Origin of the sequence: Streptomyces rapamycinicus NRRL 5491 (genome assembly GCF_024298965.1) — a bacterium.
Lineage (GTDB): Bacteria > Actinomycetota > Actinomycetes > Streptomycetales > Streptomycetaceae > Streptomyces > Streptomyces rapamycinicus.
Map to the genome: position 1 here is coordinate 2916793 of NZ_CP085193.1, position 112139 is coordinate 3028931.

101 protein-coding genes and 5 pseudogenes (2 of these 106 only partly in view) are annotated in these 112139 nt (G+C 71.0%); 42 read left to right on the top strand and 64 right to left on the bottom strand.

Annotated features, from left to right (window positions below; genetic code table 11):
• On the bottom strand, nucleotides 1-2441 hold the 5' portion of the coding sequence (locus tag LIV37_RS11585) for a hypothetical protein (protein ID WP_243146359.1). Its footprint begins 1378 nt before the window's first position; only the first 2441 of its 3819 coding nucleotides appear in the window; its start codon is at nucleotides 2439-2441; the stop codon falls past the left edge of the window.
• A 595-nt stretch (nucleotides 2442-3036) separates the two neighbouring features.
• On the opposite strand from LIV37_RS11585, the gene LIV37_RS11590 reads away from it, so the two are divergent.
• Genes LIV37_RS11590 through LIV37_RS11600 form a run of 3 tightly spaced genes read left to right on the top strand, consistent with a single transcriptional unit; the run spans nucleotide 3037 to nucleotide 7619 of the window.
• A complete protein-coding gene (locus LIV37_RS11590) occupies nucleotides 3037-4506 on the top strand; it encodes an aldehyde dehydrogenase family protein (RefSeq protein WP_020867301.1) in 1470 nt (489 codons plus the stop codon).
• Nucleotides 4503-6050: an APC family permease gene (locus LIV37_RS11595; RefSeq protein ID WP_020867302.1), complete on the top strand. Its 1548-nt coding sequence runs from the start codon at nucleotides 4503-4505 to the stop codon at nucleotides 6048-6050. Before LIV37_RS11590 ends, LIV37_RS11595 begins: the two co-directional genes overlap by 4 nt.
• A gap of 18 nt (nucleotides 6051-6068) precedes the next feature.
• On the top strand, nucleotides 6069-7619 hold the full coding sequence (locus tag LIV37_RS11600; RefSeq protein ID WP_020867303.1) for a GMC family oxidoreductase: 1551 nt from the start codon (nucleotides 6069-6071) through the stop codon (nucleotides 7617-7619).
• A 27-nt stretch (nucleotides 7620-7646) separates the two neighbouring features.
• Here the strand turns inward: LIV37_RS11600 and LIV37_RS11605 are convergent, their stop codons facing one another.
• Entirely contained in the window at nucleotides 7647-8441 is a 795-nt protein-coding gene (locus LIV37_RS11605; protein WP_121826098.1) for an IclR family transcriptional regulator, read from the bottom strand.
• A gap of 173 nt (nucleotides 8442-8614) precedes the next feature.
• Here LIV37_RS11605 and LIV37_RS11610 point away from each other — a divergent pair, with 173 nt between their 5' ends.
• From LIV37_RS11610 to LIV37_RS11620, 3 genes are all read left to right on the top strand, one after another.
• A complete protein-coding gene (locus LIV37_RS11610) occupies nucleotides 8615-10570 on the top strand; it encodes a GDSL-type esterase/lipase family protein (RefSeq protein ID WP_020867305.1) in 1956 nt (651 codons plus the stop codon).
• Nucleotides 10567-11001 (top strand): cytidine deaminase family protein, encoded by a 435-nt coding sequence (locus tag LIV37_RS11615; protein WP_020867306.1) that lies wholly within the window; start codon nucleotides 10567-10569, stop codon nucleotides 10999-11001. Before LIV37_RS11610 ends, LIV37_RS11615 begins: the two co-directional genes overlap by 4 nt.
• Before the next feature lie 95 nt (nucleotides 11002-11096).
• On the top strand, nucleotides 11097-12062 hold the full coding sequence (locus LIV37_RS11620; protein ID WP_121825587.1) for an LLM class F420-dependent oxidoreductase: 966 nt from the start codon (nucleotides 11097-11099) through the stop codon (nucleotides 12060-12062).
• Here LIV37_RS11620 and LIV37_RS11625 read toward each other — a convergent pair.
• Nucleotides 12049-12978, bottom strand: coding sequence for a LysR family transcriptional regulator (locus tag LIV37_RS11625; protein ID WP_020867308.1), 930 nt, complete (start codon nucleotides 12976-12978; stop codon nucleotides 12049-12051). The two genes, LIV37_RS11620 and LIV37_RS11625, sit on opposite strands and share 14 nt — an antisense overlap.
• 545 nt (nucleotides 12979-13523) lie before the next feature.
• On the opposite strand from LIV37_RS11625, the gene ssuE reads away from it, so the two are divergent.
• The 3 genes from ssuE to LIV37_RS11640 are packed head-to-tail and all read left to right on the top strand — an operon-like array spanning nucleotide 13524 to nucleotide 16424.
• Nucleotides 13524-14078 carry an NADPH-dependent FMN reductase gene (gene ssuE / locus LIV37_RS11630; protein WP_020867309.1) on the top strand — a complete coding sequence of 185 codons (555 nt, stop codon included), beginning with the start codon at nucleotides 13524-13526 and terminating at the stop codon, nucleotides 14076-14078.
• Between the two features lie 2 nt (nucleotides 14079-14080).
• Nucleotides 14081-15280, top strand: a complete 1200-nt coding sequence (locus tag LIV37_RS11635; protein ID WP_020867310.1) for an SfnB family sulfur acquisition oxidoreductase — start codon at nucleotides 14081-14083, stop codon at nucleotides 15278-15280.
• A gap of 34 nt (nucleotides 15281-15314) precedes the next feature.
• A complete protein-coding gene (locus LIV37_RS11640) occupies nucleotides 15315-16424 on the top strand; it encodes an LLM class flavin-dependent oxidoreductase (RefSeq protein WP_020867311.1) in 1110 nt (369 codons plus the stop codon).
• A gap of 21 nt (nucleotides 16425-16445) precedes the next feature.
• Here the strand turns inward: LIV37_RS11640 and LIV37_RS11645 are convergent, their stop codons facing one another.
• Nucleotides 16446-16631: a DUF397 domain-containing protein gene (locus tag LIV37_RS11645; protein ID WP_020867312.1), complete on the bottom strand. Its 186-nt coding sequence runs from the start codon at nucleotides 16629-16631 to the stop codon at nucleotides 16446-16448.
• Nucleotides 16628-17485, bottom strand: coding sequence for a helix-turn-helix domain-containing protein (locus tag LIV37_RS11650; RefSeq protein WP_020867313.1), 858 nt, complete (start codon nucleotides 17483-17485; stop codon nucleotides 16628-16630). The genes LIV37_RS11645 and LIV37_RS11650 overlap by 4 nt, the downstream gene beginning before the upstream one ends.
• Before the next feature lie 162 nt (nucleotides 17486-17647).
• Between LIV37_RS11650 and LIV37_RS11655 the strand changes: the two genes are divergently transcribed.
• Nucleotides 17648-18085 (top strand): ATP-binding protein, encoded by a 438-nt coding sequence (locus LIV37_RS11655; RefSeq protein ID WP_020867314.1) that lies wholly within the window; start codon nucleotides 17648-17650, stop codon nucleotides 18083-18085.
• 77 nt (nucleotides 18086-18162) lie between these two features.
• On the opposite strand, the gene LIV37_RS11660 is transcribed toward LIV37_RS11655, so the two are convergent.
• The 7 genes from LIV37_RS11660 to LIV37_RS11690 all read right to left on the bottom strand — a co-directional run bounded on the left by LIV37_RS11660 (nucleotide 18163) and on the right by LIV37_RS11690 (nucleotide 27239).
• Nucleotides 18163-20448 carry a glycosyl hydrolase family 95 catalytic domain-containing protein gene (locus tag LIV37_RS11660; protein ID WP_020867315.1) on the bottom strand — a complete coding sequence of 762 codons (2286 nt, stop codon included), beginning with the start codon at nucleotides 20446-20448 and terminating at the stop codon, nucleotides 18163-18165.
• A gap of 227 nt (nucleotides 20449-20675) precedes the next feature.
• Nucleotides 20676-21533 (bottom strand): ABC transporter ATP-binding protein, encoded by an 858-nt coding sequence (locus LIV37_RS11665; RefSeq protein ID WP_020867316.1) that lies wholly within the window; start codon nucleotides 21531-21533, stop codon nucleotides 20676-20678.
• Nucleotides 21530-22543 carry an ABC transporter ATP-binding protein gene (locus LIV37_RS11670; RefSeq protein ID WP_020867317.1) on the bottom strand — a complete coding sequence of 338 codons (1014 nt, stop codon included), beginning with the start codon at nucleotides 22541-22543 and terminating at the stop codon, nucleotides 21530-21532. Before LIV37_RS11670 ends, LIV37_RS11665 begins: the two co-directional genes overlap by 4 nt.
• A gap of 6 nt (nucleotides 22544-22549) precedes the next feature.
• The gene (locus tag LIV37_RS11675) at nucleotides 22550-23401 is read right to left on the bottom strand and encodes an ABC transporter permease (RefSeq protein WP_020867318.1); all 852 of its coding nucleotides are present in this window, start codon (nucleotides 23399-23401) and stop codon (nucleotides 22550-22552) included.
• Nucleotides 23398-24372, bottom strand: a complete 975-nt coding sequence (locus tag LIV37_RS11680) for an ABC transporter permease (protein ID WP_020867319.1) — start codon at nucleotides 24370-24372, stop codon at nucleotides 23398-23400. The genes LIV37_RS11675 and LIV37_RS11680 overlap by 4 nt, the downstream gene beginning before the upstream one ends.
• Before the next feature lie 4 nt (nucleotides 24373-24376).
• Nucleotides 24377-26026, bottom strand: coding sequence for an ABC transporter substrate-binding protein (locus LIV37_RS11685; protein ID WP_020867320.1), 1650 nt, complete (start codon nucleotides 26024-26026; stop codon nucleotides 24377-24379).
• 40 nt (nucleotides 26027-26066) lie between these two features.
• Nucleotides 26067-27239 (bottom strand): C45 family autoproteolytic acyltransferase/hydrolase, encoded by a 1173-nt coding sequence (locus LIV37_RS11690; RefSeq protein WP_020867321.1) that lies wholly within the window; start codon nucleotides 27237-27239, stop codon nucleotides 26067-26069.
• Between the two features lie 121 nt (nucleotides 27240-27360).
• Here LIV37_RS11690 and LIV37_RS11695 point away from each other — a divergent pair, with 121 nt between their 5' ends.
• Nucleotides 27361-28263: a MurR/RpiR family transcriptional regulator gene (locus LIV37_RS11695; protein WP_020867323.1), complete on the top strand. Its 903-nt coding sequence runs from the start codon at nucleotides 27361-27363 to the stop codon at nucleotides 28261-28263.
• An 18-nt stretch (nucleotides 28264-28281) separates the two neighbouring features.
• Here the strand turns inward: LIV37_RS11695 and LIV37_RS11700 are convergent, their stop codons facing one another.
• The 8 genes from LIV37_RS11700 to LIV37_RS11735 all read right to left on the bottom strand — a co-directional run bounded on the left by LIV37_RS11700 (nucleotide 28282) and on the right by LIV37_RS11735 (nucleotide 32100).
• Nucleotides 28282-28695: a gas vesicle protein K gene (locus LIV37_RS11700; protein WP_243146458.1), complete on the bottom strand. Its 414-nt coding sequence runs from the start codon at nucleotides 28693-28695 to the stop codon at nucleotides 28282-28284.
• Nucleotides 28637-28846, bottom strand: coding sequence for a gas vesicle protein (locus LIV37_RS11705; RefSeq protein WP_020867325.1), 210 nt, complete (start codon nucleotides 28844-28846; stop codon nucleotides 28637-28639). Before LIV37_RS11705 ends, LIV37_RS11700 begins: the two co-directional genes overlap by 59 nt.
• A gap of 22 nt (nucleotides 28847-28868) precedes the next feature.
• Nucleotides 28869-29762 (bottom strand): GvpL/GvpF family gas vesicle protein, encoded by an 894-nt coding sequence (locus tag LIV37_RS11710; protein ID WP_020867326.1) that lies wholly within the window; start codon nucleotides 29760-29762, stop codon nucleotides 28869-28871.
• Entirely contained in the window at nucleotides 29759-30151 is a 393-nt protein-coding gene (locus LIV37_RS11715; protein WP_020867327.1) for a gas vesicle protein, read from the bottom strand. Before LIV37_RS11715 ends, LIV37_RS11710 begins: the two co-directional genes overlap by 4 nt.
• Entirely contained in the window at nucleotides 30148-30411 is a 264-nt protein-coding gene (locus tag LIV37_RS11720; protein WP_020867328.1) for a gas vesicle protein GvpG, read from the bottom strand. Before LIV37_RS11720 ends, LIV37_RS11715 begins: the two co-directional genes overlap by 4 nt.
• Before the next feature lie 13 nt (nucleotides 30412-30424).
• A complete protein-coding gene (locus tag LIV37_RS11725) occupies nucleotides 30425-31192 on the bottom strand; it encodes a GvpL/GvpF family gas vesicle protein (protein ID WP_121825584.1) in 768 nt (255 codons plus the stop codon).
• A gap of 2 nt (nucleotides 31193-31194) precedes the next feature.
• Complete coding sequence (gene gvpJ / locus LIV37_RS11730) at nucleotides 31195-31566, bottom strand: gas vesicle protein GvpJ (protein ID WP_214663399.1); 372 nt, start codon at nucleotides 31564-31566, stop codon at nucleotides 31195-31197.
• Nucleotides 31567-31773: 207 nt separating this feature from the next.
• The gene (locus LIV37_RS11735; RefSeq protein ID WP_020867331.1) at nucleotides 31774-32100 is read right to left on the bottom strand and encodes a gas vesicle protein GvpO; all 327 of its coding nucleotides are present in this window, start codon (nucleotides 32098-32100) and stop codon (nucleotides 31774-31776) included.
• A 384-nt stretch (nucleotides 32101-32484) separates the two neighbouring features.
• Between LIV37_RS11735 and LIV37_RS11740 the strand changes: the two genes are divergently transcribed.
• Nucleotides 32485-32931 carry an SAV_915 family protein gene (locus tag LIV37_RS11740; protein WP_020867332.1) on the top strand — a complete coding sequence of 149 codons (447 nt, stop codon included), beginning with the start codon at nucleotides 32485-32487 and terminating at the stop codon, nucleotides 32929-32931.
• An 11-nt stretch (nucleotides 32932-32942) separates the two neighbouring features.
• Complete coding sequence (lysA, locus tag LIV37_RS11745; protein WP_020867333.1) at nucleotides 32943-34298, top strand: diaminopimelate decarboxylase; 1356 nt, start codon at nucleotides 32943-32945, stop codon at nucleotides 34296-34298.
• 93 nt (nucleotides 34299-34391) lie between these two features.
• Here the strand turns inward: lysA and LIV37_RS51730 are convergent.
• Together LIV37_RS51730 and LIV37_RS11750 are read right to left on the bottom strand one after the other, a co-directional pair.
• Nucleotides 34392-34505, bottom strand: a pseudogene (locus LIV37_RS51730) (DUF2975 domain-containing protein); the annotation flags it as partial.
• Between the two features lie 31 nt (nucleotides 34506-34536).
• On the bottom strand, nucleotides 34537-34944 hold the full coding sequence (locus LIV37_RS11750) for a tautomerase family protein (protein ID WP_020867334.1): 408 nt from the start codon (nucleotides 34942-34944) through the stop codon (nucleotides 34537-34539).
• 114 nt (nucleotides 34945-35058) lie between these two features.
• On the opposite strand from LIV37_RS11750, the gene LIV37_RS11755 reads away from it, so the two are divergent.
• Both LIV37_RS11755 and LIV37_RS11760 read left to right on the top strand, forming a co-directional pair.
• Nucleotides 35059-35976 (top strand): LysR family transcriptional regulator, encoded by a 918-nt coding sequence (locus tag LIV37_RS11755; RefSeq protein ID WP_121826097.1) that lies wholly within the window; start codon nucleotides 35059-35061, stop codon nucleotides 35974-35976.
• A 232-nt stretch (nucleotides 35977-36208) separates the two neighbouring features.
• The gene (locus LIV37_RS11760) at nucleotides 36209-36580 is read left to right on the top strand and encodes a hypothetical protein (protein ID WP_148717857.1); all 372 of its coding nucleotides are present in this window, start codon (nucleotides 36209-36211) and stop codon (nucleotides 36578-36580) included.
• Nucleotides 36581-36660: 80 nt separating this feature from the next.
• Here LIV37_RS11760 and LIV37_RS11765 read toward each other — a convergent pair whose 3' ends face one another.
• Genes LIV37_RS11765 through LIV37_RS11780 form a run of 4 tightly spaced genes read right to left on the bottom strand, consistent with a single transcriptional unit; the run spans nucleotide 36661 to nucleotide 40609 of the window.
• Nucleotides 36661-37623 carry a hypothetical protein gene (locus tag LIV37_RS11765; RefSeq protein WP_020867336.1) on the bottom strand — a complete coding sequence of 321 codons (963 nt, stop codon included), beginning with the start codon at nucleotides 37621-37623 and terminating at the stop codon, nucleotides 36661-36663.
• A 20-nt stretch (nucleotides 37624-37643) separates the two neighbouring features.
• Nucleotides 37644-38216: a carboxymuconolactone decarboxylase family protein gene (locus tag LIV37_RS11770; RefSeq protein WP_020867337.1), complete on the bottom strand. Its 573-nt coding sequence runs from the start codon at nucleotides 38214-38216 to the stop codon at nucleotides 37644-37646.
• Between the two features lie 22 nt (nucleotides 38217-38238).
• Nucleotides 38239-38817, bottom strand: a complete 579-nt coding sequence (locus LIV37_RS11775) for a carboxymuconolactone decarboxylase family protein (protein ID WP_020867338.1) — start codon at nucleotides 38815-38817, stop codon at nucleotides 38239-38241.
• 55 nt (nucleotides 38818-38872) lie between these two features.
• Nucleotides 38873-40609: a thiamine pyrophosphate-binding protein gene (locus LIV37_RS11780; RefSeq protein WP_158634922.1), complete on the bottom strand. Its 1737-nt coding sequence runs from the start codon at nucleotides 40607-40609 to the stop codon at nucleotides 38873-38875.
• A gap of 121 nt (nucleotides 40610-40730) precedes the next feature.
• Here LIV37_RS11780 and LIV37_RS11785 point away from each other — a divergent pair, with 121 nt between their 5' ends.
• From LIV37_RS11785 to LIV37_RS11795, 3 genes are all read left to right on the top strand, one after another.
• Nucleotides 40731-41333, top strand: coding sequence for a TetR/AcrR family transcriptional regulator (locus LIV37_RS11785; protein ID WP_020867340.1), 603 nt, complete (start codon nucleotides 40731-40733; stop codon nucleotides 41331-41333).
• A gap of 33 nt (nucleotides 41334-41366) precedes the next feature.
• Nucleotides 41367-41969 (top strand): TetR/AcrR family transcriptional regulator, encoded by a 603-nt coding sequence (locus tag LIV37_RS11790; protein ID WP_020867341.1) that lies wholly within the window; start codon nucleotides 41367-41369, stop codon nucleotides 41967-41969.
• 147 nt (nucleotides 41970-42116) lie between these two features.
• Nucleotides 42117-42881 carry an SDR family NAD(P)-dependent oxidoreductase gene (locus tag LIV37_RS11795; RefSeq protein WP_020867342.1) on the top strand — a complete coding sequence of 255 codons (765 nt, stop codon included), beginning with the start codon at nucleotides 42117-42119 and terminating at the stop codon, nucleotides 42879-42881.
• A gap of 66 nt (nucleotides 42882-42947) precedes the next feature.
• Here LIV37_RS11795 and LIV37_RS11800 read toward each other — a convergent pair whose 3' ends face one another.
• Nucleotides 42948-43928: a zinc-binding alcohol dehydrogenase family protein gene (locus LIV37_RS11800; RefSeq protein WP_020867343.1), complete on the bottom strand. Its 981-nt coding sequence runs from the start codon at nucleotides 43926-43928 to the stop codon at nucleotides 42948-42950.
• A 160-nt stretch (nucleotides 43929-44088) separates the two neighbouring features.
• Here LIV37_RS11800 and LIV37_RS11805 point away from each other — a divergent pair, with 160 nt between their 5' ends.
• Nucleotides 44089-45105 carry a leucine-rich repeat domain-containing protein gene (locus tag LIV37_RS11805; RefSeq protein ID WP_020867344.1) on the top strand — a complete coding sequence of 339 codons (1017 nt, stop codon included), beginning with the start codon at nucleotides 44089-44091 and terminating at the stop codon, nucleotides 45103-45105.
• A gap of 3 nt (nucleotides 45106-45108) precedes the next feature.
• On the opposite strand, the gene zwf is transcribed toward LIV37_RS11805, so the two are convergent.
• Genes zwf through LIV37_RS11825 form a run of 4 tightly spaced genes read right to left on the bottom strand, consistent with a single transcriptional unit; the run spans nucleotide 45109 to nucleotide 51132 of the window.
• Entirely contained in the window at nucleotides 45109-46581 is a 1473-nt protein-coding gene (gene zwf, locus LIV37_RS11810) for a glucose-6-phosphate dehydrogenase (protein ID WP_020867345.1), read from the bottom strand.
• Entirely contained in the window at nucleotides 46581-47612 is a 1032-nt protein-coding gene (gene gnd / locus LIV37_RS11815) for a phosphogluconate dehydrogenase (NAD(+)-dependent, decarboxylating) (protein ID WP_020867346.1), read from the bottom strand. The genes zwf and gnd overlap by 1 nt, the downstream gene beginning before the upstream one ends.
• A 27-nt stretch (nucleotides 47613-47639) precedes the next feature.
• Nucleotides 47640-49688, bottom strand: a complete 2049-nt coding sequence (tkt, locus tag LIV37_RS11820) for a transketolase (protein WP_020867347.1) — start codon at nucleotides 49686-49688, stop codon at nucleotides 47640-47642.
• Between the two features lie 46 nt (nucleotides 49689-49734).
• Complete coding sequence (locus tag LIV37_RS11825) at nucleotides 49735-51132, bottom strand: FAD-dependent oxidoreductase (protein ID WP_020867348.1); 1398 nt, start codon at nucleotides 51130-51132, stop codon at nucleotides 49735-49737.
• A gap of 137 nt (nucleotides 51133-51269) precedes the next feature.
• Between LIV37_RS11825 and LIV37_RS11830 the strand changes: the two genes are divergently transcribed.
• Complete coding sequence (locus tag LIV37_RS11830; RefSeq protein WP_020867349.1) at nucleotides 51270-51944, top strand: HAD family hydrolase; 675 nt, start codon at nucleotides 51270-51272, stop codon at nucleotides 51942-51944.
• A 43-nt stretch (nucleotides 51945-51987) separates the two neighbouring features.
• Here the strand turns inward: LIV37_RS11830 and LIV37_RS11835 are convergent, their stop codons facing one another.
• Complete coding sequence (locus LIV37_RS11835; RefSeq protein WP_121826096.1) at nucleotides 51988-52383, bottom strand: winged helix-turn-helix transcriptional regulator; 396 nt, start codon at nucleotides 52381-52383, stop codon at nucleotides 51988-51990.
• A gap of 196 nt (nucleotides 52384-52579) precedes the next feature.
• On the opposite strand from LIV37_RS11835, the gene LIV37_RS11840 reads away from it, so the two are divergent.
• Together LIV37_RS11840 and LIV37_RS11845 are read left to right on the top strand one after the other, a co-directional pair.
• Entirely contained in the window at nucleotides 52580-53440 is an 861-nt protein-coding gene (locus tag LIV37_RS11840; protein WP_020867352.1) for an SDR family oxidoreductase, read from the top strand.
• A 175-nt stretch (nucleotides 53441-53615) separates the two neighbouring features.
• The gene (locus LIV37_RS11845) at nucleotides 53616-55163 is read left to right on the top strand and encodes a sensor histidine kinase (protein ID WP_020867353.1); all 1548 of its coding nucleotides are present in this window, start codon (nucleotides 53616-53618) and stop codon (nucleotides 55161-55163) included.
• Here the strand turns inward: LIV37_RS11845 and LIV37_RS11850 are convergent.
• Nucleotides 55123-55683: an NADPH-dependent FMN reductase gene (locus tag LIV37_RS11850; protein WP_020867354.1), complete on the bottom strand. Its 561-nt coding sequence runs from the start codon at nucleotides 55681-55683 to the stop codon at nucleotides 55123-55125. The two genes, LIV37_RS11845 and LIV37_RS11850, sit on opposite strands and share 41 nt — an antisense overlap.
• Before the next feature lie 148 nt (nucleotides 55684-55831).
• On the opposite strand from LIV37_RS11850, the gene LIV37_RS11855 reads away from it, so the two are divergent.
• Nucleotides 55832-56818 (top strand): LacI family DNA-binding transcriptional regulator, encoded by a 987-nt coding sequence (locus tag LIV37_RS11855; RefSeq protein ID WP_020867355.1) that lies wholly within the window; start codon nucleotides 55832-55834, stop codon nucleotides 56816-56818.
• 37 nt (nucleotides 56819-56855) lie between these two features.
• Here LIV37_RS11855 and LIV37_RS11860 read toward each other — a convergent pair whose 3' ends face one another.
• Nucleotides 56856-57737 carry a LysR family transcriptional regulator gene (locus tag LIV37_RS11860; protein WP_121826094.1) on the bottom strand — a complete coding sequence of 294 codons (882 nt, stop codon included), beginning with the start codon at nucleotides 57735-57737 and terminating at the stop codon, nucleotides 56856-56858.
• Between the two features lie 80 nt (nucleotides 57738-57817).
• Here LIV37_RS11860 and LIV37_RS11865 point away from each other — a divergent pair, with 80 nt between their 5' ends.
• A complete protein-coding gene (locus tag LIV37_RS11865) occupies nucleotides 57818-58876 on the top strand; it encodes an EamA family transporter (RefSeq protein ID WP_020867357.1) in 1059 nt (352 codons plus the stop codon).
• Nucleotides 58873-59505 carry an NAD(P)-dependent oxidoreductase gene (locus LIV37_RS11870; protein ID WP_020867358.1) on the top strand — a complete coding sequence of 211 codons (633 nt, stop codon included), beginning with the start codon at nucleotides 58873-58875 and terminating at the stop codon, nucleotides 59503-59505. The genes LIV37_RS11865 and LIV37_RS11870 overlap by 4 nt, the downstream gene beginning before the upstream one ends.
• Nucleotides 59506-59811: 306 nt before the next feature.
• On the opposite strand, the gene LIV37_RS11875 is transcribed toward LIV37_RS11870, so the two are convergent.
• Together LIV37_RS11875 and LIV37_RS11880 are read right to left on the bottom strand one after the other, a co-directional pair.
• The gene (locus LIV37_RS11875; protein WP_020867359.1) at nucleotides 59812-61689 is read right to left on the bottom strand and encodes an amidohydrolase; all 1878 of its coding nucleotides are present in this window, start codon (nucleotides 61687-61689) and stop codon (nucleotides 59812-59814) included.
• 140 nt (nucleotides 61690-61829) lie between these two features.
• On the bottom strand, nucleotides 61830-63068 hold the full coding sequence (locus LIV37_RS11880) for an Acg family FMN-binding oxidoreductase (RefSeq protein WP_338119170.1): 1239 nt from the start codon (nucleotides 63066-63068) through the stop codon (nucleotides 61830-61832).
• Nucleotides 63069-63193: 125 nt separating this feature from the next.
• On the opposite strand from LIV37_RS11880, the gene LIV37_RS52505 reads away from it, so the two are divergent.
• Nucleotides 63194-63487: a universal stress protein gene (locus LIV37_RS52505; protein ID WP_420834369.1), complete on the top strand. Its 294-nt coding sequence runs from the start codon at nucleotides 63194-63196 to the stop codon at nucleotides 63485-63487.
• A gap of 26 nt (nucleotides 63488-63513) precedes the next feature.
• Here LIV37_RS52505 and LIV37_RS11895 read toward each other — a convergent pair whose 3' ends face one another.
• From LIV37_RS11895 to LIV37_RS11925, 7 genes are all read right to left on the bottom strand, one after another.
• Complete coding sequence (locus LIV37_RS11895) at nucleotides 63514-64647, bottom strand: enolase C-terminal domain-like protein (protein ID WP_243146357.1); 1134 nt, start codon at nucleotides 64645-64647, stop codon at nucleotides 63514-63516.
• Nucleotides 64648-64657: 10 nt separating this feature from the next.
• On the bottom strand, nucleotides 64658-67825 hold the full coding sequence (locus tag LIV37_RS11900) for an FAD-binding and (Fe-S)-binding domain-containing protein (RefSeq protein WP_121825578.1): 3168 nt from the start codon (nucleotides 67823-67825) through the stop codon (nucleotides 64658-64660).
• 20 nt (nucleotides 67826-67845) lie between these two features.
• Nucleotides 67846-69648, bottom strand: a complete 1803-nt coding sequence (locus LIV37_RS11905) for a thiamine pyrophosphate-requiring protein (protein WP_020867364.1) — start codon at nucleotides 69646-69648, stop codon at nucleotides 67846-67848.
• Nucleotides 69649-69757: 109 nt separating this feature from the next.
• Nucleotides 69758-70519: a class I SAM-dependent methyltransferase gene (locus tag LIV37_RS11910; RefSeq protein ID WP_020867365.1), complete on the bottom strand. Its 762-nt coding sequence runs from the start codon at nucleotides 70517-70519 to the stop codon at nucleotides 69758-69760.
• Nucleotides 70520-70529: 10 nt separating this feature from the next.
• Nucleotides 70530-71345 carry a MerR family transcriptional regulator gene (locus LIV37_RS11915; protein WP_020867366.1) on the bottom strand — a complete coding sequence of 272 codons (816 nt, stop codon included), beginning with the start codon at nucleotides 71343-71345 and terminating at the stop codon, nucleotides 70530-70532.
• A 23-nt stretch (nucleotides 71346-71368) separates the two neighbouring features.
• Entirely contained in the window at nucleotides 71369-72178 is an 810-nt protein-coding gene (locus tag LIV37_RS11920) for an alpha/beta fold hydrolase (RefSeq protein ID WP_243146356.1), read from the bottom strand.
• A gap of 227 nt (nucleotides 72179-72405) precedes the next feature.
• Nucleotides 72406-74694 carry a serine/threonine-protein kinase gene (locus LIV37_RS11925; RefSeq protein ID WP_121825577.1) on the bottom strand — a complete coding sequence of 763 codons (2289 nt, stop codon included), beginning with the start codon at nucleotides 74692-74694 and terminating at the stop codon, nucleotides 72406-72408.
• Nucleotides 74695-74838: 144 nt separating this feature from the next.
• Between LIV37_RS11925 and LIV37_RS11930 the strand changes: the two are divergent.
• From LIV37_RS11930 to LIV37_RS11965, 8 genes and pseudogenes are all read left to right on the top strand, one after another.
• A pseudogene (locus LIV37_RS11930) lies at nucleotides 74839-75779 on the top strand (ATP-grasp domain-containing protein); the annotation flags it as partial.
• A 62-nt stretch (nucleotides 75780-75841) separates the two neighbouring features.
• A complete protein-coding gene (locus LIV37_RS11935; RefSeq protein ID WP_020867372.1) occupies nucleotides 75842-77881 on the top strand; it encodes a CocE/NonD family hydrolase in 2040 nt (679 codons plus the stop codon).
• Between the two features lie 55 nt (nucleotides 77882-77936).
• The gene (locus LIV37_RS11940) at nucleotides 77937-78590 is read left to right on the top strand and encodes a HemK2/MTQ2 family protein methyltransferase (protein WP_121825576.1); all 654 of its coding nucleotides are present in this window, start codon (nucleotides 77937-77939) and stop codon (nucleotides 78588-78590) included.
• Nucleotides 78591-78609: 19 nt separating this feature from the next.
• On the top strand, nucleotides 78610-78801 hold the full coding sequence (locus LIV37_RS11945) for a CDGSH iron-sulfur domain-containing protein (protein WP_121826092.1): 192 nt from the start codon (nucleotides 78610-78612) through the stop codon (nucleotides 78799-78801).
• A gap of 122 nt (nucleotides 78802-78923) precedes the next feature.
• The gene (locus tag LIV37_RS11950) at nucleotides 78924-79928 is read left to right on the top strand and encodes a Ppx/GppA phosphatase family protein (protein WP_121825575.1); all 1005 of its coding nucleotides are present in this window, start codon (nucleotides 78924-78926) and stop codon (nucleotides 79926-79928) included.
• 62 nt (nucleotides 79929-79990) lie between these two features.
• Entirely contained in the window at nucleotides 79991-80908 is a 918-nt protein-coding gene (locus tag LIV37_RS11955) for a DMT family transporter (RefSeq protein WP_020867376.1), read from the top strand.
• 96 nt (nucleotides 80909-81004) lie between these two features.
• Nucleotides 81005-83350 (top strand): glycoside hydrolase family 65 protein, encoded by a 2346-nt coding sequence (locus LIV37_RS11960; RefSeq protein WP_020867377.1) that lies wholly within the window; start codon nucleotides 81005-81007, stop codon nucleotides 83348-83350.
• Nucleotides 83351-83454: 104 nt separating this feature from the next.
• Nucleotides 83455-84921: an MFS transporter gene (locus tag LIV37_RS11965; RefSeq protein ID WP_243146355.1), complete on the top strand. Its 1467-nt coding sequence runs from the start codon at nucleotides 83455-83457 to the stop codon at nucleotides 84919-84921.
• A gap of 143 nt (nucleotides 84922-85064) precedes the next feature.
• Here the strand turns inward: LIV37_RS11965 and LIV37_RS11970 are convergent.
• The 6 genes and pseudogenes from LIV37_RS11970 to LIV37_RS11995 form a co-directional block, all read right to left on the bottom strand.
• A pseudogene (locus tag LIV37_RS11970) lies at nucleotides 85065-85253 on the bottom strand (NAD-dependent formate dehydrogenase); the annotation flags it as partial.
• A 53-nt stretch (nucleotides 85254-85306) separates the two neighbouring features.
• A complete protein-coding gene (locus tag LIV37_RS52510) occupies nucleotides 85307-85723 on the bottom strand; it encodes a type 2 periplasmic-binding domain-containing protein (protein WP_407077177.1) in 417 nt (138 codons plus the stop codon).
• A 349-nt stretch (nucleotides 85724-86072) separates the two neighbouring features.
• On the bottom strand, nucleotides 86073-86762 hold the full coding sequence (locus LIV37_RS11980) for a M24 family metallopeptidase (protein ID WP_020867380.1): 690 nt from the start codon (nucleotides 86760-86762) through the stop codon (nucleotides 86073-86075).
• Nucleotides 86763-86820: 58 nt separating this feature from the next.
• A complete protein-coding gene (locus LIV37_RS11985; RefSeq protein WP_121825574.1) occupies nucleotides 86821-87285 on the bottom strand; it encodes a hypothetical protein in 465 nt (154 codons plus the stop codon).
• Between the two features lie 127 nt (nucleotides 87286-87412).
• Nucleotides 87413-88180 (bottom strand): alpha/beta fold hydrolase, encoded by a 768-nt coding sequence (locus LIV37_RS11990; protein ID WP_121825573.1) that lies wholly within the window; start codon nucleotides 88178-88180, stop codon nucleotides 87413-87415.
• Nucleotides 88180-88548, bottom strand: coding sequence for a DUF1330 domain-containing protein (locus tag LIV37_RS11995; protein ID WP_214663403.1), 369 nt, complete (start codon nucleotides 88546-88548; stop codon nucleotides 88180-88182). The genes LIV37_RS11990 and LIV37_RS11995 overlap by 1 nt, the downstream gene beginning before the upstream one ends.
• Before the next feature lie 252 nt (nucleotides 88549-88800).
• Here LIV37_RS11995 and LIV37_RS12000 point away from each other — a divergent pair, with 252 nt between their 5' ends.
• Both LIV37_RS12000 and LIV37_RS12005 read left to right on the top strand, forming a co-directional pair.
• The gene (locus LIV37_RS12000; RefSeq protein ID WP_020867383.1) at nucleotides 88801-90156 is read left to right on the top strand and encodes an alkaline phosphatase; all 1356 of its coding nucleotides are present in this window, start codon (nucleotides 88801-88803) and stop codon (nucleotides 90154-90156) included.
• Between the two features lie 475 nt (nucleotides 90157-90631).
• Nucleotides 90632-90715: pseudogene (locus LIV37_RS12005) on the top strand (site-specific integrase); the annotation flags it as partial.
• A gap of 44 nt (nucleotides 90716-90759) precedes the next feature.
• Here the strand turns inward: LIV37_RS12005 and LIV37_RS12010 are convergent.
• Together LIV37_RS12010 and LIV37_RS12015 are read right to left on the bottom strand one after the other, a co-directional pair.
• Nucleotides 90760-91809, bottom strand: coding sequence for a methyltransferase (locus tag LIV37_RS12010; protein WP_020867384.1), 1050 nt, complete (start codon nucleotides 91807-91809; stop codon nucleotides 90760-90762).
• A 242-nt stretch (nucleotides 91810-92051) separates the two neighbouring features.
• A complete protein-coding gene (locus LIV37_RS12015; protein ID WP_020867385.1) occupies nucleotides 92052-93089 on the bottom strand; it encodes a LuxR C-terminal-related transcriptional regulator in 1038 nt (345 codons plus the stop codon).
• Between the two features lie 262 nt (nucleotides 93090-93351).
• Here LIV37_RS12015 and LIV37_RS12020 point away from each other — a divergent pair, with 262 nt between their 5' ends.
• The 3 genes from LIV37_RS12020 to LIV37_RS12030 all read left to right on the top strand — a co-directional run bounded on the left by LIV37_RS12020 (nucleotide 93352) and on the right by LIV37_RS12030 (nucleotide 97949).
• Nucleotides 93352-93864, top strand: a complete 513-nt coding sequence (locus LIV37_RS12020) for a cupin domain-containing protein (protein WP_121825570.1) — start codon at nucleotides 93352-93354, stop codon at nucleotides 93862-93864.
• Complete coding sequence (locus tag LIV37_RS12025; protein ID WP_148717855.1) at nucleotides 93851-94819, top strand: SMP-30/gluconolactonase/LRE family protein; 969 nt, start codon at nucleotides 93851-93853, stop codon at nucleotides 94817-94819. Before LIV37_RS12020 ends, LIV37_RS12025 begins: the two co-directional genes overlap by 14 nt.
• Nucleotides 94820-95759: 940 nt before the next feature.
• Nucleotides 95760-97949: a polysaccharide lyase family 8 super-sandwich domain-containing protein gene (locus LIV37_RS12030; RefSeq protein WP_020867388.1), complete on the top strand. Its 2190-nt coding sequence runs from the start codon at nucleotides 95760-95762 to the stop codon at nucleotides 97947-97949.
• Nucleotides 97950-98145: 196 nt separating this feature from the next.
• On the opposite strand, the gene LIV37_RS12035 is transcribed toward LIV37_RS12030, so the two are convergent.
• From LIV37_RS12035 to LIV37_RS12050, 4 genes are read right to left on the bottom strand one after another with little or no spacing between them, the layout of a single operon-like run.
• Nucleotides 98146-99225, bottom strand: coding sequence for a glycoside hydrolase family 130 protein (locus LIV37_RS12035; protein WP_020867389.1), 1080 nt, complete (start codon nucleotides 99223-99225; stop codon nucleotides 98146-98148).
• A 2-nt stretch (nucleotides 99226-99227) separates the two neighbouring features.
• Nucleotides 99228-100061, bottom strand: a complete 834-nt coding sequence (locus tag LIV37_RS12040; protein WP_020867390.1) for a carbohydrate ABC transporter permease — start codon at nucleotides 100059-100061, stop codon at nucleotides 99228-99230.
• Nucleotide 100062: 1 nt separating this feature from the next.
• Nucleotides 100063-101082 carry a carbohydrate ABC transporter permease gene (locus LIV37_RS12045; protein ID WP_020867391.1) on the bottom strand — a complete coding sequence of 340 codons (1020 nt, stop codon included), beginning with the start codon at nucleotides 101080-101082 and terminating at the stop codon, nucleotides 100063-100065.
• An 11-nt stretch (nucleotides 101083-101093) separates the two neighbouring features.
• Nucleotides 101094-102392 carry an ABC transporter substrate-binding protein gene (locus LIV37_RS12050; protein WP_020867392.1) on the bottom strand — a complete coding sequence of 433 codons (1299 nt, stop codon included), beginning with the start codon at nucleotides 102390-102392 and terminating at the stop codon, nucleotides 101094-101096.
• A 278-nt stretch (nucleotides 102393-102670) separates the two neighbouring features.
• Here LIV37_RS12050 and LIV37_RS12055 point away from each other — a divergent pair, with 278 nt between their 5' ends.
• Nucleotides 102671-103714, top strand: coding sequence for a LacI family DNA-binding transcriptional regulator (locus LIV37_RS12055; RefSeq protein WP_121826089.1), 1044 nt, complete (start codon nucleotides 102671-102673; stop codon nucleotides 103712-103714).
• 701 nt (nucleotides 103715-104415) lie between these two features.
• Here LIV37_RS12055 and LIV37_RS12060 read toward each other — a convergent pair.
• From LIV37_RS12060 to LIV37_RS12070, 3 genes are all read right to left on the bottom strand, one after another.
• Nucleotides 104416-104802: a VOC family protein gene (locus tag LIV37_RS12060; RefSeq protein ID WP_020867395.1), complete on the bottom strand. Its 387-nt coding sequence runs from the start codon at nucleotides 104800-104802 to the stop codon at nucleotides 104416-104418.
• A gap of 10 nt (nucleotides 104803-104812) precedes the next feature.
• Nucleotides 104813-105721, bottom strand: coding sequence for an LLM class flavin-dependent oxidoreductase (locus LIV37_RS12065; RefSeq protein WP_020867396.1), 909 nt, complete (start codon nucleotides 105719-105721; stop codon nucleotides 104813-104815).
• 140 nt (nucleotides 105722-105861) lie between these two features.
• Nucleotides 105862-106599, bottom strand: coding sequence for an SDR family oxidoreductase (locus LIV37_RS12070; protein ID WP_020867397.1), 738 nt, complete (start codon nucleotides 106597-106599; stop codon nucleotides 105862-105864).
• A gap of 127 nt (nucleotides 106600-106726) precedes the next feature.
• On the opposite strand from LIV37_RS12070, the gene LIV37_RS12075 reads away from it, so the two are divergent.
• Entirely contained in the window at nucleotides 106727-107191 is a 465-nt protein-coding gene (locus LIV37_RS12075; protein ID WP_020867398.1) for a MarR family winged helix-turn-helix transcriptional regulator, read from the top strand.
• A 244-nt stretch (nucleotides 107192-107435) separates the two neighbouring features.
• Here the strand turns inward: LIV37_RS12075 and LIV37_RS12080 are convergent, their stop codons facing one another.
• From LIV37_RS12080 to LIV37_RS12095, 6 genes and pseudogenes are all read right to left on the bottom strand, one after another.
• Nucleotides 107436-107999 (bottom strand): carboxymuconolactone decarboxylase family protein, encoded by a 564-nt coding sequence (locus tag LIV37_RS12080; RefSeq protein WP_148717854.1) that lies wholly within the window; start codon nucleotides 107997-107999, stop codon nucleotides 107436-107438.
• A gap of 12 nt (nucleotides 108000-108011) precedes the next feature.
• Complete coding sequence (locus LIV37_RS12085) at nucleotides 108012-109223, bottom strand: metal-dependent hydrolase family protein (protein ID WP_020867400.1); 1212 nt, start codon at nucleotides 109221-109223, stop codon at nucleotides 108012-108014.
• A gap of 6 nt (nucleotides 109224-109229) precedes the next feature.
• Nucleotides 109230-109526, bottom strand: a complete 297-nt coding sequence (locus LIV37_RS52515; protein WP_420834385.1) for an L-serine ammonia-lyase, iron-sulfur-dependent, subunit alpha — start codon at nucleotides 109524-109526, stop codon at nucleotides 109230-109232.
• A gap of 22 nt (nucleotides 109527-109548) precedes the next feature.
• Nucleotides 109549-110001 (bottom strand): annotated as a pseudogene (locus LIV37_RS52520) (L-serine ammonia-lyase, iron-sulfur-dependent, subunit alpha); the annotation flags it as partial.
• A complete protein-coding gene (locus tag LIV37_RS52525; protein WP_373920610.1) occupies nucleotides 109974-110396 on the bottom strand; it encodes a serine dehydratase beta chain in 423 nt (140 codons plus the stop codon). The gene LIV37_RS52525 and the pseudogene LIV37_RS52520, both read right to left, overlap by 28 nt.
• Nucleotides 110397-110447: 51 nt before the next feature.
• Nucleotides 110448-111503, bottom strand: a complete 1056-nt coding sequence (locus LIV37_RS12095) for an Lrp/AsnC family transcriptional regulator (protein WP_158634921.1) — start codon at nucleotides 111501-111503, stop codon at nucleotides 110448-110450.
• A 334-nt stretch (nucleotides 111504-111837) separates the two neighbouring features.
• On the opposite strand from LIV37_RS12095, the gene LIV37_RS12100 reads away from it, so the two are divergent.
• On the top strand, nucleotides 111838-112139 hold the beginning of the coding sequence (locus LIV37_RS12100) for an enoyl-CoA hydratase/isomerase family protein (RefSeq protein ID WP_020867402.1). The gene runs 544 nt beyond the window's last position; the window shows 302 of its 846 coding nt (coding positions 1-302); it begins with the start codon at nucleotides 111838-111840; its stop codon lies beyond the right edge, outside the window.

Genomic DNA, 112139 nt, shown 5'->3' on the forward strand with positions numbered 1-112139 from the left:
CGCAGGGAGGTGTCGGCGGCGGCCCGGCCCAGGACGCGGGCGGCGGCGGCCTGCTGACGGGGCAGCCAGCGGCCGGTGTCCCGTCCGGTGGGCGGGGTCCAGTGGGTGCCGGGGGTCAGAAAGCGTCCGTACGGCGGGGTGTCGCCGAGGACGAGGTCGAGCAGATCGGTGCGACGGCGGGTCAGCACGGCCAGGACGGGCGGCAGCACGGCCGCCGAGGGCTCGTGCGCGAGCAGCTCGGCCACGCGGGCGTCCCGCTCGGCCGGTGGTTCCAGCCACAGCCCGATGGCGGTGCGGGCCGTCGCGTCGCTGCCGAACGAGATCGCCTGCCACAGGAGTTCCTGCAGCTCGGGGAGGGTGTGGGCGCGCCGTCCGAGGGAGCGGGCGAGGGCGAAGGTCAGCTCGTGGTCGACCCGTTCGGCGCCCGCCTCCAGCCAGGGCCGCAGCGCCTCGAACACCGCCTGCTCCTGACCGCGCCGCAGCTGGTGGTCGAGGCGGCCCAGGTCGGCTGCGCCGACGCTGCCCGCGAGCCGGGTGAGGGTGCGCAGCGCCCAGCCCAGCAGCTGCCGCCGCCCGGTGACGGCGTGTTCGCGCAGCAGCGCCACGGCCAGGCGGCGCAGCGCCTGGCGGGTGGCGGAGGACGAGTCACGGGCGGCGATCGCGTCGGCGGCGATCCGGTCCAGATGCTCGGCGGCGTCGTCGGTGAACAACGCGGGGTGGGTGTGGGCGAGCGCGCCGAGCGCCGCGGAGCGCACCGGGTCCTGCTCGTTGCGCAACCGCTCCAGCAGGCGCAGCAGTTCGGTGAGGGCGTCCGGGTCGGCGGAGCGGGCGACGCACCGGATCAGCAGCGGATGGGCCAGGGCACGGTCCTCGGCCGAGGAGCGGCGCACGGCGGCCGTCAGTTCCTCGCGCGCCTCCTCGACCGGCAGATGGGCCACCGACTCCAGCACGGCGGTCCAGGGCGCGCCGCGCTCGCGCGCCTGAGCGGCCATCCGGCGGGCCTCGGCCTGACGGCGGGGACGCGGCAGGACTTCGAGCACGGCGGGTTCGATGACGGAGTGGTCGACCACGGCGTGGCCGGAGTCGCGTCCATGGGTTGCCTGGCCGGCGGCGGCCTGGCTATGGGCAGTGGCCCGGCCATCGGTGGGCTGGCCATCGGTGGGCTGGCCATCGGTGGGCTGGCCATCGGTGGCCCGGCCGTCGGTGGGCTGGCCGTCTGTGGGCTGGCCGTCTGTGGCTCGGTCGTCAGTGGCTCGGTCGTAGGCAGCCCGGTCGTCGGTGGGCTGGCCGCAGGTGCCCCCGTCGTCGGTGGCCCGGTCCGTGGCCCGGCCATCGGTGGCCCGGTCGTAGGTGGCCCGGTCGTAAATGGCTCGGTCGGTGGCCCGGTCGTAGAACGCGGAGCGGCGGGCGGGCGGCAGCGCGGCCAGCAGCCGGGCGAGGGCGTCGGGGTCCGCGTCGTTGTCCAGGGCCCGGCCCAGCTCGACGAGCTCGGGCGGGTCGGCGCGGACGAACCGGCGCAGCACGGCCCGGTCCAGCCGCCGCCGGGTACCGCTGTGCTCGGGGGCGAGCAGCAGCCGCAGCGTACGGCTCGGATCGGCGGCCACCAGAGTGGACAGCCGGGCCCGTACGGGGGTCGGCAGCGGGCCCTGGCCGTAGTCCTCCAGCAGTTCGAGCACCCGCTCGGGCTCGACGGGCGCGGCGAGCGCGAGACAGGGCGCGTAGCGGGTCCACCAGTCGGCGCGCAGCGGGGCGGACAGGGCGGCGAGCTGACGCGCCGCCTCGTCCAGGACGGCCACCGGATGCCGGGAGACGAGGGGCCGCCAGCCACGGACGGCGTGGAAGAGTCCGGGCAGCAGCCGCGTCACGGTGTCGGCACCGCATCCGGGGAGCAGCCGGGCGGCCTCGCCGTCGCCCCAGCGCTCCCGGAACGGCTCGATCAGCCGGTCCGCGAGCGCGGTGCGCCGCCCGGCCACGACGGTGCGCGCCAGTTCGCGCCGTACGGTGGCGGGCGCGTCCGCGAAGGCCGCCTCCAGCGCGTCGTCCGGGACCGCGCCGGGGCCGCCGCGGCGTGCGGTGTCGAGGGCGCGGTGCCGCACCACGGGGTCCGGGTCGGCGAGCCGCGCCGCGAGATGGCCGGTGCGCCCTCCGGCGGCCGCGGCCACGGCCGCCAGCCGCCGTTCGTACGTCCCGCGCCGCTCCAACTCCTCGATCAGCGCGCCCAGCCGCCCCTCGGCACTCGCCGCCCGCGCCCGCCCGGCCAGCTCCCGCATCCGGCGCGGAAAGGGCAGCGGATCGAGGGCGGCGAGCAGTTCGTCGGCGAGGGCGCGCCGGGGATCGGGGGCGCCGAGGGCTTCGGAGCCGCCGTCGGCTTCGGGGGCGCCGTGGGCTTGGGGAGCACGGGAAGGCTCGGGGCCGCGATGGGCTTCGGACGCGTTGACCATGCCAGGGATTGTGCCGCTCACACGTCCGATCACACGTCCCGCCCGAAGAAGCTTTCCCGGAACACCCGTCGCCGCGACGCCTCGCGCCCGGCCGCGCTCGCTCGCGCCCCGCCCGCGCGTGCGACATCCGGGCCGCGAGCCGCACGACCCCGACGACCCCCGAGCGGCCGAGCCACACCCCGGCCACAACCCCGACGACCCCCGAGCGGCCGAGCCACACCCCGGCCACAACCCCGACGACCCCCGAGCGGCCGAGCCACACCCCGGCCACAACCCCGACGACCCCCGAGCGGCCGAGCCACACCCCGGCCACAACCCCAGCCAAGCCACTGCCAGCCGAGCCACACTCCGGCGACGACCCCAGCGAAGCCACTGCCAGCCGAGCCACACCCCGGCGACGACCCCAGCCGAGCCACTGCCGGGCCTGCCGATCTCGCCGTAGCCCCGAGGCGCCCGCTCACATCCCCGCCGCCCCCGCGCCCTCCCCACGCCGTGCGAGGGTGACCCGCGCCACTTACGCTCGGTGTGTGGGCCGGACGGGTGCGTCGATGGATCCACTCGGGACCGGCCCTGTCGTCCGAGCCCGGAGGAACCCATGCCGGAGCTGTTCATCGGCGGCCACTGGACGACCGCCCTCGACGGACACAGCCGCGAGATCCGCTGTCCGGCGGACGGTTCGCTGGTCGCCGTGGTCGACGAGGCGGGGCCGAAGGACGCCGCCGCGGCGGTGGCGGCCGCGCGGGACGCCTTCGACCGCGGGTCGTGGCCCGGCACCCCGGCCGGGGACCGGGGCGGGGTGCTGCTGCGGGTGGCCGAGCTGCTGGAGCGCGAGAAGCCGACGCTCGCCCGGGCGGAGTCCCTGGATACCGGGAAGCGGCTGGTCGAGAGCGAGTACGACCTCGACGACATCGCGAACTGCTTCCGCTACTTCGGCACCCTCGCCTCCTCCGGGAGCGGCGGCCGCGTGGTGGAGGTGGGCAGTCCGGAGATCGACAGCAGGGTGGTGCACGAACCGGTCGGGGTGTGTGTGCTGATCACGCCGTGGAACTACCCACTGCTCCAGACGGCCTGGAAGGTGGCGCCCGCGCTGGCCGCCGGGAACACCTTCGTCCTCAAGCCCAGCGAGCTGACCCCGCACACCGCGATCCATCTGATGCGGCTGCTGACCGAGGCCGGGCTGCCGGGCGGGGCGGCCAATCTGATCCTGGGCCCGGGGGCCACCGCGGGCGCGCCGCTGGTCACGGACGAACGCGTGGACCTGGTGTCCTTCACCGGCGGGGTGGTCACCGGACGCTGGATCATGTCGGCCGTCGCGCCCACGGTGAAGAAGCTGGCCCTGGAGCTGGGCGGCAAGAACCCCAACATCGTCTTCACCGACTGCGATTTCGACACCGCCGTGGACTACGCGCTCACGGCGGTGTTCCTGCACTCCGGGCAGGTGTGCTCGGCCGGTGCCCGGCTGCTGGTCCAGGAGCAGCTGCATGACGCGTTCGTCGACGAGATCGTCCATCGGGCCCGGAACATCCGGCTGGGCGGGCCGTTCGAGGAGAACGCCCGCGCCGGGCCGCTGATCTCCGCCGGGCACCGCCAGAAGATCACGGACTATGTGGCGGCGGGGATCGACGAGGGCGCGGTGCTGCGCTGCGGCGGGACCCCGCCCGACGACCCGGACCTGGCGAAGGGCTTCTACTACCTGCCGACCGTGCTGGACGACTGCACCCCGGACATGTCGGTGGTGCAGGACGAGTCGTTCGGGCCGGTGCTCACCGTGGAGCGGTTCCGGGACGAGGACGAGGCGGTGGCGCTCGCCAACGACACGGTGTACGGCCTGGCGGGCGGGGTGTGGACGCAGGACACCGAGAAGGCGCACCGGGTGGCGGCCCGGCTGCGGGCCGGGACCGTGTGGATCAACGACTTCCATCCGTATGTCCCGCAGGCCGAGTGGGGCGGGATGAAGCAGTCGGGTGTCGGCCGGGAGCTGGGGCCGTCGGGGCTGCACGAGTACCAGGAGCTCAAGCACATCTGGCGGAACACCGCACCCCGTCCCCAGCGGTGGTTCGAATGACGGCGACCGAGCCGGCCGGACCACCGCCGGAGCCACGGCCGGACGGTTCGCACGACGACGACTCGCTCGCCGAGCTCGGCTACCGTCCGGAACTCAAGCGCACCCTGGGCAACTTCCACACCTTCGCCGCCGGGATCAGCTACATCTCCATCCTGACCGGCACCTTCCAGCTCTTCTACTTCGGTGTGGCGCACGGCGGCCCGGCGTACTGGTGGTCCTGGCCGATGGTGTTCACCGGGCAGCTGATGGTGGCGCTGTGCTTCGCCGAGCTGGCGGGCCGCTATCCGGTGGCCGGTTCGGTCTACAACTGGTCCAAGCTGCTGGGCGGTCCGCATGTGGGCTGGCTGGGCGGCTGGATGATGATGACGGCGACGATGGTGTCGCTGGCGGCCGTGGCGCTCGCCTACCAGGTGACGCTGCCGCAGATCTCGGCGTGGTTCCAGCTGATCGGCGACGGCTCCACCGGGACCGAGCGCGCGGCCAACGCGGTGCTGCTCGGCAGTGTGCTGGTCCTGTTCACCACGCTGGTCAACGGCTTCGGGGTGAAGCTGATGGCCCGTATCAACTCGGCGGGCGTGGCCATCGAGCTGGTCGCCACCGTCGTACTGATCCTGCTGCTGGCCGCGCACATCACCCGCGGCCCGTCGGTGGCGCTGGACACCTTCGGCCGTGGCCAGGGGGAGTCGCTGGGCTATCTCGGCGCGTTCCTCACCGCCTCGCTCGCCTCGGCGTATGTGATGTACGGCTTCGACACGGCGTCCTCGCTGGGCGAGGAGTCCCTGAACCCGGGCCGCAACGCGCCGCGCGCCATCCTGCGGGCGCTGGTGGCGTCGTTCGCCCTCGGCGGGTTCATCCTGCTCTTCGCGCTGATGGCGGTGCCCAACCTCCATGACAGCCGGCTGGCGGCGGACGGTCTGCAGTTCGTGGTGCTCTCCTCGCTCGGGCACGGTGTGGGCCTGATGGTGCTGTGGTGCGTGGTCATCGCGATCACCGTGTGCGCGCTGGCCGTGCACACCGCGGGCATCCGGCTGATGTTCGCCATGGCCAGGGACAACAACCTGCCCGGCGGCTCCCGGCTGGCCCGGGTCCATCCGCGGTTCCGGACACCGCTGCTGCCGGCGATCCTGATCGGGGTGGTGGCGGTCGCGATCCTGGTCCTCAACATCAACCAGCCGCAGATCTTCTCCGTGGTCACCAGCATCGCGATCATCATGATCTACTTCGCGTATCTGATGGTCACCCTGCCCATGCTGGTACGGCGGCTGAGGGGCCATTGGAGCCCGGCCGAGGGCCGCTTCTCGCTGGGGCGGCTGGGGCTGCCGGTCAACGCGCTGGCCGTGCTGTGGGGCACCGCGATGACCGTCAACCTCGCCTGGCCCCGCGCCCAGGTCTACAACGCCACCGGCCCGCAGCACTGGTATCTGCGCTGGGGCGCGGTCCTGTTCGTCGGCGCCGTCGCGCTGGGCGGCTTCACCTACTACTGGTTCGTCCAGCGGGCCCGTACGGGTGTGCTCGCCGAACACGCGGCCGCCACCACCCCGTGAGGACGTGAGGAGAGGCCCGTGGACCAGTTCGACTACGTGGTGGTCGGCGGCGGTACGGCCGGATCGGTGGTCGCCGCCCGGCTGTCCGAGGACCCCTCGGTGAGCGTCTGCCTGCTGGAGGCGGGCCCGTCGGACGTCGGGGACGACAACGTGCTGCGGCTGAACCGCTGGATGGGGCTGCTGGGCTCCGGCTACGACTGGGACTATCCGGTCGAACCGCAGGAGAAGGGCAACAGCTTTCTGCGCCACGCCCGCGCGAAGGTGCTCGGCGGCTGCTCCTCGCACAACTCCTGCATCGCCTTCTGGGCCCCCGCCGAAGACCTCGACGAATGGGCCGCCATGGGCCTGGACGGCTGGTCGGCCGCCGACTGCTTCCCGCTCTTCCGGCGCCTGGAGGACAACGACGCGCCCGGCGACCACCACGGCCGCGGCGGCCCGGTCCGGATCCGCACCGTGCCGCCCGAGGACCCGTGCGGCAGGGCGGTGCTGGCGGCCTGCGAGGAGGTGGGCATCCCCATCACCTCGTTCAACACCGGGACGACGGTGGTGCGCGGAGCCCACTGGTTCCAGATCAACGCCCGTGAGGACGGCACCCGCTGCTCCGCCTCGGTGGCCTATCTCCACCCCGTCATGGACGCCCGGCCCAATCTGGAGGTGCGCACCGGACTCCAGGCCAGACGGCTGGTCCTGGACGAGGACCGGCGCTGTACCGGGGTCGACTACCTCTCCCCCGACCTGATCCACACCCTGAGGGTGCACGCCCGGCGCGAGGTCATCGTCTCCTGTGGCGCCATCGACACCCCGAAGCTGCTGATGCTCTCCGGGATCGGCCCGGCCGGACATCTGCGGGAGACGGGGGTGGAGGTGGCCGTGGACTCCCCCGGGGTCGGTGGCAACCTCCAGGACCACCCCGAGGGCGTCATCATGTGGAACGCCGAGCAGCCCATGATCAAGAGCTCCACCCAGTGGTGGGAGATCGGCGTCTTCACCGACACCGAACCCGATCTGGACCGCCCGGACCTGATGTTCCACTACGGGGCGACGCCCTTCGACATGAACACCTACCGCCGTGGCTACCCGACGTCGGAGAACGCCTTCTGCCTCACCCCGAACGTCACCCGGGCCCGCTCCCGGGGCACCGTGCGGCTGGCCACCCGCGACTTCCGCGACAAGGCGCGCGTCGATCCCCGCTACTTCACCGACTCCTACGACATGGAGATCATGACCCGCGGTCTGCTGCTGGCGCGCAAGATCGCCGCCCGGCCCGCGCTGGCCATGTGGGCGGGCGCCGAACTCGCCCCCGGGCCCGATGTGAACAGCGGCGACGAGCTGGCCGGGTACATCCGCGCGACCCACAACACCGTCTACCACCCGGCGTGCACGGTGCGGATGGGCGCGCCCGACGACGCGGACGCCCCGCTCGATCCGGAGCTGAGGGTCAAGGGGGTGACGGGACTGCGGGTGGCCGACGGCTCGGCGATGCCGTATCTCATCGCCGTCAATCCGTGCGTCACGACGATGATGATCGGCGAGAAGTGCGCGGACATGATCAAGCGCCGCCATCCCTGAGGGGGCCGGGGTCGCGGAGTCACCCGGCTACGGGCGCCACTGCGGGCCCGTGCCGGTCCCCCTCGGCACAACCGCCTCGATCTTCGCCCGGATCTCCCGCATCACCGCGACGATCCGTTCCTCCCGCCCCTCCGTCAGCCGGGCCGTGGGCACCGAGCAGCTGATCGCGTCCACCGCCGGGGCGTCGTACCGCAGGGCGAAACCGAAGCCCACGATGCCCAGGACCCCCTCCTCCCGGTCGATGGCGTGGCCCCGCTCCCGCACCCGCCGCAGATCGGCCAGGAGCGCGGCCCGGGTGCGGTGGGTGTTGGGCGTCGCCTGCTCCAACTCCTCGCGCGCCAGCGGAAGTTCACCGTCGATCCGCTCGGCGAGCAGCGCCTTCCCCAGGGCTCCCACATGGGCCGGGAGCCGCCGCCCGACGCGGCTGAAGGGGCGCAGGTACTCATGCGACTCCCGCGTGGCGAGGTAGACGACGTCGCCGCCGTCCAGCCGGGCGAAGTGAATGGTCTCGCCCAGCGCGTCGGACGCCTCGTCCAGATACGGCCGCGCCGCCCGCACCCGTGGATCGCTGTCCAGATAGCTGGTGCCGGTGAGCAGCGCGCGGATGCCGATGCCGTACAGCGAGCCGGTGACGTCGGTGCGCACCCAGCCGCGGTCGATCAGGGTCTTGAGGAGGGCGTACATACTGCTGCGCGGGACGCCGAGCTCCTCGGCGAGCTCGCGCAGCCGGGCCGGCTGGTCGCCGCGCGCGGCGAGCAGCTCCAGCAGCTCCACGGTGCGGCCCGCGGACTTCACTTCGCGCACCCCACCGGTTTCCGCCATGACCCACATCGTAACTGTCGCCGCACACCTTGACGTTGAACCGATTCATGGCTTCCATCGTGGGGCCACGACGCCTGGGAGCGCTCCCAGACTCCTCGGCATCCATTCCCTCCCCCGAGAGGACCCCCATGCGATCGATCCCGCACTCCTTGCGCAGAGTCTTCGTTCTTGTCATGACCGCGTCGCTCTGTGCGGTGGGGCTGAGCCTCGGCATCACCTCCACCGCACGGGCGGCGGCCCTGGGGAACGGCTCGGTGACCGACCCCAACATCGTCTACACCGGCCGCTGGGACCTCGGCTCCGCCACCGCCGCCGTCCCCAACTGGACCGGCGGCTACCTCCAGACGGCGTTCACCGGCACGACCGTGAAGGTCAAGGCCCGGGAGGCGGTGAACTTCTACGCGAGCGTCGACGGCGGCCCCGACGTCTTCTACGCGGGCGTCAAGGGCACCGTCGCCCTCACCCCCCAGCCGCTCCCCCAGGGCACCCACACCCTCCGCGTCTCCTACCGCTCCGGCGACACCGTCTTCCAGGGCCTGGTCCTGGACGCGGGCGCGGGCACCGTCGCCCCGCGCGTCCCGTCCGGGCTCATCGAGTTCGTGGGCGACTCCATCACCGCGGGCGCCCTCACCGACCGGCTCGCGCTGGACTCGTACGGCTGGAAGACCGGCGAGCGGCTGGGCATGCGGCACACCCAGATCGCCCGCTCGGGCTACTGCCTGGTCGGCAAGGGCGGCTGCGCGGGACTGGCCACGCAGTTCTTCAAGACGGCCTCGACCGGCGACCAGAACTGGGACTTCTCCCGCTACCAGGCCAGTGCGGTGGTCATCAACCTGGGCACCAATGACATCGGGCACGGCGTCACGGGGCCTGAGTTCCAGTCCGCGTACACCGGCCTCCTCCGCGACATCCGCGCGAAGTACCCGAACGCGGCGCTCTTCGCCGTCCAGACCCTCAAGAAGCGCTATGTGCCGGAGACCAAGGCGGCCGTGAGCGCGCGCAACGCGGCCGGTGACGCCAAGGTGAGCTATGTCGACACCACCGGCTGGCTCACGGACGGCACGGACTACGAGGACGGGAACGGCCATCCCAACGAGGCGGGGCACACCAAGTTCGCCGACCGCCTGGCCCCGGTCATCGCCGCGAAACTCGGCACCGTACGCGGCACCGCACGCGGCGCGGCGTCCCCCGAGGCCGCCGCTCCCGGCCAGCCGGGGGACCCGAACATCCGGTTCACCGGCCGCTGGGACACCAAGAGCTCGGCCACCGCCTACACCCCCTACTGGGCGGGCGCGTACTTCCGCACCGGCTTCACCGGCCGCACCGTCAAGCTCGAGCAGCGCAACGCGATCGACCTGTGGGCCAGCATCGACGGCGGCCCCGCCACCTTCTACGACGAGGCCAAGGGCACGGTCAACCTCACCCCGGCCCCGCTCGCCGCCGGAAACCACACCCTCCAGGTCAACTACCAGGTGGTCGCGGGCTCCTACCACGGTGACGCGGTCTTCCAGGGCCTGACCCTGGACAGCGGCGCCACCACCTTCACCCCGCCCGCCCCCGAGAACCTGATCGAATTCGTCGGCGACTCGATCACCGTCTCCACCACCACCTCGCAGAACGCCCGCACCGCCTACGGATGGCTCATCGGCGAACGGCTCGGCGCCGACCACACCCAGATCGCCCAGGGCGGCGCGGCCCTGGTCGACACGGCCGACGACCGGATGAGCCTGGAGCAGCAGTTCACCAAGCTCAACCCGAACGCCGCCACGCCCGACTGGGACTTCTCCCGCTACCAGGCGAGCGCGGTGGTCATCAACCTCGGCACCAACGATGTGGGCCGCGGGGTGACCCCGGCACAGTTCCAGGCGTCCTACGCCGCCCTGCTGCGCAAGGTCCGCACCGCCTACCCGAACGCCTGGATCTTCGGCTTGCGCACCTTCAGCGGCCGGTTCGGCACCGAGACCAAGGCCGCCGTGACCGCCTCCGGCGACGCCAGGGCCTCCTACGTCGACACCACCGGCTGGCTCGCCGCCGACGACCTCTCGGACTCGGTCCACCCCAACGACAAGGGCCACCGCACCATCACCGACCGCCTGGCCCCGGTGATCTCTGCCAAGCTCCGGACATGACCACGTCTCATTCCGCCGACCGTGACCTCGACCATGACCTCGTCCGGGCCGCGACCCAGGTGGCGGCCGCCCGCAGCCGGGGTGACAACCACACCGTGGCGGCGGCGGCCCGCGACCGGGACGGGCGGATCGTCACCGCGATGAACGCCTACCACTTCACCGGCGGCCCCTGCGCCGAACTCGTCGTCATCGGCGCGGCGGCCGCCCAGGGCGCGTACGACCTGGTGACCATGGTCGCCGTGGGCGACCGCGGCCGCGGGGTGATCCCTCCCTGCGGCCGGTGCCGTCAGATGATGCTCGACTACTTCCCGGACATCCGCGTCGTCGTCGGCGCGGGCGAGCGGCTGCGCGCCGTGCCCGTCGCCGATCTGCTCCCCGAGAGCTACCGCTGGGCCGACCACCAGGAGGAGGGCGGCGGCCCTACGCCCTGACCGTCTCCCGGGTCTACCGCGGGTGAGCCGCCACGACCCACGGTGACCAGCCGTTTGTCCCGTTTGGACGACACGGGGAACGGTACTCGGGAGCCATGGTTCGATGGGGATACACGATGATGACCGAGCAGGCCGGACCACGTCAGCTCGTCGACGACGTGGTCCGGGCCGAGCAGGTCGGGTTCGACTTCTCGGTGACCTCCGACCACTACTTCCCGTGGCTGGACTCCCAGGGGCACGCCCCGTATGCCTGGAGCGTGCTGGGCGCCGCCGCGCAGGCCACCTCCTCGATCCCGCTGACCACGTATGTCACCTGCCCCACCGTGCGCTATCACCCGGCGGTGGTGGCACAGAAGGCGGCGACGCTCCAGCTGCTGTCCGAGGGACGGTTCCGGCTGGGGCTCGGGTCCGGCGAGAACCTGAACGAGCATGTGGTCGGGCAGGGCTGGCCGGCGGCGGATGTGCGGCACGAGATGCTGGAAGAGGCGATCGAGATCATCCGGGCGCTGTTCGGCGGTGGCCATGTCACCCACCACGGCACCCACTACGACGTCGACTCGGCGAAGCTGTGGGATCTGCCGGACCAGCCGCCGCCCATCGGCGTGGCCGTCTCCGGGCCGCGGTCGTGCCGGCTGGCCGGGCGGCTGGCCGACATCCTGATCGCGACGGAGCCCAAGTCCGGGCTGCTGGCGGACTTCGAGGCGAACGGCGGCGGCGGGAAGCCACGGATCGGCCAGATCCCGGTCTGCTACGACCCCGACCGGGACGCGGCGATCGCCCGCGCCCATGACCAGTTCCGCTGGTTCGGGAGCGGCTGGAAGGTCAACTCGGAGCTGCCGGGGCCCGCCTCCTTCGCGGGCGCCACCCAGTTCGTCCGGCCCGAGGACGTGGCCGCGTCCATTCCGTGCGGCGACGACATCGAGGAGTTCACGGAGCTGATCCGGCCCTTCGTGGACGCGGGCTTCACGGATGTCGCCCTCGTCCAGATCGGCGGCGACCATCAGCGGCCGTTCCTGGACTGGGCCGAGAAGCGGCTGCTGCCCGCGCTCAGGGAGCTGTAGCCCGGGGAGTTCCGGGAGTGTCCGCGCGCCGTACGAAGAGCTCGTGCAGATCGCGTACGGCGCGTGGCACCGAGCCCGAGCGGCGGCGCTGGATCATCAGCAGCACCTCGGTGGCCTCGCCGTCCGCGAGCGGCCGGTGGGTGATCGCGCCCCCGCGCTCCAGGGGGTCGCCGATGACGCTGAAGTCGGGGAGCACGGTGACGCCGAGCCCCTCGGCCACCATCAGCTTGCCCATCTCGGCCCCGTCGGTGGAGTAGGAGAAGGACGGGGTGCGCCCGGCCAGCAGCCGGTGGATGAAGCGGTGCATCAGATAGCCGGAGCGCATCACGATCAGCGGCTCCCGCCCGTCCAGCAGATCCGCCGTGCTCACCGTCGGCCGGGCGGCCAGCGGGCTGTCCGGGCGCAGACAGACCACCGGGCGGCCGCGCAGCAGTTCGGTGGTCTCCAGGGTGGGCGGGACGTCGTCCCCCCGGAGGCAGTTGACCAGGCCCAGGTCGAAACTCCCCTCCAGCAGCGCCCGGTGGATCTCGGCCTGCTGCGCGCCCACCACCTCGACCTGGGTCACCGGGTGGGTGGCACGGAACTCCCGGACGGCCGGGATCAGCAGTGGGACGGTCGCGGTGTTGACCGTGCCCAGCCGGATCATCCGGCTGACGCGGTGCTGGTCACCGGCGGCGCCGCGCAACCTGTCGACGGCCTCGATGACGCTGGCGATATGCGGCAGCAACTCCCGTCCCTCCGCGCTGATCGTCGCGCCGGAGCGCTTGCGCTCCAGCAGATCGACGCCGAGTTCGCGTTCGAGATTGCGCACCGTCTCGCTGAGCGCCGGCTGGGACAGATGCAGTTCCTCGGCGGCGCGGCGGAGCGATCCGAGGCGGGTGACGGCGGCGATGTATTCCAGCTGTTCAATTCGCACACTCCGCACCCTGCCCGCGCGGGCCCGCCCGCTTCAAGGGGATCCCTATCACGGTCTCATGAATACCGACTCACTCCCCGGCCCGCGTCCCGGGTAATCTCGAAGCGGGCGCCGCGGAATTCCGCGGCCCGGCCCGCGCGTCCGGGATATGGAATGCCACCCGGCCTTCTTGACCGGCAGGACTTCCCCCTGGTTGGATCGGTGACATGAAGCGACAGGACCTCACGCGGCGACGCCATGTCGACCTCGCGCGTGTTTCCAGCGCGTCCTGTTGCTGTCCGGGCTGACCCGCCGTACGGGTCCGAGCGAGCCCTGAGGGATCACCTCCGCTTCGCTCTCCGTCGCCTCCCATGATCGGGAAAGGCTTTTAGCCGCCGCCACCGAGGAATCGCGGCCGCACTGCCCCGCCTTCGGCGCCCTTTCGCGCTCCCGGTCTTTCCGCGCCCCGGCCATGGTGAATTCCGTTCGCCGCCGGGCGCCGATTCCCCATGCCCGTAATTGCTCCACCGGGCCCGCCGCCTGGACCGCACCACGAAGGGTTGCTCATGGCCACTGTCCTGTCCCTCTCCGGCTCCCCCTCCGCCACCTCCCGCACCGCCCGGCTGCTGCGCCATCTGGACGCCCGGCTGACCGCCCAGGGCCATCATGTGGTCCCGCTCGACGTCCGTACCCTGCCCGCCGCCGCGCTGCTCGGCGCGGACTTCTCGCACCCGGCCATCGTCCGGGCCAAGGCGCTGGTCGAGCAGGCGGACGGGCTCGTGGTGGGGACGCCGGTCTACAAGGCCGCCTACTCCGGGCTGCTGAAGTCCCTGCTGGACCTGTTGCCGCAGTACGCGCTCGCGGGCAAGACCGTGCTGCCGCTGGCCACCGGTGGCACCAGCGCCCACGTCCTGGCCATCGACTACGCGCTGCGGCCGGTGCTGTCGTCCATGGGCGCGGCCCATATCGTCCAGGGCTGGTTCACCCTGGACAAGGACATCACGGTGGAGCCGGACGGCGGGGTGAGCGTGGCCGCCGGGGCCGCCGAGGCGCTGGAGCAGGTGGTCGACCAGTTCTCGGCGGCGCTCGGCCACCCCACCGTGCTGGCCGCGGCGAGCTGACCGTGTCCTCCCTTCCCGAGCCCGCCCATGTCATCGCCGATGACACCGAGGCGCTGAAGGTGGCCGCGGCGCTGGCCGAGGAGTTCCGTACGGGCGCCGCCGAGCGCGACGCACAACGCAGGCTGCCGCGGGCCGAGCTGGACCGGCTGTCCGCGTCCGGGCTCCTGGCCATCACCGTCCCGGCCGGGCACGGCGGCGCGGATGTGTCCGCCGTGACCCTCGCCGAGGTGTTCCGGCTGCTCGCGGCCGCCGACGCCAGCCTCGCCCAGATCCCGCAGAGCCACTTCTCATACGTCAACGTGCTGCGCCGGCAGGGCACCGAGGGCCAGCGGGCGTTCTTCTTCGGCGAGGTGCTGGCCGGGAAGCGGTTCGGCAACGCCCAGTCGGAGGCGGGCACCAAGCACCTCCAGGACATCCGCACCCGCCTCGCCCCGGCCGCCGACGGCTCGTACACCCTGACCGGTGTCAAGCACTACTCGACCGGTGCGCTGTTCGCCGACTGGATCCCGGTGCTGGCCCGTGTGGAGAACGACGATCTCCATGTGGCCTATGTGCCACGGGACGCGCCCGGTCTGACCGTCGTGGACGACTGGGAGGGCATGGGCCAGCGGACGACCGCGAGCGGCACCGTCCGGCTGGCGGCCGTGCCGGTGCCGGCCGACCGGGTCGTACCGCACCACCTCACCTTCCGTGGGCCCCAACTGCACGGTGCCGCCGCGCAGTCGCTGCACGCGGCCATCGACGCGGGGATCGCCTCGGGGGCGTTGGCGGAGGCGGTGGCGTTCGTCCGCACCAAGAGCCGCCCCTGGTTCGAGAGCGGCTTCGAGACCGCCGCCGAGGATCCGCTGCTCATCCAGCGCTTCGGTGAGCTGGCCCTCCAGGTCCGGGGCGCCGAGGCCCTGCTGTCGGCCGCCGCCCGGGCCGTGGACACCGCCCGTGGCCACCTCGACGACGACACCACCGCCGAGGCGTCGATCGCGGTGGCCGCAGCGAAGGTGGCGGCGGCCGACGCGGCCGTGGAGACGGGCAGTTCGCTGTTCGAGGTGGCCGGCACCCGCTCGGCCCTGGATGCCCTGTGCCTGCACCGCCACTGGCGGGACGCCCGTACGCACACCCTGCACGACCCGGCCCGCTGGAAGGTCCAGCACATCGGCCGCTATGTGCTGAACGGTACGAAACCACCCCGCCACGGCCTTCTGTAGCCACCGCCACCGCACCCCCGAACGGAGTCGCACCATGTCCCTCACCTTCCACTGGTTCCTGCCCACCAACGGCGACAGCCGCCATGTCGTCGGCGGTGGCCATGGCACCCCCGTCACCTCGGCCGGAGGGGACCGCCCGCCGTCGGTCGGCTATCTCTCCCAGATCGCCCGCGCCGCCGAACACCTCGGCTTCGAGGGCGCGCTCACTCCGACCGGCGCCTGGTGCGAGGACGCCTGGCTGACCACCGCGATGGTCAGCCAGCACACCGAGCGGCTGAAGTTCCTGGTGGCCTTCCGGCCCGGCTTCCTCTCGCCCACCTTCGCCGCCCAGATGGCCTCCACCTACCAGCGGCAGACCGGCGGACGGCTGATGCTCAACGTGGTCACCGGCGGCGAGAGCCAGGAGCAGCGCGGCTACGGCGACTTCCTCGACAAGGAGGCCCGCTACGCCCGCACCGGCGAGTTCCTGGGCATCGTCCGCGACCTGTGGGACGGCAAGACAGTCGATCTCGCCGGGGAACACCTCCATGTCGAGGGCGCCAAGCTGGCCCGGCTCCCCGACCCGATCCCCCAGGTCTACTTCGGCGGCTCCTCCCCCGCCGCCGGTCAGGTCGCCGCCCGCCACTCCGATGTCTACCTCACCTGGGGCGAACCGCCCGCCCAGGTGGCCCAGAAGATCGCCTGGATCCGTTCCCTCGCCGCCGGGCAGGGCCGTACGATCCGCTTCGGCATCCGGCTGCACGTCATCACCCGCGACACCGCCGAGCAGGCGTGGGCCGAGGCGCGCCGGCTGCTCGACGGCTTCGACCCGGAGACCGTGCGCTCCATCCAGTCCGGCCTCGGCCGCAGCGAGTCCGAGGGCCAGCAGCGCATGCTCGCCCTGCACGGCGGCAGCCTGGACAACCTCGAGATCTACCCCAACCTCTGGGCCGGCGTCGGCCTGGTGCGCGGCGGCGCGGGCACGGCGCTGGTGGGCAGCCATGCCGAGGTGGCCGAGCGGATCGCCGAGTACCACCGCCTCGGCGTCGACGAGTTCATCCTGTCCGGCTATCCGCATCTGGAGGAGGCGTATTGGTTCGGCGAGGGCGTCCTGCCCGTGCTGCGCAAGCAGGGGCTATGGGCCCACCCGACGCGCCCGCGATGAGTCCGCGGGCGCGCCTCCGGCTCAGCCGTGTGCGGCGAACCGGACGAACCGCGCCCAGCCGTCACGGCTGACGGCGAGACCGGGGTGGGTCGTGTCCTTGGAGTCCCGTACGTGGACGGCCTCTTCGGTGACGGCGACCTCCACGCAATCGTCTCCCTGACTGCCGCTGTAGCTGGACTTGAACCAGGTGAGTTCCGCCCTACTCATAGGTCTCCTCGCAGTCGCTCCAGCAGGCCACGGGAGTCTTGTGGTGTCAGGGCCTGCGAGCGCAGTGTGTCATAGCGCTGGTGGAGGAGGCGTACCTCTTTCGAGTCGGCAATCAGCCGTCCGTTCTGCTGACCCTCTGAGTAGGCGTAGCGCCGCCCTTCCGGTGTTTCCAGCAGCCGAACAGGTCCGTCCAGGCACGCGTGCAACTCAGCTTCGAGAGGGACGACTTGCAGCTTCACGTTACGCAGCGCGCTTCGCTCCAGCACGTGGTCGAACAAGCGCCGCCGCTGCTCTCGATCACCGAACCTCCTCCGGAAGACGGCCTCATCCACGATGAAGCTGAACGGGACGTGCGGCCGCTCGTGCAGCACCTTCTGCCGCTCGGTCCGCGCCATAAGCTGGGCCTCCAACTGCTCATCCGTCAGCAGAGGGATGGTGCCCTCGAACACCGCCCGCGCGTAGTCCTCCGACTGCAACAACCCAGGCACCAGCCGACACTCATACGTGTACAGGCTCACCGCCACCCGCTCCAGCCGCGCCCACCGCCGGAACCACGCCGCAAGACCCGGCTCACCCCGCGCGAGGAATCGGGCCGCCCTGCGCAGTGCGCCCGTGTTGCCCAGAACCTCCTCCGCCCGCTCCACGAACGACTCGTCCGGCATGCGCCGCCCCAGCTCCACCGATGCCACGGTGTGCTTCGAGAACCGGACCAGCTCCCCGAACTGCGCCCGGGTGAGGCCCGCGTGTTCGCGGAGGGCCTGGACCACGGCCCCGAAGGTCCGCAGACTGTCGGAGGGGTCGGGCTCCCGTTCCCCGTCACCGTCCCCGGCCACACAGGCGTTGTCGGTCGTCATACGCGGACACCTCCAGGTGCGTACGTGCGAGGGCCCCCGCGCTCGACTCACCCAGGGTGACGGATCAACGGGTGTACCGTCCACCGAACGCGCATGTACGCTGACACTGCGTACGCGGCGCGGCGCTGGTGAAGGCCGACGCTCACCCACCACCGTGGCCCCATGAACGCAAGCACGCCCCAACTCCCCGCCACGAACTGGACCTTTACCCAACGCCTGTCCTCCACGCGGCGCGGGGCCCGGCTGGCCCGGCTGCTCGCCGCGGAGCAGCTCCGCGCCTGGCCCGTGTCACCCGCCGTCGCCGACCGCGCCGTGGCGATCATCGCCGAGCTGAGCGCCAACGCGGCGCTGCACGGGCGCGTGCCGGGCCGCGACTTCCGGCTCGGCCTCGTCCTCGACGGCGCCACGGAAACCCTCCGCGTCGAGGTCACCGACACACGGGGCGAGCGGCGACCCGCCCTCCAGCCGGCCCCTCCCCCGGACCGTGAAACCGGGCGCGGCCTGCTGCTGGTGGACGCGCTCGCCGACCGCTGGGGCACCGAGCCGCACCCTCCGGTGGGCAAGACGGTATGGGCGGAGCTGGATTCCCGCACCGGCTGACCGGCGGTCGCGTGGCACGGCGCACCCCTGCCCGGCAGGGGTGCGCTCACTCCTTTCGTTCGGGCGGCCGCCGCGGTTCAGTCCGGCAGACCCCACGGCTTGGACTCGCCGACGGCCGGGACATCGCGCGGGGCCGGGTCCGGGCGGTGGCCCCGGGGGGTGATGAGGGCCGTCTCGTCGCGGGCGAGGGGAATCTCGATGCGGCCGGGGCCGGTGGTGCGGTAGTGGAGGGGGCGGCCCCGGTGGTCGCGGACGTCGATGGGGCCGGGGATGCCGTGGTGCAGGACGAGGGGGGCACCGGCCTCGCTGTGGACGCGGATCCAGCGGGTGCGCCCGGCCGAGTGGTCGGCGTCCACCAGGAAGGCGCCCTGGGTGCGCAGGGACTGGACCGAGAGGTCGGGCCAGCGGCGCGAGACGGAGGGGAAGACCCGCAGGACGCCGTTGTGGCTCTGGACGGCCATCTCGAGGATCGACTGGGCCGCCGTCAGGGGGCTTTCGGTGGCGAGGTTGCCGCCCTCGACGTACATGGTGTTCGGGGTGATCCAGGCGTTCTTGATCAGGTTGCCGTCCGTGAGGAAGGTGAGGAAGTCCAGGGCCTCCTCGGGCCGTTCCATGCGCGAGGCCATGGAGGAGGCGACGGCGTAGCTGTAACCGGCCCACAGGCTACGGTCCTTGACCCAGTGGTCGAAGGTGGTGCGCATGATGTCCCGGTCGGCCGGGCGGTCCCAGTCCAGCTCGTGCAGCGGGTAGAGCCAGAGCATATGGGAGAAGTGGCGGTGGGACTCGGTGAGCGGCTTGTCCGCGCCGATCATGATGCCGGTGGCATCGCGGGGGTAGGCCACCAGGCGGTCCAGGATCTCGCGCCAGCGCCGGGCGCGCGGGTGGTCGGTGCGCAGGATGCGCAGACAGTCCAGGAGGGTGGCGCAGCCCCAGCGGAGCAGGGAGAGGTCGTAGGTGCAGTCCTCGGCGTCCGCCCACTCCGGTGAGCGGGTCAGCGGCAGATGCAGCTTCCCGTCGCCGCCCTCGTGGAGGAAGTGGTCGTAGAAGTTCACCGCCTTGGCGAGGATCGGGTAGAGGACGTCGCGCACGATCGCTACGTCCATGGTGTGGCGGTAGCTGAGCCAGACGTTGTGCATGGCCCAGATGAGGTTGCCGTTGTTGTCGGTCTTGGTGGAGGTGCCGGGGATGCCGACGGTCTTGGCGCCGGGACGCAGCAGCCAGTCGGAGGGATGGGCGAGGGCGTAGGTGTCCCCGTCCTGGTACTCCGGTGGCACGGACAGCGGCAGGTTCTCCTCGAAGTCCCGGAAGGTGGAGGTGACGGAGTCGAGTTCAAGGTGGTTGGAGCCCTGGACCAGCCAGGTGGCGATCTGGACGTTGAGGTTCCACCAGACCGCGGTCCAGCTCCCTCCGGTCTCCGGGTACCACGGCCCCCATTCGGACATCGAGGGCCCGTCGGCGCGGGTGGCGCAGGCGACCTTGTAGAGCTGGATCCAGTAGAAGCTCTGCAGGCGCTTGTCGGGTACGGAGACCAGGCTGTGCTGGTAGAAGCGGTGCCACCAGGCGCGGTGCGAGCGCACCAGGTCGTCGGGGTCGGTGGCCAGGGTCCGGGCCACTTCAGCGACGGCCAGTCGGGTGGTGTGCGACAGGTCCCCGGGGTGGCGGTAGACGATATGGGCGGCCAGCAGCCTGCCGGTGCCCACCCGCCGTTCCCGCCAGGCGGTGGTCCAGCCGCCGCCCGCGATCAGCGGCTGCTCCACATACTGGGTGTCGCCCGCGGAGCCGGTGCGGGGGTCGGGGTTGCCGGTGTAGTCGGCGGGCTTGTCCTTGGTCCGGGGCGAGGCCGCGGGCATCCATGTGAACGACCAGGCCGCGCTCTCCTCTCCCGCGCTGGGCCGGGTGGAGATCAGCAGCGCGGTACGGGCGTTGTGCACCAGCATCGAGAAGCGGACGCTGCCCCGGGTGGTGGTGACGGTGCCGCGCAGCTCGGCGTCCCACAGGTCGAGGGTCCAGTCGACCCCGGTCACCTCTCCGGCGAGGGTGAGGCCGAAGTGGCCGATGGGCAGGCGGGAGTAGCCGTACGGGGCGCGCCACTGGGGGCGCTGGTCCTGCACCTGACTGTGGCTGAGCATGACTTTCACGGAGTTGGGCGTGGCGCCCCGGTACACCACCGCGCCGAGCAGGCCGTTGGCCAGGAAGGGGCCGTCCTTCCAGTCGCCGGGCATCCGCCGCCACCGCGGGGCGGCGGCCCTGGCCATCCGCTCGGGCAGGGCCGCCGCTCCGCCGGACGCCTGGGGCGCGGCCCAGGCGGTGCCGGATCCGGCCAGCCAGCCTCCGGCGCCGACCGCGGCCGCGGTGCCGATCACACCTCTTCGAGAGATCCCGTTCCCTGTTGGCGCGGTCACGTATGTGCCTCCCATATCCGGTGGTGAACTACCGGCATGGTGCAGGGCACATGGCCACCTGGGAATACCTCCGACGTATGGAAATTCATACCGTCACATATCCGCAGGTGAGTGGGCTCAGCTCCCCACACTGAGCCGTCGAGCGCCAGAGTGAGCCGATGTCTCACCTTCGGCGGCCACGGTCGCGGTCATAGCTCGGCGAGTTCCGCGCGCAGCCGTACCGTCTCCGCCGGGTCCCAGCCGTCGTGCGGCACCGACGACAGCAGCAGCCGGGTGTACGGGTCCTCCGGGGTGTCCAGCACCCGGGCCGTCGGACCCGTCTCGACCGCGCGGCCGCGCCGCATCACCAGCGTGTCGTCCGTGATGTGCCGTACGACGGCCAGGTCATGGCTGACGAAGACCAGGGCCACACCGGTCTCCCGGCGGATGTCGGCGAGCAGCCGGAGGATCTGCGCCTGGATGGACACGTCCAGCGCCGCCACCGCCTCGTCCAGCACCAGCACCTCCGGTTCCACGGCGAGCGCACGGGCGATGGCCAGCCGCTGGCGCTGCCCGCCCGACAGACCGCGCGGACGGGCGTCGCCCTCCCGCTTGCCGAGGCCCACCTGGTCCAGCAGCTCCTCGATCCGGCCGGCGGCGGCCTGCCCCTCGTACCGGCCGTGCAGCCGCAGGGCGGTGTGCAGGCACTGACGCGCGGTCAGCCGCGGGTCGAGCGATACGTACGGGTCCTGGAAGACGATCTGGATCTCGCGGGCGCGGCCCAGCCGCGCGGCCCGGCGCGCGCCAGGGCCGAGCAGCCGTCCGCCGCCCCGCCGTCCCGGTGTGCGTGCCCGCCCGTTCACCGTGATGGTCCCCGCGTCCGGGCGTACCAGGTCCACCAGGATCCGGGCCACCGTGGTCTTGCCGGAGCCGGACTCCCCGACGATGCCGAGCGAGCCACCGGCCGGGACGGAGAACGAGACGTCGTCCACGGCCGTGGTCCGGCCGCCGCCCGGGAGCGCGTAGGTCTTGCGCAGCCCCTCCACGACGAGTGCGGGCTCGGTCATGCGCTGCTCCTCGATACGAGTTCCAGTCGGCGGCAGGCCGCGGAGCCGTACCTCTCCGATCCGTCGCCGCCGCCGTCGCCGCCGAACGGGACGGCCACCGGCGCCCAGGTCTCGCACTCCGCCTCGGCCCGTGCGCAGCGCGGGAGGAAGGGGCAGCCGGTGAGGGCGTCGGACAGGGACGGCGGACGGCCGGGGATGGGCCGCGGTTCGCGGTCGTCCCCCAGGCTGGGCGAGCATTCCAGCAGACCGCGGGTGTAGGGGTGTTTCGGGTCGGCGAACAGCCCGTGGGCGGGCTGCTGCTCCACCACGCGGCCCGCGTACATCACATACACGCGGTCGCAGTAGGCGGCCGCGAGCGGCAGGTCGTGGGTGATGAAGAGCGTCCCGAGGCCGCTTCCGGCCCGCCGCCGCTCCTCCTGGACGGACCGCAGCAGGGCCAGCACCTCCGCCTGGGTGGTCGCGTCCAGCGCGCTCGTCGCCTCGTCGGCGAGGAGCAGGTCGGGGTCGGTGGCCAGGGCGGCGGCGATCACGACCCGCTGCAGCATTCCGCCGGACAGCTCGTGCGGGCGCTGCCGCATCCGGCGCTCGGGTTCGGACAGCCCCACCGAGGCCAGCAGCTCCGTCGCCTTCACCACCGCGTCGCGCCGGGACAGGCCCAGGACCCGGGTGAGCGGATCGGTGAGGAAGTCGCCGATCCGGCGGACCGGGTTCATCGCCGAGCGCGGGTCCTGGAAGATCATGGAGACGGTACGGGACCGGTGCCGGCGCAGCCGGGCCGGGTCCATGGCGAGCACGTCCTCGCCGTCCACCCGTACCGAGCCGGAGGCCCGCGCCCCCTCGGGGAGCATCCGCAGCACCGCCCGGGCCGTCGTGGACTTGCCCGAGCCGGACTCGCCCACCAGGCCGACCACTTCACCCCGGCCGACCCTCAGCGACACCTCGGCGAGCATCGGCCGGGCGGCGGCGCCGGCCGGCAGTTCGATGGTGAGATCCTCGATGTCCAGCAGCATCGCCGGCTACCTCCCCTTGCCCAGCCGGTCCGAGACCCGGACCCCGACGATGTTGAAGGCCACCACGACGGCGGCGATGGCCGTGCCCGGTACGAGGGCCGGCAGCAACGCCCCCTGCACCACGGCGTCCTGCCCCTCCTGCACCATCAGCCCCCAGTCGATCGAGGGCGATCCGGCGCCGAAGCCCAGATAGCTGAGGGTGGCCAGGCTCATCAGCCCCTCGCCGAAGAGCACCACGAGATAGCCGACGATCGCCCCGGCCAGATTGGGCACCAGATGGCGCACGCAGATCCGGGTCCCGCTCATGCCCTGCACCCGGTAGGCGTCGACATACGGCTTGGACCGCTCGGCGAGGGCGAGGCTGCGGGTGTACCGCGCGATGGTGGGCGCGTACGCGAGCCCCAGCGCGATGATCGACGTGGTGAGGCCGTCGCCGAAGACCGCGATCACCAGGACCACGAACAGCAGGCCGGGGAAGGCGTACATCACATCGGTCACCCGCGAGAGCAGGGTGTCCACCCAGCCGCCGCGCCACGCCGCGACCGTGCCCATCGTGACGCCGAGCAGCGCGGCCAGCGCGAGCAGCACCAGGGGTGCCAGCAGGCTCGACCGGGCGCCGTACAGCAGCCGGGAGAGCAGATCCTGCCCCGAGGCGTCGGTGCCCAGCGGATGCTGGGAGGTGGTCCCCGCGAGCGAGGCGGACAGGTCGACCGCGTCGGGCGCGTGCGGGGCGATCAGAGGTGCGCACACCGCCGCCACCACGACCAGGACGAGGAAGCCGCCCGCGATCATCACCGGTACCGGGCGCCGGGCCCGGACCCGCACCGGGATCAGTGCCCCGGCCGTCACCGTCGTCATGCGGTCTTTCCTTCCGGCTTGCTTCGCGGCTTCCCGCCCGGCGCGACCCGGGGGTCGATCAGCGGATGGACCAGGTCGACCAGCGTCGTCACCACGACATAGCCGATGACCATCAGCAGCAGCACCGCCTGGGTGACCGGGAAGTCGTGCGTGGTGATCGCGCTCACCAGCAGGGAGCCGATCCCGCTGAGCCCGAAGGCGGTCTCGACCACCACCGTCCCGGCGAGCATGCCCGCCATGACGAGCCCGCACATGGTGACGATCGGGCCGAGCGCGTTGCGCAGCACATGCTGGACGACGATCTGGCGCTCCGACTGCCCGGAGGCGCGGGCCGCCTCCACATGGTCGGAGGCGTACGCCTCGGCCATGGCCTGCCGGGTGACCCGGCTGATCACGGCGAGGGCGCTGAGGGCGAGGGCGAACGCGGGGAGCGTCAGGTGGTGCAGCCGCCCGGTGAGCCCCTCGCCCTGGCCCGTCACCGGGAACCAGCCGAGACGCACCCCGAACAGCGAGACCAGCGCGATGGCCGCCACGAAGGCGGGCACCGAGGCGGCGAGCGTGGTCCCGCCGACCACCGCCGAGTCCACCCAGCCGCGGCGCAGCGCCGCCAGCACTCCGGAGCCGACGCCCAGCACCACGAAGAACACCGTGGCGTAGGCGACGAGCTCCAGGGTGGTCGGCAGCCGCGTCCCGATCAGGTCGGCCACATGGTCGCGGTACTGGAACGACCGGCCCAGGTCTCCCTGGAGGCCGTCCCACAGCCACCGGCCGTACTGGACGACGAGCGGCTCGTCCAGGTGGTGCTCCGCGCGGACCGCCGCGAGCTTCTCCGGGGTGAGCTCCTGTCGGCTGCCGGAGAGGAGGACGGCGGGGTCCCCGGGGGCCGCGTAGACGGCGGCGAAGATGACGAACGAGGCGGCGAGCAGCGTGGTGAACAGGCCGGCGATCCGCCGCGGCAGTCCGCGGATCATGGCGTCAGCCCTTCTTCGTGCCGAGGTCGGCGGCCCACGGGTAGTACATCGACACCATGGACGCCGGCGGGCCGGTGTACTTGTCGCCGAGCACCATCACCGACGGCACCTGCACCAGCGGGATCCACACCGCGTCATCGGCGAACTTGGTCTGCGCGTCGATGACCAGCTTCGCGCGCTCGCGGTCGTCGATGGTCTGCTGGGCCTTGCCGACGAGGGCGTCATAGCCCTTGTCCGAGTAGCCGAGCCAGTTGTTGGCGTTGCCGGATATGCCGTTGTCGTAGAAGCCCGCCGGATCGGCCTTGGAGATGTACCAGTCGACCGGGATCAGGTCGAAGCCGTTCCGGGACCCCGGGTCGGAGAAGAACTCGTCGTAACGGCTCGACGCGATCGTCTTGACGGTGACCTTCAGCCCGATCTTCTGGGCCGCGCCGCGCACCGCGTTGGTGATGACCGTCTGGCTCTCGCTGCCGTCGCTGGAGACGACGATCGGCTTCGAGGGCGCCCCGGCCCGCTCGACCAGCTTCTTCGCCCGGTCGATGTCGTCCGCCGAGGGCGAGACGGTGTAGGCGGTGGAGCGCTCGAGGTCCTTCTGCGCCTTCTGGAACGCGGCCTTCTCGTAGCCCCACGCCCCGGGGCCCACCGGGGTCGCCCAGGGTTCGGCGAGGCCGTTGAAGCCGGACTTGGCGATGCCCTCGCGGTCCATGGCCAGCGACAGCGCCCTGCGCAGCCGCGCGTCCCCCAGCGCGCCGCCCTTGGTGGGGCTGAGCGACCAGGCGGTGGTGGACTGCCCGTAGTAGGCGCGCACGCCCTTCTTCTTGGACAGTACGGCGGCGGGGCCGGTGGCGGTCAGATAGGCGCCGTCCGCGGCGCCCGTGGAGATGGAGTTGACCAGGGCGCTGCCGGAAGCCCAGCGGAAGACGACCTCCTTCGTCAGCGGGCGGACGCTCTTGTCCCAGTAGTCCGCGGAGCGCTCGATGGTGAGGGAGGAGCCGGAGTTCCAGCTCTTCAGCCGGTACGGTCCGGTGCAGGCGTCGGGGTGGCCGGGGGTGCCGAAGTCGTCGCCCTGCTTCTCCACCGCCTTGCGCTCCATGATGATCCCGGCGTCACCGGCGAGGGCCTTGGTGAACAGGGCGCTCGGCTTCTTGAAGGTGACGGTGACCTGGTTCGCGCCCGTCTTGGCGATCGTGTCGACGTCCTCGTACTCGTCCGACTCGTTCATCTCCGGCCGGGCGTGCCGCTTGAGGCTCCACACCACGTCGTCGGCGGTCATCCGGGCGCCGTCGTGGAAGGTGACGTCGTCGCGGAGGGTGAGGACGAGCTTCTTGTCGCCGGTGTACTCGGCCTTCTCCGCCAGCCGCGGCGCGGTGGTCATATCGGGCTTGAGCAGGAGCAGCCGCTCGCAGATGTTGGCCAGCACGGTACGGGTGCTGCTGCCGCCCTGGGCGTCCATGTCCAGGGTGGCGGGCTCCTGCTCCACGAGCCAGTTCACCGTGGTGGCCGCGCCGGATGCCTTGGGGGTGGTGTCGGTGAGCTTGAGCTTCGCGGGGTCGACGGACGCGCCGCCGGACCCGGAGGTCGCCCCGGAGCACCCTGCGGTGAACAGCAGGGCACTCACGAGGCCGACTGCGGTGGTACAGAGCTTGGTTCTCATGGCAGGCTCTCTGGTCGTTCGTGCGGACGTGAGGGAGGCGTCAGTTGGGGGCGTGCGGACCGTCGTAGAGGTTCCAGGGCAGCTGCTGGTACTCGTGGTCGCAGGGGGTTCCGGGGGTCACGTGGTAGTCACCGGTGGTCAGGTCCACGCAGGAGGACAGCAGCGTCGTCCACCACTTGACCTCGGGCTGCCGGAGGTCGGGGTGGGTGCACAGGCCCTCGGGGTGGCCGAGGTGGTCCGACATGGCCTGGTGGATCAGCTTGCGGGACTCGTCCGGCGCCCCGGCCTCGCGCAGCAGGCGCAGCCCGGCCTCGGCCCGGGGCACCCGGATCAGGGAGTCGGAGGACTCGGGGCGGTAGCGGGCCGCGAGCTGGACGGGGACGGTGGTCTGGTAGTGGTTGCCGTGGACGAGCAGCCCCCGCGTCGGATACATCCAGCCGTGTGCGCCCGGAGTGGTCTCCAGGTCGAGGGCGAAGCCCTCACGGCAGGTCAGCAGGGCGTTGCTGGCGATGTGGCCGCGGGTGCGGCACAGTACGTCGACCGCGTCGCTGATCGACACGCTGTCCAGGACCCGGCGGCGGATCACGGTCTGGGGCAGCCCCACGGCGTCGTCGAACCGGCCGCCGAGGCCGTTGGCGTTGAGGGCGATGCCCGCGGAGTTGGCGCCCTGGCGGCCGATCTGCCCGGCCTCCACCTGCATGATCACGGTGGGGTGCGGGGGCTGGACGATCCGGAGCATCAGGACGGTGTCCGCGACGCCCGCCCGCCAGTCCCAGTTCTGGCCGCAGTAGACGTGGCCGTCGCCGCTCGCCTCGCCCAGTACGGCGAAGGACGTACAGCCGTCGGTCACCTCACGGTCGTCCGTGACGTCCGCGACGGCGTCCGCGCGGGCCCGCATCCGGGCGAAGGTCTGGTCGTAGATGATCTCGCCGCGGGCGTTCAGCGCGAGCACGTCCAGGAGCCCGACGCCCGCCCCCTCGGCGATCCCGCCCATCTCCTCGACGAGTTCGGGGGCGTAGGCGCGGACCGGCTCCAGCCAGCGCTCGGCGCGCGCGGTGACCTGGTCCCAGGTGAGCCCCGAGGACTCGCCGAACGCCTCCTCGTAGTAGGCGAGCGCCCTGCCGATGCTGTCGCGCGCCGCCTCGCCGTACTGGCGGCCGCGCTCGGCCGGCGGGCCGGAGATCTCGACGGTGGGGATGGTGGCGGCTGTCATGGCACTCCTGTGTTCTGAGGCCCGGGCCCACGAGGGGCTGTAATGTGTGTTTCAGAAATTGACGTGCTTGGAACGATGAGCCCAGATAGTAATGTCCACCACAGGGAAGTCAATAGCTGTAATGAGCGAACCGAAAAGCGTTACCGGGACGACACGGCTGGCCGCCGCGGTCCGGGACATGTGGGGCGAGCTGTCCGCTTCCGAGCGGGTGGTGGCCCAGTACCTGGTCGGCGCCCCGCCGGAGAATCTGCTGTTCGCGAGCGCACAGGAGCTGGGCGCGGCCAGTGGCACGAGCAACGCCACCGTCGTCCGCGCCCTGCAGCGCCTCGGCTACGCCGGGCTGCCCGCGCTCAAGAGGGAGCTGGCCGCCGGTTTCACCTCCGCGACCGCCCCCGAGGAGCGGCTCAAGCAGCGCATCGCCCGCGTCGGCCACGACCTGGACGAGATCAAGGACCGGGTCTTCGACGAGGCCGCGGAGCGTCTCGAGCAGTGCCGCCGCCTACTGGAGACGGATGTGCTGAAGCAAGCGGTGCAAACGCTGGCGGACGCGCGTGAGGTGGTCGCCTACGGCGTGGGCGCCTCCGAGCTGGCCGCCCGGCATGTGGTGCTGAAACTGCGCCGGGCCGGCCGCCGGGCGCGCTTCGTCGGCGCCACCGGCTTCACCATGGCCGACGAACTGCTGAGCCTCGGCCGCGGGGACGCGGTGGTGATCCTCCACCCCGGCCGCCGGCTGCGGGAGTTCACCGTGCTCACGGATCGGGCGCGGGCGGTCGGCGCGAGCGTGGTGCTGGTCACGGACGTCCCCACGGGACCGCTGGCCACCCACGCCGATGTGGTGATCAGCGCCCCGCACACGCCCACCGGCATCACCGCGGAATCCCTGGCGGGGATCGTCGTCATGGACGCGCTCGTACTGGCCCTCGCCTCCCTGGACGAGCCACGGGCGGTCGAAGCGTCCCACCAACTGACGGTGTTGAGGGGGCAGTTGATCGACCGGTCGGAGCCGCGGCAGCGCAAGAGCTGAGCGGGCGCGCGGGGCATCTCACTGAGCGGGCGGGCCCGCCGGGGAGAGCAGGGTGCCGAGCGGGCCGAGGTCGAGGTTGAGGTCCTCCAGCCGCAGGTCGTGACTGGCGCACATCTCCTCCATGCGCTGCTGGAGGATCATCAGCGTCATACCGACGCGCTCCTCCTGCTCCTCCGTCAGGTCGCCCTTGTCGACGCGGTGAAGCGCCTGGCGCTCCATCAGCTGCCGCAGCAGCTCGACCACGGTCAGCACCAGCTTGGCCAGATCGCGCTCGACCGTGTCCGCGTCGGTGCGCAGCCGCTGGGCGGCGGCGCCGGAGGGGGCTGACATACGGGGGTCTCCTTTCGTCGGGACCTTTCGCCAGAGCCTTGCGTCAGAGCAGCAGCGGGGCGGGGTGTTCGGCGTCGACCGGAGCGATGACCGCGCGCAGATCGATCCGTACGAGATCGACGTCCGCGATGGACAGGACGAGGTCCCCGGCGAGCACGACCCCGCCCTGGAGCAGCCGGTCCAGCAGGTCGATCAGGGCGACCTCGCGGCCCGCGAGCGCCCGTGCGTCCTCCTCGTCCAGCGCGCCGCTCATACGGCCTCGTCCAGCGCGCCGCTCATACGGGCTCCGGCCGGGCGGTCGGCTCGGGCGGAAGCGCGAAGGAGTACGGCGCCCAGGGGCCGGTCACCTCGACGCGTACCCCGGGCTGCCCCTCGGCGGCGGCCAGGACGCGGGCGCGGAACTCCTCGGCGCGGTCGGCGGGCACCAGATACGCGTCGTTGGCGATGTTCTCGCCACCAGGCTTCCCGCCACCGGCCGTCTCGCCACCGGACTTCCCGCCCCTCGCCGTCTCGCCACCTGCCATCTGGGCGAGTTCGCCGCGCTGTGGCCGATGGGCGACCCTGCCCACCGCCAGGCCCCCGGCCTCCTCGGCGATGCGCACGGCCGTCCGCGCCGCCGTCTGCCAGGCCTCCTCGGCGCCGCGCCGACGCCGGCGGCGGGCGGCGAGATAGGCACGGCCCGGGCTGAGGGCCTCCTCCCCGCCCGTGGCCCCGGCGGCCACCGCCGCGTCACTCGCCAGGGAGTCGGTGGGATCGGTGTAGACCTTGACGCCCCATTCGACATGTCCGGCGAGCCGTTCCAGCAGCGGCAGGAACTGGTCACGGCGCTCCTGGAGGATCTGCCGCACCCGGTCCTCGTCCCGGTAGACGGTGGCCAGCCGCAGCGGCAGTACGGCGCCGAGCGGGGCCAGCCCCGCCACCACCCCGTGGTGGCCGCGGGCCAGCGCCTCCAGCCGGGGCAGCTCCTCCAGGCCCGCCTTCAGCGCGCCCTCCTCGAACTCCTCGGCCGGGACCGGGCCCACGGCCGCGGCCAGGTCCCCGGTCTCCACGAGCCCCACCTGCTCGTCCGCCACCCCGCGCAGTACGGCCACCGCCCGGGCGGCCTCCGGGGTGGGGCGCAGCACCGCGTAGGCGTACACCTTGTGCTGTCGCCGTGCGCTCTCGGTCAACCGTCCACGCTCCTGTCCTCGGCCCGTACCCGCAGCGCCGCGATCTCGGCGCGCAGCCGGGCGTTCTCCTCGGTGAGGGACCGCTCCGCGTCGTCGTCCGGTACGGCCCGGGTGCGGGCGCGCGAGGACAGCGACGGATCGTGCTCCCACCAGTCGATGCCCATCTCCTTCGCCTTGTCGACGGAGGCCACGAGCAGCCGGAGCTTGATGGTGAGCAGCTCGATGTCCAGCAGGTTGATGCGGATGTCCCCCGCGATCACCACGCCCTTGTCCAGCACCCGCTCCAGGATGTCGGCGAGCGACGGGGCGGCCTCGGCGCCCTGGCCGTACGGGGTGGCGGGCAGGCGTGGCGGGCCCAGCCCGCCCGCCACCGGTTCTGTCGTCGTCACGGGGCTCGTCTCCGCTCGTCCGGCCGTTCCCGGCGTTCCAGCTCCGCCAGCCGGTCGAGCAACTCGTCCTCGCGGCGGTCGTACGCGTCCTCGTCGATCCGCCCGGCCAGCAGGTCCTGCTCCAGTTCGGCGAGGGCGCGCCGGACCGGCGCCGGGTCGTAGTACTCGCGCTCGGCGGCCGCGGCCATTTGCTCGGCGGCCCAGACGGTGGCGCGCACCGGGGCCAGCGGAAACGTGAGCAGCCCGGTCAGCAGTCCCATCGCGCCCCCGCCCTCAGGCCACGAAGCTGTACGGCGGCAAGGGGCCGCGCAGCCGGAAGTCGTAGCCCTCTCCATAGCCCTGCGCGAGCTGCCGCGCGGCCCGGGAGAACTCCTCGGCGCGCCCCCGCTCCACCAGGAACGAGGCGTTGAGGAAGTCCTCCCCGGCCGGGGACGCCACCACCTTGCCGCGGGCCATCTCCGCCAGCCGCCCGACGACCTGGTCGGCCAACAGCCCCCGTCGCACGTCCAGTTGGCGTGCGACCAGTTCGCCGAGGGCCACCCGGTCCGCGTAGGTGCCACCGCCGTCGCGGGTGCGCTCATTGAGCCGCCGGGCGTCGTCGGACTCGGTGAGCACCTCCCGCAGCAGATCGTCCTGCGAACGGGCCGCCTTCAGGTTGAACTCCGCGGTGGCGTGCAACTCCTCGAGCCTGCCGACGTATTCGGTACGCCTGCCGTCCAGCGCCGCCACCACCGCGGCGTCGTCGGGCGCCAGCATGCCGAACCGCATCGGCAGCACCGCGCCATCCGCCATCAGCCGCTCCTGGACCTCCTGGTGGGCGGCGAGATCACGGCGCTTCGGGCGCAACTCGGGTGGCGCCGGGCTCACCACACAGGCCAGCGGCCCGCCGGTGACCGCGCGCAGGGCGCCGGACACGCCGCCCACGGCCCGCAGTCCCTCCAGCCGCAGCGGATGATCGGACCCGGTGATCGCGTAGATGTAGAGGGACGGAGCCGGAGCCGGGGACGGACCGGGAGCCGGAGCCGGGGACGTGTTCGACATGGTCACTTGTCCTCGTCGTCGTCGCGGTCGAAGACATCGCTGATGGCCCCGAGGGCCCCGCTGATCGCCCCCTCGGTCTTGCCCCGGGCACCGCCCTCGACGATGTTGCCGACGATGTCGCTCAGCTTGTCCGGGGCCTTGCGGCCCGATTCCAGGTCGAGGCGGTTGCACGCCTCGGCGAAGCGCAGATACGTGTCCACGCTGGCGATCACGATCCGGATGTCAATCTTCAAGATCTCGATGCCGACGAGGGAGACCCGGATGAACACGTCGATGACGAGGCCACGGTCCAGGATGAGTTCGAGGATGTCGAAGAGGCTTCCGGTCCCTGAACCGGTCGATGCGGTGGCAGGCAGCCCGCCGGTCTGCGTCATCACGGTCACGTGTGCTTCCTCTCGGTCGCGCTCGGTCGCCTGTCCGCGTCTGATACGGGCGCGGTGGCGGTGGCGTTCACCGATGTCGACGCGGGTGACACATGGGCGCACAGGCATGGAACGGCCCCGCGCCACGGATATCACCGGCGCGGGGCCGTGGGAGGAAACCCGGCAAAAGAACGGCCGTGCCTGGTCCGGCCCCGACGTCTAACGTCCGCGGTCGAGCTGACCGCGGGCGTAGCGGCGTTGCCGCTCATAGCCGAGGAGCCGACCCTGTGAGTCGAGGGTCACACGGTAGGTGGCCATGATGGTCATGGTGTCCGGCACCCGCACCAACTCCACCACCTCCACATCGGCCACCCAACCGTCCGGCGTCGGCTGCATCGCGGAAACCGCCTCCGGCGCGGTGCCCAACAACTCCCCCAACTGCCGGGCGGCGCCCCGCATGGCCTGCGCCACGGGTACGCGGCGGGGCCGCTCGTCGGAGGTCTCGGGGGTGTCCGTGGGCGGTGTGTCCGGATCAATGCTCGTCATGGTCCTACCGTGCCAAGTCCCGTGGGCGCGTGGTGCGCGGATCCCCAAAGCGGCGCCGGGGAGGCGCAGAGTTTCCCCTACCCGCCCCTCCCCGGACCAAGGGACTCCGCCCCCTGCCCCCCGAACGCCCTCCGGGCGTGTCCTCAATCGCCGGACGGGCTGAAATCAGAACCCGGGTCCGGGCCCCGAGTGGTGACTGTTCAGCCCGTCCGGCGATTGAGGACCGGGGGTGGGGGTGCCAGCGGCGCGTCAAGACTTGGCGTTCTCGCGTCAGCGTCGCGTCAGGGACATGGACCCATCCCAGGGTGCGGGAATTAGCGTCCTGTCCCGGCCCCGGTCCCGCTGTCCGGTCCGGGCCCTTCCCCTCGCCCCTGGAGGCACGTCATGAACGACCGTCTGTACGGAGACGACCCCGAGCCCGACGAACCCGTCCCGGCCGGACGCGTCCTGTACGTCCCAGTCCGGCCGGGACCCGTCGGCTGCGCCGTGCGCCTCTTCCGTACGCCCCGTGGCGGCCGTACCGCCGTCGGTTTCTCCACCCGGGGGCGGCTGGCCGCGGTCCTCGGTGCCCGGCAGCCGTGGATCCGGCTCGGTGAACCGGCGCTGCGCGCCCTCGCCGAGCCGCTCGGCGCCACCTCGGTCACCGTGGACCCGCGCCTCGCGGTCCGCGACATCGCACCGTCCGCGCCGGAGCGCCGCCATGCCGCGCTCGCGGTCGCGCCACCGGCGCCACCGCGCCACCGCGGCACCACACTCGCAGGGGCCGTCGGCGCCGTGCGGGTCGCGGGGGCCGCCGCCCTCGTCGGGGTCCGCGGCGCATGGCTCGGCTGAGGGAGGACGCCATGGTCACGCCACTGATCCCAGGCACCGGGCCGCGCACACCCCGCACCCCGCGCCGCGACGGCGCGCTGTCCGTCTGGCCCGCGTCCACCGTCCCGCTCGACGACGGCGACCTGGCCGTCGGCGGAGTGTCGCTCACCGAGCTGGCGGACCGTTTCGGCACCCCGGTGTACCTCCTCGACGAGGCCGAGGTGCGGGCCCGCTGCCGCGCCTACCACGACGCCTTCCCGGGGGCCGCCGTGCTCTACGCCGCCAAGGCGTTCCTGTGCCGCGCGATGGCGCACTGGGCGGAGGAGGAGGGCCTGGGCCTGGACGTGTGCTCGGCCGGCGAGCTGGAGCTCGCGGTCACCACCGGTTTCCCGCCCGAGCACATCGTGCTGCACGGCAACGCCAAGAGCCCGTACGACCTCCAGGCCGCCCTGCGCCTCGGGGTCGGTCGCATCGTCATCGACAGCCCCTCGGAGATCGCCCGGCTGGCCGTCGCCGTGCCCGAGGGCAGCCGTCAGAAGGTCATGGTCCGGGTGGCGCCGGGCATCGCCGCGGGCGGCCATGCCAAGGTCCGTACCGGCACCGACGACCAGAAGTTCGGCCTGTCGCTCACCGACGGCTCGGCCCATCACGCCATCGCCCGGATCCTCGACCAGCCGCGCCTGGAACTGGTGGGCCTGCACTGCCACCTGGGCTCCCAGATCGCCTCCGCCAAGCCGTATCTTGCGGCGGTACGGCGCATGGTCGGGCTGCTGGCGAGGGTCCGGGACCAGCACGGGGTCGCCCTCTCCGAGCTGGACATGGGCGGTGGGCACGGCATCGCCTACCGCCCCGGCGAGCCCGCCCTCGACATCGCCGCGCTGGGGCCCCGGCTGCGCGCCGAACTGGCCGACAGCTGCGCGGCGGCCGGGCTGCCCGTGCCACGGCTGATCATCGAACCGGGCCGCGCCGTCGTCGGACCGGCCGGGGTCGCGCTGTACCGGGTCCTGGCGGTCAAGCGCACCGGGCACCGCACCTTCGTGGCCGTGGACGGCGGGATGAGCGACAACCCCCGCCCGGCGCTGTACGGAGTGCGCTACGCGCCCCGGCTCGTGGGCCGCGCCGGCACGGTGCCGCTCGCCCCCGCCACCGTGGCCGGACGCCACTGCGAGGCCGGGGACGTGCTGGCGGGCGAGGCGGAGCTGCCGGGTGACATCCGGCCCGGGGATCTGCTCGCGGTGCCGGTGGCGGGCGCGTACCACCTGTCCATGGCGTCCGGCTACAACCTGGTCGGCCGCCCGCCGGTGGTCGCCGTGGCGGACGGCAGGGCGCGGCTGCTGGTCCGGCGTGAGTCGCTGGACGACATCCGCGGCCGCGACGTCGGTCTGTAGCCGGGACAGCGCCTGGGGGAGGAGGGGCGGCGACCCCGCCCGCCCCTCCTCCCCCAGGCCGGGCACCGTGAACGCGCCCGCGCCGCGGCGGACCATGGCGAGCAGCATCCACACGGCGACGAGCGCCACTTGGACGCAGGCGAAGCCGAGGATCGCCACCGTCACGTACGGCGTGGCGGAGGGGGCGTACGGAGGGGAGCGGTCGACCTCGTCGGCCGCCGTCGACTCCTATCGATGGTCAATCGATGTCCATGCGCTCGTCGTAGCCCGTCCGGGGGTTGACGGTCCGCCCGGCCGCCCACCAGTTCTCGCTGTTCGTCTCGACCGCGCACAGGAGGATGTCCTCCTCGGGGACGTCCGCGTACAGCCGGAGGTTGGCGCGGATGGCCTCGAACAGCTCCGCCTTCTGCTGGGGATCGCGGTCGTTGAAGAAGAGCTGGATGAACATCGTGCGGTCGCCGCGGCGGATGCCGAAGAACACCGGCTGCGTCTGGACGTTCTCGGGCTTGAGTTCGTGAATGAGGTGGAACTGGTCGTCGTGCGGGATCTTCAGGACGTCCACCATGGACCGGTGGATGCCCAGCGAGACATTCCGGCGGTACTCCGGGGTGGTGCCCTCGCGCAGGTAGATGTTGACCAGAGGCATGGTGTGTCGTTTCCGTTCTTCTGTGGTGTGCTCACCACGCTAGGAACGCCCATGACATTCCGCCAACGAATGTCTCGCATGGCCGGTATGCTGCGTGCGCATGGACGTGCGCTCATGGACATGACCCTGGTCGGGCTGCGGGTGCTGCGCGAGGTGGCGGAGCGGGGCACGATCACCGCCGCGGCGGAGGCGCTCGGGTACACCCAGTCGGCCGTCTCCCGGCAGGTGGCCGCGCTGGAGCAGGCGGCCGGAGCCCGGCTCTTCGACCGCCACCCGGGCGGTGTGCGGCTGACCACGGAGGGGCGCGCCCTGCTGCGGCACGCCGTGGTCGCGCTGGACGCGCTCGACGCGGCCGACCGGGAGTTGCGCGGGGGCGCGGCGGAGGACGGCCCGGTCCGGCTCGGATTCTTCCCCACCGCCGGAGCGGTGATCGTGTCCCGTGCGCTGGCCGCCCTGCGCCGGGAGCACCCCCGGATCCGGGTGAGCACACGGGAGGGCACCACCCCGTCGCTGGTACGGGCGCTGCGCACCGGCACACTCGACGTCGCCGTGCTGTCGTCCAGGCCACCCCACCGCTCCCCCGACACCGACTCCCCGCCGCTGCGCGTGGAGCCGCTGTTCGAGACCCGGCTGGCCGTGGCGGTGGCGGCGAGCGGCCGGTTCGCCGGACGCGACAGCGTCACGGCCGAGGAGATCGCGGACGAGCCGTGGATCGCCAGCCCGGCCGCCGCGGAGGAGCCGTTGCTCGGTGTCTGGCCGGGGCTGCCGGGACGGCCCCGGGTCCGCCACACCGTCCGCGACTGGCTGACGAAGCTGCACCTGGTGGCGGCCGGGGCGGGCATCACCACGGCCCCGCCGGCGCTGCTTCCCGCCGTCCCGCCCGGTGTGCGTCTCGTCGCCGTCGAGGGCGTGGCGGAGGAGTGGCGACGCGTCAGCCTCGTACACGCGCCGGGCCCCGCCACGGCATCGGCGAACGCGGTGGCGCACGCCCTGCGGCAGGAGGCCGCCGAGCTGGCCGATACCCCCGGGTGACGGTCCGGGCCGGGCTGAAGACCTCTTTGACGACCTCTTTGACGACCCCCGGCTGACGGCCGGCGGCCCACTGCGGCCTGGATCAGCACCAGTATCGGCAACTCAGGGCTTTGATGTTTTCGGCGGCGGCGCGTTAGTCATACGGCAGCGAACGTTAGGTGCTGGTTAGTCGGTCATTACCGCCGCCGGACAAGGTGGCAATCAAGTCGTTTTCCGACGCGATGGAGATGCTGTGAGTAATCAGTTCGTTCGGCGTATCGCTTTCGGTGCCATGGGTCTGGCCGGTATTGCCGGTGCGGTCACCGTGACCGCTCCAGCCGCCTCGGCCGCGCCGGCGGCCGCCGGTAAGGTGCGTGTCTGCAATCACGCGAGTGGCTACAGTTCGTTCGTCGCCTTCACCACAAACGCGCACACGAACGCGATCGCTCCTGGCCACTGCACTCGTTGGCGGCCTTCGATCAAGGTCGGCAAATTGGTGTACGTCCAGGGCAAGAAGGGGCACGACATTTTCCAGATGGGATCGTACAAGGTGCCCACTGGTACCTATCAGGTGGAAACCCGCGGAACTCGCGCGAACGCGACGTTCCGGATCGTCCGCAGGTAATCCACTGCTCGCCAGCCGGAACACTGTCCTGCCGGGTACGTATCCGGCAGGACGGCTTCGCGTCGTTTGATCGAAGACATCTAGCGCGGTAGCTCCATGCGCAGGACCTTCGAGCGGCGCGCACGGCCGTCCGGAGGCGGTGCGGTGGTCCCGCCGTCGGTGATGAGGTAGGCCACGCGTCCGTACTCACCGGGCCCGCGCCCCCAGGCGATGCTCGACGGCCCCAGGAGGCGCAGGTCCAGGGGATCGCCGAGGACGATGTCCCGGGGCTGGTCCGGCGGCCCGTCCAGCAGCACACGGTCGAGGGTGTTCTGACGGTGCGTGGTGACGTAGGCGACGCCCGCGTCCTCGTCGAGGCAGAAGTCGTCCGCCATCGTGCCACCACCGACATGCTCCGGCGCTCCGGCCGGGTCGCGGGTGTCGGGGTCGACCGGCACCCGCATGAACAACCGCTGCGCCGTGGAGGTGTAGTACAGGTGGTGGGTCCGCTCCGCGTAACGCACACCGTTGATGCCCGGCTGGGGCGGCCTCATGGTGCTGAGCGGGTCGTGCTCCATGCTCGGGTGGGCAAGCCAGACGTCGGCGGCCGCCGGGCCGCCGGTGGCGGACAGGTCGACACGCCAGACGAAGCCGCCGAAGCAGTCGGCCAGCAGCAGGACACCGGGAGCGATCGGACAGCCCCCGTTCAGGGCCCGCACCCGGGAGTCGAAGGTGAGGACCGTCTCGACCGCGGGGGCGGCGCCGGGTGGCCGGCCCCGCAGATCGACTCGGCTCAGATACGACGCGTGTGTGGTGTAGCCGTCGCTGAGGGCCACGTGGAACACATCCGGCTCGGTCTCCACGACCGCCGAGACGAGGTGGTCGTAGGTGTGCAGGAGGATCGGCTCGACCGGGGTGTCCGCCACGCCGGAAGCCGGAATCAGCCACAGCTGCTTGTGGTTGAGCGATGTCACGACGATCGAGTTGTCGCTTCGCACCGCGAGGTTCTCCAGGAAGGAGTGCTCGGGGAACTCGGCGACGGTGTGCAGAGTTGCGGTTTCCATGGTCGTCCTTCCTCGGGGTCTCACTGGTCCAGGCCGACCGCGTTCGACGGCACGTCGAACGCGGCGAGGGTCAGCGACACACCGGTGAACCAGCCCATCAGCACGGTGACGTCCACGATGCCCGCGTCGCCGATCGTCTCCTTGGCCCGGAGGTACAGCCCGACGGGAATGACACGGCGTCCCACCAGCGATGACGCGAGTTCGTACACGAGCTGCTGCCGTAGGTCGTCGAAGGAGGTGGGACGGCCGGCGACGATGGCCGCCACCTTCGTCGGGTCAAGGCCGCCCAGCGCCACGCCGATCTTCTCGTGCTCGTAGGCGGCGTAGGCCGAGCGCCAGTGGCCGGTGACGACGTTCGTGACGATCTCGATCTCCGCCTTGGACAGCGACGAGTCCGTCTGGAAGTACGCACCCGTCGGCACGATCGCCGTCAGCAGCCGGGGGTTGGCCAGCCAGATCTTGTGCGGCCCGGGCACCAGGCCGCGCAACCGCCGGGTGTACTCGTACGCGCTGCGCATCTCCGGTGGCATGGCGTCGACCGGTGTCTCCACGTAGCGGCCGAACGTCCCGAAGTCCTCGGGATCCTCGAACATGGGGTTTCTCCTCCTTGCGGGGCTACTTCCGCGGGGCCGGGCTTCCCGCCGGCACGTCGTACGCGTTGAGGACGACTCCCAGCGCCAGGTAGTGGACGGTCACGAAGACGATCGCATCGAGGGCCTCCTGCCCCAGCGTCCTGACGGCCGTGTCGTACAGCGGCCCTGGCAGGGAGCCTGGCCCGGTCAGGGCGGTCGCGACGTCGGCCGCGAGCACCTCCTCCTCGGTGAGGCCGGACGGGCGGCCGCCCGCGCACAGCGTGGCCACCTGATCCGGCCGCAGCCCGGCCCGCGCCCCCAGCCGGGCGTGCGCGTACAGCTCGTACGCCACGTCGAAGCGCGCTCCGATCGTCAGGACGACGACCTGTCGGGCCCGCTCGGAGAGTCCGGGAAGCCGCTGGGCGAGGTCGATGAACCGGGCGAGCGCCTGTCCCAGTTCCGGGAAGTGGAGCATCACCCCCCACGGTCCGACGAACGCTCCCCCGGCGTCGCGGACCTCCAATCCCGCGTATTCGTCGGCCTTCACCATGGCGTCGAAGGCGTCGTACAGACCCCGCTGTTCCGGGGTCAGTTCCTCACGATGGAGCAGCGGCAGCCGCATGGCCATCTCCTCTCTTCCGCGACTCTCTTCCACGACAACGAGCACGACGACGAGGTCAGACGTCCCTGATCAGCCGGGTGTCGAAGGTGGTGACCGGAGCGACGCGCTCCTTGCTGACGACGACGTCGATCAGCGCCGGGCGGGCAGTGGCGATCGCCTTCTCCAGGGCGCTCCGGAAGGCGCCGGCCGAGTCGACGCGGGCCGCGAACACCCCGTACGCCGCCGCGAGCTTGGCGTGGTCGACGTCGAGGAAGTCGCAGACCTCCGTCACGGGCTCCCCGCCGAGGGCGTGCTTGAACCCGACGTGTTCGTAGGCGAGGCTCGCGTTGTTCAGGACGATGGTCACCACGGGAATGTCCAGCCGCAGCGCGGTCTCCAGGTCCCCGACGTGGTAGCCGAAGCCACCGTCGCCCACGAGCGCGAACGCGCGGCGTTCCGCCCCCGTCGCGAGCTGTGCCCCGAGGACCGCCGGGAACGCCCAGCCGAGCGTGCCGGCGGCGCGCAGGAACGTCCGGCCGGGCGCGTGGACGGGAAACAGCGCGCCTCCCCAGGCCCCCATGAACCCAGTGTCCGCGACGAGCAGATCACGGTCGTCCGCCAGCTCGCGCAGGATGGCCACGACGGCTTCTGGCCGGACATGCCCGGCGGCGGGGCGGCGCGCGACGGCATGGAACGTCTGCTGCCAGGCCGCGCATCTGCTCCGCACCGCCTCGCGCCATGTGTGGTGCGCACGGTTGCCGGACTCCGAGGGCGCCGCCACGGCAAGGGCTCGGCATAGTTCACCCGCGTCGGCGACCACTCCCGCGCCGACCGCGCGGGTCCGGCCGATGTGCTCTGCCATTACGTCGACCTGGACCACGTCCGCGTCCGCCGAGGGCAGGGTGTAGGTGTCGGTCGCGAGGCCGCCGAGGTCGGTGCCGATCGCGAGGACGAAGTCGGCCTCGCGCGCGATCTCGTTCGCCACCTTGCTCGCGTAGCGTCCCGCCACGCCGACCGACAGCGGATGGTTCTCGGCGATCGAACCCTTCCCGCCCAGGGTCGTGAGGACCGGAACTCCCGCGGTTTCCGCGAGTCGGGTGAGGTCTTCGGCGGCGTCGGCGGTCAGGACCCCGTTGCCGGCCAGGAGCACCGGTCGCAGGCTCCGGGCGAGGCGGTCGGCGATGTCGGCCACGGCGGCGGCCGAGGGAGCCGGCGGGGTCGGGCGACGGATCGGCGTGCAGGTGGCGTCGGCGTGCGTCGGTGCGGCTTCCGCCGCGAGGTTGTTGAACGGTGCCGCTTCGGCGGCGAGGAGGTCGCACGGGATATCGATGTGCACCGGGCCCGGGGCCCCCGCGCCCGCGACGCGCAACGCCTGGGCGACGAGTTCACCGGCGCGGTCCGCCCGCGCGACCCGCGCCTGCCACTTCGTCACCGACTGGAACATGGGCGGCTGGTCGAGCTCCTGGTACTCGTATTTGTACTCGACCCGCGTCGAGACGGTGCTGGTGAGCGCCACGAGCGGGCTGTGGGCCCACCGGGCGTCCGCGAGCGCGGCGGCGACGTTCGCCGCTCCCGGCCCCCACTGCCCGTACACGACGGCGGGCCTGCCGGTGACCCGGGCGTAGGCGTCGGCCATCACCACGGACGCGGCCTCGCTGCGGGCCAGGCACATCTCGATGCCGTGATCGCGCAGGGCGCGCCAGAGCCACAGATCACCACCGGTGATCAGGAAGACCCGGTCGACGCCGCCGTCCTTCAGGGCGCGAGCGACATCATGCGCGACCCGGGGCACGACTCCACTGGCTGTCGCCACAAGCGTTCTCCTGTCCAAAAAAAACGAATGACCGTTCTCTTATTTCGCCACACTGCCCCGCCCGCCATCCGCTGTCAAGAAGAAGACGAACGATCGATCACTTTTGCGGTAGCCTGGCGCCATGCCGAAGGTGAGCCAGGAGTACCTCGACGCCCGCAGAGCGGAGATCCTGACCGCGGCGAGGCGCTGCTTCGTCCGGGACGGTTTCCATGAGACGTCGATGCAGGATCTGCTCGCCGAGGCCGGGGTGTCCTCGGGGTCGGTCTACCGGTATTTCCCCAGCAAGCAGGACATGATCATCGCGATCGCCGAGGAGAATCTGGCCGAGGTGGTGCACAAGGCCCGCCGCCAGGCCGAGCGCAGGCCCGCCGCCGGGGTCGGCGAGGCGATCGCCGATCTCCTCGAGGTCATCAGGGCGAAGCACGCGGAGAACGGCTTCGCCGCCATCGCGCTGCTGACCTGGTCCGAATCCCTGCGCAACCCGGCGCTCGCCGAGCGGCTCAGGACCGCCCTCACCGAGGCGACGGCCGACCTCGCCGCCATCGTGCGGGAGCATCAGGACTTCGGCCATCTGCCGCCGGACGCCGCGACGGACTCACTCGCCCAACTGATCACCTCCACGGTGCCCGGCTACATCCTCCAGCTCGCCACGCTCGGCCCGGACGCGGTCGACGGCCTGCCCGGGGCCGCGCGGGCGCTCTGGCCGGCGCCCGAGGCGCAATAGGCTGGACCAGTTGGTCCAGTCGAGAGGGGCGCCGTGCACAAGGAGCTGACCGCGAAGGGGAAGGCAACCCGGAAGCGGATCGTCGAGGGCGCGGCCGCCGTGCTGCGTGAGAAGGACGTGTCCGTGGCCACGCTGGACGACGTCATGGCGCGCACGCGCACCAGCAAGAGCCAGCTGTTCCACTACTTCCCCGAGGGCAAGGACGAGCTGCTGCTGGCGGTCGCGCACCACGAGGCCGACCAGGTCCTCGAGGACCAGCAGCCGTATCTGGGCTGTCTGGACTCCTGGGAGGCGTGGCAGCGGTGGCGCGATCAGGTGGTCAAGCGCTACGCGGAGCAGGGTGAGGAGTGCCCGCTGGGCTCGCTGGTCTTCTACCTGGGCCGCTCCACCCCGGGCGCGCGGGATGTCGTGGTGACGTTGATGCGGCAGTGGCAGGAGAGCCTGGCCACCGGCATCCGGGCCCTCCAGACGGCCGGGCAGCTGCCCGCCGAGCTGGATGTCGAGCACCGCGCGGCCGCCCTGCTGGCGGGCATCCAGGGCGGTGTGCTGATCCTCCAGTCGACCGGCCGGGCCGACCATCTGCGGGCCGCGCTCGATCAGGGCATCGGGGATCTGCGGCGGGCCGCGGCGGTCTGAGCGGCCAGCGGATGAGCACGACGCGGCACCCCTCGGCCACCCCGGATACTGGACTTGCAAGTCCATTTTTTTCTTCGCACAGTGGCATGGCCCCGGGGGAATCGCGGGGCATCCATGGTGCGGTGAACGAGCGTGCGGGAGTGCGTGATGAGTGGACGGCTGCAGGGCAAGAGGGCGCTGGTGACCGGTGCGACCAGCAACATCGGACGGGCGATCGCGGAGCGGTTCGCCGCCGAGGGCGCGCATGTGGTGGTGTCCGGGCGCAGCGCCGAGCGGGGCACGGAGGTGGTCGACGCCATCCGCGCGCGGGGCGGCCGGGCCGACTTCGTACAGGCGGATCTGGACGGGAGCGCGGAGGCCTCCCGCGCCCTGGCCGAGGAGGCGCGGTCCGTTCTGGGCGGAGGCATCGACGTCCTGGTCAACAACGCCGGGATCTACCCCGGCGACAGCACCGCGGACACCGACGAGAACTCCTTCGACCAGGTCTACGCGGTGAATGTGAAGGCGCCGTTCTTCCTGACCGCCGCGATCGCTCCGGCGATGGCCGAGGCCGGTGGCGGGGCGATCATCAACCTGGGGTCGTGGATCGCCCGGCTGGGAATCCCCGTCGGCGCGCTCTACAGCTCCAGCAAGGGCGCGATGGAGACCCTGACGCGGGCCTGGGCCGCCGAGTTCGGCCCGCGCGGTGTCCGGGTGAACGCGATCTCCCCCGGAGTGGTCCACACGTCCGTACCCGGTGAGACGCACCCGGGCGAGGCCATGATGAACGGCACCCCGGCCGGGGGCGTCGGCAGTCCGGACGCCATCGCGCACGCCGCGGTCTATCTCGCGGGCGGCGAGGCCGCGTTCGTCCACGGCATCGTGCTGGACGTCGACGGCGGCCGCACCACGGCGGCCGTCATCGCGGCGTAGCGGACCGTGTGCCCCGCAGCTCCGCGCCCGGCGTGCCGGCCCGGCTCAGTACGGCCGGCGACTGGTTTACGGCGACGACAGGACGACCACCATCTTGCCCTTGGCCTCGCCCGCCTCCATCACACGATGTGCCTCGTGGATGTCCTCGAAACGGAACACCCGCGAGGGCTTCGCCCGGAGGCGGCCCGCCGCCACCTGCTCCGCGATCGCCTGGAGCGGCACATCGGACAGCGGGAAGCCGGGCGTCCCGAAGACGAAGCTGCCGAAGAAGGTGAGACAGACGCCGCTTGCCATCTGCAGCAGGGGGTTGAAGTCCCTGATCGGATCGAGACCGCCGAGCCAGCCCGCCAGGCAGGCGCGGCCCCCTCGGCGCAGCATGTCGAGGGAATCGAGGATGGTGCTGTTGCCCACCAGGTCGAGCACCGCGTCGACGCGCTTGGCCTCGGGAATCCGCCCGGAGAGGTTTGGGCCCTCCAACTCGGTTCGCTCCACGTCGAGTTGCTCCAGCAGGGCGAATCGCTCCCGGCTGCGGGAGGTGCCGATGACGTGTGCGCCGGCGTTCACCGCGAGGTTGCCGGCGGCCTGTCCGAAGGCCGAGGTGGAGCCCCGGATGACCAGGGTTTCGCCGGGCGTGATCTCCAGATTGCGGAACAGGCAGGTCCAGGCGGTCGCGTAGGTTTCCGGGACGACGGCCAACTCGGCCCACGGCAGGTCGGATTCGATGGTGGCGACGTTCGACACGGGCGCCCGGGTGTACTCGGCGTAGCTGCCGTTGATGGTGCGCCCGAGACCGCCCATCAGCGCGGCGACCTTCGTACCGACGGAGAACTTACCGCCGGGGCACGCCTGCACCAGCCCGACGCACTCGATACCGCTGACCTTCGCGGCCTCCGCCCACTCGCCCCTGCGCATATGCATCTCGGCGTGGTTGAGGCCGAACGCCTTGATGTCGATGACGACGTGTCCGGCCTCGGGCTCGGGCTCCGGCAGCTCCGTATAGACGAGGCTTTCCGGTCCGCCGAACTTCTCGATCACGATGGCACGCACAATGTCGCTCCGGGTGTCGGCGAGCCCCCCTCCGGGCGTTCGGCCAGCCCCTCCGGGTGTCGGCGGAACCCCTTCTCACCGTAGCCCCGCGGGTGGCAACTCGCGATCGGATGGGGTCCCGCGCCGGATCCGGCGATCACCACAACCACGCGGCCCTTGGGTGATCGATGTGCACTCCTCGGAGATCCTGTTACGGCTGTGGCCCAAGGCGGCCGACCCGGACGGCTTCTGCGCCGGCCTCATCGTCCCCGCCTTCGCGCGCGAGAACCGCACCTCGCTGCGGCTGCGCCGGATGACCTCGCTGACCGGCCTGCGCCACCTCACCACGCTCCGCGCCCTGCACATCGACCGCGGCAAGGAGATCACGGACCTCACCGAGGTCGGCGAGCTCACCCGCCTCACCGATCTCGACCTCAACGGCTGCGCGGGCATCGAGGACCTCACCCCGATCGGCCGCCTCACCGAACTGACCCGGCTCGACCTGCACCGCTGCCGGGCGGTGTCGGACATCGCGCCGCTGCTGACGCTCGGGCGGCTGCGCGAGCTGGACCTGAGCATGACCAAGGTGCGGTCCGCCGACGGCTTCGGTACGGCGTTCCCCGCGCTGGAGACCCTGCCGCCGCGCGGCTGCCGCTCCTCCAAGGACGCCTCGCGCCTGTCCGGGCTGACCCGGCTCACCCACCTCGACCTCGGCTGGACCGGGATCCGCGACCTGACCGGGCTGCGGGACGTCCCCGCGGTGACCCACCTGGACCTGCGCGGCCGCGGCCATCTGCGGGACCTGACCGGCATCGACGCGCTGCCCGCCCTGACCGGCCTGACCCTGGACGACTGCCCGCGCGTGGCCGACATACCGGCTGGGCCAGTCGTCGACCTCAACCTGAAGGGCGTGGACAGGCGGGACCTCTCCCCCTTGGCCGGTCACCGGAACCTCCGCGGCCTGCGGCTGTGGATGCCCGAGCTGAAGGACATCGGCACACTGTCCGGCCTGCCCGGCCCCACCGACGTCCACCTGCTGGAGTGCAGGGCTCTTGAGGACGTGAGCCCGCTGCTCGACCTGCCGTCCCTGGCGACGGCCACGTTGCCCCACAGCATGGCGTGGGAGGCGTACTACGGGCGGCCCGTTCCCGTGCACACGGCACTCACCGAGCGGGGGGTGGCCGTCTCCGGCGTCTGACCCTCATGTGCCGGTCCCCGGCGTGCCGAAGGTCCCGGGCACGATCTCGGCGGCGTCCGGCAGATGCCACGGGTAGGGCGCGATCAGTTCGCTGACGGCCGGTTCGGGGCCCCAGGAGCCGGGGGCGTAGGGCTGGACCGGTGGGGGGTTCTCCAGGAGGGGGGCCGACGCGGCCCAGATGTGTTCGATGCCGCCTGCCCGGGTGAACAGCGACTGGTCGCCCAGCATGGCGTCCAGGATGAGGCGTTCGTAGCCCTCGAGCCCGTTCTCCTCGCAGAACGACCCGGCGTAGCCGAAGGCCATCGTGGCCGGTTCGAGCCGCATCGCGGGGCCGGGCTCCTTGGTGAGGAAGCGGGCGGCGATCCATCCGGGGTCCGAGAAGTCGATCACGATCTTGTTGGCCCGGTTCTTCTCCTGGCCGGCGAGGTCGGTGGGGAACATCCGCAGGGGCGGCTCGCGCAGTCCGAGGGTGATCACCTGGCGGCCCTGTGCGAGGTTCTTGCCGGAGCGCAGATGGAACGGGACCCCGGCCCACCGCCAGTTGTCCACCTCCACCCGCAGCGCGGCGAACGTCTCGGTCGTCGAATCGGGGGCCACACCGGGTTCGTCGCGGTAGCCCTCGTACTGGCCGCGCACGACATCCCCGGGCTCGATGGGGCGCAGCGCCTCGAAGACCTTGTCCTTCTCGTCGCGCAACGGCCCGGCGGCGAGTGAGACCGGTGGTTCCATCGCCACGATGCCGAGCACCTGGATCAGATGGGTGACGATCATGTCCCGGAAGGCCCCGGTGCCCTCGTAGAAGTGGGCGCGGCCCTCCAGGCCGAGCGTCTCCGGCACATCGATCTGCACATAACTGATGTGGTCCCGGTTCCAGTTGGGCTCGAACATGCCGTTGGCGAACCGGAGGGCGAGGATGTTGTCCACCGACTCCTTGCCGAGGAAGTGGTCGATGCGGAAGACCCGGGATTCGTCGAAGACGGCGTTGATCGTCTCGTTGAGCGCCCGCGCCGACGCCAGATCGGTGCCGAAGGGCTTCTCCACGATCACCTTCGCGTTCTCGGCCAGGTCCGTGTCGCCGAGCATGCCGATGGTGGACGCGAACGCCGAGGGTGGAATGGCCAGGTGGAACAGTCTGCGAGACGGCCCGCCGAGGGAGTCCTCCGCCGCCCGTACGGCCGCGAGCAGCGGGCCGGGGTCCTCGGGGTCGGCCGCGCCGAAGGACAGCGACTCCTCGAAGGACTCCCACACCGGCCCGGTCGGCTTGGACCGTCCGAAGGCGGCGACCGCGTCATGGGCGTGGGCGCGGAACGCGTCGTCGCTCATCGCGGACCGGGGCGGGGCCGAGCCCACGACGCGGTAGCCGTCCGGGAGGAGACCCGCGGCGGCGAGGTGGAACAGCCCGGGGAGCAGCTTGCGCTTGGCGAGATCGCCGGTGGCGCCGAAGAGCACGATCACATGGTCGTCCGGTGCCGTCATCACCCGCTCCTCTTCTCGGCGTGTCCGCCGAACTCGCTGCGCATGGCGGACAGCACCCGGTCGGCGAACTCGCCGAGGCCCCGGGACTGGAAGCGGTCGGTGAGCGCCGTGCTGATCACGGCGGCGGGCACGCCCTCGTCGATCGCGGCTCGTACCGTCCAGCGCCCTTCGCCGGAGTCCGAGACACGCCCGGTGAAATCGTCCAGCTGCGGCGACCTGGCCAGCGCGTCGGCGGTGAGGTCGACGAGCCAGGAGCCGACGACCGAGCCGCGGCGCCACACCTCGGCCACCTCGCCGACGTCGATCTCGTACTGGTACGCCTCCGGCTCGCGCAGCGGGGTGGTCTCCGCGTCGGCGGCGCGCTTGCGCAGCCCGGCGTCCGCGTGGTCGATGATGCTGAGCCCCTCGGCGATCGCGGCCATCATGCCGTACTCGACCCCGTTGTGGACCATCTTCACGAAGTGGCCGGCTCCGTTCGGGCCGCAGTGGAGATAGCCCTCCGGCGCCGTTCCGTCGCCGTGTCTGCTCGGTGTCGGCTCGGCGGAGCCGGTGCCGGGCGCGATGGTGCGGAAGATGGGGTCGAGCCGGGCGACGGGCCCGTCCTCACCGCCGATCATCAGGCAGTAGCCGCGCTCAAGTCCCCAGACCCCGCCGGAGGTTCCGCAGTCCAGGTAGTGGATGCGGTGCGGGGCGAGCTGCGCCGCGCGGCTGATGTCGTCGCGGTAGTAGGAGTTGCCACCGTCGATGATGGCGTCGTCCGGGTCGAGGAGCTCGGCGAGCTGGTCGAGGGTGGGCTGTACGACGGCGGCGGGCAGCATGAGCCACGCGGCCCGTGGCGGCTCCAGCTTCGCCACCAGGTCGCCGAGCGAGCGGGCGGCGACGGCGCCCTCGCCCTCCATTTCCTGTACGGCGCTCTCGTTGACGTCGTAGACCACACAGCGGTGGCCGTCGCGCATCAGCCGGCGCACGAGGTTCGCGCCCATCCGGCCGAGCCCGATCATGCCGAGCTGCATCGGGGTGTCGGTAGCCATGTGCTCTCCTGTCGCGTCGTTGCCCGCTCAGCCCGGGGCCACCAGCTCGCGCGCCACCTGCGCGACGCGCTCGGGGGTGAATCCGAACTTCGTGAGCAGCTGTTTGAGGGGCGCGGAGGCGCCGAAGGTGTGCATTCCGACGACGGCCCCGTCCGCGCCGACGTACCGGTCCCAGCCGAACGTGGAGGCCTCCTCCACCGCGACTCTGCGCGTGACCGCGGGCGGCAGCACCTGGTCGCGGTACTCGCGCGGCTGACGGTCGAACAGCTCCCAGCACGGCATGCTCACCACGCGGGACGCGATGCCCTCGGCGGTGAGCTCCTCGTGTGCGGCCAGGGCCAGCGCCACCTCGGAGCCGGTGGCGAGCAGGATCACCTCGGGCTCGCCCCGGTCCGTGTCCGCCAGGACGTAGGCGCCCCACGCGACACCGGTGGCCGCCCCGAGCCGGGCGCGGTCGAGGGTGGGCAGGGGCTGGCGGGAGAGGACCAGTGCGGCCGGTGCCCGGCGGAGACCGGCGACCACCCGCCACGTTTCGGCGACCTCATTCGCGTCGGCGGGCCGGAACACCAGCAGCCCGGGCGTGGCGCGCAGCCCCGCGAGCTGCTCGACGGGCTGGTGGGTGGGTCCGTCCTCGCCGACCCCGATGGAGTCGTGGGTGAAGATGTGCACGGTGGGGATCTCCATCAGCGCCGAGAGGCGAATGGCCGCCTTGGCGTAGTCGGAGAAGATCAGGAACCCGGACCAGTACGGACGGAGCTTCGTCAGCGCCATTCCATTGGCCACCGCGGCGGCCGCGTGCTCCCGGACGCCGAAGTGCAGATTGCGCCCGGCGTGGTCATACGGCTGGAAGTCGCCCGCACCGCCGAAGGTGAGGAGGGTCTTGGTCGACGGCGCCAGGTCGGCGGATCCGCCGAGCACCCAGGGCACCGCCTTGGCCACCGCGTTCAGCACCTGGCCCGAGGAGTCGCGGCTCGCCAGGCCCTTCGGGTCGGCCGGGAAGGCGGGCAGCGCGGTCTCCCAGCCGTCCGGCAGCTCACGGCGCTGGATCCGCTCCAACTCGTCGGCGAGCTCGGGGTACGCGCCGCGGTAGGCGTCGAACGTCTTCTCCCAGTGGCTGCGCAACTGACCGCCGCGTGCGCCGATCCCCCGTGCGAACCAGTCGGGCACACCGTCGGGGATGTGGAAGTCGGCGTCGGGTGGCAGGCCGAGGGCGCGCTTGGTGGCCTTGACCCCCTCCGGCCCGAACGGCGCCCCATGTGCCTTCGGTGAGTCCTCGACCGGCGAGCCGTACCCGATGTGGCTGTGGACGAGGATCAGGGTCGGGCGCGCGGTCTCGGCGCGGAAGGAGTGGAAGGCGCGGCCGATCCGGCCGAGGTCGTTGGCGTCGGCCACGGTGGTCACGTTCCAGCCGTAGGCCAGGAAGCGCGCGGCGACGTCCTCGGTGAAGGCGATGTCGGTGTGGCCCTCGATGGTGACCCGGTTGGAGTCGTAGATCCAGCACAGATTGGACAGCCGCAGATGTCCGGCGAGCGAGGCCGCCTCGGAGGAGACGCCCTCCATCATGCAGCCGTCCCCGGCGAGCGCGTACACATCGAAGTCGAAGAGCGTGAAGTCGTCGCGGTTGTACCTCGCCGCCAGCCACTGCCCGGCGATCGCCATGCCGACGGAGGTGGCGACCCCCTGGCCGAGTGGGCCGGTGGTCGTCTCGACGCCGCTCGTCCAGCGGTACTCGGGGTGGCCGGGGCAGCGCGAGTCGAGCTGCCGGAAGGACTTCAGATCGTCGAGGGTCACCGCCGGACGGCCCAGCACCTCGTACTCGGGGTCGACCGTGCGCACGCCGGTCAGGTGCAGCAGCGACCAGAGCAGCGCGGAGGCATGGCCCTCGGAGAGTACGAAGCGGTCGCGGTTCGGCCAGATGGGATCGGCGGGATCGAAGCGCAGAAACCGCTGCCACAGCGTGTACGCGACGGGCGCCATCCCCATGGGCGTTCCGGGGTGCCCCGAATGCGCCTTCTGGACCGCGTCCATGCACAGTCCGCGGATCGTGTTCACCGACAGCGTGTCCAGGTCGGTCATGGCGACGCCGCCCTCCGTGCGCTCGATGGATGTCTGCGAAGCCCCGCTAGGTGTCGGATCGGACGATCGTCGCGAGGACGTCGTTGAAGGCCTCGGTGGAGGTGGGGTGGGTGTAGACGGCGTTGCGCAGCTCGGCCGCCCGGATGCCGTGGCGCATGGCGAGCGCGACGGTGTTGATGATTTCCTGCGCGTCCACGCTGAGCAGGGCGGCGCCCAGGATCTCGTCGGTCTCGGCGTCGAGCACGAACTTCATCACCCCACGGGTGTCCTCGACGATGTACGCACGCGGCATGGCGACGATCTCGGCGACCGGCTGGCTCGCGACCTTCACCCGGTGCCCGGCCGCACGGGCCTGTTTCTCGGTGAGCCCGACGGTGGCCAGCGGCGGGGTGATGAAGACGGTGTGCGGGACGGCGACCCGGTCGTCGGTGGAACGCTTGCCCTCGCCGAGCAGCTGGTCGAGGACGATACGGCTGTCGTCGAGGGAGATATAAGTGAACTGCGGGCCGCCGTTGACATCTCCGAGGGCGAAGATGTGCGGCCGGCTGGTGCGCAGATGCTCGTCGACCTCGACCGCGCCGCGCTCTGTGGTGCGCACTCCGGCGGCGTCCAGCGCCAGATCGCGGGTGGCCGGTGCGCGGCCGGTGGCGGCGAGGACGGCGTCGGCTTCCAGCGTGTGCCGTTGGCCGTCCGTCTCGTAGACGACGGTCGCGGAGGCTTCGCCGTCCCGGATCTCCGTGACGTCGGCCCCCGTGACGATCTCGATGCGCTCCTCCACCAGGATGCTCTCGGCGACGGCGGCAACGTCGTCGTCCACCAGGCCGAAGACCTTCGGGGCCGCCTCGAGCACGGTGATCTCGGAGCCGAACTGCCCGTAGATGGAGGCGAATTCGAGGCCGAGGTAGCCGCCGCCGATGATCGCCAGCCGTTCCGGAAGGACGGTGGAGTCGATCAGTTCGGTGCTGGTGACGGTGTACTGGCTGGTCCGCAGGCCGGGGATGTCGAGGACGATCGGCTCCGATCCGGTGTTGATGAGGATCGTCTCCGCGGTGATCGTCAGGGGGCCGTCGGCGGTCTCGACGCGCACGGTGTGCGGATCGGTGAACGCGGCGGTCCCGGTGATCACCGAGACGGTGTCCATACCGTTCAGCCCGTCGTAGTTGTCACCGCGGAACTGCTTCGTCAGCGCCTGCACCTCGCCGACGGAGCGCTCGTACCACTCCTGGGGCACATCCTCCGGCCGGCGCTTGCGGGAGTGGTGGACCAGTGCCTTGGTCGGCACACAGCCGACATTCGGGCAGGTGCCGCCGTACATCCGTGCCGACCGCTCGACGAGCACCACGCGCTTGCCGAGTCCACCCATCGTGGCGGCCACCGTCTTGCCGCCCTTGCCGAAACCGATCACGAGCAGGTCGGCTCGCAGGCTGCGGTTGCTGGTGCCCATGGTCGCTTCCCTTCTCGGCCCTACGGGGGTGCCGGCTCCGTCTTTTCAACGGCACCACCAACACCGCGGCCCCGCAACTGGCCGCCTCCGGTGCCACCGCGCACCCTGGAAGCAGGCGGAACCGGAGGAGACGTGTGATGGCCGGACCGATAGCGGTGCTCTTCGACATCGACGAAACCCTGATCCACACCGGAGGCTCGGGGGCCCGGAGTTGGGCCTGGGCCTTCGACCGGTTGCACGGCGTGGCCGCCGACATCGGAGAACACACCTCGGCCGGGGAGACGGATCCGCAGGTCGGCCGGGAGACGTTCCGGGCCGTGCTCGGCCGCGACCCCAGTCACGATGAGATGGCCCGCCTGTACGCGGCGTATCTGTGGCATCTCTCGGAGGACATCCGGACCTCGGAGGGGTATCGCGTCATGGACGGTGTCGAAGCCACCCTGCGGCGGATCACGGACGCGGGGATCATCCTCGGTCTCATCTCCGGCGCGATGGAGGGCGCGGCCCGGATCAAGATGGAACCGGGCAGGCTGGGCCGCTATTTCGTGTTCGGCGCCTACGGCTCGGACTCCCCGGACCGGGCGGAGATCACCCGCCTGGCGATGGCGAAGGCCGCCCGGCTGCACGGGCACGAGCTGGGCCGCTCCGATGTCTACGTGGTCGGGGACACCCCTCGCGACATCGAGGCCGGGCACGCCGCGAACGCGACGGCGGTCGGGGTCGCGAGTGGCCACTACTCCGCGGAGGAGCTGCGGGCCGCGGAGGCCGACCATGTGCTTACATCGCTGACCGAGCCGTTCCCGCACACCTGAGAACGGCGTGGATACGAGCGGGGGCCCTGGGGCCGCCCCCGGCTCAGCCTTGTGCGGCGGGGTCCTTCTCCCGGTCGTAGGCGGCCCGCGCCGCCAGCACCTCGTCCATGTGACGCGTCGACCAGGTCTTCAACGCCAGCAACGGCTCGCGCAGCGTGGCGCCCAGTTCGGTGATCTCGTACTCGACCCGGGGCGGGATCTCCGGATGGACGGTCCGCCGGACCAGTCCGTCCCGCTCCAGCGCGCGCAGTGTCTGCGTGAGCATCTTCTCGCTCACCCCGTCCAGCTTCCGGCGCAGCGCCGTGTACCGCCTGGTGCCGGATTCCGCCAGTTCGCCGAGGACGAGGACGGTCCACTTGTCGCCGATGCGGTCCAGGACCTCACGGGACGGACAGCCGCCCGCGTACGGGTCCCAGTCGGTGCGCGGTGCTTTCGCCATGCCCGTGTGCTCCTCCGCCTTGTCCGCTTTCCCGGGAACCGTGAGCATACCGAAGCGCTGGTAGCTCTCCATTGGAGAGTAGCCCAACCAAAAAGTGGTCACTTCCCAATGGGGAGCCACTCCGGTGTACTTCTGACGGGGCGTTCGAGCCCCTTCCGAACCATGTGAACCACGTACCGGAAGCAGGAGTACAGACATGTCCATCGCCGTTACCGGAGCCACCGGCCAGCTCGGCCGTCTCGTCGTGGAGGACCTGCTGCGCCGCGGAGTGGCGGCACACGACATCATCGCCACCGGGCGGAGCACCGACCGGCTGGCCGATCTGGCCGAGCGCGGCGTCCAGGTGCGGCAGGCCGACTTCGCCGACGCCACCGGCCTCACCGAGGCGTTCAAGGGGGCGCGGAAGGTCCTGCTCGTGTCGACGACCACCGTCGGCGAGCGGTTCGACAACCACACCCGCGCCATCGACGCGGCCGCGCGGGCCGGTGCCGAACTGATCGCCTACACCAGCACGCTCAACGCGCACACCGCGAGCATGATCCTCGCCGACTCCCATGCGAGGACCGAACGGTATCTGCGCGACAGCGGCGTGCCCGGCGTCGTCCTGCGCAACGGCTGGTACCTGGAGAACTACACCTCCCAGATCCCGCTCTACCTCCGGTCCGGAGTCGTGCCGGGCAGCGCCGGTGCCGGGCGGGTCAGCGCCGCGTCGCGACGCGACTACGCGGAGGCCGCGGCCACCGTCCTGACCGCCGAAGGGCACGCGGACTCCGTGTACGAACTGGGCGGGGACACCGCCTTCTCCCTCGCGGAGCTGGCCACCGCGCTGTCCGCCGCCACCGGCCAGGAGGTGGTCTACGGCGACCTCCCCGCCGAGCGGTTCCGCAGCGCCCTGCTCGACGCCGGGCTGCCCGCCGAACTGGCCGAGGTGCTCGCCGACTCGGACCTCGGGCTGAAGCGCGGTGAGCTCTTCACCGACTCCTCGGATCTGAGCCGTCTGATCGGCCGGCCCACGACCACCCTCACCGACGCGCTCACCGGGGCTCTCGGCTCCTGACGGCGGGGCCACCGCGGCGGCGGCCGCCGGTACCGCGCCGGTTCGGTGTGGAGACACCGGCCATGTCGATGCTTTGATCTGTTGGTCGGACGGACGCGTTCGACCGCCGCGGAACAGAGGTACGCATGGCAGGCAACGACGGACCGTCCCGGGAAACGCCATCCGGGGAGGCGCTATGAGGCTGTCCACCCGCATCGCGCTCGCGGTCGGCGTGAGCGTGCCGCTGCTGGTGCTGGCCTCCGGCTGGCTGCTGCTGCATCTGGTCGGCGACGACCTGCGCGCACACCAGAACTCCCAGTTGCGCGCTCGCGCCACCGTCATCGCCAAGAACGCCAAGGCGTTCCTCGATGTCGCCGGGACCGACCGTCCGGTCATGGAGCAGGCCAGGCAGCGACGGCTGGTCAACTCCGCGCGGGACGTGGGCATCCGGCTGACCGCGCCCGGGGGCACGGTCTCGGCCGGGCCGCGGCCCGACCCGTTGCCCTCGCTGCCCCGCAACACCCCGAAGCCGGTCACCGTGACCTCCGATGACACGGACTGGCTGGTCCTGTCGCTGCGGGTCGGTGCCGCGAAAGCGGGCACCACGCCGAATCTGTGGCTGTTCTCGCCGGACACCACCGAGGAGGAGCTGGCGCTGGTGCGCCAACGGGTCGTGTTCGGGGCGCTGGTGGCCGCGCCCCTGGCCGGGGCCACCACCTGGGCCATCGCGGCCCGGGCGGTCCTGCCGCTGCGACGGTTGCAGCGGCGCACCAGCGGCCTGGACCCCCGGACCAGCACGGTACGTCTGGAGCACACGCCGACCCGGATCGGCGAGGTCGACGACCTGGCGTACACGCTGCAGACCGTGCTGGCCCGCTACGACGAGCAGGTCGAACGCACCGGGGAGGCGCTGGCCACCGCCCGCGCGTTCGCCGCGACCGCGTCCCACGAGCTGCGCACCCCGCTGATGAGCATGCGCACCAACATCGACATCCTCGCCGACCACCCCGGCCTGGACCCCGTCGACCGGGCGGAGGTGCTCGACGACCTGGGCCGCGAACACTCCCGGCTGCTGGGGTTGCTGGTGATGCTCAGGGCGCTCGCGCAGGGCGACCTGGTCGAGGCGGACGCGTTCACGTCGCTGGACCTCACGGAGGTGCTGGACGCGTCCGTCTCCGGCCTGCGGCGCACCCACCCCGACGCCGAGGTGTCGGTGCGCACCACCCCGGGACTGCTGGTGCACGGCTGGGAGGAGGGGCTGCGCTCGGCGGTGGACAACCTGCTGACCAACGCCTGGACCCATGGCCGCGCCACCGACGGCACGGCCCACATCGAGGTGACCCTGCGCCACTCCGGCGACCCGCGGCAGCCGCTCGCGGTGCTCACCGTGGACGACCGCGGCCCCGGCGTCCCGCCCGAACGCCGCGAGGAGGTCTTCCAGCGCTTCCGGCGCGGCCCGGACAGCCCCGGCTCCGGCCTCGGCCTGACCCTGGTCGCCCAGCAGATCGCCCTGCACCGGGGCCGGATCACCGTACTGGACCGGCCCGACGGACGCCCCGGCACCCGCTTCGAGGTACGGCTGCCGGTCACCGGCGTCCGGGACGTGGAGAGCACTCTGCCGCTGCTCCGCCGGGACTGGCTGACCGGCCACGACGCAGCCGCAGATGAAACGACCGCACCTCGCGGCACTTCCCGCGGAGCGCTCAGGCGGCGCGGACCGTGGCCATCGCGGTGCTCCAGATGACGACCTGGTCGAGCAGGGAGTTCACGGCCTCGGTCTGGTGCTCGGCGGGGGTGAACCTGCTGAACTCCTCGAAGTCGGTGAACAGGGACAGCGAGACCTGTGCGCGCACATCGGCCACCTGCAGCTCGGCCATGATCAGGCGCAGATGCTCGACCGCGCGGGTGCCACCGGCGCTGCCGTAGCCGACGAAACCGGCGGCCTTGTTGTTCCACTCCGCGTACAGGAAGTCGATGGCGTTCTTCAGGGCGCCGGAGGTGGAGTGGTTGTACTCGGGGGTGATGAACACATAGCCGTCGAAGGAGGCGACCTTCTCCGCCCAGGCCCTGGTGTGCGGCTGTGAGTACTGGCCCAGCGACGGCGGGACCGCCTCGTCCAGGAGGGGGAGCCGGTAGTCGGCGATGTCGACGAGCTCGTACTCCGCGTCGGCGCGCCGCCGGGCGATGTCGAAGACCCACTGGGCGACGGCTTCGCCGTTGCGGCCGGGCCGGGTGCTGCCGAGGATGATGGCGATCTTGGGCATCTGCGTAGTCCTTTCCGTTCCGTGGCGCGTTCCCGGAGTCGGGCCCTTAACTCATCCGGTTGGACCGCTGTCCCCCATCGCCTGCCCCCACGCGCGACATCGGCGGGTGACGCGGGGGCGGGAGCGTATTCTGCCGGGAGTGTCGAGGGTGACGATCGGGGATGTGGCACGGGCGGCGGAGGTGTCGACCGCGACGGTGTCCAACGTGCTCAACGGCACGGGCCGGGTCTCGGAGGCGACGCGGACCCGAGTGCGGGCGGTGGCCGGTGCGCTCGGTTACGGCCCGGTGGGCAGCGGCGGGCACACCCTGGGGCTCGCGGTGACCGCTCATGGCGACAGCGCATGGGACTTCGCGAGCGTGCCGTACTTCGCCCGGGCCATCAGCGCGGCCACCGTCGCCGCGCACCGGCGTGGCTACGCGCTGATGGCGATGCCCTCGGGACCGGCCGAGCACATGTGGCGCACCCTCCCGGCCGCCGGGGTGGTGGTGCTGGACAGTCCGGCCGGCGACCCCGTGGTGCGGATGCTGCGCGCCCGCGGTCTGCCCTTGGTGTTCGACGGCCGTCCCGACGAGCTGCGGGCGCGGGAGACCTGGGTCGACAACGACCACGAGGCCATGACCCGCCGGGTCCTGGAGCATCTGGCCGGGCAGGGCGCGGAGCGGATCGCGCTGATCGCCGGGCCCACCCAGGAGTACTACAGCCGCGCGAGCGCGACGGCCTACCGGCGGTGGTGTTCGCGGGCCGGTGTGCGGCCGTGCGTGGTCCCGTTCGACGAGGACGATCCCACGGGGCGGGGGCTGGACGCCCTGCTGACCGGGGAGGGCGGGCCGGACGCGGTGTTCGGCCTGTACGACCCGTGCGGCCGTCAGATCCTGGCGGCGGCCGCGCGGTGCGGGCTTTCGGTGCCGGAGGACCTGATGGTGGTGTGCGGCAGCGAGGATCCCGCCTACGGGCGCACCGTGCCGCCCGTGTCGACGGTGTCGCTGGCCCCCGAGCAGGCCGGAACGGCGGCTGTCGACGCGCTGGTGAGCCTCGTGGAGGATCCGCCGCACACGCCGCCGCCCGTGGTGCTCGGGACTCGGCTGGTGGTTCGTTCGTCCTCGACGCGCCGATCCCGTCGGCGGGCACCGTAAGGGCGGGGCGGCCCGGGTCCCGATCCCGTCGCGTGCGTCAGGAATCCGTGGGCGTGATGCCCAGCGCCGTGAGGAAGGCCGTCGCCGCCGGTGTGCGGCTGAAGCGGCTCCAGATGACGTACTCGACGCGGGCCGGTGCGTCGGCGACCTCGATGGTGACGACGCCCGCGAGATGCGGCGCGTAGGCGGTGGGAAGCATCGCCACGCCGAGTCCAGGGCCGACGAGCCGGGCGATGAAGTCCGCGCTGGTCACTTCGAAGGCCACGTCACGGGTGAGTCCCGCGGCCTCGAAGGCCAGGTCGGACTGGGCGCGTCCGGCGGTCCCGGCCGGGAGGTCCACGAACACCTCGGAGGAGAGCCTGCGCAGGTCGACCCGTGATTCCCCGGCGAGGGGATGGTCCGGCGCGACCACGGCGACGAGCCGGTCACGCGCGAGTTCATGGGCGGCGACGCCCTGCGGGCGGACGGTGGTCGGCAGGCCGAGGAACGCCACGTCGAGTGCGCCTTCCCTGACCTGCTCGACGAGGTCGTCGCTCGCGCCGACCCGCAGGCTGACGCGCACTCGCGGATACCGCTCGCGGAAGTCGCGCAGCGCGCCCGGGATGTCGACCGCGGTGACGGTGGGGATCAGGCCCACGGCGAGCCGTCCGCGTACCTCCCCGACGGCCGCGGCGACCTCGGCGGCCGCGCGCTCGGCGGCGTCCAGGCACTGGCGGGCGGCCGGGAGGAAGGCCGCACCGGCCGGTGTCAGCCGCACCCGGCGGCTGGTGCGCTCGAAGAGCCTCGCGCCCAACTCCTTCTCCAGGCGGGCGATTTGGTGGCTGAGGGCGGACTGGACGACCAGACACCGCTCCGCGGCGCGGGTGAAGCTGTTCGTCTCGGCTACGGCGACGACGTACCGCATCTGCTGAAGCTCCATGGATCCATCGTGGATCGAGATCGATGAGGTGACAAACATGTGTTGGACTCATCAATGGGCCCGGGACGAGACTTCGAGGCATGACACGGCACACCACAGAAGTGGTTTCCGGCGGGGCCGGCGGTGTCCGCCACGGAAACCTGCCACGCACCGCCCTGACGGCGCTCGCGCCCTCGGTGTGGGGCACGACGTACGTCGTCACCACCGAACTGCTCCCCGAGGGGCATCCGCTCTTCGCGGGGTTCCTGCGCGCGTTGCCCGCCGGCCTGATCGCGCTCGCCCTCAGAGCCTGTGTCATATCCCCGGCCGGGCGTGCGACGCCTGGCACGCACGCTGATCCGACCGGGGATATGACACAGGCTCTCACCCGGACGCTGCCGCGCGGCGCCTGGTGGGGGAAGGCCGCGGCGCTCGGCGTGCTCAACATCGGGCTGTTCCTCCCGCTGCTGTTCATCGCGGCCGAACGCCTGCCGGGTGGCGTGGCCGCCACCCTGGCGGCGGCCCAGCCGCTGGTCGTGGCCGTCCTGGCCGTCACCGTGCTCCGTGAGCGCCTTTCGCCGTGGCGCCTCCTGTGGGGTGCGACGGGTGTCGTCGGCGTCGGTCTCGTGGTGATCGGGCCGAACGCGGCACTCGACACCGTCGGGATCGTGGCGGGCCTCGCGGGCGCGGTCACGATGGCGCTCGGCGTGACCCTCACCAAGCGCTGGGGGCGCCCCGCCGGGGTCGGTGCCACCACCTTCGCCGGGTGGCAACTCACCGCGGGCGGGCTCTTCCTGCTGCCCCTCACCTTCCTCGTCGAGGGGGCGCCTCCCGCGATCGACCTGCCCGCCGCGCTCGGCTACCTCTGGCTGGGGCTGGTCGGCGGTCTGATCACCTATGCCCTGTGGTTCCAGGGCATCACCAGCCTGCCCGTGGCCTCGGTCGCGGTTCTCGCCCTGCTCTCACCGCTGGTGGCCGCCGTTCTCGGCGCCATCGTGCTCGACCAGACGCTCGGCCCGATCCAGCTCGTGGGATTCGCGCTCTCGCTCGCCGCGATCGTCGCGGGACAGCTTCCGCCGCGCACGCGTACACGCGCCCGTACGCGGACTCCCGACCACGACTCCGTCTCCGCCCCCGCCCCGGAAGGGACACCTCGATGAAGATCGCCGTTGTCGGAGCCGCCGGAATGGTCGGCTCGCGTGTCGTCGGCGAAGCCGTGAGCCGGGGCCATGACCTCGTCGCGGTGTTCCGCAAGGAGCCGACGGCCGCCCCGCCACCCGGAGTGATCGCCGTGCGGGGCGACGCCGACGACCCCGACCACATGAGCCGGCTCTTCACCGGAGCCGACGCGATCGTGGCCGCGACCCGCCCCGCCCCCGGTCACGAGGACACCGCGGTCAGGACCACGACGGCGCTGCTCACCGCCGCCGGGACGGCCGGGACCCGCATCCTCGTCGTCGGCGGCGCCGCGCCCCTGCGGAACCCGGGCCGCCCCGACCGGCTCGTCCTGGACAGCCCGGAGTACGTCCCGGAGCCCTTCCGTGCCATCGCCGCCGCCAGCGCCGCGCAACTGGACGCCTGCCGGGCCCACTCGGCGGACTGGATCTACCTCAGCCCGCCCGCCCTCCTCGAGCCCGGACACCGCACCGGAAAGTACCGGCGCGGCACCACGACCCTCATCACCACCGCCGACGGCACGTCCCGCGTCTCGGCGGAAGACCTCGCCGTGGCGGTCCTCGACGAACTGGAGAACCCGGGCGAGGACAGACACTTCACCGTCGGCTACTAGGGGGGCCGACGGTACGCCGACGCCTGCGGCGGGCTGTTCCCCTCCCCGCCCCTTCCCACAACTGCGGCTCCGCCCCAGCCCCCGGGGGTCCATGTGCCCTGACCTGCCGTCGGCCGTCTGCGGCACCGCTGTGGCTGGTCGCGCAGTTCCCCGCGCCCCTTCGGGGCGTCCTCCGCCCCCGGGGGCCCAGGGGCGCACCCCCTGCCACGCGGCGGAGCCGCATGCCGACGCTGCGGGAAGGCGCGGGGAGGGGACAAACCCGTCGGTCACTCCGTGGCGGGCCGGGCGGACGACGGCGACGACGGGTCAGCGGTGGCAGCCGCAGGCGGCGTGACGGTCGTGCACGGTGGCGAGGGAGGCGGGCCGCGCTGCCGGGAACGACGCGGTGGCGGCCTCGGCGCCGGGCTGGTCCGCGTCCCAGACGCGCCTGCCGCCCGCCAGCGTCAGACGGACCTTGGTGCCGGTGATGTCCTTGACCGGCACCCGGGTCACATCCCGGTCGAGCACGATCACATCGGCGGCCCGGCCCGGGGTGAGCACACCGGTCTCGTGGTCGATACGGAGCTGATGAGCCGAGCCCGCCGTGTGCATGCGCAGACTGGTGGAGCGGCTGATGCCCTCCCGCTCCGGGTACAGCGCCCCGTCCTCGCCCTCCCGGTCGATCGCGGTGCGGATCTGGTTGAAGGAGTCGAGCGGGTCCACCGGCCAGTCCGATCCCCCGGCCAGCGCCGCCCCGTGCCGCTCCAGGCTGCGCGCCGGATACATCAGCCGGTGGCGGTCCGGGCCGATGTAGGGCAGGAGGGCGTCCATCGTCCACACATTGCGCATCGCCCACTGGAGCTGCATGCAGGCGACCACGCCCAGCGGTGCGAAGCGCCGGTAGTCGTCCGGGTGCACCAGTTGCAGATGGGCGATGGTGTGCCGGTTGCCACGGCGCCCGTTGGCGCGTACCGCCGCCTCGTAGCCGTCCAGCGCGGTGCGCACCGCACGGTCGCCGATCGCGTGTGCGTGCAACTGCCACCCGGCCCGGTCCAGTACGGTCGCCAGCCGCCCGTACTCGGTGGCGGTGGCGTACAAGTCGCCCCGGTCGCCAGTGGGTTCGCCGTCACCGTCGAGGTACGGCTCCAGCAGCGCGGCGGTCTGCGCGGGGTGCTCGATCACCCCGTCGAGGAAGACCTTCGCCGTGCCGAAGCACAGGCCCGGCACCTGTCCGTACGCCGTGCGCTGCTCGTCGACGTGGGCCAGCGCGGCCTTCGGGTCGCGGACGAGGCCGATGTCCAGGCGCAGCGCGGGGATCACCCGCTGCGGCAGCCGGTCCGAGGCGGCCAGCTCGGCGTAGGCGCGGAGTCCGTCGGTCTCGGTTGCGGCGTCCAGGTACGTGGTGATGCCGTTGGACGCCGCCTGGCGGAGGGCCTTCGCCGCGGCGGCGAGCGCCTTGTCCTCGTCCGGTGGCGGGATCACCGCCGCGACGATGTCCTGCGCGGTGTCCTTCAGCAGCCCGGACGGCGCTCCGGCCGCGTCGTGGACGATATGGCCACCGGCCGGGTCCGGGGTGCTGGACGTGATCTCCGCCAGCTCCAGGGCCCGCTGGTTGACCCACATGTTGTGGGCGTCCGAGCCCTTGAGCGCGATCGGCCGGCGGGTGGGCAGCGCGTCCAGGACGCGGTGGTGGGTCTCGGTCCCGGCCGGCAGGCCCACCGGGTTCCAGTCCTCCACCACCAGCCATCCATCGGGCTCCTGGTCCTCGCTCGCGTTCAGGAAACCGGTGAGCTTCGCCCGGAGCGCGGCGACGGTGTAGGTCTCATTGCCCAGGGACGGGTTGAGCGAGCGCCACCCGGCCTCCAGACAGTGGGCATGGCCGTCGATGATCCCCGCCATGACGGTGCCGCCGCGGGCGTCGACGAACTCCGTGTCCCTCCCGGCCAGGCGCCGCACCACGGACGCCGGGCCGACCGCGAGGATCCTCCCGTCCCTTCCCACGGCGAGGGCCTCCTGTTGCGGCACATACGGCAGCCCGGTCAGCACCCGCCCACCGTGGATGATCGTCGCGGCCGGACGACGGGATCCGGGCGGACGACGGCCGGAGACCGCGGCCGCGGCGGAGGCGGCCGGCCCGAGTACGCCCGCGGCACCCACCGCCGCCGCGGCCGACAGAAGACGACGACGCGCCAGGTCAAGGCTCATGCTCACTCCCTGAGTGTGATGAGGTGTGACGCGTCAGCCTTGGTGATTAAGCCCTTAAGCACCAGCCGCCGGCACTGCCGATATGGCCCGTGGGCAGGGGTCTTCACAACGGATTTCGCGGCGGGCCGTCGCGGCCGGGGCTACGGTTCGATGTCCAGCACGTCGTGGACCGGCCGTCTGGGGGTCTGTGTGCCCGGAGGGCCGTATCCGAGCCGCAGCACCATCTGTACGTAGGCCATGCCCGACATCGGGTCGCGCAGCGGCCAGCGCAGGTCCTGCCATTCCAGGGCCTGGGTGACGAACGAGGCGGACAGCCCCTCCAGCGTTGCCCGCAACAGAAGCCGCTCGACCGCCTGGCCGGTGCGCAGCCAGTCCACGGGACGGTTGCGGGAGGTGCTCAGCAACACCAGATGGGGGAAGGTCTCGAAGTCGGCGGTCGGGCGGCCGGGGATGGACTTGCCACCCGCGAAGTCGCGCATGGGAGCGTTGCCGACCCGGCGGCGGGGCCCGAAGGCGTACTCCGGGACCCCTTCGGTGGCCGGCCGTGCGTCGTCCGTGGCGCGGGTGAAGCGGGCCAGGTCCGCGGCGACGCCCGCGTCGGTGAGGTTGCGGGCCTCGCCCTCCAGCGCCAGGTCCACCACGGACCGCAGATGCCAGTCGGAGGCGAAGGACAGCGAGACCTGCTCCCGGTCTGCGGCGTCGACCAGGGCCGTCCGCACCGATGGGGGGATCTCGGTCTCGGCGAAGGGGTACCGGCTGGTGTGCCGGGTGCGCACGGCCGGGTACAGGGCGGCCGGATCGGCCTCGTCGCCGAGCGGGCGGGTCAGTGTCACGGAGGCCAGCAGCATCGGGTCGGCGGGGTCGGGCAGTGGCCGGGTCTGCGCCTCCCAGCCCTCGTGGGCCACCGCGACCCGCAGGTTCATCAGGGCGGCGCCACAGGCGATGTGCAGGGCGCGGAGTTCGGGGTCGGTGTGCGGCAGGGCGCCCCGCAGGTCGGCCCTGAGACGGAACACGCGGCTGCGCCGGGAGTACTGGAACCGCCAGGGCTGGGCGTTGTGCATCGAGGGCGCCGCCGTGGCGTCTTCCACCAGCGACATGACCACCGCTTCGGAGAGCGAACGGGCGCCGCGGTGTGTCGTCGCGGAGCCGCGGTGGCCCGTCTCCTCCCATCGCCGTCCCGGTTCGTCCCCGATGGGGTGAATGTGTGCGTCCGGTCCGGGGAACACAAGGGTGATCTGGTCGGTGTCCGACCACCGCACGTCATAGGGAGGTGTCCCGTCGTCATGGTGGAGTCCGACGATCTCACCGTCCCGTTTGGTGGCACCGCTGGTGGGGCTTTCGACAATCAGCTGGTCGCCGACATGGGCACGCATCGACATCCCGCCTCTCCTGCCTGACGTCGTCCACTGTGACACCGCCGGTGAGCGGTGTCCTGGGGGCGGAACGCCCTCGGCCGAGGGGCCGGATGGCCCCGTGGTGGGCCGAGTGGCCGGGAGAGGGAGCCATGAGGCTCATCCGGCGGCGCGGGCGAGCTGGCAGGCTCGGTGGCGGAGCCGGGCTCGACGAGGGAGTCGGGCTCCGCGGCGGAAACACCGGCCGGCCCACCGCGGGTGTGCGAATCGACGAGGTCCGGCTGGAAAGCCCGGCCCGGGCCGTCGTCCGGGCCGCGGCCGACAGCGATCTGCTGATGGTCGGACGGCGGAAGCACCCGCCCGCGCTGGGGCCACGCCTGGGGGCCGTGGTGCAGGCGGCGGTGCACCACGCGAGCTGCCCGGTCGCCGTCGTCCCGCATGAGTGAGCGCGCCCGGCGTCGTGCCGTACGGCTCAGGCCACCCGATACGGCCGGGCCCGCTCGCCGTTCAGGGTGAGCCCCAGCCCGGGCGCTCCGTCGTGGCCCGGGGTGAGGCCGCCGCCGTCGGGCGCGAGGGCGCCGTCGAACAGCAGGCGCTCGACGCGCACATGGTCGTGGAACCACTCCAGGTGGCGCAGGTTGGGCACGGACGCGGCGGCGTGGGCGTGGGCGTGCGGGGCGCAGTGGCCGGAGATCTGAAGGCCCTGGCCGTGGGCGAGGGCGGCGGCGCGCAGCCAGACGGTGATGCCGCCGCAGCGGGTGACATCGGCCTGGAGGCAGTCCACGGCACCGGCGGCGAGCAGTTGTGCGAAGTAGGGCAGGGTGTAGCCGTATTCACCGGCCGTGACCTCCATGGGGACCCGGTCGCGGACGGTGGCGAGCGTGGTGAGGTGGTCGGCGGAGACGGGTTCCTCGAACCAGGTCACACCGTGGTCGGCGAGCGGGCCGGCCATGCGTACGGCCTGTTTGGCGGCGTAGCCGCCGTTGGCGTCCACGTACAGGGCGGCGGTGTCGCCGATGCTCGTACGGGCCTCGGCGACACGTTCCCGGTCGCGGTCCTCGCACCGCCCCCAGGACTCGCCGATCTTGATTTTGACGCGGGGAATGCCCTCTTCCTCGGTCCAGCCGCGCAGTTGCCGGTCCTGGTGCCCGGCGTCGTACGTGGTGAAGCCGCCGCTGCCGTAGACGGGCACCTCGTCCCGCGCCCTGCCCAGGAGGTGGACGAGGGGCAGGTCGAGCAGGCGGGCCTTGCAGTCCCACAGGGCGATGTCCACGGCGGCGATGGCCTGGGCGGCCACGCCGGGCAGTCCGGCGTTGCGCACGGCGCGGTGCATGGCCTCGTTCGCGCGTGGCACATCGAGGGCCGGGGTGCCGGTGACCACGTCGGCGAGCAGATCGTCGACGACCAGGGCCGTGGCGGCGGGGGCGTAGGTGTAGCCGAGTCCGGTGACCCGGCCGCACCGGACGGTGGCGAGGACGAGGGTGGTGCTGTCCCAGCCGAGGGTGGCGTCGGCTTCGGGGGCGTCGGTGGGCACCGTGTAGACGGCGCTGTCCACCCCGTCCACGACGTACTCGCCCGCGCCTCCTGCCACGACCCGATCCGTCACCACCGTGCGGTCACCTTCCCCCGCGGCGCGTGCGCCGCGAGGCGGCACGGCCGACCCCCGCCGCGGCCCCCGCCACCGCCGTCGCCGTGAGGGCGGCGGCACCGGCGGTGGTCGCCCAGCGGGCCGCGCGCGAGGGCGGGTCCGCGCGCTGTGCCAGGCGTTCGGGCCGCTCGCTGGGCAGGGTGGTGTCGAGGCCCAGGGCCAGCGCCTCGGCCAGGTGGAGGGCCCCGCGGCCGGTGTCGCCCTGCTCGATCTGGGTGCGGCAGCTGAAGCCGTCCGCGAGCAGCAGGCTGCCGGGGGCGGCCGCGCGCACGGCGGGCAGCACGCCCTGTTCCGCGACGGCCATCGAGACCTCGTGGTGGCCGCGCTCGAAGCCGAAGTTCCCGGCCAGACCGCAGCAGCCCTCGTCCAGGACGTCGGTGACGAGGTGGGCTCGGCGCATCAGTTCGCGGTCCGGGCCGTCCTTCATGATGGCGTGCTGGTGGCAGTGGGTCTGGACGACGGCCTGCCGGCTGAGCGCGGGTGGCCGCCATCCGTCGGGGGCGTGGTGGACGAGGTGTTCGGCGAAGGTGCGGAACTGCCCGGCCAGCCGCTCCACGTCCTGGTCGGCGGGCATCAGTTCGGGTGCGTCGGCCCGGAACACGGCGGTGCAGGAGGGTTCGAGGCCGATGACCGGAGTGCCCGCCTCGAGGTAGGGCCGCAGCATCCGCAGCGTACGCCGCAACACCTTCTTCGCCGTGGCCAGTTGCCCGGTGGAGATCCAGGTCAGACCGCAGCACACGGGCTCGGTCGGTACGGCGACCCGGAAGCCGGCGTCCTCCAGCACCCGGACGGCCGAGATGGCGACCGAGGGGTGGAAGTAGGTGCTGAAGGTGTCGGGCCACACCACCACGGTCCGCGGGTCGGCCGGGTCCGGCTCCTCGGCGCCGCGGGCGCGCCACCACTGGAGGAAGGACCGCGGTGCGAACACCGGTGCCTGGCGCGCGCCGTCCACCCCGGCCAGCCGCTTGCCGAGACCGGCCACGCCCGGCGCCCGGGCCACGGTGTTGACCAGTGAGGGCGCGATACGGGACAGCCGGGCCCACACCGGCAGCCAGCCCATGGAGTAGTGCGCCGCCGGACGCGGGCGGCCCGCGTAGTGGTGGGCGAGGAACTCGGCCTTGAGCGTCGCCATGTCGACACCGGTCGGGCAGTCGGACTTGCAGCCCTTGCACGCCAGGCACAGGTCCAGGGCGTCACGGACCTCGGTCGAGCGCCAGCCGTCGGTGACGGCGGAGTCCGGGTGGCCGTCGAGCATCTCGAACAGCAGCCGGGCCCGGCCGCGGGTGGAGTGCTCCTCCTCGTTGGTGGCCCGGTACGACGGGCACATCACGGCGCCGTGGTGGCCGCGGCAGTTGCCGATGCCGACACAGCGCATGACCGCGCGGGTGAAGGAGTGCTCGTCGTCGGGGTAGCCGAAGTGTGTGTCGGGAGCGGCCGGCCGCCACCCCGGGCCCAGGCGCAGCTGACCGTCGACCGGATTCGGGCCGGTGGCCGTGCCCGTTCCGGTGGCCTTGCCGGGGCCGGTGGCCTTGCTGGGGCCGGTGGCCTTGCCGGGGCTCGGGCCGGTGGCCTTCCCAGGATTCGGGCCGGTGACCTTGCCGGGGTTCATCCGGTTCTCCGGGTCGAACACCGCCTTCACCTCGCCGAACGCGGTCACCAGGCGCTCGCCGAACATGCGGGTGAGCAGTTCGCCCCGCGCCTGCCCGTCCCCGTGCTCGCCGGACAGCGAGCCGCCGTACGAGACCACCAGGTCTGCGGCGCGTTCCAGGAAGCGGCGGAAGTCGGCCACGCCGTCCGCGGTCTTCATCCCGAACGGGATGCGGGTGTGCACACAGCCCTGCCCGAAGTGGCCGTACAGCGACGGATGGTCGTAGCCGAACTCCGCGAACAGGTCTTTGAGATCGCGCAGATAGTCCCCCAGGCTCTCGGGCGGGACGGCGGAGTCCTCCCAGCCCTCCCAGGTCTCCCGGTCGTCCGGCGGGCGCGCGGTCACCCCGAGGCCCGCCTCACGGGCCCTGAGCATCCGCTGCTCGCGCCGGGGGTCGTCGGAGAAGGCCACCGTGGCGTCCTTCTCGTCCCGCCCCACCGAGCGCAGCAGCGCGTGCGCCTGCTCGTCGACGCCCTCCTGGGTGTCCCCGCTGAACTGCACCATCAGCCAACTGCCTCCCTCGGGGAGGGAGTTGAGGGATTCGAGATACGCGTGCTCCTCGCGCATCAGCTGGGCCATCCGCCCGTCGAGCGCCTCCAGTTCGCCGGGTGTGCAGTGCTCCAGGAGCCGGGGCACATCGTCGGCGGCGGTACAGATGTCGTCGTAGCCGAGCACCAGCAGCGACTGGTACGGGGGCACCGGCACCAGATCCACTTCGGCGCGGATCACCGTCACCAGCGTGCCCTCGCTGCCCACCAGGGCCCGGGCCACGTCGAAGCCGTTCTCCGGCAGCAGCGAGTCCAGGTTGTAGCCGGAGACCCGGCGCGGGATCTTCGGGTAGCCGCGCCGGATGTCCGCGAGGTACTCGCCGACGACGCGGTCCAGCCCGTCGTAGATCTCGGCCCGGCGGCCACCCTCCGCCGCGATCCGCGCCCGCTCGGCCTTGGACGTCGGCCCCACCCACATGCGCACGCCGTCGTAGGTGAGGACCTCCAGGCGGCGCACGTTGTCCACGGTCTTGCCGTACGCCTGCGCCGAGGCGCCGCACGAGTTGTTGCCGATCATGCCGCCCAGGGCGCAGTGGCTGTGCGTGGACGGCTTCGGCCCGAACTGCAGCTTGTAGCCGTCCAGTTGGCGGTTGAGCTCGTCCAGCACCAGCCCCGGCTCCACCACACAGGTGCGCGCCTCGGGATCCACCGAGACCAGGGCGTGGCAGTACTTGCTCCAGTCGATCACCACGGCGGTGTTGGTGCACTGACCGGCCAGGCTGGTGCCGCCGCCCCGGGACGACACGGGCGCGCCGAAGCGGGCGCACACCTCCACCGCCCGCGCCCCGGCCGTCACACTGCGCGGGACGACGACGCCGATGGGCACCTGACGGTAGTTGGAGCCGTCCGTGGCGTACGCGCCCCGGCTGCCCGCGTCAAACCTGACCTCGGCGTCCACCTCCGCACGCAGTGCCCCCTCCAGTCCGCTCGCGGTACGCATGCCGCGCTTCCCCCTTTCCGTCAGGCGTGCCCGCGTCCCGGCAGGCGTTCGGCGTACTGGGCTACCTTCTGCCGGATGCCCCGGTGGGCGATCCCGGCCAGCTCGGGGTCGTGCAGCGCGGCCTTCACGGTCTTCTTCGCCATGGGGACCATGAGATGGGGCGGGATCGGGGCGATCTCCTGGTCGACCATGAACTCCAGGACGACCGGGCGGTCACTGGCCAGCGCCTCGTCCCAGGCCCTGCCGACCTTCTTCGGGGACTCGCAGCGGATCCCCCGCAGCCCCAGCAGTTCGGCGTACGCCCCGTAGGGGACGTCGGGGATGACCTGGGAGGCGGGGTACTTCGGGTCCCCGGCCATGGCGCGCTGCTCCCAGGTGACCTGGTTGAGGTCCTGGTTGTTGAAGACGCAGAAGACGAGCGGCGGGCCGCCCGCCAGCCGGTCCATATAGCGCTTGACGGTGATCATCTCGTTCATGCCGTTCATCTGGAAGGCGCCGTCCCCCACGAAGGCGATCACCGGGCGGGTGGGATGGGCGAAACGCGCCGCGATCGCGTACGGCACCCCGGGGCCCATGGTGGCCAGCGTCCCGGAGAGCGAGGCGTCCATTCCGTCGCGCAGCTTCAGATGGCGCGCCCACCAGTTGGTGGCCGATCCGGAGTCGGCGGTGAGGATCGCCCGGTCCGGCAGCCGCGAGGAGAGCTCCGCGGCCACCGACTGGGGGTTGATGGTGTCCCCGAAGTGCTGGCCGGCCCAGGTGTCGCAGATGGTGAGCCACTCCCGCACATCCTTCTCGACCTTCTTCCGCCAGCTCCGCTTCTCCTTGCGCCGCAGCAGCGGGAGGAGCGCCTTGAGGGTCTCCTTCGCATCGCCCACCAGATGGGCGTCCATGGGGTAGCGCATACCGATCATGCGGCCGTCGATGTCGATCTCGACGCCGCGCGCCTGCCCCTCGTCCGGCAGCCACTCGGAGTACGGAAAGCTGGTGCCGATCAGGAAGAGGGTGTCGCACTCCTTGATCATCTTGTCGCTTGCGGTGCTGCCCAGCAGACCGATCGGCCCGGTCACATAGGGCAGGTCGTCGGGGAGGACATCCCGGCCCAGCAGCGCCTTGGCCACCCCGGCACCCAGCAGCTCGGCCACTCCGACCACCTCGCCCGCGGCATCGGCCGCGCCCTGGCCGACGAGGATGGCGACCCTCTCGCCCTCGTTGAGGACATCGGCGGCACGGCGGAGCTCATCGGGGTCGGGCAGGACGCGGGGACGGCTCCAGCCCACGCTGGAGAACACCGATCCGTGCGCTTTGGGCGGGGAGGGCTGGGCGTCCTCCTCCTGGATGTCGTTGGGGATCACGATCGTCGCCACGCCGCGCGTGGTCAGCGCGGTCTTGAAGGCGCGGTCGATGACATGCCGTGCCTGGCCCGGGTGGGTGACCATCTCGCAGTACTCGGAGACGTCGGCGAACAGCCGGTCCAGGTGGATCTCCTGCTGGTAGTGGGTGCCGAGGCTGAGCCGCTTCTGCTGGCCCACGATGGCGACCACCGGCTGGTGGTCCAGCTTGGCGTCGTACAGACCGTTGAGCAGGTGGACGGCGCCCGGCCCCGAGGTGGCGGCGCAGACTCCGACCTCGCCGGTGAACTTGGCGTGGCCGCAGGCCATGAACGCGGCCATCTCCTCGTGCCGGACCTGGATGAACTCGGGGTCCCCCGTGGCCCGGTCGAACGCCCCGAGCAGACCGTTGATCCCGTCCCCCGGATAGCCGAAGACCCGCGCCACCCCCCACTCGCGCAGCCGAGCCAGCACGAAATCCGATACCTGAGCCACGGCACCTCCTCGGTAGTGCTGCATGAAGCACCTCACAGGAGTAGCCGTGGACCGGGCCGGTAAACGTGGCGCGCACGGGGCGTGGCCGGGCGGGGCACCCGGGCGCCGGTCAGGGACGGGCGGCCACGAACAGGTCCACCAGGTAGGTCTCCTCCACCTGCTCGTCCGGGAAGAGCTCGCGCAGCCGACCGCGCTCGGCCGTGAGAAACGCCTGGGTGCCGGCCTCGCCGAGGACGAGGAACGCCGAGTGGCTGGTGATGTTGGCCAGGTGGGTGTCGAGGGAGACCACGCGGCTCCAGCGCACATGGCGGCGGGTGACGCGGAGACCGGAGAGCCCCGCGAGCCGGACGGCGTGGCTGTCGTCGGGACGCACCCGGGGGGTCGACGTCATACCGGAGTGGGCCGCGACCCGCTCGGCCTGGGCGGCGATCCACGGCACGTCGAAGGCGGTGGTGTTCCACCAGACCGCCAGCGCGCCACCCGGGCGCAGCACGCGCAGCGCCTCCGGAACGGACCGTTCGGTGTCGGTCCAGTGCCAGGACTGCGCATACGTGATCAGGTCGCGGGAGGCGTCGGCGAGGGGCAGGGCGTTGCCGTCGCCCCGGACGATCGGCGCGTCCGGAAGCGTCCGGCGGAACTGGGCCGCCATGCCCGCGCCCGGCTCGACGGCGATCACATCGGCGCCGCGGTCGCGCAGGACGGCGGTGGCGATTCCGGTGCCCGCGCCGACGTCGGCGACGCGTGCGCCCGCGAGGGGGTGTCCGGCGAGCTCCTCGACGGCGTCGAAGAGGGCGGGCGGGTAGGAGGGGCGGTTCGCGCCGTACTGGGCGGCGGCCGCGTTGAACGAATGGGCACGCGAGGTGGCGGTCATGCGCCCATCCTCACTCGTCCGGCCCCTTCTGCCGAGCCCCCCGCGGTCCGGCCGCGCCCCGGTCGACGCGCCCGACCTTGGTCCAGCCGGTCCAGCCCCGCTGCCTCAGCAGCTCGATCAGCCGGCGGGCCGACGGCATGGTGTCGAACGCGAGGGTGTCCATCACCCTGACCAGCGGTGGGTCGATCTCGGCGTCGTCGATGTAGTCCTCGCCCCGCTCCTCGGCCATCCCCGTGAGGTAGACGGCCAGCTCGTCGGCCAGCCCGTCCAGCCGGGGATCGCCGTCGGCGCGGTCGAGCGCCCGGCCCAGGGTGCGGTAGAAGCCGATGAACCGCGGGTCGGCGATCTGCTCCCGCTTGCGCGCCAGCCACTCCGGGACCCGCTCGGGTGCGTGCGCGGCCAGCGGGATCCAGCCGTCGCGCTCCACCCGGACGATCCGCTCGTCGACCCCGAGCGCCCGCAGCCGGTCGAGAAACTCCACCACCTCCGGGGGCAGCGCCAGGCTGTCCCCGGCGGCGAGGCGGGCGATCCGCTCACGGTGCCGCTGCCGCTCCCGGATCTCCGCCCGCAGCCGCTGGTCGATCTCCGCGACCGCCGCGGCGAACTCCTCCTCACCGGCCCGGAGCAGCTCCCGTACGCGCGCCAGCGGCACCCCGGCCTCGGCGAGGGTCCGGATCCTGATCAGCTCGACGACGGCCTCGGCGCCGTACCGCCGATAGCCGGAGTGGTCCCGCTCCGGCTCGGGCAGCAGCCCCTTGGCGTGGTAGTGCCGCACCGCGCGCACCGTCACTCCGGCGTACGACGCCAGCTCGCCGATGGTCAGCATCGGACCAGTCTCCTGGAAGTCGCCTATGGAGCCACCTCGTCGGCCGGGTGGCGCCGGATGATCTCCGCGATCTCCCTGGCGTGGGTGAAGACCAGCCGGTGGCCGGTGTCGAGCCAGGTCACGGAGGTGTCCGGCCGCTCGTGTACAAGCCGGTCGATGCCCGCGCGCCAGAGCCGGTTGTGCCGGGGCGCACGCCCCTCGGTGCCGTCGCCCGCGATCGCGGCCGACATGATCATGTGGATCGGGCGGTCGACCTTCCGGTACCGGTCGAGGATTCCGGCCCGCACCACATCCATCTCGAGCTGCAGACCGAGGATGTCCCGCGGGCCGAGCAACACCTGATGCGCGGTGCCCCTGGCCCGCTCGATCTCCCGCCACATGGCCGGGTCCTCCGCCATCGCCCGGAACTCCGGCAGGTCGGCGTCGGTGATGAACGGTTCGGGCAGCGGGTTCGCCCCGTCGATGAGGACGAGCCCGGCGACGGCCTCAGGGCACTCGGCGGCGTAGTGCACGGCGAGGTCCGCGCCCAGCGAGTAGCCCACGAGCACGGGCGGCGAGGGCGGGCCGAGGCGTCCCGACTCCGCCAGCACGGCGAAGAGATCGCTCCGAAACGCGTCGAAGGAGTACCGGTCGGCGGCCGAGGCGAGGCCATGGCCCCGGAGGTCGAAGGTCACCACGTCGTGGTCGCGCCGCAGGAGCTCGATCAGCTCGTGCAGATCGGCCCGGGTGGAGTTGAGGCCGGGACACAGGACCAGCGGCCGTCCCCGGCCGCTCCGGGACACCGGGATCGTGACACCGTCGTGGTGGACCGTGAAGTGCCGCGTCGTCGTCATGCCGACCATGCTGCGAGGCTGCCCCTGCGTCAGGGTCAACCGCCGCGGCGGCCCGCACCACGGAGAGCGCGCTCCACGGGGTGGTCGGCGCGCGGCAGGGCTCCGCCCCTGGATCCCGGGGTCCGGGGCAGAGCCCCAGTTGAGGGAAGGGGCGGGGAGGGGGAAGCACCGATATGCGGCTCCGCCGCGCGGCCCGCCGCATGCGTACGCGTACCGCCGGACACCCCCTAGCGCGCCCGGTACGGGTTCTTCCACAGGTACACCCTGCGGTGCTCGCTGTCGTTGCCCGCGATGAGCCGTCCGTCCTTGCTGAAGACGACCTCCTGCATCACATTGGCCGCCCCCTCCGCGCCGCTCGACAGGATGGCGCGTGGTTTGCGGGTGGCCACGTTCCACAGCAGCATTCCGTATTCGGAGGGGACCGCGAGCGTCTTGCCGTCCGGGCTGAACGCCAGGTGGTTGACCTCCGACGCGACGAGGGAGTCGCTGAGGGTGGCTCGCTGATGGCCGGTCTTCGCATCCCACAGCCGCACCTTGCCGTCGTAGCTGCCGGTGGCGATCGTCTTGCCGTCCGGGCTGAACGCGAGGCTCAGGACTCCTTGCGCGGGGGAGATGGTGACCCGTGGATCGCCCTGGCCGTAAGGTTCCGGATCGCGGTGTGCCACGTCCCACAGCCGCACCGAGTGTTTCGGGCTGAGGTTGCTTTCGGAGTCGTCGCTCGCGGAGGCCAGCGTCCGGCCGTCCGGACTGAAGGCCACGCCCGTGACTTTGGCCTCCTGGTTGTAGTAGGCGAGTATCTCGTCCTTCTTGCGGCTGTTGATGTCCCACAGGAACACCGAACCGGACTGAGTGCCGGTGGAGAACAGCTTGCCATCCGGGCTGAAGGCCACCCTTTCGCCGCCGTTGACGCCGTCGAGGAGGCGAATCTGCCGGTGCTTGGCCACGTCCCACATGGCCAGCCAGCCGGTCATATTGGTGGCGGCGAGGGTCTTGCCGTCGGGGCTGAACGTCACCTCGCGGGTCTGGAACCCGCTGTCGGGTCCCGTGAAGGTGGTGCGTGGCTTACGGCCGGCGACATCCCACAGCCGCACCCTCCCCTCGGAGTTGCCGGTGGCGAGCGTCTTGCCGTCCGGGCTGAACGCCAGGCCCTCGGCCGTCCCGGCCTGGCCGGTGGGGCCGAGGGAGGCCATGGGCCCGATCGAGCGGTAGGGGAGGCTGGGGCCGCGGTCTGGGGAAGAGCCGGGGAGGTAGACGGCGATCAGGACGACGGCGAGGACGAGGATCCCGACCCCGCCGATCAGGACGGGCAGCCCCGGGGCGGGTGTGGTGAGCGGGTCCGGGACCGGCGGGTTCGGCGAGGTGTCGGGGTCCAATGGGGTCGCGGGGCCGCCGGGGGCGCCGCCACGCGCCGGGTCGTGCGCGGCCGGAGCGGACGGCGGCGGTACGGGGGCGGCGGGCCCGGACCCGCGCGGCGACCGTGATGTGCGTGTCTCGGCGTCGGGCGAGCCGGAAGGGCTGGGCGAGCCCGGGGTGCCCCGCGGACCTGGGGGCACGCGCCCGGGCCCCGACGGCGACACCACGGTGCGGGTGTGGGCGTCGGCGACGGCGTCCGCGACGCCCGTCGTGTCGACCCGGCCGCACCGCTCGATGACCTGGGCCGGGGTCGGCCGCCGCGCCGGGTCCTTCTCCAGGCAGTGGGCGGCGATGGCCCGCAGGGGCTCGGGGCAGCCGTCGAGGTCGGGATCCTGCTCCAGGATGCGGTAGACGACGCTGTGGTCGGAGCCGCCGCCGAAGGCGAGCCGTCCGGTGGCGGCGAAACCGGCGATCACACCGAGGGCGAACACATCACCGGCCTCGGTGACGTCCCGCCCCCTGATGTATTCGGGCGCCATGTAGGCGGGCGTTCCGGTGCGCATCCCGGTGGCGGTCACCGCGGTGACATCGGCCGCCCGGGCGATACCGAAGTCGATGACCTTCGGTCCCTCGCAGGTGAGGATGATGTTCGAGGGCTTCAGATCGCGGTGGATCACATCGGCGGCGTGGATGGACTGCAGGGCCTCGGCCACCCTGGCGATCAGCCCCAGCGCCGCGTCGGCCGACAGCGGCCCGCTCTCGGCGACCGCGTGCTGAAGGGACGGCCCGGGTACGTACGCCGTGGCCAGCCAGGGCTCTTCGGCCCGCAGATCCGCGTCCACGACCGGCACCGTGTAGAGACCCTGGACGCGCCGGGCCGCGGCCACTTCCTGCTCGAAGCGCTTGCGGAACGACGCGTCGCCCGCGTATTCGCGGTGGACGACCTTGACCGCCACCGCGCTGCCGGCCGGTGTACGCGCCAGGTAGACGCGGCCCATTCCCCCGGCGCCCAGCACCGCCTCCAGCCGGTACGGACCGGCCGTGGCGGGATCAGTGGCCCCCAGGGGGCGGTGTGGTGGCGGAGCCGTCGGCCACCCCGGTCGCTGTCCCGCCCCAACGGGTGGAACCGCCAATCGACCATGGTCATGGTCCGGTCGGGACATGCTCCCCGTCACCCCGTCTCTCGCCGTTCGAGCGAGCGACAGCGTAAACGAACCCACCACCCCGTAACAGCTCCCCCACTCGCAGGTCGTCCCCGCATCGGATGCCCCGTCAGGGTTGGCGGCCCGCATGCGGGTACTCAGGAGGATCTGGAGGCGCGGGACCCGCGGCCGCCGGAGGGCGTCCGCTTCCCGATGTGGCTCAAGCCGGCCCTCGCGTACTCCTCGGAACTGGCCTTCTCGGTCAAGGACGAGGAGGAGTTCCGTACCGCGGTGGACCGGATCCGTGAGGGCATCGGCCGCGTCGGGAAGCCCTTCGACGCCGTCCTCGAACGGCTCGGGCTACCGCCGGAGATGGAGGGTGTCGGCGGTCAGGTGTGCCTCGCGGAGGAGGCGCTGAGCGGGGTGCAGGTCGCCGTGGAGGGCTATGTCCACCGGGGCGAGGTCACCGTCTACGGGGTGCTGGACTCCATCGACTACCCCGACAGCTCGTCCTTCCTGCGCCACCAGTACCCCTCCGCGCTGCCCGAGCCCGTGATCCGGCGGCTGCATGACGTCTCGCGGCGGGTGATGCGGCAGATCGGCGTGGACGGGGCGACGTTCAGCATCGAGTACTTCTACGACGCCGCCACGGACGAGATCAACCTCCTGGAGATCAACCCCCGGCACTCCCAGTCGCACGCCGAACTCTTCGCCTACGTCGACGGTGTGCCCAACCACCACTGCATGCTCAGCCTCGCCCTCGGCGAGGACCCCGCCCTGCGTACCGCGAGGGCCCCTACGCGATGGCCGCCAAGTGGTACTACCGGTGGTTCGCCGACGGTGTGGTCCATGACGCCCCCGTCGACGAGGAGATCGAGCGCATCGAGCGCGAGATCCCGGGCGTACGGATCGATGTGGTGCCCGAGGAGGGCCAGCGGCTGTCGCAGATGGAACAGCAGGACAGCTACAGCTTCGAACTCGCGCACATCTTCACCGGCGGGGACAGCGAGGAGGACCTGCGCGAGAAGTACGACCGCTGTGTCGCCGCCCTGAACCTGCTCTTCGACGCCGGCGCCCCGGGCGCCCGGCGGGAGCAGCACGGCTGAGCCCCGACCGGCCCGACCGCCCAGCCGCCCCGACCGCCACCAGGGAAGGAGCATGTCGGCCCATGCGGCTCGTGAGCAATCTGCCGTGCGCCACGGAGGAAGAGGAACACATCACCATCCCCATGTCCGACGGCGTTCGCCTGTCGGCGCGCGTCTGGCGTCCCACGTCCTCGGACGAGGAGCCGGTGCCCGCGGTGCTGGAGTACATCCCCTACCGCAAACGGGATCTGACCTCCGTGCGCGACTCCGTCCACCACCCCTACATCGCCGGTCACGGCTACGCCTGTGTCCGCGTCGACCTGCGGGGCACCGGGGAGTCGGAGGGGGTGCTGACGGACGAATACCTGGGGCAGGAGCAGACGGACGCCGAGGAGATCCTGGCGTGGCTGGCCGAGCGGCCCTGGTGCGACGGCGCCACCGGCATGATGGGCATCTCCTGGGGCGCCTTCGCCGCCCTTCAGGTGGCCGCCCGGCGGCCACCGAGCCTGCGCGCCATCGTCATCGCCTCCTTCACCGACGACCGGTACGCCGATGACATGCACTACATGGGCGGTGCGCTGCTGTCCGACAACCTCGCCGAGGCGGGCACCATGTTCGCCTACGCCACCTGCCCGCCGGACCCGGCGGTGGTCGGCGAGCGCTGGCGCGGGATGTGGCACGAGCGGCTGGAGAACGCCCGCCCCTGGGTGCTGGAGTGGCTGCGCCACCAGCGCCGCGACGACTACTGGCGGCACGCCTCGGTGTGCGAGGACTACCAGGCCGTGCGGTGCCCCGTGCTGGCCTCCAGCGGCTGGGCGGACGGCTACTCCAACGCCGTGACCCGGCTGCTCGGCAATCTGGACGTACCGCGCAAGGGCCTGATCGGGCCGTGGTCGCACAAGTATCCGCACCTGGGCGAGCCGGGTCCGGCCATCGGCTACCTCCAGGAGGTGGTGCGGTGGTGGGACCACTGGCTGAAGGGCGTGGACAACGGCGTCATGGACGGGCCCATGCTGTGGACGTGGATGCAGGACAGCGTGCCACCGTCCACCTCCTACGAGGAGCGCCCCGGCCGCTGGATCGCCGAGCCCCGGTGGCCCTCCCCCAACGTCGAGCCGGTGGTGCACCCGCTCACCGGATATCGCATCGCCGACCCCGGTGACACACCTCCCGGCCAGGAGGCGCGGGGCGAGCCGCTGACCGTCCAGTCTCCGCTGTCCGTCGGCCAGTTCGCGGGCAAGTGGGCCTCGTACAACGCGCCTCCGGATCTGCCGTACGACCAGCGGGAGGAGGACGGCGGTTCGCTCGTGTTCCAGACCGATCCGCTCACCGAGCGGGTGGAGATCCTCGGCTCGCCCTCCGTCGAGCTGGAGCTGTCGGCCAGTGAACCGGTCGCCATGGTCGCCGCCCGGCTCTCCGACGTGGCTCCGGACGGCCGCGCCACCCGGGTCACCTACGGTCTGCTCAACATCGCCCACCGCGAGACCGTCGGCGACCCCGAACCCCTGGAGCCCGGCCGGCGCTACCGCGCCCGGGTGCGGCTCAATGGCGTGGCCCAGGCGTTCCCGCCCGGTCACCGCATCCGGTTGTCGCTGTCCACGTCGTACTGGCCGCTCGCCTGGCCCCCGCCCCGGCCGGCGCTGCTGACCGTGTACGAGGCCGACAGCGCCCTCACGCTGCCGCTGCGCCGGACCTCCGCGGGCGAGGACCGGCCCCAGCGCCCGTTCGGGGAGCCCGAGGGCACGCCGCCCGCCGCCACCACCCGGATCACGCCCCACGAGGAGCGCTGGGACGTCAAGCGCGATCTGGTCGGCTACCGGTCCGAGTTGGAGATCGTCAAGGACGCGGGCACCCTGCGCTTCGACGACATCGGGCTGGACGTCGGCCGCCGGGCGTACGAGCGCTACACGGCGGTCGCGGACGACTTCGGCTCGGTCGGTGGCGAGTCGACCTGGACCATGCGTTTCCACCGCGACGACTGGGATGTGCGGGTGGTGACGAGCACGGTGCTGCGCTCAAGCGAAACGGAGTTCTTCGTGGACGCCACGCTGGACGGCTACGAGGGCGACCGGCGGGTCTTCTCGCGCACCTGGAACGAGACGCTGCCCCGGGACGGCCTGTGACTCTTCCCGGACATCGCACGCGCACGTCACGCTCTGCCGGGGGTACTCGCCGCTGATGGTGTTCAAAACGCCTCCAGGCGTGTACGCCCCGCAGGACGACACATGGCTGTTGTCCGAGGCCCTGCTGCGGGAGGACATCACGGCCGAGACGGCGGTGCTGGACGTGGGGACCGGCAGCGGGGCCCTGGCGCTCGCCGCGGCCGGACGCGGCGCGGCCCAGGTGACCGCGGTCGATGTCTCACCGCTCGCCGTGGGCGCCACATGGCTGCGCGCCCGCCTCAAAGGGCTGCCGGTGCGTGTCCTCCAGGGCGATCTGCTGACCCCGGTCGCCGACAACAGATTCGATCTCATCGTCGCCAATCCGCCGTATGTGCCGTTGGCGGGGCGGCGGATCCGCCGGGGCCGTGGCGTGGCCTGGCGGGCCGGTGCCGACGGGCGGGCGGTGGTCGACCGGATCTGCCGCGACGCGCCTCCCCTGCTGCGCCCCGGCGGAGTGCTGCTCCTGGTGCACTCTGCGCTGTGCGGCCCGGATCGTACGGTGGAGCGGTTGGCGGGGGCGGGGCTGCGGGCGACCGTGGCCGACCGCCGCACGATCCCCTTCGGGCCGGTGCTGCGCGAGCAGGCCCCCTGGCTGGAGGCCCATGGGCTGATCCCCCCGGGCGAGACGAAGGAAGAGCTGGTGGTGATCCGTGCCGAACGACAAGTGTGATCACACGGTGGGCGTGCGGATGGGGACCGACGGCCCGATGCTGATCGAGGGACCGGTCGAGGTCACGCTGCCCGATGGCAGCGTGGTGCGCTCCGACCGCTTCACGGCGGCCGTGTGCCTGTGCGGCCGCAGCGCGCGCTACCCGTGGTGCGACACCAGCCACCGCCGCAGACCGCCGAGGTCACGGCGCGGAGCGGGCCCGGAGCAGTAGCTCCGTAGCGGGCCCGGACGTATGCTCATATGCGCGCTCGGAAGTACGGAACGCCGCCCGGTCTCCGGACGGCGCGCGATCATCCGACGTCTGGAATATGTCAGGTGGGGCACTCATCACGGATGCGCTGTGGAGTGCTCGACATCGGATCCCGTACCGTCCATCTCAAGATCGCCGACCTTTTCCCGGGCAGACCCCCGGAGCCGGTGGTCTCGTGGAAACAGCCGGTCCGCCTGGCCGACGCGACCGATCGCCAGGGGGTGATCCCCCGCGAGGCGATCCGGTCCCTGGTCGCCGCCGTCACCGCGAGTGCCGCGGCCGCGTCCGCCCACCACGTCGACCGCCTGATCCCCTTCGCCACCTCGGCGGTGCGGGACGCGACCAACCGGGACGCGGTGCTCGACGAGATCGAGGCCGCCACCGGTATCCGGGTGGGTTTCATGAGCGGCGTGGAGGAGGCACGGCTGACGTTCAGGGCGGCGCGCGGCTGGCTCGGCTGGTCGGCGGGGCGGATACTGCTCCTCGACATCGGCGGCGGCTCCCTGGAGATCGCCTGCGGAAGCGGTACGGACCCCGCTCTCGCCATCTCCCTGCCGCTGGGCGCCGACCGGCTCACCCGCCACCATCTGCCCGATGCCACGCCGGTGCGGAAGCGGGACGTCAAGGCGTTGCGCCGGCACGTACGCGCCACCCTCGGCCAGGGCACCGCCGAACTGCGCGCACAGCCCGCGCCCCTCTCCTGCGTCGCCACGTCCAGGACGTTCGCCCAGCTGGCCCGCCTCGCCGGAACCCCGCAGCCCGGCAAGGGTCTGCCCACGGTCCACAGTCTCAGCCGTAAGGAGCTGGTGCCCTGGGTGTCACGGCTCGCGGGCAAAACGGACCGGCAGCGGGCGAAGCTGCGCGGAATCTCCGCCTCCAGGGCGCATCAGTGCCTGGCCGGTGCCATCGTCGCGGAGGCCGTCATGGAAGTCATGGCGGTGAAACGACTCACCATCTGCCCATGGGCCTTGCGCGAGGGCGTTCTGCTCGACCATCTCTCCCGCCTCGAGGGCGAACATCCGGAGTTCACGACCACGCCGTTCGTGCCCACACCGCGCGCGATCCGCGCGCTCCCCCAGGAGGCGTAACCTGGCCGGAGGGCCGGGGGAGCGCACCGCGACGAAGAAGCGCGAACCCGGGAGTGGTGCCCATGGTGACGATCCTGCTGTCGATCATGTTCGCTCTGCTCGCGGCCGGCAGCAATGCGCTCGGAACGGTATTGCAGCGGCGCGCGGCGCTCACCGTTCCCGCGTCACCGTCATTGCGCATCGGGCTGATCCGCGACCTCGTGCACACTCCCGTCTGGTTCGGCGGAATGCTCGGCGTCATCTTCGCCGCCCTCTTTCAAGCGCTCGCTCTGGCCACCGGATCACTGGCCGCCGTACAGCCCATTTTCATTCTCGAACTCCCCCTCGCCCTGGTGATCGGAGGAATGGTCTTTCATGTCGGGCTGTCCCGGAAGGCATGGCTCTGTGTGGTCTGCATCGTGGCCGGACTGGCTCTGGTCCTCCTCTCGCTGGCGCCCACCGGAGGGCGTGAACAGGTGCCCGGGATCTGGTGGCTGCCCGCGCTCGCGGTCACCGGAGGGATCGGTACCACCCTCGTGCTCACCGGTCTGCGGCGCCCCGCCGGTCTGATGCGCGCGGCCTCGCTCGCGGCGGCGGCGGCCATCGGAAACGCCGTCACCGCGGCATTGGTCAAGTCGGCCATGAACATCCTCTCCGCTCAGGGCGCCGTGGCCTTCTTCACCGCATGGCAGACGTACAGCTTCGCGGCCGTCGGCGCCTTTTCGCTGTTCCTGCTCGGCGTGGCCATGCAAGGGGGCCCGCTCATCGGCTCGCAGCCCGCTCTGACGCTGGGCGACGCCTCGGTGAGTTTCTGTCTCGGTGTGACGCTCTACGGGGAGCAGCCGCGCGCCGGATTCTGGCTCGTACCGGCGCTGATGGGGCTGGGTGTGCTCCTCTACGGAGTCTTCGGGCTGTCCCACACCCGATGCCTCGCCCAGTGCCTCGGCCCGGGCCGGGACGAGCTCGATGCCATGGGGCAGCCCGCCACGGCGCGCGGGTGATATCGCCGGTAGAATCGTCAATACGGCGAAGTCGAGTATTTCGGACACAGCGCGCGGTGTGGCATCGGACCTCTACGAGCTACTGGAGGGTCGCAAGTGATCAGCCACCACGCCTATGCCGTCGAGCCCTGGTGTCTGCGCGAGACCGAGCTCAACCTGGACGTACTGGCCCAGAGCGAATCCGTCTTCTCGGTGTCCAACGGGCATGTCGGCTGGCGCGGCAACCTCGACGAGGGCGAGCCGCACGCCCTGCCCGGCAGCTATCTCAACGGTGTGCACGAGCAGCATCCGCTGCCGTACGCGGAGGGCGGTTACGGATTCCCCGAGTCCGGCCAGACGGTCATCAACGTGACCAACGGCAAGCTGATCCGGCTGCTGGTCGACGACGAACCGTTCGACCTGCGCTACGGGCGGTTGCGCTCCCATGAGCGGGTGCTCGATCTGCGTACCGGACTGCTCCACCGCGTCTGCGAGTGGACCTCACCGGTCGGCAAGGCGGTGCGGGTGCGCTCCACCAGGATGATCTCCTTCAGCCAGCGCGCCATCGCCGCGGTCGCCTACGAAGTGGAGCCGCTGGACGACCGGACCAACGTGGTCGTGCAGTCGGAGCTCGTCGCCAATGAGCAACTGCCCACGCTCAGCGGCGATCCCCGGGTCGGCGCCGCCCTGGAGTCATGCCTGCTGCCCGAGGAGAACTTCGCGCGCGACCTGCGGCTGCGCCTGGTACACCGTACGGCGGCGAGCGGGCAGCGGGTCGCGGCCGCCGCCGACCACGTGGTGCGGGGCCCCGGATCCACCCGTACCTCCGGCGAGAGCACGGATGACGTGGGCCGCGTGACCGTCACCGCCGTGCTCGACCCCGGCGAGCGGCTGCGCGTCGAGAAGTTCGTGGCGTACGGCTGGTCCGGATTCCGCTCGCTGCCCGCCGTCCGGGACCAGGTCGAGGCCGCGCTCAGCAGTGCGCGCAACACCGGCTGGCAGGGCCTGGTCGACCAGCAGCGGGAGTTCCTCGACGGCTTCTGGCACCACTCCGACATCGAGGTCGACGGTGACGCGGAGATCCAGCAGGCCGTGCGCTTCGCCCTCTTCCACGTACTCCAGGCGGGCACCCGGGCCGAACAGCGGGCGATCCCGGCCAAGGGCCTGACCGGCTCCGGCTACGACGGACACGCCTTCTGGGACACCGAGGCGTTCGTGCTGCCGCTGCTCACCTACGCCTCGCCGAACTGCGTCGCCGAGGCCCTGCACTGGCGGCAGAACACCCTGCCCGCGGCGCGGGAGCGCGCCCGGCAGCTCGGACTGCGGGGTGCGGCCTTCCCATGGCGCACGATCGACGGCGCGGAGTGCTCCGGGTACTGGCCGGCCGGAACCGCGGCCTTCCACATCAACGCGGATATCGCGGCGGCCGTCGTGCGCTACGTCCGGGCCTCCGGCGACACGGACTTCGAGCGGCGGACGGGGGTGGAGCTGCTGGTGGAGACGGCCCGGCTGTGGCGCTCCCTCGGCCATCACGACTCCGGGGGGCGCTTCCACATCGACGGCGTCACCGGCCCCGACGAGTACAGCGCGCTCGCGAACGACAACGCGTACACCAACCTCATGGCCCGGGCCAATCTGCGGGCCGCGGCGGATGCGGCCGAGCGCCACTCGGCGGAGGCCGCGGCGCTCGGTGTCGACGAGGCGGAGGCCGCCGCATGGCGCGATGCCGCCAGGGCGATGTCCGTGCCGTACGTCCACGCGCTGGGCCTCCATGAGCAGTCGGCGGGCTACACCGGGCTCGACGTATGGGACTTCGAGGGCACGCCACCCGAGCACTATCCGCTGATGCTGCACTTCCCGTACTTCGACCTGTACCGGAAACAGGTGGTCAAACAGGCGGACCTGGTGCTGGCGATGTTCCTGTGCGGCGATGCCTTCGAACGCGACCAGAAGGCGCGGAACTTCGCCTACTACGAGCCGCTGACCGTCCGGGACTCCTCGCTGTCGGCCTGTGTGCAGTGTGTGATGGCCGCCGAAGTGGGCCATCTGCGCCTGGCCTACGACTACTTGGGCGAGGCCGCGCTGATGGACCTGGCCGACCTGGAGAAGAACACCCGCGACGGACTGCACATCGCCTCGCTGGCGGGCACCTGGATCGGACTGGTCGCCGGTTTCGGCGGGCTGCGCGACTACGGGGACGTCCTGTACTTCGCGCCCCGGCTTCCCGAGAGCCTCCACCGGCTGGCCTTCTCGCTGCGGGTCCGGCAGAGCTGTCTGCGGGTCGACATCACGGGCTCGCAGGTCACCTATGCGTTGCGGCAAGGCGACCCCGTCCGGATCAGCCACGGCGGCGAGCTCATCACCCTCTCCGAGGACACCCCGCAGACCCGCCCGCTCGCCCCGCCGACCGCCCTCCCCGAGCCCGCCCAGCCACCGGGCCGACGGCCCGGACCACGCCGCTGACGCCCCGAACCGCGCCCGGCAACGTCACGTCCGAATCCCGCCAGCGCGACGGGGGCCGTTCACCCAGGATGGTCGGCAGCAGACCAGTGAGGACGGTCCCGTCAATGATGCGTCGCCCTGCCGCGCCACGGCCCGAAGCCGTACCGGAGCAGGCCCCTCCGCCCGGCACCGGGTCACGTGGGGCGCGGCCATGGCCGCTGCTGGCGGTGTTGCTGGCCGCGCAGTGCGTCGCCAACGTGGACACCGCCATCGCCAACATCGCGGTGCCGTCCATCCAAGCCGATCTCGGTGCCTCCGGTGGTGAGGCCGGACTCGTGATCTCCGGCTATGTGGTCGCGTTCGCGGTGCTGCTCGTCACCGGGGCGCGGCTGGGGGCGTCACACGGCCACCGCCGCGTCTTCATCCTGGGGATGGCCGTGTTCACGGCGGCCTCGCTCGCCTGCGCCGCCGCCCCGGACCCCGTCGTGCTGATCGTCGCCAGGGTCGTCCAGGGCTCGGGAAGCGCGCTGATGGTGCCCCAAGTGCTCAGTGGCATCCAGCTGCACTTCACCGGCCGGGACCGGATCAGGGCCATGGGGTACTACGCCATCGCCCTGTCCGGCGGCGCCGTCGCGGGGCAGAGCCTCGGCGGTGTGCTGATCGCGGCCGACATCCACGGAATGGGCTGGCGCCCCATCTTCCTGGTCAACGTGCCGCTGGGGCTGCTGCTCATCGCCGCGGCGACGCGCTTGATGCCCGCCGACGACACCTCTCGCCGGACACAACGGCTCGACGTGCGGGGCATGCTGGTCCTGTCGACGGCCGTCATGCTGCTCATCGTGCCGCTGATGCTCGGCATGGACCGCGGGTGGCCGGTCTGGACATGGCTGTGTCTCGCGGCGGGTGGCCCGGCGTTCGTGGTGTTCGGACGGGGCCAGCGGCGGCTGTCCGCCGCCGGAGGACGGCCGTTGATCGCCGAGCGGGTGATCCGGGAACCGGCCGTGCGCTGGTCCCTCGTGGCACACGGGGTGACCACCATGACCTACTGCGCGCTGCTGTTCGTGCTGGCGCTCTACCTCCAGGACGGCCTCGGACGCGGACCCGCGTACGCCGGGCTGGCGATGGTCTCGTGGGTCGCCGCGTTCGGCACCGCCGGTCCCCTGCTGGCCCGCCTCCCGCGGAGCGGCGGGTCGATCCCCGCGCTGGGCTGCCTGATCCTCGCGGTCGCCTACGCCTCGGTGTGCGGCTACCTCCTGACCGGCCACCGCACCGGACCTACGCTGTTCGCGCTGCTGGGAGTCGGCGGACTCGGGCTCGGCATCAGCTCCAACTCCCTCATCGGCCTCATGACGTTCGCCCTGCCCAACCGCTACGCCGCCGACCTCTCCGGCGTCATCAGCACCAACGGCCAGCTGTGCGGGGCACTCGGCGTCGCGGTCCTGGGCAGCGGATACCTGGGTCTGGCCCAGGGCCATTCGCTCCCCCACGCGGCGCGGGCGTTCGAGGCGGTCCTGCTCGCCTCCGCGGCGCTCTCCTCGCTCGCCGCCGTGGCGGCGCGCAGAGCCACGCGCGCCGCGGAGGCCGGTGCGTAACGGCGGTGGGCTCGTCCGTTCAGGTGGTGACCGAGTAGGAGTGGGCCCCTGCCCCCGTCAGGGCGCCCCCGTCGACGATCAGGTACTCGTCGCGGATCGGACGGCCCGCCAGCCAGGACTCCAGGATCTCGCGGGTACCGGCCGAAGCGGCGCCGGCCGAGTTCGCCGGAGACGCTGCCGAGGAGGTGGCCCGGGGTGAAGCCGGTCGCCTCGGGAGTGGGCGCGGTCTGGCCGCCCGGGTAGTGGCCGATCGGCGGGAGGTCGTCGCGGGCGTAGGAGGTCGGGTATCCGTCGGTGGGGTCGTCGTACAGGACGCAGAGCACCTTGGCCATGGTCGCGGCTCCTCAACTCCGTTGCTGCCTGGCGCACTTCACGATCCCCGGAGTCATTCGCCCCGGTCAAAGCGATCCTCGCTATGGCGGCATAGCCCGCATCTATCAGCCGCGCCCGCCGAGGCAGGGGTGGAGCGGCTCGGCCACCAGCCGCGCCCGCCCAGGTAGGAGTGGAGCAACTCGTCCAGCGCGTCCCGCACCCCCGCCTCCCGGGCCACCGTCAGCAGCGCCTCGGCGAGCACGGACGGAGGATCGTCCTTGCCGGTGGCCAGGCCGACCCGTGGCCCGCGTACGGGGCCGTCCAACGGCACCACCCGCATCCCGGCGGGAACGCCGAACATGCGCAGCCAGGCGTGCGAGATCACACTGGACCAGCGCCCGCCGCGGAGGTGTGCGTACAGCCCCGCCACGCCGTCCGACTCGATCGCGGGCGTGGCGGTGGCGCCGTCGGCCGCGAAGTACCCGTTCATGATGCGGCGGTTGCGCATTCGCGGGACCAGCAGGCACAGGACACTGACCCGGGCCCGTGGATGGCGTTCGCAGAACGGGCTGGTCAGCAGGGACGCGGCAGGCAGCGCGGTCGGTATGACCCCCAGGCGCAGGGTGCCGGTCAGGCCGCCGCGCAGGGCCGAGAGTTCCTGGAGCAGCGCGTCCCGCTCGGCCAGGATGCGAGACGTAGCAGGAGGCCGCCGCGCGGGCGAAGTGCCGCTCCCTGGCGAGCGCGACGAGGTACTCCAGCTGACGCAGCAGCATGCACGGCCTCCGTGGGAAGCGAGGGACCCTTACGCCCGGCGCGCCGCCGAGGGCCGCCGGGGACGGTCACAAGGTGAGCAGTTGCTCGTGGAACCCGCCGAACCCCCGCTCCCGGTCGATGAGGTGGATCTCCAGGATCCAGTGGCAGCGACGCCCGGTCTTGTCGGTGCGCCGCAGTGGTGTGCCGTTGCCGGGCGTGATGTACGACTCCACGTCCGCGCCGCCGATCGTCTCGTGCGGGAACTCCCCGACCAGATGCCCCGCGTGCCAGCCGCCCAGCTCCCAGCCGGCCTCGGCGGCCAGGCGGCCGACCTCGGCGTGCAGCCGCTCGCCGGTGATCTCCGGGTCGCCCTCGAAGAAGGCCTTCCCGGCGGCGAACACCCTGGGCAGATCGTCCCGCAGCCGGTGCTTGCCCGGGTCGTCGCCGAGGACGAACGTCCTTCCGAAGTCCGCCTCGTACTCCTCGAAGATCGGTCCGAAGTCGGCGAACGCGATGTCGTCCGTGCCGATCACCCGGTCGGGCGGATTCTCCCGGTACGGCAGGAGGGTGTTCGGCCCCGAGCGCACGATCCGCTTGTGCCAGTGCCGGGTCGCACCGAACATCTCGTTCGCCAGGTCCCGGATCCGGTCGCTGACCGCCCGCTCCCCCTCCCCGGGCGCCACCAGCCCGCGCTCCTCGATCTCCGCGAAGAGCCGCACGGCCTTCGCCTGGGCATCCACCAGCCGTGCCGCGCGGGTTCCTTCGTCGTCAGCCATGGGGCCGAACGTAGCCATCTGGATCACTTCCGGCAACGCGGGCCCGCCGAGTTTCGCGTCAGGTCAGGCTGTGGCGTGCGACGGTGAGAAACTCCGCCTTGAACGGCTCAAGGCGCTCGCCCAGGCTCCCCTCCCCCCGTTCCTGCCAGACCGCTTGGTTGAGGGCGCGGGCGTAGGCGGCTGTCGGCGCGTGAAGACCGGGGGCGCACAGCAACTCGACGCCCTTCTCGGCTATGCGCAGTCCGTCCATCGCCGGTCTGGCCGTCGCGTACCACTCATCGCCGACATCCCATCGCGGCGGCCGCGCATGCGCCACGCCCTCGGCCTCCAAGGCGCACCGGATGAACTCCAGCAGGGTCCTGATCTGCTCGGCACGCCGCTCCTCCACCAGCGTCGCGGCCCGTCTCCGCCCCTCGGCCCGTTCGGCCGCTCGCTGCGTCGTGCGCTGGGTCAGATAGGTCAGCGCACCACCCACGGCCACACCGGCCATCGAAATCGCCGGGGTCCACAAGTCTCCTGCCATGGCCGACTACTACCAGCCCGCGCCCGCCGGCCGCCGCTGTGCGGATGTGCTCGCTCACGGGTTCCACGGGCGCGGAGTGATACTCGTGCGGTCGGACGACGGCCGTCAAACTCCGCGAGCTGTGCGGCTACTCCTGGTCCAGTGAGGCCCAGAAGCGGGTCAGAACCTCGGCACCACGGCGCGGGTCATGCGTCATCCACCAGTGGCCCAGCCCGTCGAGGACCTCCACCCGGGCACCGGCCCGGCGCGCACCGCGGCGGCGCTGTTCGACGGTCCCGACCACGTGGTCCTCGGTGGCGAGCACCACGAGCCCCGGCCGCCGGGCCGCGTTCTCCAGGTCCCGGCCGAGTTCGTTCATCACCGGTCGCGTGGCGGAGGTGTAGAGCGCGATCACGGCCCGGCCCATCGCCTCGTTCTGGCCCTCGGCGACCCGTTCGGCCACCGCCTCGCCCATCCCCCGCTCGACGAGCGTCGCGATCCGCCGCTCCAGGGGCGCGCCGAAGCGTTCGGCCACATCGGCCTCTCCGACTCCCGGGGTCTGCCATCGCTGGGCGAGCTCATGCCAGACGTAGTCGGGATCGTAGACCCCGATCGTGTCGCTGACCCAGCTGCGCACGAGGTCCGGGCGGCTCATGACCGCGTTGAGGACGTGTCCGCCGCCCCAGTCGTGGCCCACCAGGTCGACGGGCTCGGTGAAGCGGGTCAGCTCGCCGATCAGCCAGTCGCGATACTCCAGGACGGTCGCCCCGAACCCGGTCGGCAGCGGTGCGCCGAACCCGGGCGGGGACAGCCGGACCAGGCCGTCCGGAGCCGCACCGGCGGCCTCCAGTTCGGCGATCAGGAGGTCCCAGACGGCCGCCGTCTCGGGGTTGCCGTGCACGAAGACGGCGGGCATCAGGCCACTCCCCCCTGGATCGGAACGGTGGGTTGCAGGACCGATTCCACCAGCGCCTCCGCACGGAGATGGGCCACCGCCCGATAGTCGGGGTCACGGGCCATGTCGGCGAACGCCTGGCGGCTGGGGTAGCGCACCAGGAGCACCGCGTCCCATGCCTGCCCGTCCTCGGCGACCAGAGCACGGCCGCCGTTCCCCAGGTACTCCACCCGCAGTCCGTACCGCCCGTGGATCTCCGAGCCCAGCGCCTCCGTGTAGCGCTGGTAGCTCTCGCGGCCACCGTCGGGGCGGAACCGCAGCAGGTTCAGCATCACCACGGGGCCGCCGGGGTCCTCGGCCAGCAGCGCGTCGAGGGCCCGCTCATCCATATCGATCACCAAAGCCTCCTTCAGATGAAGAGCAGCCTATAAACTTGTTGGTCAACACGCAAGTTAATCGGGCCGGCCGGACCGGCCCGAGCCCGGGACACACGCCGTCCGCCGGGACACACGCCGTCCGCCGCGCCATGCGGTGGAAATGAAGACGGGGCCAAGGCTTTCCCACCGGTTCACCAACGCCTGATGGTTTGGGGTCCGTTGTCATCAGCACCTGTCGTCCTGACGTTTCAAGGAGTTGCTCCTATGCACAGACCCTCCCGTCGTCACCTCACCCTCGCCACGGCCACGGTTGTCGCGGCTGCCGCCGTGGCCGCCACCACCTCCGCCGGCGCCTTCGACAGCACGGAGCAGGCCCGGAGCGCCATCAAGGGCGGGAAGGCGAGGAACGTCATCCTGCTGATCGGCGACGGCATGGGTGACTCGGAGATGACGCTGGCCCGTGACTACACGGTCGGGGCCGACGGCCGGCTGAACCTGGACAAGTTCCCGCTCACCGGCGCCTACACCACCTACGCGGTCCACGCCGACGGCACCCCGGACTACGTCACCGACTCCGCCGCCAGCGGCACCGGCTGGGCGACCGGCCACAAGACCGTCAACGGACGCATCTCCAAGACGCCGGGCACCGACAAGGCCGTGCCGACGATCCTGGAGCTCGCGCAGAAGAACGGATACGCCACCGGCAGCGTCACCACCTCCGAGCTCACCGACGCCACCCCCGCGGTGCTCGCCTCCCACGCCACCGACCGCTCCTGCCAGGGCCCGGCCGACATGGCCAAGTGCCCCGCCGACACGATCGCCGCGGGCGGCCCCGGCTCGATCGCCGAACAGTCCGTGAACCACAAGGTCGACGTCCTCCTCGGCGGTGGCAAGGCACGGTTCGACCAGAAGGTCACCGACGGCACCTTCAAGGGCATGACCGTCACCGAGCAGGCACGGAAGCTCGGCTACCAGGTGGTCACCGACGACGCGGGCATGAAGAACGCCAAGCCCGGCAAGCCCGTACTGGGCCTGTTCGCCTCCGGCAACGTTCCGGTGGAATGGACCGGCAAGGCGGCCGCGGCCGGCGGAACGGCCCCTCAGCGGTGCGTGACCTCCAACTCCGGCCGCCCGGCGGCCACGCCGAGCCTGGCCGACTCCGCCACCAAGGCGATCCAGCTGCTGGAGGCCAAGCGGAAGCACTCCGAGAACGGCTTCTTCCTCCAGGTCGAGGGCGCCTCCATCGACAAGCAGGACCACGCGGCCGACCCGTGCGGCCAGATCGGCGAGACCGCCGCCTTCGACCGCGCGGTGAAGGTGGCCCGCGACTACGCCGCCAAACACCCGGACACCCTCGTGGTCACCACCGCCGACCACGGCCACACCAGCCAGATCGTGCCGCTGGAGGCCACCCCGCCCGGCCTGTCCTCCACCCTCGTCACCGATGAGGGCCGGCAGCTCAAGGTCAACTACTCCACCAACACCCCGGGGCAGTCCCAGGAGCACACCGGCACCCAGGTACGCATCGCCGCCCAGGGGCCCGAGGCGTACCGCGTCCTCGGGGTGACCAACCAGACCGACCTGTTCACCACCGTCCGCGAGGCCCTGCGCCTGCGCTGACCGCGCACGCCGGGGAGGGGGCGCCGTGGCGGCACCCCCTCCCCGGCATGCGCCACCTCACCGTCCCAACTCGCGGTGGGCAGCACGGTGCTCGGCGCGCTGGGCGCGCTCGACCGTGGCCACGGCCAAGGGCTCTCGAAGCCGGTGTCGGCCCAGCTCTTGAAGATGGCCGGAAGCGATTCCGTGGCATCTTGGCGGCGAGCCATGGGCGCCACGGGCAACCACGTCCAGGCCGGCATCACGCTGACCAAGTACGAGGACCACGCCAAACCGTCGCCGGAGGCCTTCGCGGCCCCCGACGGGCAGCGCCTGGTCGCGGCGGAGTTCACGATCCTCAGCACCGGCGACGCCACCTACGACGGCCCCGGCAACCTGGGGGCGAAGGTCATCGACTCGGCCGGGAAGGTGTACGCCGGTAAGCCCGGCGACCCCACCGCCGGTGAGTCCCTGGACCTCACCGTGATCCTCCAGCCGACCTGTGTTTGTCACCCACCGCCGCCCAGGTCCGGCCAAAGTTGTCGGCCCGCGAGACGTGTGCCCGGACACCGGGCCGGCCCGGTCGCCAACCCCATTGCCCTGCGCAAGCGGCTGCTGCGGGCGTCCTCACCGGCCCAGGTGCGCTTCGATGAAGGAGTAGTCGTCCGCCGTGGGAACGATCCGGTCCAGGATGAAGCCGGCGCTGGAGAACAGCTCCTGCCACTCGGCCGCGTCGCGCTCCTTCCCGGTGGTGAGGGCGAGCATGGTCAGGTCGATCAGCTTGGTGGCGTGCGGTTCGTCGCCGGGCGGCACCACGCCTTCGATGACAACGAGCCGTGCACCGGGCGCCGCGGACTCCTTGACGGACTCGAGGATGCGCACGCAGGAGGCGTCGTCCCAGTCGTGCAGGATCGCCGCCATCACATAGACATCGGCTGACGGCACCGAGACGAAGAAGTCACCTGCGACGACGTCAATGCGCTCGGCCATCCCGCACTCCTCGATCTTCTTCCGCGCGCCCGGAAGGATCTCGGGCAGGTCGAAGAGGATTCCTCGGCGTGCGGGCTCGGAAGCAAGGAGACGGCTCAGAATCGTGCCGTCGGCGCCACCGATGTCGGCAACGACGTCACCCGCGGGAAGCCGGTAGCCGTGGAACATCCGGTCGCGCATCCCACCGACGAGGCCGGCCATGCCCCTGTTCTGCAGCTCGGCCATGCGGGGATCCGCGACGATCCAGTCGAAGAACGGCTTCCCGAAGTAATGCTGGGCGGCCGGCTCTCCGGTGTGCACGGTGTGCAGAATCTCGCTGAACGGCAGATAGTGCGTCTCCATCCAGTACAGCGCGACGTCCCTGAGCGAGTCCGGACGCCGAGTGGACAGAGTGGCGCCAAGGGGTGTCAGCTCCACCATGTCCTCGTTCGGCTGATGGAAGATGCCGAGCGGGGCGAGGCTCCGAACGATCCGGCGCAGCATCTCGGGCCGCGCACCGCACCGCGCGGCCAGCTCCGCGACCGCGATGGGTCCGTCCTCGAGTTGTGAGGCGACATCCAACTTGGCGATCACATAAAGCGCCTGGGAGATCTGGAACCCCGCGAGGAGCTGAAGCATCTGCAGCGAAGGCGGCGGTTCGTGCGGCGCCTCGGTACCGTCCGTGTATTGCGGTTGGGTCTTTTGCATCGTGATTTTTTCCATCGATCGATCGAGAACAGCCAAGCGGTGCCTGGCCAGTTGGCGACGGGCGCCGCACGAGTCTTGGATTGGTGAACCTACGGGCGGGCAGGTGTGAGCGCCAGGTTCATCGGGCCGGAAGATTGCGGAATAAATTCTGGCTGGGCCGGTCTCGCCCGATGCGCCACGCCCAAGCACCGAAATCACATCACCACGAGCCGAGCCGAGCCGCCAGCGGTTTCAGTACGCCTTCATCGCCGCCGGGTCCGCGGCGGATTGCCGTCCGCGGACGGAATACCAAGGGCGCGCGCCACCAACTGCCCTCGGCTGCGCACGCCGAACTTGGCGAAGATCGACTTCAGATGATCCTGCACGGTGTATTGGGACATGGTCAGGGCGGAGGCGATTCCGACCGACGACCGACCGGAGATCACCTGTTCCAGGATCTCCTGCTCCCGCGCCGTCAGCTCGTACGCACGGGCCAGTGTTCGGGTGATGTCGGAGAGCGGTGTCGGCTGGATGACGATCGAGGCGCCACTGTCCGGCTCCCCGTTCAGCGTCGAACCCCACAACGACAGCCAACGTCCGGTGCGGTCCCGCACCCGCAGATACGCCTCTTCGCCCCGCCCGGCTCGGGCGGCCGCCGCCACCTCGTGGAGGGGCAGCGTGCCGAGCCCGTGCAGCCAGTACCGCGCCGTCTCATTGGCGACCACGGTGCGGCCGACCTGGTCGAGCACAAGCACGCCCGGGCCGGGCACGCCCTGTGCCGCGGGCGGCGACGTGTTGACGCAGGCGCGGCGCAGGGCTACCGCGACCGGCCGTGACAGCGCGCCTACCAGCGACGCCTCCCGCGGAGTGAAGTCCGTCCGCTCCCCCCGCCGGAACAAGGACACCGCGCCCCAGCACTCACCGTCCACCAGGAAGACGGCACGCAGTTCGTGCTCGGCATTGATGATCGGCAAGACCGTGTGGAAGCGGAGGCTCCTGCGCGGATCACCGCCCGCGCTGCGGCTGAGAATTCCGACCGTGCGTCCAGTCCGCGCCAGATCGGCGAACTTGTCCACGTCGGCCTCGATGTACTCGTTATACGACGCGAGCGCCGCGTTACCGGGCGGGATTCCTGCGGAGATGTCATCAGTGATGAGCAGCGTCCACGGGTCGATGGTGCCGAAACAGAACGCGTCGCAGCGGACGTCCTGGCGCAACCGGGCCATCACCTGGGAACGCAGCGTCCGCGAGTCCAGGCCGAGCCGGCATATCCCCTCGATGTCGCTCTGCAGCCTGTGCACCGGGAGAGTGTAAGCGCTGCTCCCCGAATGATTTTCGGGTCGGGGACGCCAGAGCGCGCGGACAGCAAGCGCCACAACGCCGCGCTCGTCTGCCGCACGCGCCGCGCTCGTCTGCCGCACGCGCCGCCGCGCCGACGCCCTGCGCGCCATGCCCAAGCACCGCGCCCCCTACCAACGCGTTTCCCAGATTTCTGGGATTCCAGGAACCGCAGTTCCCGCATAGCGTCGATCGAACGATCAGCCGGAGAGTGAAAGGAACGCAGTGAGTTCTCCCTATGTGGCCCAGGTCGGCGAGCATGAGCAACTGGAGTGGCTCGGCGGTGGGACCATGGAGGTTCTGCTGGACGCCAAGCACACGGGTGGCCATCTGAGCGTGTTCCGATCGATCGTGCCGACCGCTACGGCTTCCCCCGTGCATCTGCACCCCGACGAGGATGAGATCTTCGTGATGCTGCGCGGCAGCGGGCTGATCTGGGCGGGTGACCGCCGCTTCGAACTCCACGCGGGCGGTGTCGCCTTCTTGCCCCGCGCCGTTCCTCACGCGTACCGGTTCACCTCGGACGACGTCGAGATGCTCGCGATCGCCACTCCCTCGGGCATGGAGGGTTTCCTCCGCGATGCGGGCTGGGACCGATCCCGGCCCAAGCCGCCCGGCTGGGCCGTGACCCCCGAGGCCCTGCGCAGGTCAGCCGCCACCAACGGGCAGGTGGTACTCGGGCCCCCGCTGGCCACCGACGAGATGATTCCGGCCGCTCTCCTCGATGCGCATCACTGACCGGGAACGTATTCAGGGATATGCCGAGCGGAATGCGATGAGCGACATCAACCCGCGAGACCAGTTGAATCATGAACGGGTGCCGTTCGCCCCGGTGCCGGCTGAAACGATCACGGAATGGGAGCCGGGCACCTTTCTGGAGAACCTCGCGCCCTTTCCGCCCGGCGGCTGGCTGGTCACCGTGCCGTCCCACCGCCGGATCGACCTTGTCACAGGTGACGGCCGACGCAGCACCTTCGCGGAACTCGCCTCGGTACCCACCGGAATCGTCACGGACCGAGACGGCGCCTGGGTGATCTCCGGAACCATAGGCGAGCCCGGCTGGTGCCTCGATCGGGTGCGCCAGGGCGAGGTGACGCACGCCTGCGACCTTCCCCAGCTGCGTTTCGGCAACGGAATGGCCCGGGACGGCCGGCGGCTGCTGATCGCGGACTCCGCGCTCGGCACCGTACTGGCCGTCGATCTCGACACGCGGCGAGCCGCCCAATGGATCCACCACGAACTTTTCACCCCGCTGGAACAGGCGGTCGGCGTCCCCGGCATCAACGGGATCACCGTCGCCGGGGATTACGTCTTTCTGGCCAACAGCGCGCGTGCGCTGCTACTGCGCGTACCGGCCGCCGCCACCGACACCACGCACCTCGAGATCGTGGCCGAGCGCCTGTTCGCGGACGATTTCGCGGTGCACGACGACGGAACCCTCTACCTGGCCACACACATTTTCGACAGCGTGCTGCGGCTGACTCCGGGCGGACGACGCACGGAGATCGCCCGCGCCGACCAGGGCGTCGAGACCTGCACCTCGGTGGCGATCGATCCGGCGAACCCGGACACCCTGTGGGTCACCGCCGCGGGCGAGCGCTTCGGCAGCGGCGGTCGCGACAAGCCCGCCCGGCTGATCCGGCTGAAGACCAATCCGTCTGCCGTTCCCACCGGAACCTCGGGCTCGAGCTGAGCTACGAGCCCGGAAAACAACTCGTGCGGGCCGAGGCAACGCTCGACCCGCCCAAATCGGGGAAATGCTACGTGTCCGAGGACCGACACGCACCATACGTACACGCCCGTCTTGCGGGGAGAGCTGCTTCTGTCGTAGCCACGTGGGCGAGTACTCGGCGGGATTCACACCGAAGGAGTGTGGAGTCTTCCCTCCCCAGATGTCTCACCACGCTTCGTCGCCGGAGTCTTCGGCGAGGTGCCCATGATGGCGGTAAACCATTTCGTCGGGGCGGCGCGTCACTCGGGCCGGCCGCCAGGCCGCGTCGTAGGACATGCGGCCGCGTTATTGAGCCCGAAGCCGTAAGGCCAGGAGACTGGTTGCCGGGTCGAGCAGCCAGCGCAGGGCGGGTAGCTTCATCGGGCCGTGCCCCCTCAGCGATGGGGCGCGGCTCTTCCCCGTCACCGCGGACACTTTCGGGCGAATCAGCGACTGAGGCACAGCGCAGCAGGCGGACGCCGCATCGGCCCGGGCCGGGTGTGACCGGCCTGTTCGGCCAGCTGCCCCCGGCCGGTTACGCGCCAACCCGCGCGTCATCAAACGCAAGGTGTCCAATTGGAAACTCAAGCGCACTCAGCACCACGACCCGCCTCGGCCGGACACGCCCTGCGTGACGCCGATGGGACCGACGAAGCCCCGGACCGACCCGCCGGAAACCCACCTAAATCACTGGTATTGCCCCTAGAGGGCCGAAGCCGCCCTCGCCCACCCGGCGTCGCGACTGTTGACGCACCCAGGCCGTAGCCGGTAACTGTTTACCAGCCACTTTCAAACCGGTTTAGAAGTCGGCGTGCACCAAGCCGAAGCCGTGACCGAACCAGCGCCCCGAAGACCTCGTCAACCGACGCACGCCCCCCCACGGCAGCGTTGTCAGGATCTGGGCGCGCCCGAAGGAGTCCGCATGACGGAAAACGGAGTCGCACCCCTGCCCGATCGACGTCGCGTCCTACTCGGGGGCCTCGGGATCACCGCCGGTGTCGCCGGGCTGACGCTGTCGGTGCCGGCTCTCGCGCGGGCTGCGGAGGCCGGTGGGAGTCGAGCGGTCACGGACGACCTCCAGCTCATCATCGAACGCCTGCAACAGCGGTTTCTTGCCCAGGGCGACCAGGTGAGGATCGCCAATGGCATCTTCCTCGCCCGTACGTCCGAGGCCCTGGCCTATGTCGAGTCCCTGCGCGCCGACGGCTCGTGGCCCGATGTGGACTACGACGACACCACCAGTTCCGCCAACGGTCGGGTCTGGTCGCCCTATCACGCGCTGTACCGCATGATCGCAATGGCTCACGCCTACCGTGACCCGGATGCCGCGGGCTACGGCAAACCGGAGCTGATCGAGGCCCTGAACCGTGCGCTTCTCTACTGGGACGGTGTCAAACCGACCAGCACGAACTGGTGGGAAGTCGAGATCGGCAAGTCGATGGCCATGGGCCGGGTGTCGATCTTCGTCGGCGACGAACTCAGCACCGAGGCGCGGGAGGTGACCTACGCCCACAACACCGGCCGCCTGGACCCGGCCGGGGCGAACGGCTCCTGGAGGACCGAGAACTACCTCTATGAGGCCGTCGCGAAGCACGCGACCGCCGACATCGAGCAGGGTTACGCCACCATGTCGCAAACGGTCGCCGTCGACAGCAGCGGTAAGGTCACCGAGGCCGTGCAGGTGGACTCGTCCTTCTGGGCACATGGGGCGCAGCTCTACAGCGAGGGCTACGGCATGGCCCTGTTCACCATCGTCGCGGCCTGGGCCGATGTCGCGCGCGGCACCAGCTTCGCCTTCTCGCCCGAGGACATCGACGCCATCGCCTTCTACATCCTCGACGGGACCCGCTGGCTGATCCGCGGGGAGATCGGGATGATGTATCTCGGGTACCGTCCCCCCAATACCATCGATGGCATTACGAGTTACGCGGCCGACTTCCTCGAGCCACTCGACCGGATGGTGCGGGCCGATGAGAGAAACTCGGCGGCGTATCAGCGGCTAGCCGACAATATCCGCGGGAAGATCCGGGAGAACGGCGTCACCGGGCATAAGTACTTCTGGCGCTCGGAGTTCTCCTCACATCTGCGGGACGCGTATGGAATCTTCACCAGGGTCAATTCCCCTCGTATGAAGGGCAGCGAGTACCGCTCCACCTTCCGGCCCGAAGTCGGCAACGAGATCGACTGGAATGCGGCGGGAGCCACCGCGATCCAGGTCACGAACCGGGAATACGATGACCTCGTACCCGCCTTCGACTGGTTCCACTACCCGGGTGTCACCGCGCCTTACACCAAGGTGCTGACGCAGTCGAGTCCCGCCAACCGCGGCAGCTTCACCGGCGGCGTCTCCGACGGGCGTTACGGAGCAAGCATCTTCACCCTCGACCGGTTCTCGACGACCGGGCGCAAGAGCTACTTCTACTTCGACGATGAGATCGTCGCGCTCGGCGCCGGGATCAGTTCCACCTCGCAGCACGCCGTCCATACGACCGTCAATCAGGGAGCGGCCCGGCCCAATGCCTCCGTCGGTGGCAAGGCCGTACGCCCGGGGACCGATTCAGCCGACACCGGCGCCTCATGGGCGTACAACGACGAGATCGGCTATGTCTTCCCGGAGGGTGGGCCGTTGAAGGTCTCGAACAAGGAGCAGACCGGGAGCTGGCTCGACCGTGATCCGGTGAAGCGGAATGCCTTTACCCTCTTCTTCGACCACGGCACCACCCCGGACGGAGCCAAATACGCCTACGTCCTCCTTCCCGGCGCGACACCCGAAAAGGTCCGCTCCTATGCGGCCAAGCCGGTCGTCAAGATCCTGCGCAACGACGAGCAGGTCCAAGCGGTCCGCCACCCGCGGCTGCGGCTGACGATGGCGACCTTCCATGCCGCGGGCTCCCTCGACCTGGGATCAGGCCGCACGCTGCGGGTCGATCAGCCCGCCATCATCATGCTCGACGAGGACGGCAGCTCCGCCGTGGTGAGCGTCGCCAACCCCGACCAGCCCGGCCTGACGGTCTCCGTCACCCTTGCCGCCCCCGGCCGCACCCGTCGTGCCAGCTTCCCGCTGGGCGCCGGCCCGAACCTCGGCAAGACGGTGACGCAGCCCCTCAGGTGACGCGAAGCGCAGACACAAACCGGCTTGCGGCCGACGGCTTCTCTCCGCCGGCCGCAAGCCGGCCCCACCACCGCCGAGAGCCAGCGCAACGTTGTGAACCACCTGCGGGTGCGACGTACGTCGCACCCGAGCCCCGGCCCAACAGCCCGTGCCGCACCCCCAACGGTGAAGAGCCGGTTCACAGAGGTCAGAGGCGTCAGTCCGCGGTCCGCTCCAGAGCAGCCACGCCGATCGCGCTGTCCGCCATCCCGTAGAACACATAGACGGCCCCCGCGATGCGCTCGACCGCGGTCGGGAAGACAACGTTGCCAAGCGTTCCTACCGTCTCCTCGCGGGTCTCCGGAGACAGCCACGGCTCCTGCGAGCGCGCCAGCACCCGCGCCGGATCGTCCGGGTCCAGCAGCATGCCCCCGGCCCGGTAGACGGCGCCATGGCTGAGCTCAAAGCCCCTCGCGACCGGACCGGTCACACCGTGGTGGATGAGCAGCCAGCCCTCGGGCACCCGGAGCGGCGGCGGACCCGCACCGATCTTCGCCGCCTCGAACGGCATCTCCGGAGCGGCCACCGGAGCGGAGTGCCGCAGCGAGGTCAGCGCCGAAAGATCGCGGCGGGCCGCCTCGGCGTCCACGTACGCGATCCAGATCGACGGGCGGCCGTCGGCCACCCCGGCCGGGGCCGGGGTGCCCTCGCCCGGGCGCAGCCAGTCCAGGTCCCACATCGGCCGGTGCAGCATCGCAAAGCTCGCACGGCCGTCGGGGCCGGGCACGATCTCGGGGAAGAAGACAAGGTCTTTATTGGGGAAGAAGTTCAAGTCGGTGGACAGGTGCGACTGATACGTGAAATGCAGTGGGCCCAGACGGCGCCAGCTGATCGTGTCCGTAGAGACGGCCAACGCGGGCCGCGGGCCGAGCGGACCGTAGGCGACGTACGTCATGACGTGCACGCCCAGGTCGGGGATGAAGGTGATGCGGGGGTCCTCCACGCCGGCGTTGTGTGCACCCCGCTCGAAGCCTTCGTCCGGGGACAGCACCACGCCCTGGCGCTCGACGCCGACCGGTACGCCGTCTTCGATCACGACACGGGCGCGGCCGATCCGGGAGACATTGCCTGCCGCGACCATGCGGGGGAAGAGATAGAGCTCGCCGTCGGGTCCCCAGGCGGTGGCCGGATTGAGGACGCCCTCGGCCTCCAGGGGGTCGGTGGGGTCGGCGTTCATGAGCACGCCGACCCGGTTCAGTGCATACGGGAGCGCGCTTTCGGTGTTGAGCCGGGTCATACCTAGCCTTTGATCGCGGATCCGAGGTTGGCGGAGGTGAAGTGGCGCTGGAAGAGCAGAAAGAGGACGACGGCCGGCACCGCCAGCACGCAGGCACCGGCGAGCACAGCGCCCATGGGATTGGCCTGGGAGGTGGAATTGGCCTGCGAGAAGTTCGCCAGGCTGACCGCGAGGGGCTGCATCCCCTGGTCCTTGGTCACCAGGAACGGCCAGAGGAACTCGTTCCACGGGCCGATGAAGGTCACCAGCATGGCTGTGAGAATCGCCGGGCGCACCAGTGGCACCGCTACGGAGCGCAGGATGCGCAGCTCACTCGCTCCGTCCATGCGTGCCGCGTCGAAGATCTCGCGCGGGATCTGGAGGAAGTACTGGCGGAAGATGAGCACGGCGACGGAGTTGATGGCGAACGGCAGGATCATCCCGGCGTAGCTGTCGGCGAGGCCGAAGTAACGCACCACCATCACGTACAGCGGGATCATCAGCAGCTGGAACGGGATCGCCTGGACCAGCAGGACGAGCGCGAACACCAGGCCGCGGCCGCGGAAGCGCAGGATCGCCAGGGCGTAGCCGGCCAGCAGGCCGAAGACCAGCGTGCAGACCACCACCCCGACCGTCATGATCAGCGAGTTGGCCAGGGCGCCCAACAGGCTGAACGAGTCGTCGATACCGGCGAGGTTGTCCAGGGTCAGGTTGCTCGGCTTGGGCAGCAGGCCGCCGAGGCCGGTGTCGCGCTTCTTCTGCAGCGCCCCGATGAGCATGTAGTAGAACGGCAGCAGCGCGGCGATGGCGCCGAGGCCGAGTGCGGCGTAGCGCAGGATGCGCAGGGTACGGGCCATATCAGTCCCTCTCCATGACGCGCCGGGCGACGGTCGCGATGATGAGCACGCCGGTGACGAGAATCAGTCCGATGGCGGCCGCGGCATCCGGCTCGCCCTGCTCGATGCCCCGCTGGTACACCAGCAGCGCGGGGGTGAGCGAGGCGCCGCTCGGGCCGCCGCCGGTGAGCAGGAACGGCTCGGTGAAGATCTGTCCGGCGGTGATGATCGACAGCAGGATGACGAGCGAGGTGACGGGCCGGACGGCCGGCAGGGTGACGGCCCGGAACGCCTGCCAGCGCCCGGCTCCGTCGGTCAGTGCCGCCTCATGCAGCTCCTTGGGCACGTTCTGTAGCGCGGCGAGGTAGAGCAGGATGTAGAACCCGAGCTGCTTCCAGGTGACGTAGACGGCGATGAGCGGCATCACCAGGTGCTTGTTCGCCAGCCAGGACGGGTCCGGGGCCCATGGGCCGAGGACGTTGTTGACGGCACCGGAGCCGTTGAACAGAAACAGCCAGACCGCCAGCGTGGCCACCGAGGCCGTCACGTACGGCACGTAGTACGCCACCCGGAAGAAGCCGCGCCAGTGAGTCGCGGCATTCAGTGCCGACGCCAGCACGAGCGCCAGCACCACGGTCAGCGGAATGTTGATCGCCATGAACAACCCGAGGTTGGCGAAGGCGCGCTGGGTCTTCTCCTCGCCGAGGACCTCGGTGAAGTTGTCGAACCCGACGAACGGGTGCGGCACGGAGACGCCGGGCGCGGTGAAGAAGTAGTCGTGGAAGGCCATCCACACGCCGACCCCGAACGGGATGATGAACACGACCAGGACGTAGGCGGTGTACGGCGCGGTCAGGACGAGCCCGAGCGGGCTGTTGCCCAGCCAACGCTCGAGTCGCGAGGCGCCGGGCCGGTGACCCGGGATACGGCGTTCGGGTGCGGCTGCCGGCGGTGCGTGCCGGGTCGATGGCCGGGGTCGTCGGCCGCGGGGCGGATCACCTGCGGCCTGGGTCCCATCGCGGCTGTCGCGGAGTGATTTCATGGTGTGCCTCGTCAGCCGACGATCTGGTCGTCGATCTGCTGCGCGGCCTTGTCAAAGGTCGACTTCACATCGCCCTTCCCGGGCAGTACCGCGTCTTCCCAGGCTGTGCGGAACGTCTTCCACACCTCGGTCGAACCAGCGATGTTCGGCACGTCCACCGCCCGCGGCACCGCGTCGGCGAAGGGCTGGTAGAAGGGATTGTCCTTGAGATAGCCGCCCGCGACGGCGGCCACGTCACTGCGGGTGGGGAACTGCCCCGTCTCCTCCAGCAGCGCCGCGTCGTTCTTCGCGCTCATCGAGAACTTGGTGAATTCCCAGGCGGTCTGCTTGTGCTCGCACGAGGTGAACAGGCCGACGTTCTTGGAGTCCGCGAACGTCGATGTCTTGTCTGCCGGTATTCCCGCGGCCGTGGGCAGCGGCAACACGCCGTACTTCACCTTACCGTCGAACTGTCCCTTGCCCCACGGCCCGGCGATGCCCATGGCGGCCACCCCGTCGGCGAACGGGCCCGCCCACATGTCGCCGCTGTACGCCTCCGGGGACGAGTAGCCGCCTGCGTACATCTGCTGCCAGAAGCCGAGGGTCTGCCGTCCGGCCCTGGAAGTGAAGGTGGCCTTCTTGTCCTTCACCAGTTGCTTACCGCCGGAGTTGGCCAGGTACAGCGGATAGAAGTCGAACAGCGCATTGGTGTAGTCACTGGTCGCCGGCGGATACAAGGCGAACTTCGCCGCCTTACTGCTCTTGATCTTCTTCGCCACGGCCAGCACATCGTCATACGTGTTCAGCTTCGGATTCTCGGCGTCCAAGCCGGCCTTTTTGAAGACGTCCTTGTTGTAATAGAGCATGAACGGGTTGGTTTTCCACGGCACTTGATACAACTTGCCATCCGGGGAACGGAGGCCGTCCACGGCACCGCCGGAGCGCTTCTTGATGAAGGACTCGGCATCGCCGAAGGTGTCCGAGAGATTGACCAGGCCGCCCTGCTTCTGGAATGCGGCGACCGCCGCCGGAGCGGTGTTGTAGACGAGGCACGGGGTGTTGCCCGCGGTGATCGCGGCCCCGATGACATCTTCGGTGGACTTGCCCGACGGCACCGCCTTGGCGGTGACCTTCTCCTTGGTGTGCTCGGCGTTCCAGGCAGCCACTGTGGCCTTGGCCCAGGCCTGCTCCTGCTCGTTCGTCGAGTACCAGATGTCGATCGGTCCCGAGGTCGGCTTGCCGCTGGCGGCGTCGCCCGAACCGCAGGCGGACAATGGCAGGACAAGCGCCGCGGCGGCGGCCAGCCCCGTAGCACGCGGAAAACGCCTCATTATGCCCAACTCCTTTCCATGCGGGTGATTGAGGGTCCGAAGCGACTCCCCTCTCGTCGCCGCCGGCCCGCCCCGCCAGAATGATCACCGCGGGGTTACGAGCGTCATCAAACCGGTTTAATATCTAAGCGTCAAGGACGGGTGCGAAACGTTTCGGTAACCTGGGCGGCGCAGTTCTGCCACCCAGGAGCCGTACGTCCCGAATCAGTGGAAGGCGAGGCGGTATGGTGCGGGGCCAGGACAAAGCGGGTGGATCGGCGGGCGGTTCCCGCCAGGCGATGCCTCCGCCGTCACGCCGGGGCGGGGGCAGCCGGCCGACGATCGGTGATGTCGCCGCGCTGGCCCAGGTCTCCAAGGCGACGGTCTCCTTCGTCATCAACGACCGCCCCGGGGTCAGCCCGCAGGCGCGCCAGCGGGTCCTGGACGCGATCGACCAGCTGGGCTGGCAGCCCAACGCCGGCGCCCGGGCGCTCTCCACCAAGCGGTCCCAGACCCTCGGCCTGGTGATGCGCCGACCGCCGGAACTGCTGAGTACCGACCCGTTCTTCCCGCAGTTCGTCGCCGGCATCGAGACCGGCCTCGCGCCGCTCGGCTACGCGCTCGTACTACAAGTCGTCCCCGACGAGGAAACCGAACGGCGGGCGTATGAGCGGCTGGCCCGTGACGGTCGGGTCGACGGCGTGTTCCTCACCGATCTGCGCACCGACGACCCGAGGCCGGCACTCGTGACGGAGCTGGGCATCGACGCACTGATCGTCGGGCCACCGCAGCACGGCGGCCAGGTGCCGGCCCTAGGGGTCGACGACGGCAGCGGGGTGCGGCGTGCGGTCAGCCATCTGCGCTCACTCGGCCACCGGTGGATCGGACACGTCTGCGGCGCCGCGGGGTTTGTGCACACCGAGGCCCGGTGCGACGCCTGGCGCGGTGCGCTGGCGGATGCCGACCTGCCCGAGATCCCGCCCGTGGCCGCGGACTTCACCGGCGCGGCCGGTGCCCGGGCCACGCATCAGCTGCTGGACCTGGACCGGCCACCGACCGCCATCGTGTACGCCAACGACCTGATGGCCATCGCCGGGATCACCACCGCGACCAGCCGCGGGCTGCGGGTCCCCGAGGACCTGTCGGTGGTGGGCTTCGACGACATCCCGCTGGCCGACTGCATCGCGCCACCGCTGACGACGGTGCGCCAGGATGTGCTGACCTGGGGGCGCGCCGCCGCGCAGGCGCTGGTTTCGCTCACCGAGGGAGGAGAGTTCCAGGCTGCCGAGCTCCCGCCGGTGGAATTCGTGGTGCGGGCGAGCACCGCGCCGCCGCGGACTTGAGTGTCGAGCCGTGAGCGGGGGCGGGCAGCAGGCTCTCGGCTTCGGCCGACCGGTACCGTCGACGTACCCACTACGAGCGAGGCGGTCAGAACGGTCATATCGACCGCCCCGCTGCCATCGATGACGTCCAGAAGCAGCCGGGCGGCCTCCTCGCCCGGCAGGCGTACTCGTTGAGCTCGGAGAGCAAACCGTCCGCGTCATCCCGTTGCGGCCGTAGTACTGCATCCACCCCGCCACCCGTGGGTTGACCCACCGGGCGAGATCGTTGAAGGAGAGGTCTGCCCGAGGCCTCCCACGCCTCCTTGACTTCCCACTTCGAAATCTCAAACGACTTGGCCTGTGACTTCAACTGGTCCACCGAATTCCTCCCGGGCACCGCCCGGTTGACGCGATCAACTCAGCCACGAACGACCCGGCCCCTTCGCTCCGCCCCCGTTACAGGGGCTTCACCACTACTACGAGCCGGTCCGCCGGCACCTGGCCTCGGTACTCGATCCCTTGCAGTGTCGGCTGCTTGGGACACTCCCTCTCACCCGCCGTCCAGACGGGCAGCGGCAAGGCGCGCCTTCTCCTGTTCCATGCGGAAGAGCGCCGCCGCGGTGATCGCCAGCGCGGCCCGCGGCGAGACGGCGGCCAGCAGTAGCCCGCCGACGCCGAACCCGGGGACCAGCTCAGACCCACGCTTGGAAGGTAGGACAAGCTTAGCTGTAGGGCGTGGTGATGAACTCGGCCAGGACCGTGCCGCCGGGGTCGAGTGTGTACAGGCCGCGCCCGCCGAATAGGTGGTTGATCTCGCCTTCGCGGATCTTGACCGGGTTCGGCCAGAAGGGGACGGAGTTCTTCTTGAGGCGGGCCAGGATCGCGTCGAACTCTTCGTCGGTTACGAGGAATGCGATGTGGCTTTCGTTGATGCGGTCGGCGGGGACCAAGTCGTCGGCGAAGTCGATGCCGACGTTGTTTGATGTGTTGACCTGCGTGAACCGGCCGTAGTCGAAGGGGGCGGGGGCGGCCATCAGGTCGGCCAGGAACGCAGCGGACTCTCTCCGGTTACGGCAGTGGACGATGAAGTGGTTCAACTCGTTCGGCATCTTGGGCCCTTCAATGTGAGCGGTCCGGCGCCCTGGTTGTGCTGTTCGGGGAGGTGAGTTTGTCCCCGAGGATGTCGGCGAGCAGGTCGATCTGGTTCGGGTCGGTGTCGTTGCCCACGAAGACGAGTTCGTCGAGTCCGGCTGCTTCGTGGGCGGTGACGGTTGCGTCGATCACGTCGGCGGTGGTGGCCGCTGCGTCGATGACGGTCCGGACGTACTCGGGGCCGGCGAAGGCGTAGTAGTCGTTGACGGCGCGGGCGAGGGATCGGTGTGCGTGGCCGCCGAGGGCGAACATCGCCGTGGCCCTGGTGCGCGGACGTCCTTGCCTGCCTGCCTCCTTCCAGCGGCTGTGGAGGCGGGTGGCGAATGTGATGAACTCGTCGATGTCTCCGCCGGTTCCGGCGATCCATCCGGTGCCGTGGGAGGCGATACGCCGCAGCGTCGCCTGCGACGCGCCGCCGAACCACAGTGGCGGCCCTCCGGGGGTGACCGGGGCCGGACCCACCTCCTCTTCACCCCGCCAGATGGCGGTGACGCGTTCCACCAGTGTGTCCAGGGCACGCCCTCGAGTACTGAAGTCCAGGTGGCTCGCCCGGTAGTCGTCTTCGCGGGCTCCGGGAGCGAGACCGAGATGCAGCCGTCCGGCGCCCGCGATCCGGTCCAAGGTCGCCGCGGCCTTGGCGAACAATGCGGGGTTGGTGTGCAGCGGGGCCAGCAGCACGCTGGTGACCAACCGGATGCGTTCGGTGGCCCCGGCTGCCGCGGCCAGTGTGATCAGGGGTTCCGGAGTGGACCAGGCCAGTCGGTCGCTGGCGATCAGCGAGGCGAATCCCCGCTCCTCGGCCCGCCGCGCCCACGTCACCAACGTACGCTCCTCGACTCCGGTGACATGACCCGGCAGCCCTACGCCTATCTCCATTTGCCGTGTCTCTTCCTCGATAACGGACCGGGGGGTGCGTGTCCTTCCACCGCTGCCGCCTGTGCTTCGTCGACAGCAGCGGAAGGCGTTGCCCGCCCGGCCTCATGACGTGCGTCGGGGTATTTTCCGTTTTCGGTGGCTCAGCTGTTGAGCGTGCCGCCGTACTCCTCCGGGACGAGGTCGGCCTGCTCGGCGCCGCTCCTGATCAGATCGAGGATTGTGTCGGCGGCGCCCTCGGGCGACTGGGGTACCAAGCCGCTGGAGCCTTCCATTTTCAGCGCGCCTGCGACGTCGCCGCGGACCGTCCTGACGAACTCGGTCTCGGTGATCGACGGGAACATCATCGACACGGCGATGTTGTCGTCGGCGAGTTCGACGCGGGCGATAGCCGAGAGCTTGGCGAGGGCGGCCTTGGAGGCGGAGTATGCGCCGGATCCGGGCAGCGACGACCAGATGATCCCGGAGCCCACGTTCACGATGGCCCCGGCTCCCTGCTTGCGCATCTGCGGAAGGACGGCCTGCGTCGCGGTCAGGGGTGCGACGAGGTTGAGTTCGAGGACGGCCCGGAAGTCCTCGGGGTCGATGGCGTCGACGGTCGCCTGCAGCCCCTGGCCTGCGTTGTTCACCAGGACGTCGATCCGCCCGAACTTCTCGATCGCGGCTTCTACGGCCGCCGCGACCTGGCCCCGGTCCGTCACATCGCATGGCACGGCCAGGGCCACGGACTCGCCGAGTTCCTTGGCGAGCTGTCGGATGCGTTCCTCGCGGCGAGCGAGGAGCACCACGCGCGCACCGGCGCGGGAGGCGGCGCGTGCGGTGGCCCCTCCGATGCCTGACGACGCTCCGGTCACGAGTACTACGGCTCCGCTGATGTCCATAGGGGATTCCTCATCCATGAGTCGGTGGATTGCCTGAGCAGCGCCACGGCCTTCGAGGCGCGGGGGCGTCCGCCATTCAATGCTATCAATTGACAGCTATCAAGCGATAGGAAGGTATCCTCGTGGCATGAGCGACGTCAAAGCCGCCAGTCTCCACGAGCTGGCCGACCTGGTCTTCGCCGTGGCGCGGCAGCTTCGGCCCCCGGCGGACCCCGCCTTCGAGCCGTGCACACCGATCGAGATCAGCGTCATGCGGTTCATCCACCACCACCCCGGCACGTCCGCGCGAGCCGCGTCGGAGGCGACCCTGCTTCCGTCGAGCAACTTCAGCCGGGTACTGCGCGGCCTGGAGAAGAGGGGGCTCGTGGATCGCGTCGTGGACGACCGCAACGCCCGAGGCGTGCGCCTGTACCCCACCGACAAGGCCCACCAGAATCACCAGATCCTCCGCGACAACTGGGACCGGACCCTCCGGGGCATCATCGACGACCCCGCCACCATCGAGATCGTCAATGCCACGCTCCGGCGTATCGAGGATGAACTCATAGCCCGGCGCAGCGGGACGGACGCCGATGGCGCTCAATCCGACTAGCCCCGGGCTTTCGCGCGCCCAGCAGACTGGAGGTCTTGATGTTGTAAGTGATCTTTGGTCGTAAGCTCGTTGTCGCCTGCCGGTGGGAGTCCGGCCCGGGTAGCTGCCAGGAGGCCCGGTAGCAGACTGGCGGTGTCGGGGGAAACGCCCGGCGCCGAAGCCCAGTGTCGAAAGCCCTGTGAAGGGGGAGCAAAGCAACGGTCCGTAGCATGAAGCGAAGTTCCCAGGGCTCGCTGACGCAGAGTCAGTCGTCGTCGGGCGGCAGTGGCACGTCGTACGCATTGAGGATCGCCGAGATGGCGGCATACTGCGCGACGAGGAAGACGAGTTCGGCCGTACCGGAGTCGCCGAAGGCGCGCACCCCGGCTCGGTAAAGCGCTCCCGGCAAAGGCGCGCCACTGTACAGCCGGGCAGCCACATCGTGAGCGACCGTTTCCTCGGCGGTCATGCCTGCCGGGCGCTGCCCCGCGACCAGGCCCTCGATGATGTCCTCCGGCAGACCGACGTCGAGCGCAACCCGGGAGTGCGAGTACAGCTCGTAGGCCGCGGCATACCGCGACCCCGTGGTGAGAATCGCAACCTCGCGCACCCGGGCGGGCAGGACTGAGGCACCGGTGCCGGCCGTGAACCACTCCAGCAGCGGGCGGGCGAGCCCGGGAAAGCGGAGCATCACCGGGAACGGGCCGATCAGCGCGCCGTCGGGATCAGTCGAGGTAAACGGCGCGGGCAACCCGGCCATGAGCTGTCGGACGTGACCGTCGAGCGAGCGCTGCTCGGCTGTCAGTTCGCTAGGCTTGATCGAGGGCATGCGCACAACGCGTCACCGTACCCGCGTGCCGTCGAGCCACACCTGACGGACCCGGCCACGAAGGTCGTCGAGATCGGACAGACTGCCCGCGATGACGACCACATCCGCGAGCTTGCCGGCTGCCAACTTTCCGGCGGCATCGAATCGAAGGAGTTCGGCCGGGCTCGACGTCGTGGCGCGCCAGGCATCCAGCGCGGACATCGACGAGGAGTTCACCATCAGAGCGAGTTCTCTGAGGTTGCTCGCTGCCGGGCTCCAGTAGGGCGGGCTGTCGGTCCCCATAGCGATCTTCACTCCCGCCTGGACGGCGAGTGCGAAGCTCGCCTGATGCGCCTCGACGGCCTCACGGGCAAGGTTCGCGTTCTCTTCCGGGATCGGTATGCCGCTGTCGGCGGCGTCAATGATGGCGCGTGTTGCTGACAGCGTGGGAACGAGCCAGGCGCCACGCTCGAGCATGAGGTCGACTGCTTCGTCGTCCAGATAGTAGCCGTGTTCGATGGAACGGACACCGGCCCGCAAGGCTGCCTTGATTCCCTCGGTCCCCTGCGCGTGGGCGAATACGTAGGTGTCGGCCGCGGCGGCTTCGGCGACGATCACCGCTAGCTCGTCGGCGCGAAACTGGGCGTGGCGGGGGTTATCGCCTGGAGACATGACTCCGCCGGTGGTGGCGATCTTGACTGTGTCGGCTCCCGCGCGCAGGACTTCACGAACTCCTCGCCGTACTCCGTCCGGGCCGTCGACGATCGGGTTGGGCCGTCCGGGGTGTGCCGTCATCATCGGGATCGATCGATGACCTCCCGAGGGGAGATGGACATCGCCGTGCCCGCCCGTTTGGGACAGCATCGAGATCGCGATCTGCAGTCGCGGTCCCTCGATGAGTTCCTGTGCGATCGCTTGCTTCACCCCTAGGTCTGCGCCTGCGGCATCTCGGGCAGAGGTGATGCCTTGGTCGAGCAGGAGCGACAGGTTGCGCTTTGCTTCGTAATACTGCAGGGAGAAGGCTTGTTGTTCGACGCGTGCGAGGTTGAAGTCTCGGGTCATCACGTGCACGTGGCAGTCGAACAGCCCGGGGAGGACCGACTTTCCAGAGCAGTCCACAACGTGATCACCGTCCAGATCGGTCCCGACATCGACGACGTGGCGGCCTTCGATGACGAGGTCGGCTATGCCTGCTGCGGTTCCGTCGAAGACGGTCCCATTCTTGAAGACTGTGCGGATTACCATTGCTCCTCATTTCATGAATGTTCGACTGCGCGGGGGGTTCGACGCGGCTTCAGCGCTCGACAACGCTGACGGCCAGCCCGCCCAGGGCCGTCTCCTTCGCGCGGCGTTGATCGCTTTCACTGCAGCGATCGCGTTGCATTCGATGCAGGACACCTGTACGAGGCCGGCAACGGGATCACAGGTCAGCCCGAGATTGTGTTCCAGCGCGATCTCGGCGGCGTTCTCCACCTGGCATGGGGTGCCACCGAGAACCTCTCTCGACGATGTCGTTGCGTGAATCGTCGTCGGCGCCCTTGCCGGCAGCCGTGTAGTTCAATGCGTGAAACAGTACGGCGGGGATGATGCCGGCCGCACCGTTGGTCGGTGCGGTCACGACGCGGGCGCCGCTGGCGTTCTCCTCATTCACTGCCAACGCGATGAAGTTGACACGCCCTTGCCGGTATTGGTCATTGCGCTCGGGGTCCTCGCGGTCCAATCGTGACGCCCATGCGCCGGCTCGCCGACGGACACCGAGGCCACCAGGGAGCACCCCTGTGCGCGATACAGCCGAGGTGACGTGTGTTTGCATCGTTTGCCATAGTTCTCGCAATCCCTGGTTGAGGTCGGCGCTCGAGCGCCCTGCGAGCTCGTTGTCGCGTATCACTTCGCTGGTGCGGGAACCTGTCCGGTCGCAGACAGCGAGCGGCTCCGCCGCCGTGCGGAACGGGTGTGGATCTGACGTCGATTGGCACGCCGCCGGGGCGCTCCTCGTCACCGTCGCGGACAATGAACCCGCCACCGAGCGTTCGTGTGGCGCGGCCGTACGGTCAACGGTCGCAGCACGAAGTCCTCGATCCGGCAGCGGATTCGTTGCCCTGCGCCGAGGCTCACCGTGCCGGATGCCGTGATGTCGGCCAGTCTTCGCTCAACTTCGCCGGAGTCGATCCTGGCTGATCGCGCACCATCCAAGCCGAGAAGCACCGCGGTGAACGTGCCGTGCCCGTGTCCGGTCGCGGCGAGCGAGCCAAATACCTCCACTCGCACTGATTCGACGCTGTCCGCCGCGCCCGCTCGTCGCAGGTCCTTCGCAAAGGCGGCGGCTGCCTTCATCGGCCCGACTGTGTGCGAACTTGAGGGCTCAATCCCGATAGTGAACAGGTCGAAGACACCGACAGGAGCTGTCGAAGCGGTCATGACGCAGGACGATAGTCCGCGCGTGTAGTGGTCCCGGCTTGTTGCAGGATTTCACTCGAAAGATGCATTTGACTGAGGCATATTGGTCAGCAGAGGGCTGAATTCGCAAGTGGCGCGCCCACGGGCATCGAGGCGGTGTCCTTCCTTCTTGACCGTGCGCAGCACGACGGAACGGTCGGCGATGCTGATGCCGGGAAGTTTCTCCTCGAGGACGGCCTCGAGCCGCTGGACGCCAGCCAGCGTCGACAACCACACGGCGAGGATGAGGTTGTACTGTCCGACAGTTGAGACCGCGAGGCGGATCTCGCCGATACGTGTGAGCACCGACCCGACGCGCTGTACGAGCGCGGCAGGGACACGGAGGAAGTACCACGCATGAACCGGCCGGCCTGATTGCGCTTTTGCCATATCCAGGCGGGTGTCCAACCGCCCTTGTGCGGTCATGGCCGCAACCGCATCCCGTACCCGACGTTGGCCAACGCCGACGGTCCTCGCCAGGAAAGCCACTGTCGCCCTGCCATCCGGTCCCAGAAGGCGAAGGAGTTGGTCCTCCAGCTGAGAGTCGACGCGGCCCCTCGGGGATCGCGAGACCTCGATGCTCCGCTCTACCGCAGCGATCTCCTCGGCTGACAGGGAGCGAAGACGCCACTGACCTCCGTCCACGAAGGGCGACGTGAACAAGTGGGCCCGGGCCGCCCGAATCCCCTCAAGTGCCGGTACCCGCGTCATCAAATACTCCGTGAGGGCATCCATGCTTGATGTGGCCACCAGCACGAGCATCTCGCGTCCCCCGGCCGTGAGGTCCACCGTGAACGCTTCACTGTCCGCCGAGATCTCCTGTGCGAGACCGAGCGTGGCGGCAGGGTGGGCTTCGATTTCCAGTATGGCCGACGGCCCTCTCAGCTCCGGGCCGGGATGCCCGGACACCCATGCGATGCCAGCCTCGACGATGCGTTCCCAGCGCCGGGCGAGGGTGACCGCGTCGACCCCGATAATCGGCGCCAGCGCAGCCCAGCGTGCTCGCGGGTTGATCTGGAGGGCATGGATGAGCCGCCGATCGAGCTCATCGAGGTCGTAGTCCTGCCGACTCTCGTCCAAATGACTCATAAGACTTGACTCTATGTTACGGGAAAAGGTTGATGTTTCGGCGGGCATGCGGTTGTTCACGTGCAGTGTGCCGAAGCATCCTGACGTGGCTCCGTGCGGAGATTCCAGACGCCGCAACTCGCGATGCCCTTTGAGTGCCGGCGTGGAGCTCGTGACGCTGGCCGAATTGCGGCAGAAGGGCGCGCCTGCCTGACGTCAAACTTCATCGCGGTTGGCTTCTGGGAATTTTTCCTGCATTGCCGGTCATGCCGCTTCCTCGCGGAGTAATGATCTTCGCATTAGTGCACGAACGTCGGTATGCCGACGCTGACGAAGGAGGACGACCTTGGCGACCATGTCAGACCCCCGCTGGGAAGGCCACGTTCCACCGACCGCATTTGAGGAGTACTCAGAGAAGTACGCCGCCTTCTTCAAGATGCGCAGGGAGAACGGGATCATCGAGCTTCGGCTCCACACTGACGGCGGTCCGTACCTCCACAACTGGGCCGCCCACAACGCGTGGAACCGGGTGTGGCAGGACGTGGGCAACGACCCCGACAACCATGTCCTCATCCTGACCGGCACCGGCGAGACCTGGTTCCGAGGCGACCCCGAGGAGACGTGGCCGCGGCCCATCGTCGACGAGGAGCCCGACTA

Excerpts from the sequence above, each read along its gene's own strand:
- LIV37_RS11590 (WP_020867301.1), top strand. The coding sequence starts at position 3,037 with ATGCCGGAGCTGTTCATCGGCGGCCACTGGACGACCGCCCTCGACGGA.
- LIV37_RS11795 (WP_020867342.1), top strand. The coding sequence starts at position 42,117 with ATGAGTGGACGGCTGCAGGGCAAGAGGGCGCTGGTGACCGGTGCGACC.
- LIV37_RS11720 (WP_020867328.1), bottom strand. The coding sequence starts at position 30,411 with ATGGGACTGCTGACCGGGCTGCTCACGTTTCCGCTGGCCCCGGTGCGC.
- LIV37_RS11645 (WP_020867312.1), bottom strand. The coding sequence starts at position 16,631 with ATGAGTAGGGCGGAACTCACCTGGTTCAAGTCCAGCTACAGCGGCAGT.
- LIV37_RS11850 (WP_020867354.1), bottom strand. The coding sequence starts at position 55,683 with ATGCCCAAGATCGCCATCATCCTCGGCAGCACCCGGCCCGGCCGCAAC.
- LIV37_RS11835 (WP_121826096.1), bottom strand. The coding sequence starts at position 52,383 with ATGGCGAAAGCACCGCGCACCGACTGGGACCCGTACGCGGGCGGCTGT.
- LIV37_RS52505 (WP_420834369.1), top strand. The coding sequence starts at position 63,194 with ATGAGGCTCATCCGGCGGCGCGGGCGAGCTGGCAGGCTCGGTGGCGGA.
- LIV37_RS11690 (WP_020867321.1), bottom strand. The coding sequence starts at position 27,239 with ATGACAGCCGCCACCATCCCCACCGTCGAGATCTCCGGCCCGCCGGCC.
- LIV37_RS12030 (WP_020867388.1), top strand. The coding sequence starts at position 95,760 with ATGACGGAAAACGGAGTCGCACCCCTGCCCGATCGACGTCGCGTCCTA.
- LIV37_RS11785 (WP_020867340.1), top strand. The coding sequence starts at position 40,731 with ATGCCGAAGGTGAGCCAGGAGTACCTCGACGCCCGCAGAGCGGAGATC.
- LIV37_RS11935 (WP_020867372.1), top strand. The coding sequence starts at position 75,842 with ATGCGGCTCGTGAGCAATCTGCCGTGCGCCACGGAGGAAGAGGAACAC.
- LIV37_RS11755 (WP_121826097.1), top strand. The coding sequence starts at position 35,059 with ATGGACATGACCCTGGTCGGGCTGCGGGTGCTGCGCGAGGTGGCGGAG.
- LIV37_RS11955 (WP_020867376.1), top strand. The coding sequence starts at position 79,991 with ATGGTGACGATCCTGCTGTCGATCATGTTCGCTCTGCTCGCGGCCGGC.
- LIV37_RS11995 (WP_214663403.1), bottom strand. The coding sequence starts at position 88,548 with ATGGATGAGCGGGCCCTCGACGCGCTGCTGGCCGAGGACCCCGGCGGC.
- LIV37_RS11665 (WP_020867316.1), bottom strand. The coding sequence starts at position 21,533 with ATGACCGAGCCCGCACTCGTCGTGGAGGGGCTGCGCAAGACCTACGCG.
- LIV37_RS11880 (WP_338119170.1), bottom strand. The coding sequence starts at position 63,068 with ATGTCGATGCGTGCCCATGTCGGCGACCAGCTGATTGTCGAAAGCCCC.
- LIV37_RS12075 (WP_020867398.1), top strand. The coding sequence starts at position 106,727 with ATGAGCGACGTCAAAGCCGCCAGTCTCCACGAGCTGGCCGACCTGGTC.
- LIV37_RS12045 (WP_020867391.1), bottom strand. The coding sequence starts at position 101,082 with ATGAAATCACTCCGCGACAGCCGCGATGGGACCCAGGCCGCAGGTGAT.
- LIV37_RS11925 (WP_121825577.1), bottom strand. The coding sequence starts at position 74,694 with ATGTCCCGACCGGACCATGACCATGGTCGATTGGCGGTTCCACCCGTT.
- LIV37_RS11615 (WP_020867306.1), top strand. The coding sequence starts at position 10,567 with ATGACCACGTCTCATTCCGCCGACCGTGACCTCGACCATGACCTCGTC.
- LIV37_RS11990 (WP_121825573.1), bottom strand. The coding sequence starts at position 88,180 with ATGCCCGCCGTCTTCGTGCACGGCAACCCCGAGACGGCGGCCGTCTGG.
- gnd (WP_020867346.1), bottom strand. The coding sequence starts at position 47,612 with ATGGCTACCGACACCCCGATGCAGCTCGGCATGATCGGGCTCGGCCGG.
- LIV37_RS11860 (WP_121826094.1), bottom strand. The coding sequence starts at position 57,737 with ATGGAGCTTCAGCAGATGCGGTACGTCGTCGCCGTAGCCGAGACGAAC.
- LIV37_RS11875 (WP_020867359.1), bottom strand. The coding sequence starts at position 61,689 with ATGAGCCTTGACCTGGCGCGTCGTCGTCTTCTGTCGGCCGCGGCGGCG.
- LIV37_RS11965 (WP_243146355.1), top strand. The coding sequence starts at position 83,455 with ATGATGCGTCGCCCTGCCGCGCCACGGCCCGAAGCCGTACCGGAGCAG.
- LIV37_RS11950 (WP_121825575.1), top strand. The coding sequence starts at position 78,924 with ATGCGCTGTGGAGTGCTCGACATCGGATCCCGTACCGTCCATCTCAAG.
- LIV37_RS11910 (WP_020867365.1), bottom strand. The coding sequence starts at position 70,519 with ATGACCGCCACCTCGCGTGCCCATTCGTTCAACGCGGCCGCCGCCCAG.
- LIV37_RS11900 (WP_121825578.1), bottom strand. The coding sequence starts at position 67,825 with ATGCGTACCGCGAGCGGACTGGAGGGGGCACTGCGTGCGGAGGTGGAC.
- lysA (WP_020867333.1), top strand. The coding sequence starts at position 32,943 with ATGGTCACGCCACTGATCCCAGGCACCGGGCCGCGCACACCCCGCACC.
- zwf (WP_020867345.1), bottom strand. The coding sequence starts at position 46,581 with ATGACGGCACCGGACGACCATGTGATCGTGCTCTTCGGCGCCACCGGC.
- LIV37_RS12050 (WP_020867392.1), bottom strand. The coding sequence starts at position 102,392 with ATGAGGCGTTTTCCGCGTGCTACGGGGCTGGCCGCCGCCGCGGCGCTT.
- LIV37_RS12000 (WP_020867383.1), top strand. The coding sequence starts at position 88,801 with ATGCACAGACCCTCCCGTCGTCACCTCACCCTCGCCACGGCCACGGTT.
- LIV37_RS12080 (WP_148717854.1), bottom strand. The coding sequence starts at position 107,999 with ATGCCCTCGATCAAGCCTAGCGAACTGACAGCCGAGCAGCGCTCGCTC.
- LIV37_RS12065 (WP_020867396.1), bottom strand. The coding sequence starts at position 105,721 with ATGGAGATAGGCGTAGGGCTGCCGGGTCATGTCACCGGAGTCGAGGAG.
- LIV37_RS11840 (WP_020867352.1), top strand. The coding sequence starts at position 52,580 with ATGTCCATCGCCGTTACCGGAGCCACCGGCCAGCTCGGCCGTCTCGTC.
- LIV37_RS11675 (WP_020867318.1), bottom strand. The coding sequence starts at position 23,401 with ATGACGACGGTGACGGCCGGGGCACTGATCCCGGTGCGGGTCCGGGCC.
- LIV37_RS11735 (WP_020867331.1), bottom strand. The coding sequence starts at position 32,100 with ATGACGAGCATTGATCCGGACACACCGCCCACGGACACCCCCGAGACC.
- LIV37_RS11650 (WP_020867313.1), bottom strand. The coding sequence starts at position 17,485 with ATGACGACCGACAACGCCTGTGTGGCCGGGGACGGTGACGGGGAACGG.
- LIV37_RS12040 (WP_020867390.1), bottom strand. The coding sequence starts at position 100,061 with ATGGCCCGTACCCTGCGCATCCTGCGCTACGCCGCACTCGGCCTCGGC.
- tkt (WP_020867347.1), bottom strand. The coding sequence starts at position 49,688 with ATGACCGACCTGGACACGCTGTCGGTGAACACGATCCGCGGACTGTGC.
- LIV37_RS11825 (WP_020867348.1), bottom strand. The coding sequence starts at position 51,132 with ATGGGCACCAGCAACCGCAGCCTGCGAGCCGACCTGCTCGTGATCGGT.
- LIV37_RS11980 (WP_020867380.1), bottom strand. The coding sequence starts at position 86,762 with ATGGCTGACGACGAAGGAACCCGCGCGGCACGGCTGGTGGATGCCCAG.
- LIV37_RS11740 (WP_020867332.1), top strand. The coding sequence starts at position 32,485 with ATGAACGACCGTCTGTACGGAGACGACCCCGAGCCCGACGAACCCGTC.
- LIV37_RS11830 (WP_020867349.1), top strand. The coding sequence starts at position 51,270 with ATGGCCGGACCGATAGCGGTGCTCTTCGACATCGACGAAACCCTGATC.
- LIV37_RS11765 (WP_020867336.1), bottom strand. The coding sequence starts at position 37,623 with ATGGAAACCGCAACTCTGCACACCGTCGCCGAGTTCCCCGAGCACTCC.
- LIV37_RS12085 (WP_020867400.1), bottom strand. The coding sequence starts at position 109,223 with ATGGTAATCCGCACAGTCTTCAAGAATGGGACCGTCTTCGACGGAACC.
- ssuE (WP_020867309.1), top strand. The coding sequence starts at position 13,524 with ATGGCCACTGTCCTGTCCCTCTCCGGCTCCCCCTCCGCCACCTCCCGC.
- LIV37_RS11770 (WP_020867337.1), bottom strand. The coding sequence starts at position 38,216 with ATGTTCGAGGATCCCGAGGACTTCGGGACGTTCGGCCGCTACGTGGAG.
- LIV37_RS11845 (WP_020867353.1), top strand. The coding sequence starts at position 53,616 with ATGAGGCTGTCCACCCGCATCGCGCTCGCGGTCGGCGTGAGCGTGCCG.
- LIV37_RS11610 (WP_020867305.1), top strand. The coding sequence starts at position 8,615 with ATGACCGCGTCGCTCTGTGCGGTGGGGCTGAGCCTCGGCATCACCTCC.
- LIV37_RS11620 (WP_121825587.1), top strand. The coding sequence starts at position 11,097 with ATGGTTCGATGGGGATACACGATGATGACCGAGCAGGCCGGACCACGT.
- LIV37_RS11985 (WP_121825574.1), bottom strand. The coding sequence starts at position 87,285 with ATGGCAGGAGACTTGTGGACCCCGGCGATTTCGATGGCCGGTGTGGCC.
- LIV37_RS11705 (WP_020867325.1), bottom strand. The coding sequence starts at position 28,846 with ATGAGCGGCGCGCTGGACGAGGAGGACGCACGGGCGCTCGCGGGCCGC.
- LIV37_RS12035 (WP_020867389.1), bottom strand. The coding sequence starts at position 99,225 with ATGACCCGGCTCAACACCGAAAGCGCGCTCCCGTATGCACTGAACCGG.
- LIV37_RS12010 (WP_020867384.1), bottom strand. The coding sequence starts at position 91,809 with ATGCAAAAGACCCAACCGCAATACACGGACGGTACCGAGGCGCCGCAC.
- LIV37_RS11605 (WP_121826098.1), bottom strand. The coding sequence starts at position 8,441 with ATGGCGGAAACCGGTGGGGTGCGCGAAGTGAAGTCCGCGGGCCGCACC.
- LIV37_RS11870 (WP_020867358.1), top strand. The coding sequence starts at position 58,873 with ATGAAGATCGCCGTTGTCGGAGCCGCCGGAATGGTCGGCTCGCGTGTC.
- LIV37_RS11655 (WP_020867314.1), top strand. The coding sequence starts at position 17,648 with ATGAACGCAAGCACGCCCCAACTCCCCGCCACGAACTGGACCTTTACC.
- LIV37_RS11920 (WP_243146356.1), bottom strand. The coding sequence starts at position 72,178 with ATGACGACGACGCGGCACTTCACGGTCCACCACGACGGTGTCACGATC.
- LIV37_RS52510 (WP_407077177.1), bottom strand. The coding sequence starts at position 85,723 with ATGAACGGGTACTTCGCGGCCGACGGCGCCACCGCCACGCCCGCGATC.
- LIV37_RS11915 (WP_020867366.1), bottom strand. The coding sequence starts at position 71,345 with ATGCTGACCATCGGCGAGCTGGCGTCGTACGCCGGAGTGACGGTGCGC.
- LIV37_RS11865 (WP_020867357.1), top strand. The coding sequence starts at position 57,818 with ATGACACGGCACACCACAGAAGTGGTTTCCGGCGGGGCCGGCGGTGTC.
- LIV37_RS11940 (WP_121825576.1), top strand. The coding sequence starts at position 77,937 with ATGGTGTTCAAAACGCCTCCAGGCGTGTACGCCCCGCAGGACGACACA.
- LIV37_RS11685 (WP_020867320.1), bottom strand. The coding sequence starts at position 26,026 with ATGAGAACCAAGCTCTGTACCACCGCAGTCGGCCTCGTGAGTGCCCTG.
- LIV37_RS11945 (WP_121826092.1), top strand. The coding sequence starts at position 78,610 with ATGGGGACCGACGGCCCGATGCTGATCGAGGGACCGGTCGAGGTCACG.
- LIV37_RS12070 (WP_020867397.1), bottom strand. The coding sequence starts at position 106,599 with ATGGACATCAGCGGAGCCGTAGTACTCGTGACCGGAGCGTCGTCAGGC.
- LIV37_RS11695 (WP_020867323.1), top strand. The coding sequence starts at position 27,361 with ATGAGCGAACCGAAAAGCGTTACCGGGACGACACGGCTGGCCGCCGCG.
- LIV37_RS11775 (WP_020867338.1), bottom strand. The coding sequence starts at position 38,817 with ATGCGGCTGCCGCTGCTCCATCGTGAGGAACTGACCCCGGAACAGCGG.
- LIV37_RS11750 (WP_020867334.1), bottom strand. The coding sequence starts at position 34,944 with ATGCCTCTGGTCAACATCTACCTGCGCGAGGGCACCACCCCGGAGTAC.
- LIV37_RS11640 (WP_020867311.1), top strand. The coding sequence starts at position 15,315 with ATGTCCCTCACCTTCCACTGGTTCCTGCCCACCAACGGCGACAGCCGC.
- LIV37_RS52525 (WP_373920610.1), bottom strand. The coding sequence starts at position 110,396 with ATGACCGCTTCGACAGCTCCTGTCGGTGTCTTCGACCTGTTCACTATC.
- LIV37_RS12095 (WP_158634921.1), bottom strand. The coding sequence starts at position 111,503 with ATGAGTCATTTGGACGAGAGTCGGCAGGACTACGACCTCGATGAGCTC.
- LIV37_RS11680 (WP_020867319.1), bottom strand. The coding sequence starts at position 24,372 with ATGATCCGCGGACTGCCGCGGCGGATCGCCGGCCTGTTCACCACGCTG.
- LIV37_RS11595 (WP_020867302.1), top strand. The coding sequence starts at position 4,503 with ATGACGGCGACCGAGCCGGCCGGACCACCGCCGGAGCCACGGCCGGAC.
- LIV37_RS12055 (WP_121826089.1), top strand. The coding sequence starts at position 102,671 with ATGCCTCCGCCGTCACGCCGGGGCGGGGGCAGCCGGCCGACGATCGGT.
- LIV37_RS11725 (WP_121825584.1), bottom strand. The coding sequence starts at position 31,192 with ATGTCGAACACGTCCCCGGCTCCGGCTCCCGGTCCGTCCCCGGCTCCG.
- LIV37_RS12025 (WP_148717855.1), top strand. The coding sequence starts at position 93,851 with ATGCGCATCACTGACCGGGAACGTATTCAGGGATATGCCGAGCGGAAT.
- gvpJ (WP_214663399.1), bottom strand. The coding sequence starts at position 31,566 with ATGACGCAGACCGGCGGGCTGCCTGCCACCGCATCGACCGGTTCAGGG.
- LIV37_RS12060 (WP_020867395.1), bottom strand. The coding sequence starts at position 104,802 with ATGCCGAACGAGTTGAACCACTTCATCGTCCACTGCCGTAACCGGAGA.
- LIV37_RS11670 (WP_020867317.1), bottom strand. The coding sequence starts at position 22,543 with ATGCTGCTGGACATCGAGGATCTCACCATCGAACTGCCGGCCGGCGCC.